Source organism: Bacillus sp. DJP31, from assembly GCF_049310945.1.
Classification (GTDB): Bacteria; Bacillota; Bacilli; order Bacillales; family SA4; genus Bacillus_BS.
Genome location: NZ_JBMERO010000009.1, coordinates 1 through 115,343 on the forward strand (window position 1 = coordinate 1; position 115,343 = coordinate 115,343).

Genomic DNA, 115,343 nt, shown 5'->3' on the forward strand with positions numbered 1-115,343 from the left:
TTATTCATTATTAATCATTAATAAAAAATGTTGTAAAAAATTTACCAGTATCTTTTAAAGTAAATTCACTTTCTTTTTCAAAAGTATCTACTTTATATATTTGTATTTTAATACCATCAGATGTAATGAATTTATGATCCTTTACATATGATGCATCATTCTTAAATTCTGTTGTGAATTCTTGTACTTCTTTTGTTTTCAAATTATATTTAGCTACTTTATTATCTAATTGATCTCTTTGATTATTATCTTGAACAATATAAAGGAAATCATCTTCATGGTGGATATAAAACAAATTTTCAAAAGGCATGATTATTTTTTCTATTTTTTTACTTTTTATATTTATTTTTAATAATTCATTAGATCTAGTATCTAATCCATTAGATGATTTAAGAATATATAAATCATCATTAATAATTTCCATGTCATTAGAATAGGATATATCATCTACTATAATTGTGTCTTTTATAGATAAATCTTCTTTATCAATAATATAGACGTATCCAGTACTAATTTCTTGATTATCAAAATTACTACTAAATAAATATAAATTGTTTTTATAATTAATTATATGATCGGTTGCTCCATCAAATTCTATATAATTTATTTCTTCCTTTGTTTCAATATTAATTTTAACTAATGCAGTACCTTGAGGACCACTATCGGCCATGTAAGCAAATCCTTTATCCACTGCGAAAGTAGTTGGTCCAATTTTTCGATCATTTTCTATTTTTTTGAATTTCATTGTATGTTTATCTAATTCTAGAATATGTTCATTCGCAAAATTTCCATTAGTTGGATCAGTTACGTATACTTTATCACCAACTGTTATCGGATGTTCCATAAAAGATCCAAGTATTACACCATTATATTTTGTTTTATGTTTTGAAATATAATTACCGTTTACATCATATAAGACTACTTCTGATGGTTCATCATCATATTCCGTATTTATAATTCCATATTTAAAAGGATCTATTTTATCTTTTGTTAAAATAGAACAACCTTGTAAAAAAATAATCGTAGATAGCAAACAGATGCCTAAGCACATGTTTGTTTTTGATAATTTTTTCATGTTAAATACCTTTAGTATAAATAGTGTAAGTCTTTTCAGATTGTATTAAATCCATTGGTGAAACAATTCCACCAGCTTGATTTAAATTTAAACCTGCTACATATTTATATGCTTCATATACCAATTGAGAACAATAAAAATTTGTTGTTGTTTCTGTAGCAAGAAAATCCCAATTATAAGATTTTCCGGTATGAGAGCTCGCTCTATTCGCGGCATTTGCATCTTGTGTTATTGATGTTCCAGATGTTGTAGCAGCATAAACTTTGATATATCTACTATTCCAAGTATTATTATGGTATTGAACTCCATCTCCTGTAAATGATTCAACCGTTCTCGTAGAACTATAGATAATTCCTGCATGCCCTACTAAAGTACCAGTAGACGAGAGAGGAGTTACTAGAATTACTCCTTTTCTAGTTGGATAGGTTCCACCAGTTGCAGTTACACTGCTTGTTGAAAGTCCAGTTTTTACACTGCTTGTTGAAAGTCCTTTATCTTGTTTGATTACTTCTGAACGATTTTCTTGAATTTCTTTTTCAATTTGTTCAAATCCATCAATTTGTTCTTGCATAATTTCTTGATCTGTTTTTTCTGTACTGCTAGCACTAGTTAAACTTGGAAAAACACCGCCAAATATAACACTTGCCAATATTGCTACTAATAAAAATTTCTTTTTCATTTCCATTCCCCTTTATCTTTTTTTGCATGCACTTTTATTGTAAAGGAAAAAAATTGAAATAGAACTATTAATTTGGAAAACTACTATTAATTTGGAAAACTACTTCTTTTTATTATTGAAACATCATTTTCTGTATCAGTATCAGTAGGAATAGATTGAGCAATACCTCGATAGAAAGGCAGGCGAAAAAAATGACTGAATTTTCTCGGTTTTTTGGCGGTACCACGGATGACATAAGAGAATACAATCAAATTGAATTCTCTTATCCTCTTATGTCATGGAACGTTTTAGTTCAAATGGAACATTCCCTGATGAACCTCTCTTAGTAACAGAAAGTATTACAGCTTTGCTTAATGTTACATTAACGAAAGGCAAAAGATTTAAAAACGGTTATTTTTATCATAAAGATGCAAATCTGGTAATTCCCATTGACTGATTCCCTCATCGTTTAATTCAAGAATCTTTCGATAATAAATCACAAAAAAAACCTCCTACATAAAAAATGTCACACTAGAGGGTGAGCTCATTAATTATATAGAAAGGAGATTGGTAAACTCTCTGGCACTTACTGGTACATTCATTGTCACTCGGTGGTAAGAACTATGTCACTATTGGTACATTTGATTGGCCGTAATCATCATTTCGATAAAAAGGTCAATAATTCCTTTAAAAATATGTTTTTCATTGAGGAGGAATTAAATTGTTATTATCGAAAGCATGGGAAAAATATGAATCTGATAAAAGGATTGAGGGGTTTTCTCCTCATACATTAAAAGCCTACCGACTTCAAGCGACACTTCTTAATCGCTATTTTAATGACATGGAGATTGGTACCCTTACAACAGATCAATTAAAACAATATCTATCTGAATCTAGCGAGCATCTAAAGCCGTCCAGCCTTGCTCATCCGATTCGTTTTATGAAGTCATTGTTTCGATGGACACATGAAGAAGGACATATTCCTAGAAATCCAGCTGCAAATATTAATAACAAAAGTAGGTAAACGTATTCCAAAATTTTTAACCGAAAGGGAAATTGAGCATTTACGAGAATCTTGTTTAACATCAATAGAGAAGGCTTTATTCGAAATCATGTTCTCAACAGGGTGCCGTATAGGAGAAATTGTTTCCCTGGATAAAAACTGTATCAATTGGTCAGAGCGCTCTGCCATTGTCCGAGGTAAAGGAGATAAGGAGAGAGAAGTGTATTTTAATATTCTGTGTGACATTTGGTTAAAACGATACATAAATAGTAGAACAGATAAAGACCCTGCAATCTTTGTCACAGAACGATTTCCTCATCGTATGAGTATCCCACAAATGAGGTATGTCATAAAACGTATATCCAGTCGTGCAGGTATTGATAAAGAAATCCATCCCCACCAACTAAGGCACACTTACGCCACACATTTATTGAACAATGGTGCACCACTTGAAGTGATCCAGAGTTTAATGGGGCATGAGAAATATTAGAATCCACCTGTTGTAAATAATTGTCGTACAGTTCACCTATTTACTATCTATGGATAATTTCATTAGATGGCTAACTACCAATTATTCCGGAGAGCCGAAAGGATAGATATTATAAAAAGGATCCAATCCCATTGGAATTGGAAAAATCATACTTTAACTTTATCCTGATTATACGAAACGACATTTCCCTTTTTATTTCTTAAGCGCCTAAGTTCTAAATCCATACCATTTAGTTTTTTAACAAGCTCTACACGTTCCGAGGCCATTAACTCATTTTTTTCGGCTAGTCGATTAACCTCATCTTGCAAGTGTTCATTATGGACTTTCAAATTATTAAATTCTATTTGGTCTATTATGAAATTATCAAGAGCAGCTTCAAGTTCTGACATTCGCTCCTGTGTCTTTCCTTGTTTGTTTTTGGAAAATAGGTCTTTCTTTTCAATGTCTTCAATGCGCTTTTCAATATATAAACGCAATGTATTCGGATTATTATAGACTGTACTTTTTGAAATATTTATCTCCTTACATACCCCTCGAATATTGAGATTTATCGACTTAATTTCTTCAAGCGTTCTATTGATCCGTACTTCGGTTTGGAGAAAATATTGTTCAATCGTAATAAACTGCTCTTGAGTCGTTTCCTTATAAAGATTTAAATCGTTTAAATCAAATTGCTTTAGACGTTGCTGAGTTGCAGCAATAAGCTCTTTCTGCTCCATTCTTGCACTTCCTTTTCAATATCTCTAATCCTCCCGATAATTTCCACCAAATTAGGGTATTTGTTATAAATGCCTTCAACTCCAAATTCATCAATTTCGCTTATAAGTAACATTAACTCTGGTTTCAACTTTCGCTCAATATACTTTTTTATACCTTTTAATTCTCTTTCAAATTCATTACGGTATTTCGGATTTTTTTTATACAAGTTTTCATTATATGCAATGATGCTTGCTTTTTCTTGAAATCTATTAATCGAATAGGGTAAATCATCTAGCGAATGAATCTGAACACCGAGATAATAAGCATCATTAATACTTGATATATATTCATTTCGTTCGCAAAGTTTATTGAAGGACTTCGCACATATACCTAGTTCCGTATCCGCAATCGGGTTATCAGTTCTTGATAGTCTTGCTACGATCTCATTTATATCTGTGAAAATATTAAGTTTATTCTTTTTCAAGAACTTATTTATCTGGTCATAAATTTCTTGATATTGTTCAGATTGAAGTTCGTCCCTTATATATTTTTCAGAGGATTCGTTTACATCAGTGATAAGTATCGAACCGTCCTTGATGCTCTCTTCTGCAACGTTTCGACAGCATTTACCTCTAATTTTCCCATATCTTTAAGTCGAATATAATGTTGGGTCATTGCTTCAGATAAATGATTCATATGTTGGCGAATGAAATCTAGATTATATCCCTTATTGTAAAGAATCGATGCTAGTACGACTCTATATTGATGGAAAGTAACGTAGTATACATATTTATCCATTTCGTCATCTGGAATATACTTTGCAGATGGGAGATTTCGCTTTCTTGTTACAGAATATTGACTTTCCTCGTGGTCGATAATTTTATCGAGCTGTAATTCATTTTGATGACGATAAAAGAATTCTATTAGACGATAACGTAATAAAGTTTTTGATACTCCGGTCCCATCTTCTTTAATATATAAGTATTGTGACCTTCTTTTTTCTCTGAAAATTCCAGTAAGAGTTTTATAAGCCAATAGTGCGTTTTCAGTAATAAAGCTTCTAGTCCATTCCCAATCTTTTTCTTTTACTGTCTTGTATGTCTTAAAGTTCAAATAATTTTTCGCCGCCTGATACTTTTGTGTAATATTGAATTACACAAGTTCGCTCAAATTTCTCTAAAACACAATCTCTTTCTAACGCTAATATTTCCCCTGAGCGAAGTTTGGTAGTCGCAGACAAAATGAAAATTATATAACAAAGTTCTTCAGTAATACCACGTGTTCTTAGTTCTTGGAACTTTCCAGAAAATAAATCTATATCATGTTTAGTCATAGGATGACCACCATTGTAATCTTGTGGTTTTTTAATGAGAGAATCTATTAACAATTGTGGAATTTGATATTTATCTTTATAAAATTTCAAATAACTCTTACAACGCTTGATATAATGATTTCTTGTAGATGTTAATTTACTACTAATATAGAAACTCCATTGTTCCAACAAATCCGCATCAACATATTTATTTCCATAAATTTTGTTTAATTGTTTATAGTTAGAGATAAAATTCAGAAATTCTATAATTATATAAATATTGTTTGCAACCGTGCTTACCGCCATGTTAGATTGTTCCCAAATGTAATGCTTTGAGCCTCACTAAAATAAAACCCTAAAAGCAAGTTCTTTATTTCGTCATTATAAATAATGTTTAAGTTAAGTATGATAGGATACCTTTTATCATCACCTGGAATAAAATGTAGTTGATTAAATGAACTCTCAAGAGGGAAGTTGGTACCGATTCTATCCAACAGATACTCGCTCAGAAAAGCGTTCATTTTTGAGGACTTTCGTTCTTGCCAAATTAGGAAATTTTTATTTTCCTTAATTTCAGTTATGCCTTTAGTATCCAAAGGTTTATTTTCTGATATGTAATGATAAAAGTCCGCCAACATTTTTCTTGCCACTTTTTGAATTTGCTTCAGGTCCCATTTTTCCTGGTCTTCCCAACTTTGAATACGAATTCGCTTCATACTTTGACAATACTGATCCCAAGAGATGAGTTCAATTCAATAGTATAGTTCCCAAATATTGTTACAATGAACTCCTTAAAAAATTTTTGAATTTTATAACGGTCATTCGGATTAAAAGTTTTTTGTATATAATCCTCCTCAAAAAAATTCAAAAATAAAGACTTAAAATCATCATCTTTCAGGTGGGATTGTATGTGGTGTTTGAATTTTGTTACTACTCTACTGTTTAGTTTAGCATCCTTAGGCCGTGTCATAGATTTAAACCTCTCTTGGTAAGTTCGTTTTGCTTGACCAGGTAGTTTCAGATCCAAAAGATGCTTATATTCGTCTAAAATTAGTTTTACTTCGTTTGGGACTTTAACTTCTCCTGGTGCTTGGTGCATGATTTTCCTCCTTAAATTTCTTGCATGTTTCTTGAATTACTTCTATATATAAGAGGAATTACCTTTATCATAATTTTTTCAAGAGTAAGAGACTCTCGAGCTTTTGAACTGAGAGTCTCTTTTTTGTCAAACATTTTATAAAAGCTTATGCTTTTCTTTTAAGCTAGTTGGTGCACCTTTAACCAGTCTATCTAAAAAAAATCCAGCCACAATCACATCGTCAATAACACCTATTCCCGCTAGAAAATCTGGTAGTAGATCGAATGGAAAGAGAATATATCCTGTTATTAGAAGTACATACAAAAGTTTATTTTTCAACTTCACTTCATTTGTTAAAAAATAATCACCTAAAAAGGGAATAAATCTCCAAAATTTGAAAATAAATTGCAGTCTACTTAGAACTTTAAACATCCCTTCCAACAACTCCCTTTTAAAGCTATGAAGCTGGCAAAACAATAATCACATCCTGATCCATACTTTTTACCCCTTCTTGGAAAATCATTCTTGTTTGAAAGCGGTAAGAAAGGCTTGCACAAGATGCCTCAAGAGTTGGAGGAATAAAGAATGTGAATGGAATGTTTGAAGTTTCCTCCGAGTTGATTAGTTTTGCCGTTAATATGATCATAGAATCTACTACTTCTTCGCTACCCGTTTTTATACTAGTTTTAACTAAATCACATTCAATTCTCTTGATTTGTTGTTCTATGGTACCGCCGTTTATGTTAAATGTGCCCGTCATACTATCACCAGGTCGCACATTTTCTTTCTCTAGAACTAAGTCAACTCTTGCTGACCCGATACCAATTAAGGACATATATCTTCTCAATAACATTTATAGTCTCCCCTTGTAATTAATTAACAATCTCAGAAACTATCTATTATCCCCATTTAGGAGACCACCAAGACCACCCAAAACGCTTCCTTCTCCAACGGAACGGCCTCCGTTTTTAGGAGAACTTGCATAGATTCGATCAGCTAGTCTACTAAATGGTAAGGACTGAATCCATACTGTACCTGGCCCTCGAACTGTGGCAAAAAATAATCCTTCTCCACCGAAAAAAGCTGTTTTCACTTTCCCTACAAACTCGATATCATAGTCGACATTCTTTGTCATCCCAACTAAGCAACCTGTATCCACTCGGAGCTTTTCACCAGGCTGAAGGTCACGACGGTAGATCGTACCTCCTGCATGTAAGAAGGCAAGTCCGTCACCCTCAAGCTTTTGCATGATGAATCCTTCTCCTCCGAAAAATCCTGTCCCCAGTTTCTTTTGAAAATCAATACCGATAGAAACTCCTTTTGCTGCACATAGAAAGGCATCCTTTTGACAAATCACTTTTCCACCAAGCTCGGATAGGTCAATCGGAATGATTTTACCTGGATATGGTGCAGCAAAGGAAACACGTCTTTTTCCACTCCCTTTATTTGAAAAAACGGTCATAAATAAACTTTCGCCTGTTATAACACGTTTCCCTGCTCCCACTAGCTTTCCAAAGAGTCCCTTTCCTTGGTTTGCATCTGAACCATCACCAAAAATGGTTTCCATTTCGATACCATCTTCCATCATCATCATCCCGCCAGCCTCAGCAATAGCACTTTCGCCTGGATCTAATTCAATTTCAACAAATTGCATATCATCTCCGTGAAGCTTATATTCTATTTCATGCGAGTTTTTCATTATACTACCTTCTTTCTGTTCATATTTTTTATCTACTATTTACTACGATTTAAGTAAGCAATGAGTTTCAGTTTTTAATCATTTTTTTTGAGGAAGATAAAGCATGATAGTGAAAACTCTCAATGAACACTTCGCATAAAAACACATAATACTAGGAAATTTGGTAATAGTAAGCAGCATAAACTACTATAAGCAGGTGAATCCTTCCATGCGTCGTTCTACATTTTTTTTATGGGCTATGATATGTGTATCTTGGTTGTTCTTTCCACTAGTAGGCAAGAAATCTTTTAAAAAGTTCACTCCATCTGTTGTTTTTATTCAAATGATTATTTATTTCGAAAGCTATATTGCAAAGAAAAGAAATTGGTGGGTTATTCTCAAGAAAGTTATTCCGATGTTACCTGGTGAAACATCGCTTATTTTCGGGCCATTTCTCACAGGCTCGCTTCTCATTCTTAAATTAACGTACGGTAAGTTCTGGCTGTATATGTTGTTAAATCTAGTATCAGGTTCTTTTTTTGCTTATCCTTTTTATTTTTTCGCCAAAAAAATAGGAATTATGAAACTAGAAAAATTAAAGAAATATCAATTACTTTTACTTTTTTTGAATAAAGCATTAATTATGTATGGTTTTCAGTATTTTGTTGTAGATAAAGGACTTCGAAAGTAGTTTAAAAATTTGGATTCGCAAAAAATCATCTACCTTTACCCCATTTTCCTAGTTCCATTTTGGTGTATTTTGCTATATTGTTAACATAGTAGAAATTTCCGAGGTGGGATATCATGAAAAAAGAAATCATTAAATCCATTAGGATACACTATAAAATGAACCAACGAGAATTTGCGAAGGCGGTCAATTGTAGCTATTCCTTAATTGCACTAGTTGAACTCGGAAAGAGACGAGTTACTTCCAACCTAGAGAATAAAGTGAAAGAAAAATTTCATTTAAATGATGATCAAATTTCCTATATAGCATTTATTGTTGAAGAATTCGGAAAAGGCATGAATCCGTTTATGTAGGTATATGGCTTCAAAAAAAATGCAAAGAGCTAGGCGTATTAGCCCAGCTCTTACCAATCTTGAGTACGTTCAAGTAATAAATCAATATCGATCTTAAACAACAATAAACAAAACTTTTCATCTTCTTCGAAATGCACGGTAGCCTCTAGTAGTTTATCAATATCCCGACTCGATACGAACATTTACATCCTCCTAAAGGGAAAGTCCTCTATACTATACCTTTCGAATTTCCCTTACTAATTCTGGGGGTAGAACTAAAAAAACACGGGGTATGTTCTTTTGATTTTTTTAGAAGCCAGAATAGTAGTATTCTTTTATTTCAGAACTTTAATTTTGAATAACCCTATTTTTTCGTGATAAACACTCACAAACTATGCGTAGAGATTCTAGTTAAGGTGAAAGAAAATAGATAGTCAAAACGGTTATTAAAACTCTGGTAAAAAAGGGTGAGAATCCAATGGTTGAATTGAAACTCAGAAATATAATGAAGCAGCTTAAAAGTAAAGATCCTTCTAAGCGCTATGAAGCACTTGATAAACTTAATGAATATAAGCTAAAAGAGGGTCTAGAGATTCAGATTGATCTACTAAAAGATATGGCTACATTAGCAGCTAGTAATTTTCCTGACTCTGTTGATACTTGGGACAATCCTTCTTATTATCTAGTCGATTTCCTTTCTGATTTTCCAATGGAAGAGATTGTTAAGGCTATTCTTACACAATTTGACGGTTTTCACTTACACGCAAAAGAAAGAGCGCTCGTATTCCTACTTTCAACTGAAGATGAGCGTATATTTTTCGAGCTAATTGAAAAAATTGATCAACTAGTTAAAAATGAAGAAATCATCTTTCCTGTTCATCAATTAGCCCCATTTCCTGTTTTGGTTAAAGGAATACTTGAGAAGAATTTGGATTTATTCCACTCTGATCATTATAAATATATGTTTTATGATTTGTTACTAGCTTTAAATTCTTCTAGTTTAGAGACAGGCTTTCAAAAAACTAGACTTCTCCCTATCTTGCTTCAGGATTACAAGATTGTTAAAGAATCCTACTTAGCATATAACGAAGAATATAGAGTAGATTACGTTTATAAATCATGGAAAGATAGTTATTTTATGATCCGGAATCAAATGAGAAAATTACTAAACTTAATGGAGTATTACTTCACGCCTGAAACAGAAAAAGAACTACTCGAGGCCCTCTACTTCAACGACTCATTAATTATGACAGAAGCACTACTTGTTTGTGTTGCCAAAAACATACCTATTGATCCAATTCTTTTACATGCTTCTGCTACCTCTATTGAAAGTGCAGAATTTCTCTATTGGGATTTGCACCGAAACAATAAAGAGCATCTTTTCCCAATAATGGAAGGTAAGCAAATGCTTCTTGCAAAAGGACATTTATTTTCATATATTACGAATCTTCAGGTTGAAGAAGATGAGAATGATAAATTCCCAGAGGATATCAATGTTGTCGATCATCTTGAAACTGAAAATACGTATGGTCAGCCTGTTCGGTATTATTTACTGAGTTTTAAGGAATCTGAATGTACCTACATGGCCTGGGTTGGTGGCTTTGAATTGGAGGACGGTGACGACTCAGTACACATGTGGGACGGGACCTACACTGAGTTTATTGAGTTTGACTCCGCTACTATTGAACAACATAAGGAGAAATTTTTCGAGGATCGTGAGCAAGCAAGGCAGAATTATGATAGCTATGTTCATTATGCAAGCTCTCCTAAGCTAAGTAAATGGCTCTGGTTTTTCTATGCCATACTTATTACACAATGGCTTAAAGCTTTCACAGAAGGCTTAGCAATAGAAAATTTTGTTTTCCCTATCATTTTAGTAAGTATTGCTGGTACGATAACCATCCTCCAATTAAGGAAAAATAAAACAAGCAAAGTATCTATAGTCGGTCAAAATTTAGTGTTTGCTAGAGGGAAGAATGAAAAAAAAGTACCGCTATCTGAAATCAGAAAAATAGAATATAACAAAAAACATGTTTCGGTTCATGATAAGCGAAACGAGCTTGTTTTACAGTTCCCAATAGCATGGGTTCATTACGGTCAGTTTCATTATCATATGAGAGAGCATACTAGCCATTTAAAGGATGCACCGTTTATTGAAGAATAAGAATGGACATAGAAAAAACGGATGAGCCATCTTCCGTTTTTTTCAATGCCTAGGTGCCCACAAGATAATAGATACGCCAATCAAACAAATGCTCGCTCCAAGGAAATCATAAAAATCTGGTGTTTTCTTATCCATTCCCCATCCCCATAAAACGGCTAAAACGATAAATACTCCTCCATAAGCCGCATAAACCTTTCCAAACGAAGGAAAGCTTTGCAATGTAGGAATAATTCCATAGGAGACCAAGATCACACTTCCGACAATTCCGTACCACAAAGGTTTTCCTTCTTTGATCCATAACCAGATGAGATAACCCCCACCAATTTCTGACAGTCCAGCAAGTATAAAGAGCATAATGGCAAAGAAAATTTAGATCACTCTCCAAAAAACATAATTAGTCTTTTTAAGTTCCTACTTTTCTCAGGTATTAACTACTCTATGGAATTCATCTTTTTTAATACAATGCTTAGAATATCCGCTCCTGTTAAAATTTGTTCTCCTCCTCCTTGTGCCATCGACTCACTGCCTCCACCTTTTCCATTAATAAGAGGAAGTACCTCTGCCATGAGGTGCTTCATATTGATGTTTGCAGATTCACCTCGTGAGAATACCATCTGAATACTCCCAGCATTCTCTGTCACTAGGAAAACGAAGACCTCTCCTGCCTCCCTTACTATGTAGCGTGCTATTTTTTGGAGTTCCTGAATGGTTCTATTTTCGTAGACTCTACTAACGTTGTTATCTAATCTATGTACTAGCATATCCCGAGCTTCGAATTGAAGAAGTTTATCGCTAGTTTGCTCTAATGCTCTTTCAAGCTCTGCATTTCGCTCCAATATACGTTTAATTGTCATGGATACATCTTCCTCAGGGGCACTTATAAGATTGCTTACTTCTTTAATCACTTTATTCTTCTGTTGAAACTGGACTAACACACGGTTTCCGCATATAAATCGCACACGAACTTTCTTTTTTTGTCGTTCATAATCCAGTATTTTGATGGCAAAAACAGCACCAGTTGAATCAGGGTGAATCCCACCGCAACCGTTGTAATCAAAATTAGAAATGATTACTAGTCGGATACCTTCCGTCACAGTAGGCTGTTTTCTAAGAGGATATTGGCAGATTTTTTCACTAGTCACCCACTTCGTTTCAATGGGATGATTTTCAGAAATAATTTGATTTGCTAACGTTTCAGCTCTCTGGATTTCTTCCTCGCTTAACTGTTCTATTTCCAGATCAATCGTCAACTTTTCTTTCCCCAAATGAAAGCTTATCGTTTCATATCCAAATAGTTCAGAAAAAGCTGCCGAGAGAATATGCTGACCTGCATGCTGTTGCATATGATCAAAACGTCTGTCCCAATCAATGACACCTTCAATATTTTGATTCTCAAGGGGTTGCTCAACATAGTGGCGAATTTCCCCCTCTATCTCTTCAACATTTAGCACGGTTTGGTCGTTTAGTGTACCTTTATCAAATGGCTGTCCCCCTCCGGTTGGATAGAAGGCGGTTTCTTGTAAAATCACATACCAGTTTCCCGCTTCATCTTTTTGTTGTTGCGATACTTCAGTTGTAAATGATTGTTTGTAAGCATCTTGGTAAAATAATTTAGTAGTCATAATTAACTCATCTCCTTCATTAATTACTGTTAGAGGGTGTTCAAAAAGTCCGGCAAAAATAGCTTCAAATTTCTTCGTCAGCTCGTCTCTCCGCTCCTCACGTATACAAAACATACGCTCCGGTGCTCAAGACTTCGCTTCCTCGAACTTCTTTGCTCTTTTTGTCCTCCTTTTTGAACAGACTCTGTTACTAGTTCTTTTCTCTATTATTTAGTCATTTCCTTTAAAAAACATTACATAACAACTAAATATAAATAAAAGACACCTGATTCATCAGGTGCCTTTCTACAAAACTATTAATCATCGCTGTCATTGTCATCTTCATCGTCGTCTTCTTCGTCTTCTTCGTATTCATCATTGTCATCGTCTTTACCTTTTTTATTCTTTTCACGCTTTTGTTCCTCTGCCTTTTTATCAGTCTCACGTTTTTGTTCTGCTGCTTTTTTTGCTTCTTTTTGTTTCTTTTCAGCTTGTTTTTTCATTTCTTCCTGTTGCTTCTTCAGTTCTTCTTGTTTTTTCTCTTCCGCTTTTTTTGCCATTTCGCGCTTTTGCTCTTCAGCCTTCTTTGCTGCTTCATTTTTATCTTCATTTACTTTGGTTGTCGCTTCAGCAACGTTCTCTTCTATTTCTTCAAGCTCTTCTTCTACATCTTCCTCAATCTCAGCTTTCTCTTCATCAAGTTCTTCTTTAAGCTCTTCTATTTCTTCATTTGCCTCTTCACCGGAAATGTCTCCGCCAGAGAGCTTATCCTCAATTTTTTTGATTTCCTTTTCGAATTTCACTATGGCCTTATCACGTTTTCCTAGTTTTTTCCCTAGTTTTTCAAAAGACTTTTGAATATTTTTCATCAATGCCTTCTGAGCATTTGGGTTTTCTACTTTTGCCAATGCCAACAGCAATGCATCAACGTTCGCAGCAAGCTTACCTTGAACTAAGTTAACCTCTGGCAATTGCACTTCTCCTGGGGCTTCCACAGTTCCAGTCGTTTCTCCAGTTGTATTTTCTTTAGTTCCTTCAACAACTGACTCTTCACCAGTTTCTATTTCCGGTTCACCTAGCTGATCCCCAGCCTGGTCTTGTGTGTCAATTGCCACTTGCAAAAGGGTAGCAGCTTCTTCCGTTTTTCCAGCATTCATTAATGAATTTGCTTCAGAAATGCGTTCCGCAGCAAACTCTGCTAAAAGCTTTGCTTTCTTATAATCATCAAACGTAACGGCTAATCGAATCTTTTCAGTCATCATTTTAACAAAATAGAAAAAGTCCCCTGGAACTAAAGTTGAAGTTGTCTCTTCTTCTTTAGATTCATTTTCTTCAAGAACTGTATCGTCATCGTTAGTTTCAGCTAGTACAGTATCTTCAGTAGTACCCTCTGTTACTGGTAGTTCAGTAGTAACCTCAGTTTCTGAATCTGTTACAGTTGTAGTATCAGTTGCCTCTGTTGATGGTCCTATTTGAACCACAGGTAGTTCTGCCCCAGTCGTTACGTTAGCAAATACATGACCTGTCTCAACCGTTAAAGCAAGCGTTGTAACGAGTATGCTGCTTGTTAATACACTGACAATTTTGCTTGTTAGTTTCATTTTATATTCTCCCTTTTTTATATTCTTTCTTCCCTGCAATAGACTTCGACAGGTTTTTTAGGTATATGTCCTCGATTCTTTAAAATATGAAAATATTTTTCTACCTGGAGGTATGAATGAAACTATCGAATTATTTTTTCTTCAATTGTGAGTGTATGCTGTTACACTCGGAATTGCAGCCATTGTCAGCATTTTCATGGTTGCCATACGTGATGATAAAAGAGGCGTTCATGATTTCATTGTTGCAACTTATGTAACAAGAGATTGATGATAAAAGAACCCACACATTTTTAGTGAGGGCTCTCTTCGTTTTATGTATTTAAATCTCGCTTATTTTCCTGTTTTTTAATCCAATGTCTAATGCCCTTTCCAGCAAAAGGCTCATCATAGAATCTTGGTATAACATGAAGATGTGAGTGAAAAACGGACTGCCCACCTGCTTTACCTGTATTCCATCCGATACTGTATCCATCAGGACTGAATGTTTCATCCAATAGCTCTCTTGCCCTTTGTAATAAATTCCATGTGTCCTCCCACTCTTCTTTTGAGAGTTCAAAAACATTCTCTTTATGCTTTTTCGGTATAATTAATCCACTTCCTACTAAAACATCTTGCTCACTTTCCTTCCTTAAAAAATAGCATGTCTCATTTTCTAAGGAAATCTCCATATCATGATCTTCTATTACATTACAAAATAGACAATCTGCTTTATTTGTCAAAAGAATTCCCCCTTTACGTATTCCTTCTCCTTTCACATCCAAAATCCTCTACATTTTTACAAAACAAAAGGAAACGTTTAAGATAAAGAACGTTTCCTCATGTAATCGGAACCTTAAAGTACCATAGTAGGAAGGCTATTAGCCCGATAGAAAGAATGTACGTTAGTATTGGTTTACTCTGGTGAAGGCGGAGCATACCGTACATATTTAAGTAGAAAGGAATCTCCATCCAAGTCTGATATCCATTATGAAGAATCAGCCTGTCTGCTAGTAAAAAAAGTGCTTCAACCAATAAGGATTTTCCTACCCATTTTGTGATATACCCAGCTTGGACTAATTTACGAAGTCCATATGGGTAACTTGTGAGAAATAAGAGAGTAATTGCAGGGAGCGTAATAAATGTATGGAGCAATTCAGCAAAAACATGAGATTTTGGTAGAAAGTCTGGCTTGTATTCCCACAAGAGATAATCTTTACAAAGAACATTATAAAGCAAATTACTGGTAATCACATAATAGATGGTGAGACTATATTTACCTATGTCTTTATAGGCTTTTGTCACCCATATAATGACGATTAATGAGAGAGCTAACAGAAGATGCATGATCAATTCCTCTTTTTCCACAGTCACTGTAAATATTTTACTTACTCTTATTTTGTTCATATATTTATTTATAATACATCTTTTAAGTAGGGCTATTTTACTAAAATAACATTTACTGGTTTTTTTCTTCAATGAGTTTTTGAAATTGCATGATTAGGTTGAATTTCGGGATCCTAAAAAAGGCAAGGACAACACTCAGATTGGAGATGAAAATGCGCTTAAATATATCGCCCATGGTCAACAGATAACAGAAGAAGAACAGCTAGCATTACCCTCAGAGAAGGACGATATGGTATGGATCCACTTTAGTCCATCAAAGAAAGATCAATTTACTACCTTTATACAATCCTTGGACATTCATCCCTTATCTAAAGAAGGTTTACTTGAATTTAGTGATATTGCAAAGATTGACGTTTTTAAGAACGAAGCGATCATTTCACTGATTGCCATACAGGAAGATTATACTCAGGCAAAAGTGACAATCCTGGTCGGAGAAAATTATGTGGTGTCAAAAGAAGATGAGAATATCAATTTACTTTACTCATTGAAAGAACATTTTCGCAGACATTCCGAGCGTATGTCACACCCTGGAAAAATCTTATTTAAACTTTTTGATAAGATTATTTCTGCTGATTTAACCATAATTGATCGAATTGCTGATGAAATACAGACTTTGGAGAAAAGAGTGTTCGTCGTTCCGTTTGAAAACGAGATTGCAAGGGATGTATACCGATGGAAAGTGACACTACACAATTTAAGACAAGCCATTGAAGCACAAGAAAGTGTAATGGAAGCTATGAAGCATTCTGAATTTCCTTATATGAACGAAGATTACGGATTCTATTTTAAGAGTTTAATGAATAACTATTCGCGAGTTGTCAATGCAATGGATACGTTTAAGGAGAATCTGAACAGCATCTTTAATTTGCAAATGACACTTAAAGCTGACCACTCCAATGCCACAATGAAAACCCTAACATTGGTTAGTGTCATTTTTATCCCGATGACATTTATTGCCGGACTTTATGGGATGAACTTTGAGGTTATTCCAGAGCTCAAGTGGAAGTATGGATATTTCTATGCCTAGTCCTAATGATTGGAGTAGGTTCGTCCATTGCTTTATACTTCCGAAATAGAGGTTGGTTCGGTAGCAAAAAGTAGAGGAGACTTCGTAACGAAGTCCCTTTACTCAAATAAAAGAAAGTTCTTTACTGTTTGTAATTCTAATAAGTATGAAAACGACTAGAAACATAAAAAACGACTCAAAAGATTATAATTAAACGAACTTTTGAGTCAGCTGCACACTATTATAATACTACTTGGAGTGTTGTAATCTTTTCAGAATAGTCAACCCATAAGTATACATTTTTACATTGATGCGTGAAATACCTAATTGCTAAAGAGTTTTTGAGAGAATCTTCTAATCTCCAAGTAGATAAAGAGATAGAGAATATTGGTCCATTTGACATAATTTTAAAAAAACTTAACACCTTATCGAATTCTTCATCTTCATATTTCTCGATAAACTCAGGTAAAACTCTGTATGATTCTTGAGGTTTCCATTGATATTCCTTGTTACTGTATGTCCCAAAAAGACTTACTATAATAGGGTTTAAACCATGGGAAAGAATTAATATTAGAGACTCTTTATTTGGTCGGCTAAGCATTATTTCTGATGGTGAATCGTTTTCTAATACTAGCACTTTGACATTTTAGACCTCCAGGTATGATAGAAAAAAGCTGTTGATATGTTTATCACATAACAACAGCTTCAGTAAACATTTTTTTATCAGGAATATAAATTTTACTGATTATCCCACTTGTTCAGAATAAATATTCGTAACCTATTTGTAGGTACTTATCCTTTAGGCTCTTTTCTTAAAGATGGTGTTTTTCAAATGAGGATTTTGTAAAATATTCCCTTTAATAAATTAGGTTGATTGGAACGGAAGGTGCTCGACTCCTGCGGGATGAGTGGGACAGGTGATACCCCGCAGGAGTTTGCGCCGAGGAGGCTCACCGCCCATCCCGGGGAATGGTGCATCCTGGAGTGGAAATTAACCCCTATTCTAAAAAGCAACAAAGTTTCTGAAAACAGCTTTTTTTTAACAATTGGTTTCGGAGTAAGTCATTCTGAGTTAAAGGGATATCAATTAACTTTTTGTTACTTACCTAATCTATTCGTTAATACCGGAACTACTTGCTTCTTTCTAGAAACGACACCTTTTAGAGTAGCTGTATTTCCTTCAAGCACCACATTAAAAGCTTCTTCAACAGCTCCTGATTGCTCACCGATAGCCAGTGCAATCGAGTCATTTGTTAAAATATCTGTAATCACAAGAAGAAATAAATGCAGCCCCTTCTCTTTACTTATTTCATACATTGCCTTTTCTAAATCTAGCTTACGAGATAGTACATCATTCGTATCCACTGCATTTACTTGAGCGATTTCAACTTTATATGTACCCATTTCGAATTCTTTTGAGTCTAAAGACAGAAGCTGTTCAATACTTTTGTCACTTAGGTTTGCTCCCGCTTTTAGCATATCTAAGCCATATGTATCTGCATCTACTTCAGCAATGGCGGCAAGTTCCTTTGCTGCAGTGGCATCTTCCTCTGTAAATGTGGGAGATTTAAAGAGTAGAGAATCAGATATGATGGCAGATAACATTAATCCTGCGATTTCTTTCGGTATTGTCTTCCCATTTTCTTTGTACATTTTATTAAGAATGGTTGCTGTGCATCCAACTGGTTCACATCGGAATAACAATGGATCACTCGTTTCGAAATTGGCAATACGGTGATGATCAATGACTTCAACTACTTGAACCTGGTCAATATCATTTACACTTTGTTGACGTTCATTGTGATCAACTAGAATTACTTTGTTCACTTCGTTTGCTGCCGATTCTACAAGACGCGGCTCGGTGATGTTAAAGTATTCTAATGCAAATTGTGTTTCACCATTTATAGTTCCTAATCGAACGGCCTCTACAGCTTGTCCTAATTGCGTCTTCAAGTCTGCATAGGCAATAGCAGAACAAATTGAATCAGTATCAGGATTTTTATGTCCAAAAATCAGAGTTTTTTCCATAGGTCTACTCCTTTATTTATGTAATTATTCTCTATTGAAAAATGACTTACCTCTTTCATTCAATTGTCAGTATATCAGTATAGGCCGTTTTTTTCTATAAAAAAAGAAACCCGTAATGGGTTAGAAGTCTGGACCAAATATGATAGAAATCATTCCACAATTCTTTTATCCTGTTCCACCTTTTCTATCTTTTTCGAATACATGCGAATAAAACCAATCGCCATTCGAACAATTAGAAAGGTAATTGATAATGAAGAGAATGTCTTTACCCAATTCCAATTTTTCTTGTATTTGACTACGTCCGTATTTTTTTCAAGCCATGATTCAACTACTGTTATGGAGCCACTGAATAATAGTAGCTTGGCGATGATTCCAGTTATTTTAGATTTCTCTGTCACTTGGTTAAAATACACACAGAAGATTGGGAAAAGTATGTAATCAAACATAAAGCTAATGTCAAAGGATTTAAAAACCTTTACTGGATATGTAATATAATTCTTCCTTACAACAAGCTTATCTAGTATGGAAGCAATATACCCCTTTAGAAAAAAAATGATTACCCAATCCTTAACAGGTGGCTTCCTCATTAAGTTAATAAAAGAAAGTATTCCAAATACTAATAAGAATCGTAGCAATTTTTTTTCAAACTTATGTCCCATCAAACATCCCTCCCGTAAGTAATTTGTCCATATAAGTGATATATTATTTCCTGAATGCAATAAATGTCGAATCTAAATGAACTATAAGTGGCATAGTAAGAAAACAACAAAAAAAACCGCTTATTACACGGTTCTTTTCGCTCGGTATTGCTGCTGCTCATTTAGTTCGATTGGCAATCGCTGAATGGACTCATTTAACATAAGAAGTTTAGCTTCAATCCGATGTAGCAAATAGAGAGTTACCACAATAGGGAATCCTACTTCACTAATGTACGGCAAAAGTTGTTCCATGTCTAATTCGCTCCTTTCATAGAAATCGGGTGGTTCCTCTAGAACCACCCGTGGTCTTTACAGTACGATTTCTTCTACATTTCTTTCAACAACGCGTGCTCCCTTTTTTTGGATGAAATCTCCACCAGCAGATGTAAACACGTTAGTTGATAATACAGCATCCATTGCAGCATCAAGAGCAATTGGATCAACCGGTTCAATCGGATTATCAATAGAAAGAGTAACGATTTTATTTTCCTCATTTAAAAATTGTAACTGTAGTGTTTTAGCCATGAACTTATTCCTCCTTTCTTTTGGATTTTTCTACCGATTACTCACCTAATATGTGTGTGTCGTTTCTTTCAATACCACTTAATGGGTATTGTTGAAGTAGAGCGATACTTTGAGCGACTGTGAATAATTCATCAGTTGTCGCAGAGGTCTTAATATTGCTGTAATTTTTGTTTTTCACAACTGCTTTACCACTAACATCAACACCCATGTCAAAGGCTATGCGAAGCTGTGTATCAGCGATCATTGCTTGTGCCATCCTAATCACCTCCTTCACTCAATATATAGAGAGTTTTGAGGAAAAAGGGGTTGATTAAATTAAAAAAACCTCTGATTACTAGAATCAGAGGTTTTGAATATATAAATTTATTTTAATGTGCATTCAGAATGATTGGGCTTATAAAACCAACTAAAATCATCATAACTCCACCAAGTGTAAACAAACTTGGGAAGAACGGTAAAAACGATCCTGCCTTCGAATCATCTGCTTCTTTTAATTGACCCCAAACAAGTCCCATAAAACCGAACGCCATAAAGATTGCACCAGATATAACGATTGCTTCATAGTTCATGTATAACACCTGCCTTTATGCTTAGTTTAACACATCTCGAATTGTCCATTGATGAACATATTGTGACAATTCTCCTACACTTTGTCTATATTATAAAACTCCTACTCTTAGAGTCTGTTCAAAAAGGAGGACAAAAAGAGCAAAGAAGTTCGAGGAAGAGAAGTCTTGAGCTACCTGCGCGTATGTTTTGTATACGTGAGGAGCGGAGAGACGAGCTGACGAAGTAATTTGAAGCTATTTTTGCCGGACTTTTTGAACACCCTCTCTTAGTTTCACTTTCACTTGATTTGGAATTATTCTTACATATACTTTCTACACTCATTTAATTTGCAAAGAATGAATACTAGTAATGTATAGCGTTAAAAGGAGGGGGAAAATGTCTCGATTTTATTTAAACGTTGTCGCTTATGTTACCGTGTTAGCCATTAATTACTTTGCAAATGCACTGCCTTTTAATGGTCAAACAACTGGAGAGATTGCAAACAGACTACCGGTTTTGTTCAATCCTTCTAGCTATGTATTCTCCATTTGGGGACTAATCTATTTTCTAATTGGATTATGGGTGTTTTCACAATTGCTACCCAAACGTAGAAATGCACCACTTTATCAAAAAACAAGCAACCTATTCGTTTTGAGTTGTTTGCTAAATTCTTTTTGGATTTTTGTATGGCATTATGAATATTTCCTTCTTTCCGTTTTTGTCATGATCGGACTTTTAGTAACCTTAGTTTTTTTATACAAAGAAGTAAAGAAGGAGAAGATCACACAATTTGATACGGTATCTTTCTCCATATACTTGGGCTGGATTAGTGTTGCAACCATTGCTAACATTAGTTATTATCTTGTATCTATCGGATGGACTGGACTTGGTCTTTCTCATGTAGCGTGGACAATTATTCTACTTTTCGTCGCGTCTGGTATCGCTGTACAATTTTTGCATAGCCAACATGATAAGCTCTACCTACTCGTTTTTACTTGGGCATTTGTCGGGATAGGTGTAAAAAATCTAGATGCAGAGCCATTTTTATCATATGTTGCCTTCGGATTATCCATTTGTTTAGTATTTTCATTATTCCTACTTAAGAAAGACTAAACGGGTGGTCCTTGAAAACCACCCTCCTTTCTTTGATGAAACGACTTCCAAAAATCTCCTTCTTTGTTAATGATGTCTAGAATTTCCGAGTAAAATATTGTAAAGGTTGGAAATCCTGCAGCATAGGGTGCAATATCATACGGGGTAAAGTAAATAAAGAGCACATCCTCTGATATATAAAAAGGTTGGTCTGGACTGATCCACTTATAAGTATCTGGGAAAACGTACGAATAGGTTTCATCATTTTTTATTTGTTCACCAATTATGTCGCTCAATACTTTAACATACTCACTACCAGGCTTGAAGAAATCCTTCAATTTGTAGAAGGTCCCATTTCGTAAATTAGTATGCGGATAGACTTTAAGCGGCATTCCATGTGCAGCTCCAAACGGAAATTCGTACCCATTTATCTCAAGAACGAGCAACTCCTCATTAAAGAATTCGACATCATAATCACCTGTATAAGAATATTCTACTGGCTTGGTCGCATCTATTTCCTTTACCTGCGAGAGCTCTTTTAGTTTTTCATTCACTGATTTCTCAGTTTTTTCATTTTTCATCCCTGTAACCTGAGGGTAATAGACGAGGTACTCTTTGTTTGGCATATACTTCTTTTCTATTACTTTATACATTCTATTTAAAGGAATCACTGTATTTTGCATCCAAATGATCTTTCCATCTCTCGTCATATACGAAACACGTTGGTCAATAAACGCTTTAATCATATCTCCTTCAAGTGTTAAGGAACCTGTACCTCTGAGAACAGGTAGCTCTGAGGCTATTTTCCCCTTTTTATTAATGAAAAATGTTTGAATATCATTATTAGCTGAAGCAAACCCCTGATCAAAATGTTGCACCTGATCGTACTTGAAATCTGTTAAAAACATACCATCTGTTGTCGCAATGGCGAAGCGTGAACCGAGATATGGTTTTTCTTCATCAAGAGCCTTTCCTACTGAGACGCGTTCTTGTCCTAACATCGTAATATCGTTATAAATGGGCTTGATGATGTACGTTCCTTTTCTATCTATCAGCCCAAAATTGTTTTTAAAGTCCTCTGCAATATTCACAACAGCACGACCATCTTGAAAAGGCTGGATTCCCGAATAAGTTGGAGATAAGATGACATTCCCACCCAAATCCATTACTCCAAATTTCGCTTCAAAATCATCAGCTTTTTTAAACGCCACTAATCCATCGCCCTGGTCCGCAATATAAGGGTAAGAATATGTTTGTAAAACCTTCCCATCTTGATTAATCAATGCATAGAAACTGTTTTCTAACTGGACAATGGCCTGCATATTTTGAAAATCATAGGCGGATTTATATTGAGTGGGTATGGCTTCTTTTCCATTTAAATCTAAGAAACCGTAAAAGTAAGAGTTATCTTTCAGTATCGAAAATTGTGCACGTGACTCCTGATACATCCCAATATATTGATACGGCTCTGTAGTTAGTAGCTTACCTTTCTCATCCATTACAAAATATCCCTCATCAGTCGATACTATGGCTCGTCTCTCTGAAAAATCATTGATAGACTGATAGGTTGGTTGGACAACAAACTTGCCGAATTCATTGATTAGACCATATTGATTGTTTTTTTCCACAATCGAAAGTCCGTTAGCCTGAAAGTCCATTGTGTAATCAAATGTTGGACGAACAGCGCATTCTCCTTCTTTATTGATATATCCCCAAACACTTCCTTTTACAGTCTTTACCGAGGCTGGATACAATCTCATTTTTTTTGCATACATAATCTTTCTCCTCTACCCACATAGTCTAAGGTAGTTTATGGAGAATATTTTAGGATTGTGCCTACTTGTTTTAGGGAAATTAAAACTCCCTCTCATCAAGTGACAAAAGGGAGTTTATATTTATTAAGCTGAGTGACATTACACATTCCTTCTTCTGTTCAACTTCTCAATAGAAGAAATTCGGTATCCTAAATTTATAAAACTTTTATATCATTATCCACTCTAAGCTTTTGAATGATGTTTGTAATTTTCTCTTGTCTTTTCTTATTCATGACCTGCTGCTCTAACTGAACCCTGAAGTCTTCTAAAGTTTCTACCTCTTGCTCTTGGGCAGTCATTGCCTCTTTATATTCATCGTAGGCTTTAGTGATTTCATCTTCTGTTACCTTGACTTGACCGACTCTTTTTTCAAGAAATTGTGTGATTAATAGATCTGTTTTAATTTTCTCTTTTAAACTTTCTTCTGTTAGTTTATTTCTTTCAAGGGCTTCTTGATACTTTTCTTCACTTTCAAAATTGCCCTTCATCACTTCAAATTGCTCATTTACACTTGCATCTTGAACCTCGATGCCCTCTTTTGTCGCTAGCTGCGATAGTAACTCTGTATTGACTAGCTGATCCAACACTTGTGTTTCTAGCTGTTCAATCATTTTTTTATCTAAGGTTTCAACATCAATACCTTGCTGAGAATAAGTTACTTTCATGTCTTCAATCATTTCTTCGTATTCTGCACGAGGAATTCCCTCTCCATTGACGGTTGCGACAACTTTCCCTTTATCACTTGTAGCCTGTTCTTTTTCCTTACCCTTATCGTTACATGCACCTAATACAACAAGGCATAATCCTACTAGCATTATCCCTGTAATCATTCGTTTCATCATAGTCTCGCATCCCTTCAATAATCTTGTCCTCCATTTTATCATAAAACACACTTTTCTGCTTATTTATAAAAGTGGTTCCAGCAGCATGTCGAAAATCACCTCAGTAGCACTGAACAAGTGTTTTTGGATACAATAATATAAAATATTTCTTTGCCCCGTATCTTTTTGTTGCTGGTAACCGTTTAAAAGTAGAGACGTGTTGAAGGAGTGAGACGTATGAACAACTTGCTTAGTTTTTATAAAGGTAATACTGAAAATCAGGAACATTTTTCAGAGGATGAGTTGATGGAGCTTTATCCCAAGCTACGTCGATATTGCGAATTCCTTTCACAAAACAGCTGGGAAACAGAGGATCTCGTTCAAGAGGCCTTACTGAAGGTATGGCATTTTTATCGTCATAAGCCTGAGGTTCATTCCGCTTTAATCAACAAAATTGCCTATAATGAATGGATTGACACTTTGCGGAAGCGAAACAGAGAATCATTAGAATCTATACCTGAAGAAGCATTTAATGAAAACGAACAGATCCACAATCGATTGGAGACTGTTTCAACATTAATTAAAGAGTTAACCCCAAAACAGTCGGTTATTATAACCTTAAAAGAAGCATTTTTATATCAAAATGCGGAGATAGCCGAACTGCTCAACATGACGGAGACTGCCGTTAAAGCAATCGTTCATCGGGCAAAACAAAGACTTGAAAAACGTAAATTGGAGGGGGATTCCTCCAAACCATTTTGGGATGAGACCGAGAGAGAACACATAGGGTCAATATTGCATAGGTCACTTTTTCATCAGGATCCTGATATTTTGATTCGGGCAATCCCTTTCATCCGTTCCTTACAAAAAGAAACAACTCCAAAGTGCACGATTTATCAAACACGTCGATCTCACTCACCTTCAAACATTGTCTACATGGCGGCTTAATAAGCCAAGGAGGCAACTAAAATGAGTACAATTCCATATGTAATAGAACAATCAAGTCGCGGTGAACGTTCTTATGATATTTATTCTAGGCTTTTGAAGGACCGGATTATTATGATTGGTGATGAAATCAATGATTCGGTCGCGAACAGTGTGGTTGCCCAGCTATTATTTTTAGCAGCGGATGCTCCTGATAAGGATATTTCCCTCTATATAAATAGTCCTGGTGGTTCCACCTCTGCAGGTTTTGCGATTTATGATACGATGCACTATATTAAACCAGATATCAGAACCATATGTACCGGAATGGCTGCTTCATTTGGGGCGATGCTTTTACTTGCTGGAACAAAAGGAAAACGATTGGCTTTACCAAACAGTGAAATCATGATTCATCAACCACTCGGAGGAGTGAGAGGCCAAGCAACTGAAATCGAAATCTCTGCAAGAAGGATCCTCAAGCTTCGAGAACACATAAATGAGATTATTTCCGAAAGAACGGGTCAGCCAGTCGGAAAAGTAGCTGCCGACACAGAACGTGACTATTTCATGAGTGCTATAGAAGCTAAGGAATACGGGATTATTGATGAAGTAATTTGGAAGGCATAGGTAAACTTCTGAGTAGCTAGTGCTAGCTACTCTTTTTTGAGGTACAGAAGAACGGAATAATTGGATAATTTTGTATAATAGCCCATAAAGGAAGTATTTTGGCTGATATATTGGGATTGGGACGATAAAATGAAAAAGTGGTTGATATCGTTCGTTTTGGCCCACTAGAGAACATACAGCTGTTCGTTTATTACAGGAGCTAAAACCCGGCAGATCTCTTTATACAAATGTGGAGTTCTATGCAGCCGCGATTATGAAGGCAATTAACATGGATCCAGAGCTATTCACTCCAACATTTACAGCTAGTAGAATTGTCGGCTGGACTGCACATCTTTTGGAACAGGCAGAAAGTAATACCATTTATCGACCTCAGTCTAAGTATATTGGGAATTGGAACGTTACGATTTAGGGACAACGTTTCTTCTCATAGGATTTTGGGTATACAACTAATAGAAACAAAATATTCTAATTGACTGGAGGAATTACAAATGGGATTTATTCTATATTTAATCGTTGGTGGACTTATCGGTTGGTTAGCAGGCTCTATACTTGGTAAGGATATTCCTGGTGGTGTGTTTGGTAATATTATAGCAGGAATTATCGGTGCTTGGATTGGTGGCTCACTACTCGGCAGCTGGGGACCAGAATTAGCGGATATTCATATTTTTCCTGCGTTAATAGGTGCAGTTATTCTGGTTTTCATTCTAAGTCTCATCATGAAATCTGTTCGAAGGTAATCATAAACTTTATTTAATACTATCTTAGTATATGTAAAAATATAACTTTTTTAAACAAACGTTTGTTCAACACCATCAAAAAACACAGTAATACCAGTATTATTTGAGCAAAAATATAAAATAGCTTTTTTTCTTAATTGAAATATCATTTACTAGGATAATGATATGAAAAGTAGAAGTCGTAAAACACGCCTCAATCATCAAATATACTAGTTAATAACTATTCTAATAAATGGAATTATATTACAATCTTAAACAAACGTTTGATTAGCAACTTACACAAACTGAATTATATCAACGTTTTTAAGGCGACATTAAAAAATAGCTTTTTTCTTTACTCGAAAATTCGTTTTCTAAGATAACGATTTCAAAAGTAAGAAAACATCTAGATGCATGGATTAGCCGTCATTAACTATTTCAATAAATGGAATTATAAACCAATTTTAAACAAACGTTTGATTAACACCCTACAGAAACTGAGCTACATCAACGTTTTTAAGACCACATTCAGAAATAGCTTTTTTATAACATTGAAAATTAGTTTCTTAAAATAACTAACTACCCTACAGTTCTACGCAATTGAAAAGACAGCTTTAGCTAGCTGTCTTTTGTATATTTTATGTGCAAAAAACGAGGTACAGATTAATCTCCACCGCCGCCGCCATCTCCACCATCAAAGCCACTATCACTGCCACTATTACTTTCTCCAGAAATATAGACTGCTGCTAAAATACCTGCCATTCCATCATCATTAGAGCTTGCAGACGAGCTAAAAATAGCTTTTTTATAGACTGGATGACTTTTGAATTCTTGAACTCTCGCTTGTGCCATTTTCAATTCTTCCTTAGAAAAGAGGCTAGGGATGAGCTTGCTTACCTCAATCAAACTGATTAAATAGATCTGTCGATCACTTAATTCATCGTTAGACATGATCGACTCTCTTACTTGTCTGCGTTTTTCCATTAAAAGACCATTTCTATCAGAAGCTTTATAAAAAGTCTGCTTAAACACCCATAAATATGGTACTTGTTCCTTATTTAATACCCCTTTTTCTACATATCTATCTAGAAGTTGATACACCATCTTATTCCTCTGAACAACATAACCTAACACACGAACCCAATGGTTGATAGACTTTTCTTTTTTCTCCTTCAAAATAGCCAATCTTACTTCTTCAAATAGCACATCATCTTTAGAGACCTGCTGACGAAAGAAAATTTTCTTACACTGTTCCTCCGTTACACCTCTTACAGCCAATTCCATTAAAACGGCACCTGCGATAGCAAATGGTAAGATTGTAGCAACTGAACTTGGAATTTTTGATGTTTCTACATTCACTGATAAAAGAACAAGTTCTTCCGCCAAATGAGTCATCATGGTCATCCCTCACAATCTATTCGTATAACTCCTTCTATTTTACTACGAAGATTTCCGAAAATTGTATATTTTTTTCTAGAATGCGACCGAAAAAGCAAAATTAAGGCTGTACTTTTATAACCACGTAAAAAAGGCCCTTAATAGACCTCATGTTAGAACTGGAATCCGAACTGTGACAATTGTTCCTTCCCCAACTTCACTTTTAAATTCCATTGTCCCTTGATGCTGAGTGATAATTTTATTACTCACAACAAGGCCCAAGCCTGCTCCCTTTCCCTTCGTAGAATAAAAAGGTTCTCCTAAACGGGACATGTGCTTCTCACTCATTCCCATCCCTTGATCGTGTACCTTTGCTACAACAAACCCATCTTCAATGGTACTTTCAATATGTATCTGCCCACCAAGAGGCATGGATTCTATTCCATTTTTTATCAAATTTATAAACAGCTGCTTAATTTGATTTTCATCACAATTAATCATGGCTTCTCTATCCGCCTGCAATTGTAACTGCAATTCAACATTCGTTAAGTTGGCTTGCCCTTCCATAAACGTCACAACATGCTTTAGCAAAAGTGGAAAATCCTTTTGTTTATATAAAACCTTTTGTTGTTTGCCTAACACCAGCATTTCACTTACAATTAAATTGATCCGGTCTATCTCGTCGATCATGATTTTCGTATGCAATTCGGATAAAGTTGAACCTGCATTTAAAAGCTGAACAAAGCCTTTAATTGAGGTAAGAGGGTTCCTAATTTCATGGGCAAGACCTGCAGCTAAATGACCAATTAGAGACATTTTTTCTGTTTGGTCCAGCATTTCTTCACTTTTTCTGATTTGGGTTATGTCTCGAGCGATTCCAAATACCCCAACCATATCGCCATTAATATATTTCGGAAAAGTCGTACATCTTAATAAGATATGATTCCCTTCACTCGTAGTTACTGTTGTTTCAAATTTTTGAGATTCCCCAGATATAGCTTTCTGAAAATACCCTACTGTTCTTTCAAATTCTTCACCTATAATGTATAGAACAAAGCTTTTTCCTATTATTTCATTTTGCTCATGTCCTAATATTTTTTCCCCTTGAGGATTGATTGAGACAAATTTTCCGTCCATATTGATCTCGAACACAGCATCTGGATTATGATTAAATAAGGATTGATAGTACCCATTACTAGATTCAAGCTGTTGCTCTGTCTGCTGTAATTCATACTTGGAGAGAAACAATTTGTACGTTCTGAAATAAATAATGAAAAAGAGAAATATGGATGTGACTAGTATAAAAAACCAGCCCTTATATCGTTGAAAAAAGTCATACTTTATAAAATTTTCATCTGCTAGGAAATATGTCATTCTATCTGATAAAAGGATCCATAATACACCAATTATCAAATAAATTAAGGCGATTCTGGCTGCTTCAATCTTTGACTGTTTCATTTAGTACTCCTCTTATCGGTTTAGAGTTATTCTTATATTTTGTCCTTACTTGCTAAAATATTCCTAGAAGGTGATTCTAAATGATGATACAGTACCTATTTGTTCTACTTACTCTAGCCGGTGTTCTCTCTATCTTCTTTACCTCTTTAATAAATGGAATTTCTCCAATGCCCACATCTCCAAAGGTAAAGAATCGTTTACTAGAGGTAGTACCTATAAATCCACCAAAACGAATCGTTGAGCTAGGTGCTGGATGGGGAAATTTAGCATTTTCTTTAGCAAAAAGATATCCACAATCCACTGTAATAGCGATCGAAAATTCATTTATTCCATATCTTGTTATGTTAGCTCGAAAAATACTATTCCCAACTATAAATCTTATTATAATGAGAAAGAATTTCTACAAAGAAAATTTATCGTCCTACGACCTCATCGTGTGCTACCTTTACCCAGGTGCAATGGACAGATTAGGAAAGAAATTTAAAAAGGAACTTACACCGGGTACATCTATCTATACCCACACTTTCTCCTTGTTACATTTTGAACCCCTCGAAAAGTGGAGGGTTCAGGATCTATATAAGACCATCATTTACCACTATAAAATGTGATTTTGTTTTATTATAGAAACAACACTTAGATCAGCCTACTGATCAATAGCAGGCTGATCTAATTTATCAATACATCGTTTACATCTACGTTATCGTCTCCACGCTCTCAATTCCAACTGAGATTCGACCTATTTATAAGGTTCCAGGATTCTTTATGCTAATGAAGGCACTAAAAACAAGTGAACCGCTACATTTTTTAAGGTTTCCTGGCAGAATGGGCGGTTAAAATCCATTTCATAATAGAGAATTAATCTTATTCAAAGTTTTATCAGCGATATTTTGGGTATATCGGCGATTATTTGGATATATCAGCGATATTTTAGATATATCCGCGATTATTTCATTTTATCAGCGATTTTCGAGATATATCAGTGATAAGACAATTTCCCCTGCTTTACCGAGCGGAAATCAAAGATCACACACCTAAATCCGCAACCATTCAAGGTACCAACAGATTACTTACTCAACTCTATCCGTAGTAAGTCAAAATCAACGAACCTAACAGCCCTAATGCTGAAACGAACCCAACAACCGGACCGCCTTCCTCAAACGCTTCGGGCAGCATGGTGGATGAAACCATGGCAAAGATTCCACCTGCGGCAAATGCACCAATTGTTGGAATGACCAGGTGTGATGTGACATCAATTAACACATACCCAAGAAAAGCACTCAGCGAGGATAGTGACATGACAATGAGCCAGAGAAATAAGATTCTCCCCTTGGAATATCCGTCCTTTTTCATTCCAATACTACTGGAGAGGCCTTCCGGAAAATTACTTATAAAAATAGCAATCACAATGAGCCAGCTAACAGAGTGATTTTCCAACAAGCTAACACCAATAATAATGGATTCTGGTATTGCATCTATGATTGACCCAATAAATATCGCTAACCCAGAATGTCCCGCCGGACTAGTCTTCGAACGCTTTCGTTCATGGCCTCCCTTTCTCATAATTAATAACTCGGCTACAATAAAAATCGTTGCTCCTCCTAAAAAGCCAATAGAAGGAAACAAAATCCCCCCTTCTTTTACGGCATTGGTCAACAATTCAAATGTAGCTGCACCTATTAAAACACCTGTACCAAATGCCATAATAAAGGCTGAAACCTTATTAGGAATATCCTTAAAAATACCAAGTAATGCCCCTAAAACGAGTGAAGAACCTGCGATTCCACCCCACATTGCTGCTTGTAGCATCCAATTTTCCCGCTCCCGGATAATTCATAATAGCTATAACTTGCCCATTTTTCTCACAAACATGAGATAAAGGCAGGATTCTCTTCAAAAAAAATAACCACTCGGATGAAGTGGTTACGAAGCTTGAGCTTTAATCTCTTCGATGATGGAAAGGAATTCTTCGACAATTAGTTTATCGAATTTTGTACCAATTCCTTTTTGTAGTAAAGCAATTGCTTGTTCCTCCGTTAGTGGTTTTTTTCGGTATGGTCTCACGGAAGTCATGGAGTGGTAGGCATCCACTACCGTAATAATCCTAGCACCGAGTGGAATTTCTTCTTGTCTTAAGCCATTAGGATAACCCTTTCCATCCGGTCGTTCATGATGATGCAATACATATGGCAAGACATCCTTTAACTCATCAACGCTTGATAGTATATTGTATCCAAGTACAGGATGAGTTTTCAATATTTCATATTCTTCAGGTGATAGAGGATTATCTTTATTTAAAATGTGATCAGGGATTCCAATTTTACCAACATCGTGCAATAGCCCCGCAATTGAAATATTCTTGACTTCTCTCTCACTCAAACCTAAGCGGCTTGCTATTTTCGCTGAATACCTAGAAACCATTTCAGAGTGGCTATGTGTATAAGGATCCTTAACCTCAACGGCTCTTGCAATGGAAACAATCGTATTTACTAACCATTTTTGATCTTCAACACTTCGCTCATAATTATGCTGTTCCATTGCTTGTAATTCTTTTGCCGTGATTACACGATTTTTCCCAAGACTTTTGGCAGCATACATTGCTTGGTCTGCTAGATGGACAAAACCTTCTTCGTTCGTATCATCTGGGTAGATGGCCACACCAATACTAATCGTAATGGGAGTTAGAATATAATTACTTCCATGTAGGGCAACCTTTTGACGAATACGTTCTGCTACATTTTTAGCCATCTCTTCATCTGCATTTTGCATAATGACAACAAATTCTTCTCCACCATATCGACAGACAATATCACCCGAACGAACATTGGCTGCAATCAACTGTGAAATTTCAGTTAGTATCTTATCTCCAAATAAATGGCCCTCGTGGTCATTTAGCTTCTTAAAATTGTCGACATCACAAAATAATAAAGCCATGGCATGACCGGTTTCCTTCGATTGCTTCATGCCAAATGCAAGCATTTGCTTGAAATGTGCACTGTTATAAACACCAGTTAATGGGTCGGTAATACTTTTTTGCAAACGGTCTTCTAGGGTATAAACCATTTGATTAAAAGCATCTGCAACTTCTTTAATTTCTTGGCTAGCTTCTAATTCGACCAACTGATAATGACCACCATTTTCGATGGAAAGTGCCGCCTCTCTAAGTGTTAAGAGCGGAAGAACGAGTAGACGTCTTATAATGAACCATAGCAGGATCAATAGGATGACTCCAATCGTGGCTCCTACAACAATCGTTAGGAAAATCTTATGATTTACAGCAGCAATATCATCTGTATTGTTAATATAAAGTTCGATTGCACCAGTAGCTTGTCCATCCTCTATTAAAGGAGCTACGAGTCTTACCTTTTTTACCCTTTCTGAATCCATATGAGCAACCATCGTTTTACCTGAAATCAGGGATGGGTTTAACACAGATGCTGATACATTCCCTTCTAAATCCCGATTAGTCGATGCACCTATAATATGGTTCCCTTCTGTTCTTACATGGAGTGTAAGCTCTAATATATTTTCTTCTCTATGTTTAATATAATCAAGAATTTGTTGCACATCCACAATTGAACGTGACTCTTCATATCTACCATTTATAGCAGTTGTTATTCCCTTCAATTGACTTACATACGTTTCCTTTACTGCCTGATGAAACGTGTAAGAGTTGAATAGAACCACTACTGACATCGTTATGACGATAACAACAGCAAACATCAGGATAATTTTAGTTTGTAATGAGAATCTACTAGACAAGTTTTTTCACCCTAACTTACTTAATCTCAAATTCTATCGTTTCAGATACGCCATAGGGTGTATGATCGTTGTTGTGTAAGGAGATGCGTACCTCGTGTTTGCCTTTACTAACGTTTTCTATTATGTATGGACTGCTAGTAACCCCTTGTTTTTCTCCATGATCTAAATATAAATGAATATGTCCCTCACCATTAACTTTTTCATGCCCATAGTGTTCACCTGATACAATTAAATTCGTTCCAATGACAAAGATTGCTTTTGTTCCATTTGTTTTGACTTCCACTTTTAAGGTAGGTTTGTAGTTCTCATTTTCAGTTTCTTTCTCTTCTACTATGGTGAACTCAGTGTGATATCCACCATTACAGCCTGTTAGAAGCAGTGTCGAAAAGATTGCTAGAAAATAGAAATGCTTCATTGCCTTTATCCCTTCTTGATCGTTCATTCTTTTATGACTTAGTACCTATTCTACCTTTTTAAAAAGAACATCTAGCATGGTTCTTTTTTATAATTATAGAAAAAATATACATCTAATTTATCATTACTTCAACTTATTTCGTGTGAAAAATTGCGACATATTTCACGTTTCTCTTCTTTTTATTATCATAATATTTTAATTTTTTAAAACTATCTAAAAAACATGTAACTTTGTGTTGTAATATCTAATTCTTCTGATAGAATTTTCTTATGTAGCTTTGGGGAGGACAACAGTGTCTATTATAACTAAGGATATTATCGTTAACTTATTTTTACTAATAAGTCTTCTCTTTCTATATATCATGTACGTAAACTACTCATCAAGACTTAAGCCCTATCTGAGTTATCATTCTAAGGTACTCATTTGCATATGTATTGTAGGGCATATGTTGAGTTATTCATTCCCGATCAATGAAATAAACGGAATTACGATGGACCTACGTATTATTCCAGGGATTATTGCAAGCTTATATGGAGGTTGGATAGGACACCTTTTTGTCATACTAAGTGGAATCATTCTTGTCCTTCTTACAAGTAAAAAAATCTCATTGCTTTTCTTATTATTAAGTGGATTTCTTACCCTCTTTTATTATTGGTTTTCTCCAATATACTTAAAGCTACGATTGCGTTTAAAGCTTCTATCTGCTGGAAGCTTAGCCATGCTTGTCATGTGCCTGGTGTTATGGAAGTTTCAAATTTTCTCCTATTCATGGATCATTGGATGTCAATTTATTTTGTTAGTAGGACTTGGGATCAGTATCATTGTTTATGTAATCGAATTCTCCCATAATCACTACTTGATTTTAAACCAGCTTCAGCGAGCGGAAAAGATGAATGTTGTGAGTCATTTAGCTGCATCCATCTCACATGAAATTAGAAATCCACTTACCTCTTCACGTGGCTTTTTACAGCTTATGCAACAAGAGTCCCTAAACGATGAACAACGAATGGCTTATTCAAAAATTGCAATCAACGAGCTAGACCAAGCAGAAAGAATCATTCGTGAATATCTTACTTTTGCTAAACCCGCACCTGAAAAAAATGAGCATCTACATATTCAAGACGAATTAATCAATGTGATTTCACTCTTGACACCACTAGCCAATTTATCTAATGTCAAAATTGAGTTGAGCACAGTTGATGGGTGCATTATAGGCGAACGTTCAAAATTTCAGCAATGTCTAGTTAATCTTATAAAAAACGGAATAGAGTCCATGCCAATGGGTGGTTCCCTGTTTATTAAAGCAATTAAGGTTAAAGATAGGATCCTAATAAAAATATATGATCAAGGAATGGGCATGACGACTACTCAATTGTCTAGATTGGGAGAGCCTTACTTCTCAACTAAGGTAAAAGGGACGGGGCTTGGGATGATGGTCGTATATAGAATAGTAGAATCCATGCGGGGATCCATTCAGGTAAAAAGTGAAATTGGGAAGGGAACGACATTTTCATTCTCATTTCCCTCCATAAATGGAACTAAAGGAGAAACTCCCCCTTTTTAGTTTTTGACAATGTAAATTTTCAAAAAGAGGAACGGTCCTAATGGATACTGTTCCTTTTTATTTAACAAGCGAGTGCTTAAATGCATAAATGACCGCTTGGGTTCGGTCTTGTACCTCTAGTTTTCCGAGTATGTTACTTACGTGAACTTTAACGGTTTTTAGGGCAATAAAGAGTTCATCCGCTATATCTTGGTTGGTCTTTCCTTGTGAGATCAAAAGCAAAGTCTCAAGCTCACGGTTTGTTAGTTGTTCGTGTAACGGGACATTGTGACCTTGTCGCATTTTGAACATCATCTTTCCTGTCACTTCAGGCTCTAAAATGGATTGACCGTCATAGGTTGACCTGATTGCATTGGCAATTTCACTTGCCTTTGACGTTTTAAGCATATAGCTTGTTGCGCCTGCCTCGAGAGCTGGATATACCTTTTCATCATCTATGAAACTTGTGACGATAATCACTTTAGCTTCTGGCCAACTTTTCATTATATTTTTTGTAGCCTCAATTCCGTCCATTTCCTTCATGACAAGGTCCATTAAAATAATATCCGGTCTTAGCTTTAAAGCGAGGTCTACTCCTTCTCTACCATCTCCTGCTTCAGCAATTACCTCGATATCGGGCTGTGCAGAAAGGTAGGCAGAAACTCCGATTCTTACCATCTCATGGTCATCAACAAAAAGTACCTTTATCATTTGATTCAACTCCCTCAACATTCATTAATGGTACCTTCACTTCAAGTCTAGTACCCGTATTTTGTAGGCTCACAATTTTCATGATTCCACCGATTTCAACTGCACGTTCATGCATGATTTGTAATCCATATGAACCTGTCTTAGTCGTTTCAACATCAAATCCAATTCCGTCGTCCACTACACGAAGAATCATAAATTCATCTCGTTTAATGAGCAGTACTTCAAGCTTTGAAGATTTTGAATGTCTTAATGTATTAGAGACTGACTCTTGTAAAATTCGGAACAAATGGTCCTCAACACCTTTATCTAATTTGACATCTTCAATTTTCCATGTGATGTCCATCGGTACCTTTTGTGTGAGTTCAACCAGCAGTTCTTTCATTCCTTCTTGTAAGGACTTTCCCTTCAATGCTACAGGTCTTAAATGTAAAAGCAATGCACGCATTTCAGATTGTGATTGATGAATGGCTTCTTCAACCATTAGTAATTGTTTGGTTTCACTGTCATCGTTAGATGTTTTTGATTCTGTGATGGCTGACATAAGCATTGAAGCAGCAAAAAGCTGTTGACTTACAGAATCATGAAGCTCTCTTGCCAACCTAGTTCGTTCCTGTGAAACAATATCCTGGACACGTTTTTCTTGATTTTCCGCTTTTTCAGTTGCTAGCTTTTGTGAAAGTTTAACTTGTTCAATCATCTGCTTTTGTATTTTTTTCAGTTGGATCCAAATCGGCTTCAGTTCCGGGTCGAGTGATTCCTCGTTAAATTGTTTTCCAAGCTCTACACCCTGCATAACCTCTGTTACGCTTTTCACCTGGCTCCTCCATGCTAATCCTGATATTAGTCCAAAAATGAGACCTGTTAAAATACTTAAGCTAGGTGCAAATAGCAGTAGAGGAATATCCATAACAGTACGTTCCCATAACGAAGACCATTTCTCAAGTGGAAAACTGATAAAAAACAAGATTGAAGCAATCAATAAGATGATTATAGAAAGGAAAATGTACGCGATCATCTGTCTCTGGATGATTTTCATACCCTTACCACCTCTAAGTCCCCGACTAGCATAGAGGTGATAATCTTAACTTTCTGCTCTGCACCACCATATTCTAAGGTTTGATAGTACAGTATTTGGTTCAGAGTCTTTACTTCTTGATGTTCTAAAATAGTAGAGGATCCATAAAGGACTGCATGTCTTACACTAAGTTCCATCTCATATGGAACTAGAATCTTTAAATTACCGACAAAATTTCGAATGGATATGACTGATTCCCCTTTTGGCAACACCGTATTACTTAAGTCAATCGTCGTATCTCCTACTCCCGTTTGAATGTTTACATCATTCCATTCATAAACATGGTCTGGGGTTTGCTGACGCCCAAATAAAACTTGTTTAAATAGGGGATGTTTATTTATTACGGTACCTTGCACTAAGCTAGTTTCTTCTATAATAGGCAGTACCTTGAGTGGGTGTTGTTTAGACTGAACGTATTGAACTATAAAATACAATATAATGGCTAATAACATAAACTTGAAAGTCATCATTGTAACAACTGTAAAGAATAACCCAACACAACCAAACCAAAACAAGATTTTCCAAAGTGTTCTGGTCATTTTCTTTCTTCCAAAATAAACACATGTGCCAAATAGAAACATTGAAAAGACAATCCCACCATTAAAGAATGTTACTTCAATTAAGAGCAGAACAATAGCCGCTATCATAATCATACTCACATAGTCTGTTTTTCTACGATTGAACACAGGGTATCCCCCTTTCTAGAAAGTCATTAATGAGGAAAGAGAAGTAACCTCTCTAATTATAAACCAAAAAGCGTAGTTTCCTACGCCTTTAGCATATCATGCTTTTGTTATGAAATAGAATGAGATTGATCCTTTTTTTGTTCTTTTTCTAATTGAGAAATGCGAGAATCGATTGTGCTCCGGTAATAATCAGAGTTCACTTTTTGTTCTAGCCGATCTAAATAGCTTTCCGTTTCTGAAACACTAGTTGCAGCATTATTTGAGTAGTTGAATCCAGTTTCAACTACTTGGTTCATTCTGTAGTTTGCGCGAGCTATATTCTCTTGTCCCATAAGCTCCAGTCGCTTAAGATTCATGTCTTTTAACTTATGCTTCATCTCTTCATATTTCTTCTCAAGCTCTACTAATTGTAGTGTGGTCTTTTCTAATGCCGAACGAATTCTTACTGAACGCTCCTCATATTGCACTTGCTCCTGTGATGCAAACTCACGCAACTCAGATTCACCTGCTCTTAATGCGATCTCTACTTGCTGTTTACGCTTCTCCGAAAATTGGCAAGCAACATTGTATTCCTTAGTAAACTCTTCCTTTAAAAGATATTGACGTTCCAATAGCTTTCGAACCTTTTCTACCTCATGTAAATCTGCAGAAATTGAATTCTTGATTCGATTAAATAAACCCATGATTACTCTCTCCTTTTTCGCTTTTTTAGTTTTTGTTTAATTCTGCCCACTGCTTTTCAAAGCTAGTAAACGGATCTAGTTCTTCTTTTACAGCATCATCTGTGTTCTTCCATTTTTTATATATAATGTACAATACATACGCTGCAGCTAAGCCTAAAACTGCTGGCACATTGGAAGCAGATGCTACAAGTGCAATCAATCCAAACACTGCCCACACAACTTTACTTGCTGAGGACTCTGACTTCATAAACCCCTTATATGAGTAGTATAAAATCACTAAACTAATGACTAGCCCAACTAAAGGAGCTACATTTGCTAGCAACACCACTGTTGCAAGTACACCAACTAATAACAACCCGAATTTTTTCATTCCTTACTTCCTCCTTTCGTTTCAATGTCTTAATCTTACCTGTACCTCGGATCTTGCATAATGCACCTAAGATATATCTTTCTGTAAGACTTGAGACCTAATGGTTTTGTTTTTAATTGCCTCTTGCACGAGTTATCTCTATATAGATAACAAACCATCAAGATTACCAAATGTAAGCCAAAAAACTTATCGACAATTTCCTTGGAAATATTCGTGAATTATACAAAAATCTACTTCTTTCTTACACTCTTTCAATATAGGATTTACTCCCAACAAGGTAAAAAGTAATTTACAAAGACTAAAGTGTGGTTATTTTTACATTTTATTCATATAAACACTCTTTTCACCCATTTTTTTATAAGAATATAAACTTTTGTAAATTTTTCGAAATCGACATGATTCAACACTTTGTTTGCTTTCTTTCTTTTATAATTCAAATATAGGACATAGGATATAGATTATTTCGTTAAAAAAGCAATATACATAAATATATAACGTTCTTTATAATCAGATAAAGGCAAACCTATTGAAAAGTAGGGACGCAAAGTCACGGGTCTTAGGTTGGGGGATTTCTAACGATGACGGCTGGTCTGCCTGGAATACTAAAAGTATTTTGGGAGGTAGTTTAGAATGGTTAAGGATTTATCAAAGGAATTTGGAAAGTTAGATCAAGAGTGGATTGACTTAATTTTAGAAGCTTTAGATATGGGTATGAGTGTTCAGGAAATTGAAACATTCTTACATAATCAAAACCAAGTTACTAATTTTTAATGAAAGTTCCCAAAAGAACTTTCTTTTTTTCGTTCTTCACATGAACATCTTCTTGGTTATATGTTATAATCGTTATCGAAGGAAGGTGACCTCGATGATTGGCAAACGTATTAAACAATATCGACTACAAAGAAAATTTTCTCTATCTGAACTTGCTGAACGTGCGGGCATTGCAAAGTCATACTTAAGCTCTATTGAACGAAATCTCCAATCAAACCCTTCGATTCAGTTTCTCGAAAAAATTGCAGGTGTTCTAAATGTTCCAGTGAACACATTGCTACATGATGAAGAAGATGAATCTAATCAAGGCGCAGATCTCGATTCAGATTGGGCAAGGCTCGTCCGTGATGCGATGAAATCTGGAATCTCTAAGGATCAATTCCGTGAATTCCTTGAATTTAACCAATGGAAGATGAAAAAATAAAGAGCGTTTCGGTGACATTGTCATCAGGAACGCTTGTTTTTTTTTGAGTGATCCTCCTTTAAATAAAGGTTGAAAATCTAATTTTTCTCTTTTTCTGCGTTTCTTGTTGCTTCTCATAAAGATGGGCAATATGCTCGACTTTAACTACTTCAGCTTGCCTTAACTTTAAGTGTGTAATATCTTTCTGACAAGATGGACAAATCCATTGTCCCGACTCACAACTACTATAAGATGGTCTGATACATCGATCACATGTTTTTTTGTACATATCTATATCTCTCCTCCAAAAAACATCATTAAAAAGTAGGACTCTATTAGGTAATTCTGGATTGATTGACAGAATACAAGCTTAGTAATAAATATGTGGAATATAATTAGATATGTATAAGCTGGTCTTTATTTTTAGATGCGGAAAGTAAATCGGAAAGTTCAAGTATATCCAACTACCAAAAATATACCTTTATAAAGAACAATGAACTCTGATTTTACTTTCGAATGACTAGATAACAAATAAAAAACCTAGTCGGAATGGAAACTTCCAAAGACTAGCTCCGCGTCAAGTTAACATTCTTATCTCATCTTAATATATCAATTAGTTTTCTTAGTTTCTCTTTGTCAATCTTTGCTCTACTCATTTCTAAAGCTAGTTCAATTACTTCTTTATCTAGGTAGAGTAGTTCATCTTGCATATAAACATCCTTGGAAATTAATGAGTGAACATCCACCCCAAGAGCATTTGCGAGTTTCTCAAGCACTTCTATACTTGGATTTTTTTGCTTACCGCTTTCTATAAAGCTTAAATAGGATTTTGATACACCTGAGATTTTAGAAAGCTCAGTTAAGGAAATGCCTCTTCGTATTCGTAAATCTTTAATTTTCTTTCCATCCATGTTTGGTTCTCCTTTTCCTGCTTAAAAGATAATTCCCCCTTACCAAACTATCTAGCCAAGATTAATTCCGGGCAACTATAAATATGAAGCTTTTGTTCAAATCATGGAACAATAGATTCAACTGAATTTTTTAGTTCTTTATTAAGAACGCGCACTAGTTTTAGTATACTTCACTGAAAGAAGAAAAGTAAAGTAGTTAAAAAGTTTCATATAAGCGCTCTATTTCAATCTGTAGACATAGTCTTACAGATTGTTACATTTCTCGACTATTCCTTTGCTCTTTTCTAGACGCCGGCTTCTTGTCTTTACATTAAATGGGCTATTATATTTCAAGAATATCTTACTAAAACTCATGCTCTTTAACCTTTCTCACAATATATACATTCAAATGTAAACGTTTTATTACAAATATATTTCATTTTTCTCATCGACAAACTATAACAACTTTTTCCAATATATTTACATATAATTGTGAATATTGGTTCATACAAAAATCAGTAAAGGGCAAATCTATTCGAAAGATAGGGGCGCAAAGTCACGGGTCTAAAGTCAGCATGTATCTTGACTATGACGGCTGGTCTGCCTGAAATACTAGAAGTATTTTGGGAGGTAATTATGAGAAATGTTAACCAAAAGCAATCAGACTACATTAACCTAGAGGAATTGGATCAAGAATGGGTGGAACTTATTTCAGAAGCAATAAGTATGGGTTTAACGAAGGATGAAATTCGAAATTTTTTATTGAACAACGGAAGAATCATGAATCTTGGGCAGCTTGCTAGAACAGTCTAATCCAATAAACAAGAAAATGAACTTTATACATCTCATACATTGTGACACCATTCCTGATCGCTACTGAGCTTTCAGGTTTTTATTTTCTACTCTTTTCTATATCACCACTATATTTCAATTTTAGAAGCTGTTTTGATAAACTTTGTTCCTTCATGCGCCAAACGTTATGTCTCAACTGTTTCGCTGCTCTAAGCAGATGCCTTAGCATATGTGTTCCAATCATCTTATACCAACGGATTACTTTCAAAAACTCCTATCTAAAAGTAATAATCTTTTAAAATAGAGCCTTTAGAAAAGAGCCATTAAGAAAAGCGCAAGCGCCCCGTTTAGACCAGGCATAGCAAATGTTCCTAAAAGAAAAAAAGGTGGTCTTCTCTTTTATTCTTTTAGAGGGTGTTCAAAAAGTCCGGCAAAAATAGCTTCAAATTTCTTCGTCAGCTCGTCTCTCCGCTCCTCACGTATACAAAACATACGCGCAGGTAGCTCAAGACTTCGCTTCCTCGAACTTCTTTGCTCTTTTTGTCCTCCTTTTTGAACAGACTCTTTTAGGGTTATTTGACCTAGAGCATCTGGGCGCTGGAGCTAGACCAATACCCTGAGTAAAAAAAAATTATACTTTCTTATCTTTTTAAAAAAACAAGTCAATAGACTTGCTTTTCCTTACTCATACCACTCTATTGATTCTTCAATATAATCCTTCTTGTAACCTAATCTTTCATATAAGCCTAGGCCTTCTTTGCTTGATTGTAAGACTGCTACATGATAACCATTGGAGATTGCTTCTGCATGGGCTCTCTCCATTAGTTCGGTTGCATATCCTTTTCCTCTAGCAATTTCAGTAGTTCCCACCCAGTAAATTCCGGCAACTCCCTCTGCGAGGAGCAATGAAATGACTGCAACTGCTACACCGTTTTCATAACCAATATAATGTTGATAAGCATAGTTTTCTTCAACATTTACCTGTTTAAATGAATCTTTATACTCCTCAAGTTCGAAAACCTGACAGATTATTTGCACCCACATGTTCTGGCTGTCTTCATCTTCTACCTTCTTGACATTTAGTTTAGATGTCTTTACAGGGATATTTCTAGTTTCTAGTTTTAACGACATCCCAACTAAATCATCAGCATGAACAAAGCCTTTCTGGAGAAGCTGTTGCTTTAGATTATTAGGTTTTGAAAAATCATGAACTAAACAACATATAGCTTCAATCTTTCCCTCGAATTGATCTTTTACCTCTTGTATCTTTTTCATAACAGTTGAAACGTCTGTATCAAAATCGAAAATAAGTACATTTTGAAAAGTAGAAACAAACCACTGCAATCCGATTTCAACTCTTGAAATATCTACTGCTCTATCTCGAAAGCTCTTTAAAAATACCGTTCGGTTTAACAAATTAGCTTCAATGATTTCCTTATGATTATCAGTATCTAAAATTGCTGTCATATCGTTTCTCCTAGTTTAGAAAAGAAATGCGGATATTCTCCAAAAGGTAGTCGTATTAGGGACATTTGATTAACCTTTTAGCCTATTATTATAACCTACATTATTCATAACCTAACAAAAAAAGCAAGAAAGCCCTATCCATTAAAGGTTTTCCCGCTTCTTATTTTCACTTTCAAAATTCATAATAAATGTTAAACATTTTTATTGGCTGCATTCGATGCATTTTTCCCTTCAATTTGCGCAATTGTCCTCATTATTGTAAAACAGGAATAGCCTAGAAGAAGAAGTCCTGGAATAATAAAAATAAATGCTCCATTGTTAGAATTAATGATACTCAAAAAATAACCTGCCCTCGGAATTGTAAATCCAGTGTATTGGGCCACAACATTTTGAGAAAGTACAGGGTTTGGATCTTCCCCATCGTTGTTATCTCCCTTAGTTCTGTAAATAACTTGATCACTGTTGGAATTTACTACATCTACGATTCTATGGGTAATTAAAATATTTTCATCTTGTTTAACGTTATAACATCGCCTTTTTGGAAGCGTGTCATATCTTCATCCACTTTTACAGCGATGATAGATCCTGTCTGTATTCCTGGTTCCATCGACCCTGAAAGAACCGTTTTTAATTGATAACCAAATAGTTGCGGCTCAGTCCCAGTGACTCTTGATGAAACGACAACGAATATCATCATAAAAAGTACTCCATATAAAAGCCATGTAAGACCATTACTTAACCACTTTTTCATTTTATTTCCTTTCAATTCTGCGCCCTCCTGACTATTGTCCATCTTCAACTACATTTGAAATATTGATCGATTCTTCCTTAGAAGTTAATGTACCTTCTCCTTCTACTTCTTCTTCACCTTTATCTAATAGTGGAGTAGCTTTGTCAGAATCTGATGCATTGGTCTTACTATCTTCTTCTACTTCTATAATAGGTGTTTCCTCAGTTAATGAATCAGTGGTAGATTGACTACTCTCATCCTTTGATTCTGGTTCGTTTGGTTCTTCGGACAGTTCTTCGCCTTCTGTTGAAACGGGCTCCGAATTACTTTCCTCGATAGGAGTACTTATTTCATCACTAACAAATTCTTGTGAACTAAGATCCACTTCTTCACCTTCAGTAGTTTCCCAATTGCCAGCTTGAATGACTGTGACGATTTGATTGCTGTCATAGAAATAAGCATTTGTATCAGAATTTAAATAGGAAAATGTAATAAGCATGATATACCAAATCGCAAGAATTTGAGCTGTTACTTTACTAGTTGAATACTTTCTTTTGTGCTTATTTAATCTAAAGTATTTTATACTATCACATCCTAATGGCCATTTACTTAGAATCTATTTCTATATTTGCTTCTACTCTTCTTCACATCAGCAAGGAACTTACAAATCTGAAGAAAACTAGAATAAAAGAGAAAAGGATAGAAAGGTGGGATCACCCTCCTATCCTTGCATTGTTGATCGAATTATCTATCTTGACCTTTAGTTTGCATTGCCTCGAACGTCCAAATAAGCTCTAGCTTGTCGCCTTGGAACATGTTTTGATCAGCCTTATTGTCAACAAATTCATAGTTTACATACAACTGGTCAGATGTTCCAGCTTTAAGCTTGCCTCTTTCTTCTAATGCTTTAATAAAGATTTCGTTCTCGATTGCATCCGGAGTCATCGTTTTAAGTTCGGCTAAAGTTGTACCAAATACAACAGAATCAATCTTATCAGCATTTAATAGGAAGTTTACTTGAATATGCTTCCCGAAATCTGCACCAGCATTGTCATTTTTAGCATCAGTTACAGTGTAGTCAGTCATTAATAGAATTTTACTGATGTCAAGACTTCCATCATTTTTCAATTCAAAAGAACGAGTCATCCAATCACCTGGTTTAATGTTACTAACATCAATGATTGTTGTAGGTTTGCATTTAGATCTAATGTTCCTGCTGCAAATGTTGAAGTTGTTTCTGCCTTATCACTAAAGAATGCGTATGTACCGCCACCAATTAACGATAAACCTAGTGCTTCTGAAGCTAAACTTAAACCAACTTTCTTTTTAATGCTCATTTTGTTGCCTCCCGTTTTTTTTTAGATTTGCTCGTCCAGTGAAATATGTTCTCTATAGCGAAATTTTAAATTGGGTATATGTCATAATTAATCATTTGATAAGTCTGAAAAACAGCTATATTTTCTTAATAAAGAAGATTTACACTGTATTATCTCGTCATTCCTCCTTTTTACTTACTTTTTTGCCTATTTTCTTCAATTTCGTGTTTAGTAAAGAACCATTGGGTTTAAAAGCTCCTTTAGGATGATTTATGCTCCAAAAATCAAAAAAACCGTTAGCCCCTTTCAATATTCAAGGCTAACAGTTTCTCTCATCTAAGAATTTCAATCAATTTCCTTAGCTTCTCTTTATCTATTTTAGCTCTAGTCATTTCCAATGCCAAATCAAGTACTTCCTTATCCAAATAAGCTAGCTCCGATTGATCAAAATCCTTCTTGTCAATTAAAGAATAGACATCAACCCCAAGAGCTACTGCTAACTTCTCAAGTACATCTATACTTGGGTTTTTCTGCTTGCCTCTTTCAATAAAGCTCAAATAAGATTTGGACACCCCTGAGATTTTTGAAAGCTCAGTCAAGGATATACCTCTTCTTAAACGTAATTCCTTAATTTTCTTTCCGTCCATAACTAGTTCCCCTTTTCCTGCATGAAAGTTAATTTCCCCCTTACCAAACTTTTTTGAGATAAATCGACTCTTCTTTTCTACTTGTAAATAGGTAGGCTATGTATTTCGGTTAAAAGCTTTTGAATAAATAAAGGGTTATATACTTTTTAAATAATTCTTTATTAAGAACGGATTTTGTTTAAGTATACTTCACTATCTTGGAAAAAGTAAAGCAGTCAAAAGAATCAGTTTTTTTAAGACTCCCTATCAAGACAAAGTTTTGCAAATAATGGACTGAATTCGACAATTCCATCTTTCTTTCTATTTAAATTTCGATAGAACGAGAGTGTGCTAGTGCCTCTCACCAAAGTAGATTTCTTCAAAATATCCAGTCAAACCAACTCACAGTATGTATTTCATTAAAATGAAAAGAATAGGTTACAGAATTATTACACTTTGAACATCGACAAACTACAACGACTTGTATCGATTTTTTTTCATATAAATATGAGTATTGGTTCATACATAATCAGGAAAAGGCAAACCAATCAAGAATTGGGGCGAAAGTGTCACAGGTCTAAAGTCACGCATTACGTTTTTTGCTATGACAGCTGGTCTGCCTGAGATACTAAAAATATCCTGAGAGGTAATTTTGATAAAAGTCAACCAACATCAGCTGGATCTCATTATTTAAGAGGACATGGATTAGGAATGGGTGGAACTTATTTCTGAAGCTTTGAGTATGGTCTAACAATGACAGAAATCCGTGATTTTCTATTCAATAATCGGTGCATCCTGAAGCTAAATCAACTTGCTCAATCCGTTTAATAGAATAGAATAAATTTCATTATCATAATATGACACCACCCCTGATAGCAAGCGTGATCTCAGGTTTATTCACAATAGAGGGAATCCATTTCAACTTACTTTTCACTAGTTATTTCGAGCAAATATAAATAAAGGGAAACATTAGATGTACTACGTGAATACAATGTGTTGTGCGTCAATTTTGGTTCCTTGTATATATGTTTTTATCTGAATCTTCAAATGAAACTCAATCGTCGAATATTATTTTAGGAGGTATGTGATGAATTTTCAAAGAAATACAGCCCTTGAATATATTGCGCTAGGTGATTCCTTAACGGTTGGAGTTGGCGTTCCCTTATTTGACCCTGGTTTTGTTGAGGTATATGCGCGGAATGTAGAAAGAGATATTGGTAAACGTGTTCAAATTTACAAGTATGCTAAGGTTGGAGCAACAACGGGAGATGTCGTAAATCTACTCACCTCTAATTGTGTTCAGGCAGCAATTAAACAAGCAGATATAATCACCATTACAGCAGGTGGAAATGACTTGATTAAAGCTGCGAGAATTTATATACAGAATCAAGATAAAGAAGTTCTAGATGCTGCATTAGCAACAAGTATTAATAATCTTACGGAATTAATTCGATCCCTTGATTTACTCATCGAAGAATGTGAGGGCCCATTTATCATTCGACTGGCTAATCTTTATAATCCGTTTCCTTCTATACCCTTAGTTGATCCATGGGTACAAACATTTAATCAGCATGTTCAAGGTTTCTCATCTATTCCAAATGTTAAAATTGCAGACATTTATTCCGTTTTTAAAGGATGCGAGAATGATCTACTCTCAAGTGACAAAATACATCCAAACGGAAAAGGCTACTTTGAAATAGCAAGAAGCTTTCGGGAGTTTGGATATAAACCCTTAACAAGTCGGGATGAATAAAATTCAGAAGCTAATAGCCTATTTGAGGACATATATCCGGTGAAGAGGTTAGAACCTGTTCTGCTCTCATCCCTCTAGTAAGTTAAAAATCGGGTGGTTCCAATGAACCACCCGATTTTTCAATCGAGGGAACGAATAAACAAATCAACTACTTCGTTAAACAAGTCCGCTTCTTCTAAAAATGGACAATGGCAACTATTCTCAAATATTTCGAGCCTCGAGTTTTGGATATTTTTGAGGAGGTGCTCACCTGCTGCTACAGGAATGAGCTTCTCCTCTCGCCCGAAGCATAAAAGTGTGGGTACCTTAATTTCCGAAAGATAGGGCCTGCAATCAACAACCGATTGATCAAAGAGAATGGCACTTGCTATGGATTCCGGTATTTTTGTAACTTCCTCAAGCATCCTGTCCAAATCGAGCTTGTTTAACTCTTCTTTAAACATTAAAGGAATAAATCCATGTAAGAACTCCACTCGATTTGTTTGGACTTCTCTCATTATATGAATCAAGGCAGGAAAATCGAACGCTCCAATTTCAAAATCTGGCCATTTAAAATCAGAGGCTAACTCATCTACAATAACAGTGGCTTTCACATTTTCTTCTCCAAACTGATGTAGATACTCCCAAACGACAAAAGCACCCATTGACCAACCGACCAAAGTTACATCCTTTAAGTCTAAATTGCCGATAAATGCACGCAAATCACGAGCATAATTAGCGACTGTGTGTCCTTTTTGTACATGGGAAGAACGACCATGTCCTCTTAAATCCACTGCAAGAACTCGGTACTCCTGGCTAAAATACGGTATTTGCTTTTGAAAAAATCGGCTACTCATCCAAACTCCATGTATGAAAAGAATCGGCTTTCCTTGTCCTGCATCTTCATAATAGAGCTCCACACCATCTTCTAGCTTCATAATTGGCATAATATCCCCTCCAAGTTTTCAGGCTATATAGTTGAAACTATGCAGTGGGACATCGTTTCATCCCCCAATTATGTTTTTTGTATGTGCGAAATAAGGTTTCAACACATTACTCTAGAACGTCCATCAGTCGCAAATACAGTTTTCTGCGACATCTGTCCCCTAATGGTACAAATCATAATAAAAACCCTTTTCCGCCATTAGCTCTTGATGTGTTCCCTTTTCAATAATTTGTCCATCCTTTAACACAAGTATTAGATCGGCACTTTGAATTGTATTCAGTCTGTGGGCAATGACAAAGCTTGTTCTTCCTTTCATTAGCTCCTGAAGTGCTTCTTGAATTTTTATTTCGGTAATGGTATCGATGCTACTTGTTGCCTCGTCCAATAGTAGAATGGATGGTTTGGCAAGAACGGCTCTCGCAATCGATAATAACTGACGTTGACCTTGGCTAATTCCGCTACCTTCATGTTTTAATTTCATGTTGTATGCATTGGGTAGCTTCATAATGAAGGAATGGGCATTGGCTAGTTTAGCTGCTTGAACCACTTCCTCATCTGTGGCATCTAGTTTTCCATATCGAATATTTTCTAAAATGGTGCCTTCAAACAAAAAAGAATCCTGTAAAACAAAACCCATATGCTGACGAATACTCCCGCGTGTAATCTTAGTAAGATCTTTCCCATCAATAAAAATACTGCCCTTTTCTAACTCATAAAATCTTGATAAAAGGTTAATAACCGTAGTCTTACCCGCGCCTGTCGGACCAACTAAAGCAACCGTTTGACCTGGAGACACGTGAAAAGTTAAGTCCCGAACTGTATCCTCACCCTGCTCATAAGAGAAAGATGCCTCTATAAACTCCACTTCTCCCCTTACTTCAGTAAGCTCTGATGCATTCGATTCGTCTACTTCTTCAAGCTCTTCATCCAAAATCTCAAAGACTCGCTCTGCTCCGGCAACTGCTGACAATAATGTATTAAACTGATTGGCTAGATCATTTAAAGGTCTAGTGAACTGTCTAGAATACTCGGTGAAAATAACAATAGCTCCAATCGTAATCCATTGATTGAGAGCAAAGATCCCTCCCACACACGCAATAATGGCAAAGATTAAATTATTTAAAAAATTCATTAGTTTTGGTATAAATCCAGTAAAGGTTTGAGCCCAGAATGCAGTGCCCTTAAGCCTCTCGCTTTTTTCAATAAACTCATTCATTACTCTAGTTTCTTGAGAAAATGTCTTGACGATGCGCTGACCTGAAATCGTTTCTTCAATAAATCCATTGAGTTCACCTAAATTTCTCTGTGACTCTTTAAACAATTTCCCCGTTCGTTTTGTGATCCATTTCAAACCATAGAACATAGCTGGAATAATGGTCAACGTGATCATAGTTAATGAAGGACTTAGCCAAAACATAACGGAGATTGTTCCAATTAGAGTAAGTATGCTAGAAAATATTTGAATGACAGAACTGTTCAACGTGGAGCTTACATTTTCAATATCATTCGTAATACGGCTCATCAATTCCCCATGCTGCCTTTTATCGAAGAATCGAATCGGTAGCTCATGAAGATGTTGAAAAAGCTGGTTTCTCATTGTAGAGACTGTTTTCTGTGCAATCCCAATCATCCATATGTTTTGCAGCCAAAGTGATACTGAATACATAAGATAAACAGCCATTAACCAGATCAATAGAAAGAAGAGCTGATCTGTATCCTTTTCCACGATATATCGATCAATGGCAAAACCCACTAAAAATGGGCCAACTAAACCTAAAACTGAGCTAACAATGATCATTAAAAAGACTAGGCTAAGAAGGCTTTTACTAACAGATAAATACCCCCATATCCTCTTAATGGTTCCGACCCAATCCTTTGCTTTGGGCTTCTTTTTTGTAGGAGTGTCATTTTTTTCTAAATGAATAGGTATTCGCTTATAGCGGAATGGTTTACTCAGCTGCTCGAACACGATGTTTCCCCTCCTCTTTATATTGAGAGTTAAAGATTTTCTTATAAAGAGAAGAATGCGAAAGGAGGCTTTCATGATCTCCTTCTGCTAACAGTTTTCCTTCATCAATAAGTAGAATTTTGTCCGCTTCCATCGCGGTGTGAATCTTTTGGGTAATGATGAGTGTCGTACATGTGTACTCTTTGATTGCCTCGAGGAGACGCGATTCTGTCTGTAGATCTAATGCACTCGTACTATCATCTAAAAGTAAGATTTTAGGTTTCCTTATAAGGGCTCTAGCGATGGATAGTCTTTGTTTTTGTCCACCAGATAAATTGACTCCCTTTTGACCTAGCTTACTTTCATATTGAAGTGGGAGCTTTTCAATGGTGTCATGAATTTGGGCATTTCTTGCCGCTTCAATAATCTCTTCCATTGAAGCATCCTCTTTCCCCCAAGCAATATTCTCCCTAACTGTGCCTGTAAAAAGGAGTGCCTCCTGTGGCACATACCCAATTTGGTTACGAACATCCTCCATTTTCATGGAGAGTAGTTCTTGATTATCTAATAGAATTTTCCCGACTGTGACATCGTAAAGCCTTGGGATAAGTTGAAACAGGGAAGTTTTACCAGAACCAGTAGCCCCTAGAATGGCAACGGTCTGTCCTTTCTCCACCACAAATGACATATCCTCTACTACATTTGCAGATGTACCTGGGTAGTGAAATGATACATGTTGAAACTCAATTCTGCCTTTATCTACTTTTGCAGCCGTGTTAATATTCTTAGAATCTACTAGATCGATATCTGTTTCTAACACCTCTGTTATCCGATTAGAAGATGCTCTAGCTCGTGAAAAAGCCATGACAATCCAAGAAAAAACAGATAAAGCTGAAGTAATCCTCATTGCGTAATGCACAATGGCCACAACTTCCCCCACTTGTGTCCCACCTGTATTCACTTCAAAGCTACCAAACCAGAGGATTGCAATGACACTTGCATTCATTAAAAGTAAAAGTATGGGCATCGTTGTTTCCATTAAACGTAAGGCTGATACAGTCTTATCCATTAAGTTATCATTTGCTGTTATAAATCGGTTCATTTCATGCTTTCTTCTCACATATGCTTTGATCAATCTCATACCGGTCAAATTCTCATGCATGACACTGTTCACAGCATCTAATTTTTCTTGTACGAGCCGGAATAACGACCAACCTTTATTCATTACCCATATGAGTAACATGAAGAGGAACGGCACAGTAATGACAAGAAAAAATGCTAGCTTTGCATTGACAATCAGTGCCATCACGACTCCACCTATAATAAGAAGTGGAGCTCTTAGCATGATTCGTAAACCCATAAAGATAGTGTTCTGAATTTGGTTGACATCATTTGTCATCCTTGTTATAAGAGATGAGGTTGGAAAAACATTGAAATTCGCAAAAGAAAAAGACTGAATTTTTTCATACAAACTTTTTCTTAAATCGAATCCGTAGCTTTGACTAACATGTGATGCATAAAACGAATTCGTAATTCCTGAAGCTAAGGCAAGAAAAGACATCCCCACCATGATGGCTCCCCACTCTAAAACCACCGTGAGATCCTTCTTCATAATTCCATCATCAATAATCTTCGCCATTAACAATGGATGAAGCAATTCAACAAATAACTCCGTTAACATCAGTAAAAGGGCGACTGTAACGGGTAAACGATATGGCTTTAGAAACGTTAATGCTTTAAACATCTGTATACCTCCAAACATGTTTCAAATAAGAAAAGCGCTAGCGCCTTTTTCAGCCCAGGCATAGCAAATGTCCTCAAGCCATAAAGGCGCTTTTTGGCTTGAGGTTATTTGACCTCGTGGGGCTAGGCGCTGGAGCTAGACCAATACCCTGAGTAAAAAAAATTTATACTTTTTTATCTTTTTAGAAAAGAGTAAGTGCCTTGTTTAAAATACTTAGCAAACCTAATATCTTGAATTTATACGATATCTCTCCTATTATCATAACTCTTTTAGCCTAATTTTTAAATAATTTGAAGTGACTTCAATACTATTTGCTTTTTTTAAAAAAAAAGACTGCAATTCTAGTACGATAAGACTACATATAAGTATTTTAATATAGGACAATTTGTACGTTTTTCGTTTTTATTGTCGTAACCATACAAAACCTAAGTTAATTTGTAGAATAAGTAGATAATTAGAATTATATGATAATATATAATTTTCTGATAAGTTTAAATAGTATATAACAACAAAAAAACGAGTATCAAATCTTTGCGATTTCATACTCGATTTCGTATGCTATTTCTATTGTTTCTCCACGTTATCTGAATTCATAATTGTTCTGTCTGCCTGCTAATAGGTCTCTTATCTCATCTAGTGGTATAGGTCTACTAAAATAGTAACCTTGAAGCTGATCACATTGGATACTCTTGAGTATTTCTTGTTGTTCTTTTGTTTCAACACCCTCTGCAATGACGACCATATCAAGGCTATGTGCCACTTCTATCAAGGCTTTTACTATCGTCATATCATCTTTATCTTGTACGATTTCTTGGATAAAAGCACGGTCAATTTTAAGTACATCGACAGGTAGCTTTTTTAAATAATTTAGAGATGAATACCCAGTACCAAAATCATCGAGAGCCAGATCCACTCCAATTTTCTTTAACTCATGAAGTTTTGTAATCACTTGCTCTGGCTGTGACATCGCGACACTCTCTGTAATCTCAAGCTTTAAGTAAGCAGGATCTATATAGCTATCAGCTAACGCATTCTGGATGGATGAAACCAATTCACTGTGCAGAAATTGTTTCATGGATATATTTACAGACATCGTGAGTGAATTCCATTCATGATTCTGTAAATCCTTCAAATCAAAACAAGCTTTTCGAAGAATCCAATCTCCAATTTGAATGATTAAACCTGTTTCTTCGGCCACCGGAATAAAAGTAGCTGGAGGTACAAATCCAAGTGTTGGGTGGAACCAACGAACTAAGGCCTCTACTCCTACCACTTCACCAGTTTGCAGATCAACCTGTGGCTGATAATACAGAACAAGCTGATCCCTTTCTATCGCGAATCTTAATTCATTTTCCATTTCTATTTTTGAAATAATGTTCTTATTAATCTCATCATTATAAAACTGGTAGTTGTTTTTGCCAGTTTCCTTAGCAAAATACATGGCCATTTCAGCATTTTTAATTAACGTATTGATTTCCTCTCCATTTTGAGGATACATACTAATACCGATACTAGCAGAAAGGTGATATTCATTGCCTCTAAGCTTAAACGGATTACATAATATCGCAACCAACTTCTCTGCCAAAAATTCAATTTCCAATTCATTCTCAAAAACAGGAACTAAAACGATAAACTCATCTCCACCAAGCCTTGAGATCACATAGTCCTCGCGACTTACCTCTCTAAGTCTCTCTGACACCTCTATTAGTAAAGAGTCACCAGCTTCATGACCTAATGTATCATTTACAATTTTAAATCGATCCAAATCAATGAAAATGATAGCCATCTTGTTTGTCGTGCCAGACTTCACCAATTCATCAAATCGCTTAAGCAAATAGGCTCGGTTGAATAGATTTGTCAATTGATCATAATGAGCTATAAACTCTAGCTCCTGCTTTGCCTGAAGTATCTCATTAAACATACTCCTCAGCTTACTTTCCGTTTTCTTAAAGTTCCCAACTATATTTGAAATTTCAGTAATTCGAATATCTGGCCACTCAATTTTTTGATTTTTAGCAATCTTCGTTGGTACGTCCTTCGTTAACCCTGCTACTTTCGTAAAGGAGTTTTGAATCCATTTACTTAAAAAATAAGACAGTAATAAGGCAACTCCTGAAAGTAAAAATGCTGATATAAACAATTGTACAAACTGATCATATAGTTGATTTGCATAAAAGTTTACTGGCACTTTCACATGAATTTTCCATGGAATCTCTCCACCAATTTCAGTAATCTTACTATAGGACAGTTTTGACCAATCTTGAGGGGTTGCAATTGATTCTTCTAAGGAAAGCCCGTCATCCTCTTCAAAAAAGATTTCACTATCATACAGTTTAAGTTTTTCCGTTTTCTTTTGATCAGGATCTGTAGATTCAATAATCTTGTCATCCCGGTCCACAAGAGTAACAACCATGCGTTCCTTTACTGATTTACGTAATTGAAAACCATATGTAGAGGGTTTAATAATCCCGACTACATAACCCTTGGCTTCGCTAGTGCTTATTGGAACTGTGATTGAAACAGAATTAATATTTGTATTCTTAATTTTAAATAAATCAGATAAGTAGCGCCCATCTTTTTCGTCTGATATTTTTGCCATACTGTCTCTAAAGTCATACTCATAATATGTATGAGCATCTCCAGAGTAACTGTGTAAAACATTTCCTTTTTTGTCACTTACATAAATAGCATAGTAGTCTGGAAACGAGCTCTGTACATGCATTAAATTGGTGAAAATCTCATCAGACTGGCTTAAACCCAGAATATCAATTCTGCTGGCTATTCCTTTTAAAGGAGTAAGTGAACTTTGATAACTTTGAGTAACGTTCACAACTAGTTCTTGAGTTGTGTTTTCAATTTGACTTTTGATACTTTGTCTTGTCTCAGTAAGTTCGCCTTTCCCTAGTATGATGAGCGAGCACACAACAGGGATAAGGAAAAAGGCTAGCATTAAGTTCAACAAAATTTCTTGCAAAGAAATTTTCCGTTTTATGTAAACAAGCTTAGAAGTTTCAATTAGAATAATAAGTAGATTTGCAATTGTCACATTTAAAAGCATGTTTATACCTTGCTTTAGCATGATTACTGTTGTATTGAGCGTATCATGTCCGTCAAATACAGAGCTAAATAAAAAACAAAGAGGTATACCAATCACAAGAAAATAGATAACTTCCCAAAGAATTAAGTTTTTTTTCACTTTATAATAAAGAGTACCAACCAAGGCGGTTTCTATCACAATTGATATCATACCAAATGGACTATCCCATAAAAAGACGGTGTACAAACTTGAAATAATAGCTGCAAGTACAGCCAACCTTACCCCAAAGTAGTGAATGATTAGTAGGATAAAGATCGATCCAAAAATGAAATGGATACCTAAAAACAGCTCGATGTTAAAGTAATTTCCTAAAAAAGACAATAATGTAAGGAGCAAAAAGCTGATAGTTAACTGAGTTGACTTACTTAATCTAGACATCTACTTTTCCCCTTATACAACTAAACTTCAAATTTCGACATTATTCTCATTTTCATTATAAAGGATTTAACCAAAAAATAGGTTGGATTTACAAATAATTTACTTAGAAAATTCAAAAAAGAGACTACCCTTTATTTTCCGAGGAATCGTCTCTAAATATATCACAATCATTATGCTGCTGTGCCAAAACACCAAAGACGAGTCCACTCAAACCGATGCCAAGATCAATGGCTGAGTAGAACATTCCATTTGCTACCCCACGCCGATTTGGAGGAGTCTAAGATAGTGTCCATGATTGAAGGGTCGGTAGCAACTATCCAAAACCAATTCCAAACAAAATCCCCGCCACAATAATTAGAGTGTTGGAATAGGCAAAGGATAAAACCCACCCTTCCGATAAACGTAATCACTGGACAGACACTTACTAACCCTTTAGGTCCTCTTTGATCAAACCATTTACCTGTTACTAGTCTTGATACCGAAGCCATAATCGCGTTCACTAAGTAAAAAAGAAAAATTTGATCGATTCCTCTCTCTTCCCCAAAAATAACGATAAACGTTACGATTGATCCATATCCAAAAGTGACCATCATCGTAATAAAGGCAGGATACCAGCTAGATTTTTCTACTAATGAACCGATGTAAGAAAAGGGGAAGTCCTCTTTTTATTGCACCTAGTCTAGGTATTTATTTTTCATTTTAGTCTCCAAGATACCCCTCACTTCCATTTACAAAAGAGTCATTAAAAAATTTAAGAAACAAATTTAAGCTTAACGATTTATAAATAAATAGGCAAAGGAGCTAGTAAAATTCACTAACTCCTTTGCTACTTTTCTTATATCGCTCTTTTCTTCATTTGTTCACTTATTGGAAGTGTTATGATGAATGACGTTCCCTGCTGTGAGCTGGAAACTAATTCTATGTTTCCTCCATGATTCTCAACAATTCGCTGGACAATGGTTAATCCCAATCCCGTTCCCTTTTCCTTTAAGCTTATGAAAGGATCGAATACGGAGCTCTGAATATGAAACGGAATTCCAGGCCCGCTGTCTCTAATATGAATCTCATAGGATAATTTCGTAGATTTAGAGAAGATAGAAATCTTCCCTTCACCTTCCATAGCCTCAATGCTATTGCGTATTAAATTGTGGAATACTTGCTTTAATTGCTTTGAATCCACTAACAATGGTAAACGTTCTAATTCAATTGAGAATTCAACCTGTTCAAAACCTAAGGACTGAGTGATTAACGGTAAAATTTCCTCAATAATGTCTTCAACATAGCTACTCCTTAAGATCGGTGCACCTGGTTTTGATTGAAGGAGCATCTCTTCAATGATGAAATTAATCCGTTCAATTTCTTTCATCAATAAAGCTAAATGGTACTGCCCTCTTTCAACTTCTGTAAATGAAGCATTCATTAGGGAAATAAATCCATGTATGACGGCTAATGGATTTCTAATTTCATGAGCGGCACCGGCTGCCATTTCTCCAACAAGTGCTAATTTTTCGGATTGATGAATCCTATGTTCCAATTCTTCCGTTTCTGTAATATCTATAAAAAAGATAATTCTCCCAATCACTTCTTGGTATTGATCCACTAATTCCGATTGGGATAGGAGGAGTTGTTTCGTCTCTTCATTCTTTAAAAAAGGAACTTTAACATTTTGACAGATTTGTTTTGAAGAAAGAATATCCCAAAATGGTTTGTTTTCTAATAGAATGAATTCTTTTTCTAACTCTTTGAGATCTTTCCCATCCACATTAAGCAATTGTTGCGCAGAAGTATTGATTGAAACATCTGCATTTCGATTATCAATTGTAATAATACCTACAGGTAGTGAATTTAGAATTTGTTCACGATAAATTTTATCAGACAAAATCATCTCGAAGGATTCCTTTAACCGGACAGACATTTGATTAATGGAATGAGTTAGCTGTTGTAATTCAAATTGACTTGTCTCTTTTATGGTCAATCCATAATCACCTTGCGCTATTTGATCTACCTTCTGAATCATTGAATCAATGGGCTTTGATAAGCTAGCACTAATGCGGAATGACACATAGATAGACAGTGAAATTGCTCCCATTGTTAGAAACAGCAATGTCCACAATGAGTTTTCAATAATAACGGTAAACCTATTAGAATGACCTTGTAACGAGCTTATGGTCTCTTTTTTAGCAATCATCAATTCCTTTTTTATGAGAGACAGTCTTGGAATATATTCTTCTGCAATATAGCTTTTTGCTCCTTCTTGATCTTTAAAACTGAGGAACCCTTGAACATTATTTATTATGAGGAGGTCGAGTAGAGTTATGTCTGTTTTAAATTTTTTTAAAGACAATGGCATTGGACCGTTTTTTTCTTCAAGATGGCTCTGATCTTCTTCAATAAATGAATTAAATTCTTCCATAAATTCACAGCAATTGGCTTTAGAAAGTGAGCTTTTCACAATGTATTCTTTTAAATTAATCTCTTCTTCCCAATGCGATAGCCAAAGATACTCGGGGATATTGTCAGTTTCTATTATATTGCTCACATTTTTAATCTCTTCAATGGATTGAACAAATATTAGAGAAAAACCACTTAGTAAAAAAGTAAGTAAAAGGAGGATGGTAAGTATTTTACTACGAAATGAGACTCTATGAAGCATTTTAAACATTTCCATCCTCCTCCTTTTTTTCTAGTTTTCTTTAAATGGTAATTCACCTTTAGTAAACTTATCCATTTCTGTTTGAATAAGGTTCTTCTCTTTTTCTGTAAACATTGAGCCAAATCGTGCTAATCGATACACTTTATCTTCCTCAGTTAACATAACTTTTCCTGTTGGTATACCCTCAACACTAAAGAAATCCTTCATGATCGCTACATAGACTTCTGGAACCTCATTGAGGACACTAGTTAAGACAACATTCTTGCCCATGTAAGACTGGTCATCAATGTACCCGATAACATAGATTCCGTTCTTTTTAGCATGATCTATAACGTTTTGGTTATAGGCATTCCCTTTTGAGTAAATAACATCTACACCCTTTTTAAGTAAATCGTCCATTACTTCGACAGCCATTTTCCCATCATCTCTACTTCCTACCACACTATAATAATAAGTTGATTCAGGAAGATAGTAGTTTAGACCAGTCTCAAACTCTATGTTATTTTCTCGGTTATCAATCGCGTCAAGAATAGCAATTGTGTTACTTTTTGTTTTTAGTGTAGCTGCATAGGCAGCAAAATACTCAATATTCCCTTGATCAAATGTATAAACAGCTTGATTGGGATGCTCAGCTGTACCGTGTACCGTAACAAATTTAACCTCAGGAAATGTAGGGGCTAGTTCTGTAAAAACATCTGAGAACTCACGACCATGACCAATGATAACCATTGATCCTTTATCTATTGCATCTGTTATTGTCTCTTCCATTAGTGGTTTTGTGTTAATCTCACTATGCAAATCAACTGTAACTGGGTACTTCTCTTCCATTTTTACTTTCCCTTTAAAGGCTAGACTTCCCCAACTCTGATCAACAATGACATCAGAGGTAATAACTGTTATCTGCTTCTTTTCTGATGGTGCAACTGAGTCTGTATCATTTAAGATTCCTTTTGTTTTAATCAGGATGGTCAAAAGAATGGCTAAAACAACAATCATTGTGACAAGAAGTATAATTCTAAGCTGTTTGGTTTGTCGCATACTAGTCTCTCCTTTATAGATACCTAAAGATTATATCTTTTTTTAATTATAGCGAAAATTCACCCACTTTGGGTACAATTTTCTACTTTTTTTTACATGAAGCGACAAACCTTTCTTCCCATAACAAAATAAACTTAGTCTCAAATTAGAAACTAAGTTTATCTAATACAATTCCTTGCAGAAATTCCTCATAAAGACTTGAGAAACAATATGGTCTAAACAAGTTAGCTGCATGACCGGCATGTTTAAGTTCTTTATAAAAGACTTGTGGATTAATCTTGTCAAGTTCCTGTAAGCATGATTTATAAAGAGGATCATGGTCACCCATTACCCAAAGAATCGGGATCTGCAACTGTTTTAAATCATTTTTTAAATCATATTTTAGCCGATGTTCAATTGCATTAATTAAGATGTCTGGTTTCAGATCAAGAGCAAATTGATAATAGACTTTACGTGAAATAATGGCGTACGGGTCAAGAATTCGATTCTTTGGGTAAATGGCATTCGTATACTTCTTTAACCACAATTCATAGGGCTCGCTCCGCTTATCCCAGAAGTCCTGGAAAACACTAAACAAACTGGAAGGCGAATTATAATGCCCTCCAATACAACACATGCTCTGCACTTTTTCTCTCCATTTATTCGCAAAAATGATACTAGGATAGCAGCCATAACTGAGAGAGCATAAATGAGCTTTTTCAATACCATTTTCTTGGAAAATCCGTTCTAATTGTTTTACCAATTGTTCAAGGGTAAACTCAACATCATTTTTTCCTATATATTGGCCGTGTCCAATTAAATCATAGCTATATACCTTGTAATCTTCTTTAAAATGATCAATCTGTTTACGAAATGCCCTTTTCGTTCCCGTTAATCCATGGATAAAGACAATGGTTTCTTTCATTATGCCTCCATTGGTCGATTATGAAATGAGGTTATTTATCTAGTGTAACGGGTGAATGTAAATTTTTTCAGGATAAAAGGTAAATATTCTTTCATTTCTTTCATTATATAGTCCTTTAATCGAAAAAAAGATTTGACAAATTTGTGAACAAAAATAGAATAGTATATAAGGGGTTGATCTAAGATGAATAAAAAACAATTACGTACTATGACTTTCGGAAGAAGAATGACAAGTATAGGTTTAGTTGTCGGCTTTATGATATTTTTAAGCAGCTTTTTTGTAAGCGGTATCAAACAAGATTACATTCTTTCTATTGGACTAAGTATTATGGTGACTTCTATGCTGCTTTTTGGATTTGGTTTATTTTTAATGCTTATGCAAGAGGTTAGCGATTCGAGGCAGAGAGTTTGATCGTAAAATAAAGATTCCTTTGGTTACCACTCAATTGCTTTTCCTCACTTCACGGGCATCTGAGGACCTCTGTATCTCATTTAGTTAGTTCTTCATCTCCGAGTGATTGTCTAAGATTCTTATTCTTTTGGATAATAAAAAAGCTTGGAAAGTTCTCCAAGCTTTTTTTGGCTTAATCTGCAATTATATTTGTGTTTTACAACTTAACATCCCTCATGTGATTCTCCGCCCCATTCATGAGGTTATATGTTATTCTAAAAGGTCGTTATTAATGCCCAGCATGCCCAGAGTTCAAGACCCAAACTGACCCGACTACAATGACTACGGCACAGAATACACCATATCCAATATTAATTATCTGTGTCTTCTTGTCCTCTCCCTCATTCACATGCATGAACATAAACAGCTGAAGGCCTGCTTGAATGACAGCAAGTGAACCTATTATCCACATGATTACGGTAAAGGATAAGGATGTTTTAAGGGCAATCCATGCGGCTACTAAGGTTAAAACCATAGATGTGATAAATCCAAAGACATGGCTAATTGGAAAACGTTTTTCCATCTACCCCACCATCCCTTTCAAATACACGAATGTGAAGATAAAGATCCAAACCACATCTAGAAAGTGCCAGTACAAACCAATGATAAAGGTTTTTCGAGCGGTAACTGGCGTTAATCCTCTTCGCAGCAGCTGGATGATAATCAATGTTGCCCAGCCTATTCCCATTGCAACGTGCAAGCCGTGTGTGCCAAGTAAAACGAAGAAGCTAGATAGAAAGGCACTTGTCTGCATCGTTGCTCCTTCATGAACGTAGTGCATAAATTCATTAACCTCCATGTAAAGGAAGCCTGCACCTAATAACAATGTAAGAATGAGCCATATTAGTAAGCCTTTTAGATTGTTACGACGCATTTCAAAGATGGCCACTCCACAGGTGAAACTACTGATTAACAATAGGAAGGTCTGTATCATGACTTCTTTTACCATCATGATATCCTTAGGCGTAGGTCCCCCGGCATATCGTTCACCGAGGACCCCATAAACAGAGAAGAGTGTAGCGAATAAAACAATTTCAGCACCAAGGAAAATCCAGAAACCAAGTATATTCATCCGATTTTGTTCAGATTGGTATTCAAGTGGCAAAGCTGTATTCACATTAGCTGACATGATTGTTCACCTCTCCCTCTACATTTCTCCAAGTACGTTCTGTTTTAGCAACCTCATCCACACTTACATGGTACCCATCGTTGTAATCAAATGACCGATAGATGAGACCCGCAATAATTCCAACCCCTGCTACTATCGCTGCAATATGTGCTTCAAATACTAGGAAGAATCCTGCTATACCGAAGAACACACACATCATAAATGGCAATCCTGAGTTACTCGGCATGTGGATCTCTTCAATTTCACTTTCCTTTAATGTTAACCCTTCATTGGTCTTCTTCATATACCAGAAGGCATCCATTGACTTTACTTCTGGTAGCTTTGCAAAATTATAGTGCTGAACAGGGGAAGCTGTCGCCCATTCTAGTGTTCTAGCATCCCATGGATCACTTGAGATGTTACGATCCGCGTAGCGAATACTCCAATAAATGTTATAGCAAAATGCCGCAAATCCAATGGCTAATATAACTGAACCAATCCCGGAAACTAAGAACAAACTAGAAAATCCTGATTCAGCAGAGTACGTGTAAGCACGTCTTACCGCACCTTTTAAGCCAAGGAAGAACATCGGCATGAATGTCACGTTAAATCCGATCACAAACAACCAGAAGTGAACCTTCCCTATTTTCTCATTTAACATATATCCAAACATCTTTGGCCACCAGTAGTAGAGACCTGCAAAAACCGCAAACACTACACCTGGTATTAATACATAATGAAAGTGAGCAACCAAGAACAGTGTATTATGATATTGGTAATCCGCTGCCCCCATTGCTAGCATGACACCCGTCACACCCCCGATAACAAAGCACGGCACAAAGGCTAATGCCCAAAGCATCGGCGTCGAAAACTTGATTCTACCTTTCCTCATCGTGAAGAGCCAGTTAAAGATCTTCACTCCAGTCGGTACAGCAATTAACATCGTAGTAATCGAGAAGAATGAGTTAACTAGGGCACCAGATCCCATTGTGTAAAAATGATGCACCCAAACCAGCATACTTAAAATCGCAATACCGGCAATCGCATAAACCATTGACTTGTATCCATATAGTGATTTACGTGAGAACGTTGCAATGATTTCTGAAAATATCCCAAATGCAGGTAGGGCAACAATGTATACCTCAGGATGTCCCCATAACCAAAACAGGTTTGCCCAAAGCATATCGCTTCCTCCACCTGAAAGAGTGAAAAAGTGTGTCCCGTACAGGCGATCAAACATCATCAATGCAAGGGCAACAGTAAAAATCGGGAATGCCGCAACAATGATGACTGAAGTAACAAGTGTTGTCCAAGAGAACATTGGCAAACGCATTAGCTTCATACCTTTTGTACGCATTTTCAGTATAGTTACTATAAAGTTAATCCCCGTCATCAACGTCCCAATCCCCGCGATTTGTAGGGCAATGGCATAGTAGTTGTTCCCTATTCCTGGACTGAATTCTTTACCTGCTAGTGGAAAATAAGAGGTCCAACCGGCATCCGGTGATCCTCCAATGACAAACGAGATGTTAAATAACATGGCTCCACTCATAAACAACCAAAAGCTCAGTGCATTTAACTGAGGGAATGCAACATCTCTTGCTCCAATTTGTAGCGGAATGACAACATTCATGAGTCCAATTAAGAATGGCATTGCCATGAATAAAATCATGATCACACCATGCGTTGTGAAGATTTCATTATAGTGCTGCGCATCTAGAAGCTTCATCTCAGGTCTGGCCATCTGGGCCTTCATGAGAAGACCATCCATTCCCCCTCGGAAAAACATCAGGACCGCAGCAATAATATACATGATTCCGATGCGCTTATGATCAACTGTTGTAATCCATTCTGTCCAAAGCCATTTCCACTTTTTAAGATAAGTAATACCCGCAACCATCCCAATCATCGTGAGTAGGATAGATATTTGTGCGCCTAGTATTAACGGGTCACCAGTTATCAATACTTCATCCCATCTAATGCCCATCATGGTCACCTCCGTTTGGATCTTCCTCTTCTACATGCTCATCCTGACTTTCTGGTTCTTTTTCTGATTTATATTTGTAGTTATCATCTGATTCAAAGGTCTTCCCTTGATAGCCATGATAGCGGTATAGCTCGGGATTCGTGTATGATTTGGAATCAACATCTGCATGATTCACCCATTCTAAATGCGTGTTCGAGAAGGTTAACCGACCTAAATGCGTGGGCTTTAATAGCTTCTCATACTCAGATTCCGTTAGCTTTGGAGCCGTATCCTGCACTTCCCTTACCCACTCGTCAAAATCAGCCTGAGTTTGAGAAAGAACTTCAAATTCCATTTCCGTGAACCCTCGACCATTAAAGTTCGAATTTCTACCCAAATAAGATCCTGGGTTATCAGCGACTAGGTACATTTGTGTTTCCATCTTACTCATCGCATACTTCTGACCACCTAGAGCCGGTACCCAGAACGATTGCATCGTACTAGCTGATGTTAATTTAAAGTCAATTGGCGTATCTTCAGGAATATTAACGTAGTTTACAGTCTCAATTCCAAGTTCCGGATAACTAAAAATCCATTTCCAGTCTGCAGACGTCACATTAATCGTAACCGGCTCCTTTTCCTCAAATCCCTGTGGAACCTCTTCAAGGTCATATAACGTTGTAACCGTTGGAATGGTTAAAGCAGCTATAATGAGAATTGGAATACCTGTCCAGATGATTTCGAGCATCGTGCTACCATGCTCTTCTGGAGGCTCATAATCCATGTTCTCTGGTTTTTCACGATATTTCCAAACGATAAATATAAATAATCCAAACACAACAATAATAACTAGCAGCATCCACATCAAGGACCAGTTGATCAGTTCCATAATGCTTCTTGCTACTGGACCCTGTGGCTCAAAAACAACCATATTTGTTTCACAGCCGCTTAGAAAGAGAGCAAGCATGAATGTTGAAAGTAAAATCATGTTCCTTTTTAGCTTCATTGTTTTCACATCTCCTTATAGAGGAAGAGTATTGTAAACGAATTGTGAAGATTGTTCAGTATTTCACAAACGTGTCACAAGTAAATAGAAGTTTGTTAAGTAATTCACAAACTTGATGAAAAATATAGATTGCTCATCTTTTCACAAGCCACTTGAAAAAATATATTTCCTAGTCAATTTCAGCTAGGATTCGACTTTGTAAATGAATTGTATCACATACTTCCTAGAAAGGCTGTGACAGAAATTAGTACAGATTGTGGCGAAAAAGTGAAGTTGATATCCCATTTTGTGTAGAACATGCACAGAATGTTTTTTTGTCCACACAACCTAGTCATTCTCCTTTTGTTTGATGGTTTTTAGAAGAAAGTCCCATTGTATTGGCCAAAACTACTTATCCTTTAGAAACTATCCACTATTTTATAGTCAACTCTCTTTCAAAGATCAAAAGGGAAGTGATTGGCTCACTCCCCTTTCTAATTATTCCTATTTATATAATTAATCCTCATCCTTAATGTCAATATCCTCTGGAATCGGTTCATTTAACACTTCTTCTACCAATTTTTTATACTTCTCCATTTGCTCGATGTGCGAGTTAAATTGGTCTTTATAAACCATATACTGCTCACCGTCATGTATGGCACGTACTTTTCGTTCCTGAATTAATCGCTCGAGAGCAGATTCTGATAATGATAGGTACTCGGATGCTTCTTTAATGGTTAGGTACATTTGATTCTCCTTTAACTTATTCCTTTTACTTATTTTAATGCAAGTTAAGTATTTAGAGCAATCAGTTCTTATATCTCATCCCTATCATGAATTCTCAATTGCTGTTTTGCAAACTCTCTGTATAGTGCATGTGATTCATATAGTTCCTCATGTGAACCTACACTTGTTACCCTACCTTTTTCTAAAAAAATAATTTGTTCGGCTTCCACAATTGTTGAAAGACGGTGAGCAATCACAAGTGTTGTACGACCTATCATTAAGTTCTTCAAAGCTTCCTGGACAACAATTTCGGATTGACTATCAAGACTTGAAGTGGCTTCATCCAGCATTAGAATTTCAGGGCTTCGTAGAAGGGCTCTTGCAATGGCGATTCGCTGGCGCTGCCCTCCTGATAGCTTGATTCCTCTTTCTCCAACCTCGGTTTCATAGCCGCTTGGTAGGTCCAAAATAAATTCATCCGCATAGGCCATTTTCGCAGCAACTTTTATTTTCTCTTGTGGGATGACTCCTTGTAATCCGTACGTAATATTATCTCGGATTGTTCCGGAATAAATAGGGCTATCTTGTGAGACATAACCAAGAAGTTCGCGCCAGGACTTTAAGGAATAATTGGTAATTGATTCTTTACCAAATTGAATTTCACCTTGTAGAGGTTGATAAAACTGCTCAATCAATGAAAAAAGGGTCGTTTTCCCGCTTCCACTTGGACCGACAATCGCTGTTACTTTCCCCTTTTCAGCTGTAAGGTTTATATCTTTTAAGATGGTTTCAGAGGAATCGTATCCAAATGAAATCCCTTTGAAATGCAGTGCCTGCTCCTTGAGCGTGACAGACTTCCCCTCATGTAATTTTTCTTCTTCAAGATTAAGAATGGACAACACTTTTTCAGTAGCTCCGACTGTTTTCTGAAACTGAGTGAGAAAGACGATGATTTGCGTAATTGGCATAATAATTTGAAATAAGTATATAAAGAACGCGGCTAATTCACCAGCCGTCATTGCACCTGATGTAACACGGATTCCACCAAATCCTATAATGTAATGAGTACGAGTATGATGATAATAAAGGAAGAAATAATAGGTGACAAGATGGCATGTATCGTACCTTCCTTTATTCCTAATGCATACAATTTTTTAATCCCTATTTGGCCTTTCTTAAATTCATTTTCTTCTGCATTTGAAGCCTTTTCAAGTCGAGCCTCTGATAAAAAATTTGTAATATTTGCAGAAAAGCTAGCCGCCTCAGTTTGCATTCCCTTCGAAATTTCTGTCATTCTCTTACCTACAGGAATCAGAAACAGCAAGGAAATAGGGATAATTGAAAACATCACAAGTGTGAGTGGCCAATCTAAATAAAATAAAACAATGATCGCCCCTACAACAGAAATAATCCCTGTGATAAAGCCTGTCAAATGCTCTGTAATTAAATCTTTAATTACACCTGTCATTAGTCATTCGACTAACGGAGTCACCTGTTTCATGAGAATCATAGTACGGAATTGGAAGTATAAGTAGCTTCTCCCAGAGACGTTCTCTCAGTCTAGCAATCACATGCTGTCCGACCCGAGCCAAAATATAGACCGATACGCCCCCTGCTATTGCTTGGAGGAAAAAGGCAATTTTAATACCTGCAATGACTCCTTTGCTTAGTGAATCTAAACTAAAATTATCGATAATTTGACTAGTTAACAATGGGATTCAAGTCCAGCAATCGTGGTAAGCAAGCTAAGAAATAGTGAAAGGCCGAACAGCCATTTAGGTTGGTTCCGTTGCTTTAAGTAGGGTAATTAGCTGTTTCCATTGACCCTTTTCATAGGTAGGTTCCATGGTTTAGTCCTCTCCGATTGAAAAATCCAGTATTTCCACATTATAATATGATTCCAATGGCTTTGTATAAGGATATGTATGTGGGGGATATAAAAAGCTCGGTACTCATTGGTTATGTGATCTAAGGTGAGACTAGTGAATTAAATCTAATCAAAATCTGAATAGCTTCGAATTTTCGGTTTTCCAAAACCGGATCAATTACCCCTAATCGCGTAAATTCTTGTTTAGATGACAAATCTACTAAATAGACCTTACTTTTTTCTGAATTCCTACCTTGTTTCCATGCAGAGGAATGTAAATCTCATCTAGTTAAGTGAGCTTTAGAGAGATTATGATAGGTTTGCGGTTTGTCTAAATCATATATAAGCGGAAATCTGAATATGTAAGCCAAATTCAGGATTTGTGATCCGTTTTTCATTTTTTTAAGCCGAAGTTCAAATATATGAGCCGAAACACTACATTTATAAGGAATTATACATAATAAACCAATATCTTCACTGAGCACCAGAAGATACACCAACATAAAAGTCACGTAAAAATTCCGATTTAGTATTTAGTAAAAGGAGATCCCAAGCACCTTGTCCATTCAAAAAGAAAGCAAGCTTAAAAATTCAGCTTGCTCAAAGATTCTAATAAACCCTTCTACGGTTGTTTAGTAATCAACTATCACCAAATCCATCCAGCAGCTTTGCATATTAGAAAGACACGCTTCATAAAACAATTCTGGACAGCCTGCACTCACTGCAACGTTGTGATGGGGGTCTCTACTAGTAAGTTCAAGGTCCAAATTTCCATATTTCTATCAATGGCAAGATCAACTCCGAAGTTTCCATAATGATAAAATGTATCTAATTTAGCTGCGAATGTAATAGCAATGGCTGCCATTTTACTTCTAAGTTCCGCAGACTCATCTTTTGTCATTTCATATACTCGAAGTAAGGTAGTTTCCCCAATCTCAATAGTGCCTCCACTCGCTCGATTACTTAAGATGCTCTCCTTTGGACCTACCTTGCAAAAAGACCTTTATCCTTCTTAGTCTCCGGTAGAATCCTTAACCACAATCATACGAAAATCAATTTTTCTTTTTTGATGCGTTGTTATGTCTAATGCCTTCTGGATTATGAATTCATTTTCCCTTAATCTACTTTTAAGAAACTCAGATGCTAGATTCCAGTCCGAAAAAGCATGTTCTTTGTTTTGCCCTTTTTTTCTATATCTCAGGAGAAACCCATTTTTGTTTGTAGAGAGTTCCATAATTCCTTTACCTAAGCTTCCGTTTTTCGGCTTGATAAAAACTTTTTGGCATTTTTTTAATAAATGATACACATCAATAGTGTCTTTAAACAAGATCGTTTCAGGTAAATGTTTGGCCAGTTCAGGATTAGGTTTGTAACCATTCATACATATCCCATTTAGTAAAACGATAGTTATTAAATATCTTCTTTCCAATTAATGATTCAAAATATATTCTCCATTTTTCATTTAAAGAAACTCGACTAAAAACTGCACCAGGTTGCGGGTATATACCCCTAATCCAATCTCCTTTATCTGGGTCATATAAATAACCTTTAACAGTCGACTTCTCTTGATCCACTCCAGATAAAGAAAAAGCTTTGATTGTCCCACCAACTTGATCAAAGTGATGAATATACCTCTTTAACTTGCCCTCTATTCCATTTACCCACTTTTCTGAACTAGGAAGTAAAATCCCTATGAAAGGACCTAGAACAAGTTCAGCATTATGGTAAATTAACTCATACCTTCTCGACTCACTAATAAACAGTTTGTTCATAAGATCCTCCGAGATCACAGGCTCCCGTTCAGTTCTACTTTTAGAAACATTTACGTTTACCTTTTCTGTAAGAATTCCATGTCTCAAACGAATAAGGGCCCTTGTCGGAAATAGTAAGCCGTTTGGCTAGGAATTTGGGGATAATAATCACATTTTTAAGTTGGGTGTTCTTCTTTATTGCATAAGCTTCCATTTCTCATGCACCTCTATCATTATCTTCTCTTTTATTACTATATGTGGAATTCAATGAAATGCTTTTGCAACTAAACAGAAACTTGTTTCTAAAGATTCTTAGATTTTGAGTAAAATAAGAACCCAACTTATTAAATATAACGGCCCTCATCTTTGGCGGTTCATTTTTTAAATCGTTTTGTCTGTAAAATAATGACTATAATATATCTAAAATGGTACTATTATGATAATCTCAAGCTTGTAAAAGGAGCTATCTATGAAAATCCATTATGAAATACTAGAGGAAGACTATGTCGCTTTTAACTTGCATCATGCACGTCATTCGGAAACAATCAAACGTTCACTTAAAATTCAACGCCTCATCGGTCCCCTACTTTTTATTGTGATGCCATTTCTATTTGCCCGTGATGACCAGTTACTTTTTATGATTATGCTCGGGATGATGACTTTACTTGGATTTACTTGGTTTTTTCTCTTTCCGATATTTATGAATAAAAGCATTGAGAGAACAACGAGAAGGATGATAAAAGAAGGGAAAAATTCCAATATTCTAGGCAAACGAGAGATGACCCTTACGTCCGAGGGGATTTTTGATGAAGGTGAGACAAATTCAACAAAATCACAGTGGTCTACAATCGAAAAGTTCATGGATACAGACGATTACTTCTTCATTTATAACAGTTCTGTAAGTGCCTATATTGTTCCCAAGCGTACCTTTACTAAAGAAGAGGATCGAGCTGAATTTGTGAAGTTTATAGAACAATCTATAAACAAAGGGGCCTAACCATGATTGAACAATTCACAATTACCATTACCCCATTCAACCGAGAAAGAACGGAACGTGTGTATGTCCCAAACAATTACGGTGAATCAAAAAAGGCATATTCTGTACTCTACATGCATGATGGGCAAAATTTGTTTCGTGATGAGGACGCAAGCTTTTGGGGTGTCATGGGGAATCGCTGATTATCTAGAATAAGGAGTCAAAAGTTGAGGTGATTTCTATGAGTACAATTAGTCACAAAAAGGGAAATCAGGATCAATTTTTACTTATGTCTATTTTGCGACTCCTCACACAGGCCATGTTAATTGGTGTGAAAGCAGGTTTGGACAGAGGGTTCAACATTCTTGTATGCATGGCTAGCTGTTATATTTTTTTTATTCTGTGACAAATTTACTGATTTGGCTTTGCATTGGATTAACCGAAATAAACTGTCACTGGATTCTTATCGTCGAAACTCTTGTAGTACTCCATCTTTTCACAATCGTACAGTACGGAGTCTATTATGGATTTTTCATGGTCGGGCTCGTTACGGCTTGTTTGTTTTTTTCTACGCAAACACAGGATTATTTATAGCCTTTTCTATGTGGTACTAGGTGTACTATTTGTTATTTTTCATAATCCTGATTCTGCCATTGTTAGAAGGGGAGTAACTGAGCCACTGTTCAAGTGAAGATTTTGAGATAAAAAACGCATGGATTGTCCATGCGTTTTAACTGGAGCCATTTAAGAAACTTCAGTCTTCTTATCCTTTGACTGTATCAGAACTACACCAGACTTTTGTATTCTTGCTGTCTTTATCTTAGTGAAAAAATAATAATATTTATATCCTACTATTAGAAGCAGCATGATTCTCACCATGATGTTATCCAACATGATGAATGGTATGGCAATCATCATATCTGCTGACAATAGTATCGTCATCTTTTGCCTTAAGGTCATGGCTCTGTCTCTGACAAATTCCTCTAAATGCTTTTTATATAGTTTCGTTCCTTTAAACCAAACTTCAAACTTCTTCGATCCCCTGACAAAACATACAGAAGCCAAAAGTAGAAATGGGGTTGTCGGAAGTAGCGGTAAAATAACTCCCAATATCCCTAGGCCCATGAAAATAAAACCTAGTGTTATATATATAAATTTTCTAATGTTTTTAATATTGCTCACACTCCTTGCAAACTACTGTTTCTATCATAACATGTTCCCCTATTTTTGAGCAGGGCAAATCCTTTCCAGTCGCGGTTTCATAACTTTTCCAAAATATGATATAGTAAATAGGATTCAAAGATTGAAGGGAGTTTTTTTAAGTGACTAAGCATGAAGAACAGAAAGCACTACCACCTAAAACTTGCGAGATTGATCGTCTAGTTACTATGCCTGACGACGTAAATAAGGTTCTTGAAGGCAAGAAAACGGCGACACGTAGAAATGGAAGATATGCCGATGTTGGAGAGATTATGGTCTTAAAAGATAAAAATTTTAGAGTGGACAGTGTGTATTCACAGTCTCTTGGTGAATTAACGGACGAGCATGCTCGCCATGAGGGATATGAAACGGTTGATGAATATAAGGATTCTATTCTTTCCTATCACCCAGGAATGCCATGGCTTCCTCATATGAGAGTATGGGTGCATGAGTTCAGCCCAATTAACGAGTAGAGGGAAATGGATTTACTTTATCGAATCTTACTTTACATTCATGTTATTAGCGTAATTGCATCGATCGGGCCATTCTTTATTCTATTTCCAATTGTAAAGAAGCTAAGAACAGCCATTGAACCTGAAATGAGTGCCTATTTAGATACATTTCGGTTCGTTGTGTGGCTCGCAAAGCATGCAGGTCATGTGCTCGTAGTATCAGGCATTCTACTTGTTATTTTAGGACCCTGGACCTGGGGCACACCATGGATTGTCATGACACTTATCATCCTGTTTGCTTCTTTATTATTTCTAGCGCGAGCTTTCTCGCCAACACTTCGAAAGTTCCAAGAAGAAGACCACAATAAAGATGAACTCGCCTCTAAGCTAAAGCGGTCCATTTGGATTTATATCGTCTTATTGATGGCGATGCTTTGGTTTATGGTAGGGAAGCCCTATCTTTGGTGATTTTGCAGGTAAGGAAAACGATCAGAACGAAGAAACAGATTATTGACACTTAAATCACAGTCTTGAAGTAGACTCAATAAACGACTCAATCAAATTGATTGAGTCGTTTTTCACGAAACGTCAGCTTCCAAAATTCACTTCTCTATTGATCCCGCTACATCATAGAAACTTAGATCAATCTCGGTTTCTTTACCTAATGCTAACTTCGCAAGCTCAGAACCCAGATAGGGGCCACTTGTTAAACCAGAGGCTCCTAAACCATTGGCAAGTAGGATTCCTTCAAAGTTGGGCAAGGCACCTATGACAGGGAGAAAACCGGGTGTGAACGGACGGAATCCTACTCTTGTTTCTACCATCGTACATTCTGCTAAACCTGGTGCAACAGCCATTGCTTTTCCTAAGACTTCATTCAGTCCTCCTACGGTTACTCGGTAATCTTGCCCTGCGTCATCCTCATGTGTTGCCCCAATCACAATCCGACCCTCGCCAAGTGTAAGAATATATTGATCATTTGGCGGCATGACTACTGGCCAATGACTTGTATCCCTGTTCGGCATTTCGAGATGAACAATTTGGGCCTTTTGAGATGTAACAGAAAAATGAACACCAAGTGGCTGCAAAAGTTCTTTCGCCCAAACACCAGCCGTAACAATGACTTGATCAGCATTCAAACTAGTTTTCCCTAGCTTTATTCCTGTCACACGGTTATTCGTGTGAAGAAGTGAGGCATCCCCCTGTAAAAATACAGCCCCGTTCTTTATGGCAGAATTAATGAGAGCATTCCGTAATGCCCGACCATTTACACGTGCACCGCCACTAACATAAACAGATCCGTATTCCTCTGAGAGCAATGGAAACATTTTTTTTGTTTCCGCAGGTGACAGAATAGTAATTTCACCTATTTCTGGTGCGTCCTCCCGGCGTTTGCGCGCTCTCTCTGCCATCTTCTCTAGCTTATCTAGATCTGTGTGTAAGCAAATTGCCCCGACACGACTGTATCCAGTGTCTTTTTCGCCTACTGCTTCGAGCTCAGAAATTAAGCTTGGATAGTATCTCGCTCCACCTTTTACTAGCTGGTACCAGGCTTTGTTCCGCCTTTGCGAAAGCCACGGACAAACAATTCCCGCTGCCGCATCTGTTGCTTGTCCTCGGTCATGGCGATCAACCAACGTTACATTAGCTCCTAATTTTGCAAGATGATAGGCTGTAGAAGCACCGAGTATACCTGCTCCAATTACAATGATATTTCGCATGGAAGAAACTCCTATACCCATTAATATTTTTTACAGTCAAGAACATCAATAATGTAATCTAGTATTCAGCTTTCTTTCTAAAACAATTTAAAAATCCCTGCCTTAGGCAAGGACTAAAAATCTTACTTATATCCTATTTATAATACACTTTCTCAACATTATACTTTGCCTGGAGTGTATTAATGGCATACGTCTCATATAGATCTCGTTCCATTGCATCTTCAACGATACATACAGCAATTTTGTAAACTTCATCTCTGTGTATCTTCATAGGTGAAACCGTATCCTCGAAATGCTTTTTAATTCGTTGTCTTAGCTTGCGTGCCTTCCCAACAAAGAGAAGTTCATCATGAATATTAAAAAAGAGAAAAATACCACCTTTGTCCCTTGGAATCAGATGGAAATCGATAAAGCCATTGATTGCCTCTATGACTGGTTCCCCTTCTTTAAAAATTTGCTTTCTTTCAGTGATCGTTACACTCGGTGTTGGTAGTTCAATTTTTATCAAAATTCGTCACGTCCTTTTTATGTATAGCATTTATTTTACCATAAGATAGTAAAAACGAAAAATTGTGATGACCGTTCTCTGAATAAGGATTTCTACTTAATAAGGAAGATCATCATCTTCCCACATCAATTCTTTTTGGCTCTCTCTCTTCTCTTTCATGCGTTGATTATGCAACTGTTTCATTACTAAAGCTTGATTAACCTTCTGTTTTTCCTCTGCGCTAAAAGTTAAACCCAGTATTTGTAATTCATTTAAGGCACAGAGTAAATCAACTCCATACCACTTCGCATATCTTCTAATTACATTTTTACCCTGATTTTCTTTCACCCAAACCTTCGCATTAAGTAGACGTACTTGTTGGCCCCAACGCTTTCGACGAGGACCAAGATATTTATTATGTTTATTTGCCAACAAAGTTCTCTCCTTAAATTTACATAAACAAAAAACACCCAGCGTGGGTGCTACCATCCATACATAGATTATAACAAAGACTCATATTGTCTTCTTCCATAAAGAATGCTTATTTCAACTCTCCAGGCATCTACAATATAAAAAAACCAAATAATTATGTATGACCAATATGCGATATCCTTTAACACGAAGTGCAGGGTTTTTTATTAATGGACAGCGCATTGGCAATTATGTAAGCGATACGATACTTTCTATAATGTCATCATATAATTTAAAATGATTATCCCTTTTACTCAGAATGATATGCTCCAAAAGCGATTGTTTTAAAAAAAGTTCAAATAGAATTGTTATAATAATCATTTGAAAAAAGAAAGAGAGATCTTGTTTAGACTGGCACCTATGTCAAGGACACTAAATGGAGCAGCAGTTGAATTACAAAAGTTACTGAAGCAAATCAAGAGCGCTTCAAGTTCAGCACAAGCGTAACAGTTGAAGCTGATGGCGTTCACGAAATCTCAATTAAGGCGGTTGACACTGAAGGAAACGAAATTCAGATCATGAGAAGACCTGTATTCGTTGATACTACACCTGCCACTTTGAACGTTACAGCACCATCTCATGTGGCAAATACAGTTGCAACGACAAACCTTTCCATCTCTGTTCAAGATAACTTCGATCAAATTCGTGTGTACGTGAACGATGACGAAGTGAAGTTCAACGCTGGGATGAGTTCATGGTCAAAAGCAACACCTTATGACAAACCTTTAATTCAGAAGTGAACCTAAAGGAAGGTAACAATACCTTTACAGTACGCGTTGTTGATTTAACTGGAGCAACGACCACACAAACAGTAAACATTTACCGTTTAAGTCAAGGAGAAATGCCAGAAATTCAGTCTGTAAGCGTGACACCTAACAAAGATGTCAGCATTAAAAAGCCAGCCGCCATCAGTGCAGCTGCAAACCAATCGCTTACTTGGTCCGTTAAGGTAGTCAATCCAAGTGGGGTTGAAACACAGCTTAAAGAAGCTACTGGAACAAACTTTAGAACAGTTTTTGTACCGGATAAAAAAGCTAAAAATGGCGTTTACTCAGTGGTATTTAGCGGAGTGAACGAGCAAGGTATTGAGGTAGCATCGAAAGAAGCAACCTTCCGTATTGGAAGATAACAAAATGAAATAATTAATTGACTGTAATAAGAAAGAGAGCGAATGTCCGAAATGGATGATTTGCTCTCTTTTTACTTTTCCTCCAAGTAGAGTGGTTCACAAAGTAAACTTGGTAGTTCATAAAACTAAATACATTAAAAGAGTGATTTTTGGCAAACATCATTGTTGTGAAGAATATAATAAACTATTCAAATGAGATAGGGGGACATCTATCATGAGATTCAACCATTTCTCCAGAGATCAAAAAACAAGGGCAGCCTTCAAGGACTTAGATGCGATCCTTCATTCAAAGCCTGTTTTGCTGTTTGAATATTCTGTCGTTGCCATTGTCATTACAGGCATCATTAGTAGCTCCATTTCAACCATTACCTTCCTTCCATTACTATTTATAGGGACATCCTTCCTTTTGTTCTTCATCCATTCATTAGTTTATGGTAATTGGATCCGAATACTCAGGAGTAAAGAGAAACCTTAAAAATGACGGTTCATGGGAGTTATGGCAGGTTTGAGGCATGCCGGAATTCATTTATGAGCGGAAAACCGGATATATCGTCCGTTTTTCATTTTTATAAGCCGAAATTCTACTATATAAGCCAAAATACCATCTTTATCAGAAATTATACAAAAATAACCAAAATTAGTCTCTTTAATACCCCTTCCGTTTCTACACAAAATAAGAGGACAGATAAATTCTGATTGAATGAAAGAACCCTCCACAATGGAGGGTTCACACTTTTATTGATGAGCAATTTTCTTTATATTTTCCTGAAGCTGCGAGATACGTTTCAATCCATCCTCACGTAGTCGCTTGTTCTCTTCTTCAATCGATTTTGTCTCCTGCATACCTTTTACAATGGTATTCCAAGATTCCTCAATTGTTTCAATTTTAACGCTCGGTCTTCCTGCTAGCTTAGCAATCTCCACACTTTGACTCGAGATATTTTCAGCATTTCGCTTTAACATCTCATTTGTACGTCGATCTAATTCACTCATTGAATCCGCCACAAGCTTTTGACGCTTAGCAGTTACCGCTTGGATAATACCATTCTTGAAGATTGGAATCGTAATAACAAAGGCCGAATTAATTTTTCCAATTAGCTTTGTATTACCACGTTGTAGTAAGCGAATTTGTGGAGCTGTCTGTAAAGATACCATCCGAGCCATTTCTAAATCGTAAATTCGTTCCTCTAGTGTTTGCATGGCATTTTTTAACGAATCTAATTCTAGCTGTGCCATTTGATCCCCATTTGCCACTTTTTGCTCAATGGAAGGCAATAAGTTAGTGAGTTCATCCAACTTAATTTGGCCTGCCACCACATATTTTTCGAGTGACATATAGTAATTAATGTTATTTTCATACATTTCTTCTAGTGTAACTGTTGATCTAGTCATTTCATCCTTATACTTGGATATCTCAACATTAACCTTTTCAATTTCGCCGCCCAATGATTGATATTTACCGAAGATTTTTTCAACCATATCATTACTTTGTTTAAAAATTTTACTTAGAAGTCCGCCTTTTTTCTCTTCAAAATCCTTCTTATCAAAACGGTCCATAATTTTCCCTAGTTGCTTAAACATTTCACCTGAATCGGTTACACTCGTTGAACGAATCATGGAAAGAATTCGATCTGAGAATTGCGAGATCTGTATGGCAGGCTCTTTTCCGAATTCTAATAATTCCATTTGATTCTTCACATCTACTTGCTGTGCTAACCTCATAACCTCAGGGTCCTTGCGAAGCTGTACACGAATATCATTTGCTTTTGCTTCTGTGATCTCTTCATTCTTCTCTAGGGTCGTTACTTGAGTATCATTAGTCATCAGTTTCACTCCTAATCTAAAATTTTATCGATTTAATAAGCTTTTTAAAAAAGGATGGTTCCTTAAATTCTTGTTGAAAGGACATTTCTTCGAGCCAATGCGTATCAAATGCACTAGACTCAATAAACTGCTCTATACAGTTGTGACCTGGTGGGTTATATAAAACAATATCTACCCCTAGCTCATTAAATAGTAAAAGCCTTGCTGCGTCTGAGCGAGTTAGAGACCCATTGATCTCTGTGTTAAACAAAACAATCTTTGGAACGTCCTGAGAGTAATCAAAAAGCTGCATTAATTGTAAGTGGTTAGGTGCAATATCAGTCGCTTGCGTAAATAAATACATCTGAACATCCAATAGTTTTTCATTGTTTTTCGCAATAAGTCTTGGATCTGCACATATCTTTGAAATGACAAAAGCAATTGCATACTGCGTCCCAACAGGAAGATGCTTATATTGCCACCAATTACTATCGATCATTTTTTTTGGATCAAGCTTGCCCTCTTTACCTAGTGCATGCTGGTAATGAAATTTATGATTCGCTACCACTTCTTTCGTAAAAGGAAAACTTCGAACTAATTCTGTGTTTTTCAATTCAGAAAGCTTTTGTAATCGGTCCCAATATTCTTTATTATTTGAAGAAATCCCCATAATTTTCGCGAAGATTGAGGGAATTTGAACCGTATCTTTTGTAGCTTGGAAATGTGGTCGAACAAACGCTTTTTCTTTTGCAATTAAAAATAATTCGTCATAGGTTGTTTTTAAGGTCACGGATGTTGGGGAATGATTTCTAAATTGCCATGGTTTATAGAAGTGAGAACCCTCTTGAAATAAGATGTTATTAATCTCTTCTGTCGCTCGGTAGGCAACAGTTGACCCGCGATCTGGTTTCTCTTTTGGGAAATACCCTACCTTACCTGTAGCTGGATAGGTAACGATGTGTGAAAAATTCTGGTTCGGATCAATTTCTGAGAACCCATCTTTTCCATCAGGATGGAATAAAAGGACATCACAACCAAGGATCATGAGGTAATAAAGAAAATACAATTGACTCTTTGAAGCGTCTCCATACCAAATAACGCGAGGCATCTCAAGCTCGATGTCAATATCTTCTAACCAAACATGAAGATGATTCCATGACCATTTGACAATGTCCACAAGCAGCCTTCGGAAATCAGGGTTATATAAACCATCCTTATGTTTTTCTTGAAATGTCTCTAAGACAGAAATAAGTGATCTTCTAATATGTCGGTGTAGCACATTATTGGTATGAGGCGGAATTAATCGTTCTCCATCTAAAAAGGCTACAAATCTATTAACTGACAGCCCTTTTTCTTTTTGATGAATCAGGTGAATCCTCTGAACAGCTTGAAAGCGTTCTGGGGAGATTGTTTTATCCAGGATTTCACTCAACACATAAATCTTTTCAGTTATATATAGCTCATGAAGGGAGAGATAATATTCCGATTCATCATAGCTCGTTCCTAGAATTCTCCCTGAAACCTGACAAAAATTATATTCGTTACTTTTCTCATAAGGTGTTCGCTCAGGGAGAGTCTTAAAGAGAGTGAGCTTCCATTTGTCACTATCAATTTTAGCTTGAGTAATTTGAATTTTATTATAATCACTCACGATGTCATCCCCTTTATCTATCCTAAATTTCGGGAGACCGAGGTCATACCTTCTATCGTAGTAAATGACCCATCTTACATTTTTTTCTTCTCTTACTACTTATTGTATCTACACTAGTAAGGAAGTTCAATTCTTTCTGTAATTTTTATCAAGAATTCAGTAGGATGCGGTTATGAACGCACTCTACTATTTCCTCTGATGCCTCTATCCCTGAGGAATTGGTCTTAGAAAGAGTTGGATAGTGGTCTAATACTTCACCATGCAAGGGAGCCATTCCGTTGTGCCCATTTATGATCATTTCATAGTCTAACAATGAGTCTCCTGCTGTAAAAACATTAGTAATCTTCAATTCATTACATAAGAACTTGACCGCTTTCCATTTGTTAATAGGGAAAGGGACAAAATAAAGTTTTCTACCTTGAAGTGACATTTGCCATCCAAGATTTTTTGCCCATTCAGCCAGTTCGGTAATCTCGATTTGTGTAATAAGATTTCTATCAATAATGAGATAGATGAATAGGCTGTCAGCTTGCCTGATTTCTTTTATCCAACGTTGTCCAGGTATTCCTTCTATTTTCTTTATCATTTCCATTAACGACAAACAAGCTTTTAGCTCTTCTTGAATAAAGCTTGACCACTCTTGTACCACTAAACCGTCTTTTAGGATATGAGCCCCATTTGAAGTGACAGCATACTCTGGAATGATCTCGTTTTGGAAAAGTTGAATTCTCTTATATTGACTAATGGTTCGTGTCGTAACTGGGATAAAGTACATTTCATTATTTAGTTTATTCAAAGCAACTTTGGTTTTTAATGAGATATAGGAAATCTCTTTTCCATCAAGGGTTTCAACTACTTCGTAAGGACTGTTTGATGGATATAAATCTAGCATCGTTTTAGAATAGATTAACGTTCGGTCTAGGTCACTTGCAAATGCTCTCATGTGTTTTTCTCCAATTGTTTGATTAGTCCACAGCAGCTATACGACATTCCTGTGTATTCTTGAATAGGAACGCCTCGTTCTTTTGCTAGTAAAAGAATATGCTCCAAATGATGTCTTTCACTTGGGTTGATCAGTATTTTCCATGGAACTCTTCTTAATAGGACTCGTGTTGTTTCTCCAACACCGGGCTTAATATAGTTTAGGTTATCAATCTTAAACTCTTGTTGAATTTTCTCAACGGATTTTAAACCATTCCAAGTAGGTTCTTCATGCGCTTCTAGAAGAGGCTTAAGTTCAGAATCCACCTTTGAAAGGATAGATTGGAATTCAGCCGAAATGGTGTCTACAAAAAAAGTAGAAACATCCTCTGATAACCATTCTTTATAGTACTTTGCCCCATGGAAATCCTTTGGTCCAATCCATAAATCATTAGCTACTGTTCGACTCACTAATCCAGAAACAATTGAGTTTAAGCACGCACTTGGAATTAAGAAATCTTCTCTCGTACCATATAAACTGGAACAGTAGCCTGGGTCTGCTAAAACAGCTAGTTCAGAAGATAATTGCTTATTGTATTTTTGGTTAAAACTCTTTACAGAAGTATCTAGTTCTTTTGTTATGGCGCCTTTACCCGTCCATCCATCAACAAAAACAATGGTATGCTCAGGGTACTTAGATGATATGAATTTTAACGCATTCTCATCAATTCCCTTACCACGGATGATGGATATACTAAAGTGAGGAATGGAGATTTGATACTTGAACTCAATATATCTTCTTATTAATACACCAATTGGGGTACCCGCTCTAGCAAGGCTACAAAGGACAATGTTATGTCCCTTTCTCATCACAATTTGTTCAGCAACCAGGGCAACAGATAAGGCTACTTTTTCCTTACTGCGCTCTAAGGAATCAAAAAATAGCTCCATATATTCATCTAATGGTTTATACTCAATCGGAAGCATTTCAGAGTAGTGAACTCCACTTTGTATGGACTGTTCTCTCTCCATCGTACTTTTTTCTAACTCTATATGTGAGAGATCTTTTAATAAGAACGTAACATCCTGCTCTGGGTAACTTCCTATTTTAGATAGAGTATTGTTCAATTCTCTCACTCCCATTCTCCTTAGAGAATATAACTGTGTTCACTTGCTTTATTCCTTGTTCTTTACATATATCCATCAATTCTCTTAAGGATTCCTCTTCTATTTCTCTCTCGAAATAGATAAAGATATCATCGTACTCATCCTTTGGAATATTATAGATATAATGGAGAACCTCAGCATCTTCAGGATTTGGAAATCTATATCCGTTTTGTATACCATAGTCTTGTTTTACTTGTGGGTAAATTGGGCTTCTTGTAGTTGAATGAAATTTTACTCCTGCGCCCATTTGAGAAGAAATTCTCATTGGTAGATACATAAATTCTCCTGTACCCAAGCAAAGGGTTTTAGAGCCCGTTCTGCATGTACCTAAATATTCCCCAGCATTCGCACAAGCCTTTTTAATAAATGCTCTATCTGTATGGTTGATCCCAAATCTACCCGTTTCTTTTATATAGGGTGAAGTCTTGGATTTATTAACAAACCTACTTTGGGTGAAAAATAGAGAAAGATCTACTATTCTATGGTTCACTTCATTGGACTGAGTGGATGGTGAATAATTATAATCCACACGATCTAATGTACTTCCAATAAACTCCATGTTACCAGATACTATGGAGCACGAAGTTATCGTTATATCTAGCTCTCTTTCTAGTTCTACAAACTTCTGTTTATTCTCTTCAGAGCGCCAATCTAGTATTGAAATCACGGAATAGTTCTTTCGAGGAAATGTAGTATGAATCGTACGTATTATATTTATAGCCGTTTTACCAGTAGTAATTTCGTCATCTACTAGAATAACTGGCTTCTCATTTTCAATTTGATTACGTCCAATATAACAGTGTTGATCCACTGCATGTGAATGCTCTTCTTCGAATTCTAAGTTTGATGTTGTTCCACTTACATTTTCGCGAGTGGTATGGATATAAAAAGCATTCGTAAAAACATCAAAAAAAGCATGCCCTAATGATGTTGCTGTTTCTGCAAATCCTATAATAATTGGATCCTGATCAAGCTCCAAGCTAAGTTCTGACAATAATTGATAGGATAATTCTATAGAAGCAGTATCCTCTGACAGTATTCCATTAAGGATAGCTGATTTAGTAGGTACGGTTGTTTCAGTTGTTTGTTCATAATACTCAATGGCTAATAAACCTGAAGTAAGTAATGGTTTTAAGGGATGAACAGGTATATGTTTCCCTAAGACTTTACTCACAAAAAGAAATCCTCTCTTTTTATTGACTCTTGCAGCCATTTGAAATAACTGTTCCGTTGCAAGATTAAGAGGATTAGCCGTTATATTTAACGTTACTGCCATGTTAGACAAGATTTGAAGTGTAGGTTGATTCTGCAAGTAAGTCGAAGAAGTTGTGATTTTCATGGTACACCCCGTAAATCTCGGATTTTTTCAAAACCTTTTCAGCCCATTTGTAATGGGGTTTTATCTCGTTCATCTTGTTTGAGTATTCACTTTTCACGACTCCAACACTTCCGTTGGAATTATTGATTATTGTCAGCGCATCTTGGTACTCTTCCTTGGTCACTACATTAAGACTGTGGACAATCTTCACATGGTCTGGATGGATCACTGTTTTTCCAGTAAGTCCATTAGCTAGATCCAAAAGTGTTTCCTTAATCAAGCCATCACCATAGTCATTTAATAATTGTGCACGGACTTCAAGCCCTTTATCACCATATGTTTCTGTAAAGGGAGACTCTCGTAGTTGGGGTTTTAGTATTCTTGTGGTCGGGTTCTTGAAATATTCCCAAACCGGTCCTGAAATCACATAATCTCTAGCAAAGAAATTGATTAGATCTGTGATAAAGTCACGGATGATTGAAATATCATATATGGTTGTATGGTAATTTCGTCTGATTCCATATAATCCACATAAATCAGTAGCACCAATTCGGATATTCAAAATATACTCCTTGTAGCTTTCTAACCGTTTTTTAATCTCTAAAAGATTTTCAAATCTGGTCTCTTTATCAAGAACTTCAGGCGTTTCGAATATTGGCATTCCATAAAGCATTATATTCGTTTCATTTATTAGCGTAGTCAAATTTTCTAAATAAGCAGCTGCATTGAAAACCGAAAATTTAGGGAAAACAAAGCCAGTTACACAATTCAGGGCTTCTCCAAGTTGATAACCTACTCGCAAAATTTGTTCTGGTGATCGTACTCGAAGGAATATGAGTGGAAGTTCTTCCGTAGAAATCCTGTTTTCTTCTAGGGATTTATAAATGGAATGAATATGGTTGATGACCATAATTTCTGCCATCTCGACTTCATTGTCCCCAATTGCATCTTCAAGACATAATACCATTGAACAGAGTTCAGAATATTTCCTTGAGATAACTAGCTTCGCAATGTCATGTCGTGTAGATGGCATATATAAAGTAGCTCCCAAGCTATATTGTAAGATCTCCTTGGAAGAAGATTTTGTTACGATAGCTGGTTTCTTATAGAAGATACCTTCTGTCTGTAAGTCGGATAAATAACTAAAATGTCTCAAAATAGCACCTCTTAAAATTTATAAAAAAGAAGGAGATATTTGCATAACTCCTTCTTTTTACTACTTATTCTTTTGAAGCAGCTGCTTCATTAATCGTCGCTTTAGACTTGTTATAATAATGGATTACAAATGTTAATAGGAACGCACCAATTATAACGGCAAAAAACATCAGATGGTCCAAATGGAAGCCGAAAATACTTGCAAACATTTTCGCTGAAATGATTCCAATTAAAACAAAAGCTGTCGTTTCGAGTTCTGGGATCTTATCAATTAACTTCAAGAATACACCAGCAACAGTTCGCATCATAAGAATTCCTAGCATACCACCCATAAGTAATACCCAAACTTTGTCAGAGATAGCAAAAGCGGCAAGGATAGAATCTACACTAAATGCAATGTCTACCATTTCTACTGAAGCTACTGTAGCCCAGAACACACCGATCGTTCTTACTAACCAGCTACCCTTATTAAATTCCTTGCCCTCTACTTCACCATTTTTTTCTTTGTTCTTATCACGGAAATATTTGATCACGATCCAAGCTAAATAAGCAGCACCTAGAACTTTAATAAATGTGAATTTAACTAAATAGACACCTACACCAATGAATAGGAATCGGAAGAAATAGGCTCCGAAAAGTCCATACATAAGAGCTCTTTTTCTTTGTTTCTCTGGTAAGTGTTTGACTAATACGGCAAGTACTAATGCATTATCAGCTGATAATAAACCCTCTATAATGACTAGGGTACCAATTAATCCCCACGAAACCGGGTCACTTAATACCTCAGCCCACATTTGAAAGTCAAAGAACATTGCGTATGTTGATAACATCTGTTGTAAAATTTCCAATTGTTGCCCTCCTAATGCTCTATTCCATGCGAAAATTTCTTCATGACTACTTTAAATCTGTAAACCGTAATTACTACATAAATCGCCTAGTCCTCCTGAAAACCCACTACCAACCGCACTGAATTTCCAATCACTACCATGTCGATACAATTCACAAATGACAACGGCCGTTTCAATCGAGAAATCTTCTCCCAAATCAAATCGTAGTAATTCTTTTTTTGTAGCATCATCTACTAAACGAACAAATGCATTTGATACTTGTCCAAAACTTTGGTGACGTGGTTTTGCTTCATGGATGGTTACAGCAATTCCAATCTTATGAATAGTTGAAGGTATTTTAGAGAAATCAACAGTTATCTGCTCATCGTCTCCATCACCTTCTCCAGTTCGGTTATCCCCAGTATGAACAACAGCTCCAGATGGATGTGCTAGATTATTGTAAAAAACAAAGTCTAGGTCATTTGTACATCTGTCGTTTGCATCCACTAAAAAGGCAGAAGCATCTAAGTCAAAATCATGGCCACCTTGATATTTAAACGCATCCCAACCAAGACCAATAATTGCTTTCACTAAACCAGGATTTGTTTTTGTTAAGTCAATGCGTTGTCCTTTTGATAATTGAATACCCAAAGTAAGTAACCCCCATCTTTAAATTAGAAGAAAAGACAAAAACATAAGTTTATTCCTTGTCTTTTACGTTTCTTCTTAGATTGATAGGCCATAGTCTGAAGCGATACGTCCAAGTCCACCTTGGTAACCTGAACCTACTGCTGAAAATTTCCACTCTCCATTATGACGGTATAATTCTCCAACGATAATAGCTGTTTCGATTGAGAAGTCTTCCCCAAGATCATAACGGATAATTTCCTCATTGCTATCCTCATTAACGACTCTTACAAATGCATTTGATACTTGACCAAAGTTTTGATTACGCGCTTCGCCATCATGAATGGTAATAACAAATGCAACCTTTTCAACGGTTGAAGGAACAGCACTTAAATTAACTTTAACTTGCTCGTCGTCCCCATTTCCTTCACCAGTAAGATTATCACCAGTGTGTTCAACGGAATCATTTCCACCTTTTAATTGGTTGTAAAAAACAAAGTCCTTATCAGATGCACATTTACCATTTGCATCTAATAGAAAAATACTAGCATCTAAATCAAAGTCTTTAGCACCATCATACTTGTTTGTGTCCCAACCAAGTCCAACGATTACCTTTGTTAAACCAGGATTTGTTTTCGTTAAATCAACTTTTTGACCTTTAGATAATGAAATAGCCATTTAATTTTCATCCCCTTAATTATGTTTTGTTGATTAAGAAACTATTGTTTTATTATTTATTAAATCCTTTAACGATATCTTCTAATTTCGCATCATTTGTACCCGTACCAACTGCCGCAAATTTCCATTCGCTTCCATGTCGATAAATCTCTGCAACAACTAAACTAGTTTTACCAGAGTAGTTATCCGTTAAATTAAACTTTAACAATTCTTGTTTATTGCCGCTATTAACAACTCTAATAAAAGCATTTTGTATCATTCCAAAGTCTTGTTTACGTTTCACACAATCATATATATTAACAACAAAAACGAGCTTATTAATGTTTTGAGGAACACTTGCAAGGTCCACTAGAACTTGTTCATCATCTCCATCACCATCACCAGTTATGTTGTCACCTGTGTGTTGAACACTGCCACAAGAGCTCTTTAAGTTACCAAAGTAAATAAGGTTTTTCGAATTTGTAAATTTATCATCTTCTAGCATTATAATAGAAGCATCACAATCCACATTAGGAGCTGCAGAAGCACCAAACCCCAAGAAACCGCCTTTTTTCGCTTGAACTGGATCCCATCCAAGTCCGATCATAAGCTTTGATAATCCAGCATTTCCTTTTGTTAAATCAATTCTTTGTCCTTTGAGTAATGAAATAGACATTTTCCCACTCCTTTAAATTTTTTAGTAAATGATAAGTAGTAGTAAATCGTGCATATTATCATTTCTTACATTCTCGGCGAAAATATAGGGCAAAGAATAAGTTCTCCACCCTGTAGATAATTAGAAGATTTGCTAGATAAATGTAAATCAGTGAACATAGTCTTATTCTACTAAATACCTATATATTAATCTAGTATTTTGATTGAATTGTACTCAGTAATATTATCCAAGAGATGTAGACAAACTCTTTTTCAGAGTATAAAAATTCATAAAGGGAAGTAATTGGTTACCTTATTCCCCTTGTTTAGTGTAATCTTCGAACCTACGTCAAGATCACTGGATGTTCTAAATGACTAGCTTTTATGTCATACGAGGGTTCAGGAACTTCTATCTCTTCATTTAGTAACAACTTTAAAGCGAGATAAGGGTAGTTTACACCTGAAAGACAACTGATATGAAGGCCACCACTCATACGAGGATTGATTTCTAAGAGTTTTGGAACTCCGTTTCGATATTTCACCTGAATATTGAATACATACGGAATCCTGTATTTTTCATAAATATTCTTGGCGATTTCGATGAGCTCAGGTTTATATTCTAGCTTTCGAATTCTTCCTTCACCTTTCATCCTCGGTATAATGGCATACAAGTTTTCTCCATCCGCTAAACAATCTATACTATATTCCCTGCCCTCTAAAAATTCCAAAACCATTAATGGCGGAAATGTGTCTTGCTGACTAAGAATTTCACAGGCTTGAGAGTAGGTCATTCTAAACCCAATTCCTTTAGTAAATAAATCATCAATGCTCTCTATTTGCTCCTTTATCACTCGAAAGCCATTTGCCCCTTCACCGATCACTGGTTTAAAACAAACCGTGTGCCCCTTTTCCTTCAAGCTTTCATAGGCCTTCATAAAATCATCTACACAATTCACTATATAGTAGTCAGGAATAGTAACTAAAAAATCCCCATTCCTATTACTTTCCTCAATAGCTTTGTAGGTTAGATCCTTATTATCCATCATCTCCATTAATTCTGAATCTGGACAAACCAACACCTTAGTCCCAATCTCATTGAATTGAGAGAGATGCTTGGAAATCAATACGTTTTCTTTTCTAGGAATAAACACATCAATTTGATGCTTTTTACAAAATTCAAGACAGTAATCTATATATTCTTTCCCTTTTATATCTGGTTCAATCTCCGCAAAATCACAGGCTTGCAGATAAACAGAGTCTTTATTAGGATACGTACCGTAAATGATGACTTCTTTTCCATCTGGGTTATTTCGAATCATTTCTATATAGTGTGATACAGTTGAGAACCAACGATTAAACCAAATCTTCATTAAAGGACACTCCAATATGTTTTTTTAAAGGGCTAAAAAAATAGCTACCTTGAAACTAATCATTCCCTAAACAAGTGACAAATTCCTTTATGTTTTGACAAAAATATTAAAATTTATAGAATTCACGAAGTTGATCCTTGTTTGTAAAAAAACCGATTCTTCAAATGAGAATCGACTTTTCCTTTAAGATTCATATGCTGGGCTTATTTTGTAATCAAATAGAACAGGGAGGCGGGAGTATTTTTTGGAAAAAATTGTATTAAAACCTATAAAAGTGTCCTTTCAGCTCATATATTTTTATTTTGGCCCATAAAAACGAAAAACGACTGATATATCATGGTTCCGGGTCGATATAATCAGATTTTCGCTCATATATACTCGCCTTTCCGCCTTCAACTCCCTTCTTTCTATCGATAGTACTATCACTCGAGCGGAGATTTGACTTCTTTTACATGAAGTTGAACAGAATTCATGGAAAAGTGATGGGTAATCCTAAACGTCCCCCCAGCCGAGGTCAACCAATTAAATTAGACTTAGCAAGGTATTTTTCCTCACTAAGTCCATTTCTTTTTACTTCTGATGGCTGTTCTTTTAAACCTGAACTTCCGTCTTCATCACCTTTTCTACTGCAACCTCAACCTCAGTCTCCTTCTTACTCAGCTTTGGCAACGTAACCGCATAAAATAGACCGACCATCAGCATGAGGAAGGCAAATCCATAATAAACATAGTCGACTGAAGTAATGATTTTTGGAAATAACAGGGCAATCAGGCCGAGCGCTATGGATTGACCAAGCATCATTAGTGGATCAATCCAACCGTTCACCCTGCCCATGTAACTCGGATCAACTAGTGTTGGTAGCCAACCAGCTAGGGCTACGTTCATTGGCGCAATCATAAGACCCGTTAATCCTACGAATACTAGATATAGCCATGCAGAGTCTGAAAATCCCATACCAACTATGGTGGCAACGGTCATCAATACAGCGAAAATAACTAAGACATGAGGCTTGAATTTCTTCCCTATAGTAGCAGAAAGGTAGCTCCCAACAAAGGCACCTATTCCAAGACATATTGCAAATAATGAGACGTACCATTCATAATTTTCTGGTGCTAATTTATATTTCATCGTAAAAAGTGGCAGAATGGCAAATCCACCATTAATAAATGAGATAATGAAAAAACCTAAAATAATGGTGAGCAGCAGTTTGTTTTTATAAATATAGTCGCCGCCTTTTTTGAAGTCAGAGACCGTCTGTTTAAAGCTTAGATCCTTTAAACTTGTTTTTCCATTTGGCATTCGTGCTTCTGCTGAAATAAGGCACGATCTAATGAGGAGCGCTGACACAAGGAAACTTAATCCATCCACAACAAGAGCTCCGTAAATACCTACTGTCATATACGTAAGGGCTCCAAGTCCAACTCCAAATAGCATAAAAACACTAAATATCATTTGGTTTATACCGGCTGCCGTTTGGTATTGTTCCTTTGTCAAAACCCCTTGGACAAGTCCTGCTTCTGCTGGGAAGAAGAATTTTGATACCGCACTTCTTATAAAAAGAATGGCAAAGGTTAACGGAATAAAGTCCAAAAATACGGATACAAAGAGAATCATTGTCAAAGCTGCCCGAATCCAGTCAGAGTATTCTGCAATTTTTTGGCGATCCAATCTGTCTGCAAGCACCCCAACAAATAAGAAAACGACCAAGGCTGGAATCGAATACATGAGCTCGGCTAATGTAGCCAAATACGGCTGATTACTAAAATGATCCAATAAATAGAATGCGAAGGCCATATTACCGATGATTGATCCCATTTGAGAGGTAATTGACGCAAAAAACAGCTTAACGAAGGTGCCATTTTTAAATATTTCCTTCATCTCGAAACCTCCAAAAAAGGGTGTGGATAACGAATCGCTACCCACACCTATTGAATTTATAATGTTATCTTCACTATTGTTCCATTTTTTTCTTTGATAGTAACAAGCTCGGTTCCCTTAAATTGTTTTAAACATTCCATTACACCTTTAAGCATTTTGGGATCAATCTGTCTGATAATCTCTGCGTCCTTATCCTTGAAAGTCCTTAGGATCCATTTATATACAAGTCTAGATGTTAGAATGTTTACTGCAGCATACGGAACCCAAATCCGGATTGGAAAACGAAGATCTGGAGTGACCACTTTAATTTTCATCGCAGTTACTCAATCACAATAGAGACTGTTTCACCGTCAGCGCTTTTTACATCGACAAGTGGCCCTTCTACATTGTTTGCAATCGCTTCGAGGATTAAATGAATATCTACACCTTTTAAATGCTCACGTACAGCAGGAATATTTTCTATTGCTCCATGAAGAGACTGAACTAATTTAAGTGGAAGATTTACATTCACTTTGTCTCCCTCAACGGAATCAACGATAATTTTCAAGCTCTTGGATAAATAGGTACTTCTATCAATTGCCTGCGTTGCTTCTTCTTTTAAGGCAGATATAATGTCAGTTGCCTCCTCTTTGTTTAGCTTTCCTTCCTGCAAAAGGTCCAACACTTTTGAAATATCTGTTTTCATTCTTCTCCACTCCCCACTAAATTTTCTTTCTATATTAACTCTGGTGAATGTATCTAGGTTTTGGTAAAATGATGGTACACACATTTTTTTTGATCACTTCACCGTCCTCGGTGAAGTGTTATTTATTTTTTCCTCTTCAGTAACTTTATTGCCTCATCGGCACTGATATCACCACTACTGAGTCTCTCTATCACATTTTTCTTTTCGTCTTCTTTTTCCTGCATGACTTGAAAGGGATCTCCTAGCTCTGCAATAACTTCTTCTAACTTATTTCTTACCGTCGGATACGAAATTCCTAATGCTTTTTCTACTTCTTTTATGCTTCCTCGACAAAGAATAAAGGTTTCAATAAATTGAAGCTGCTCTTTCTTAAGAGAGAGTAAGGCTGGAAATTCAAATGTATTTTCAATCGTCGTGTGGCAACTCCCACATGTTAACTTTGTAACCTTTAACCTCTCCTCACAGACAGGGCAGGTTGTGATTACTGGTAAACCCACTTTTATCCACCTCCTTATTTAGTATTATATAAGCCATTATCATTAAAATCAATTATAAAATTAATTTTGTTAATAAATATATTAATTATATTAATTCTAAAAATGATTATCCCTTTAACTCAGAACGACATTCTCCGACACCAATTGTTTTTAAGAAAAGGTCAAATATGTGTCTATTTGGGATTTTCTATAGAAAATCTGTTTTCGAAAAACTTTGTTGCTTTTTAGAATAGGGGTTGATTGTAACGAGAGGATACACCATTCCACGGGGTGGGCGGTGAGCCTCCTCAGCCGAGAACGCCATGTGTTGAGTCTCACCTGTCCCACTGCTCTAAGCAGGTGCCCGAGCACCAACTGTTCCAATCAACTCATTTATTTAAGGGTTGCTTGACCACTTTTTAGAGAAAGAGCTTAAAGAAAAACACCAACACGACTACTTATTCTGAGCTAGTGGGATAATCAGTATTTATAATGATGAATACGAATCAAAAAAGTGAACAGTTTTTTCACTGTTCACTTTTTTTTGCACAAGCTATAAATCTTACTCATGAAGTTTTGCTTTTTGACTGTACTTCAATTTTAAAAAGAGAATGGTTACGGCTAGGAAAAATGTTAAAGAGTTCGCCAGTATGATTGGGAAGTCCTTTATCAATATTCCATAAATTAGCCAAAGAAGAACTCCTGCTGTGAACATACTATACATACCAACCGAGATCCCGTCGGTATTCTTTTCTTTGATGGTTTTTAGCGCCTGTGGCAGAAAGGAAAGTGTTGTAAGGATCGCCGCTGCGTATCCAAGAATTGATAGTAAAGTCATCGTATTGTCATCCAGCTTTCACTTAGTATTTTCATTTCTTTTAAATCTCCGAAACCATTTTACTTACAGAGGGTTTAATCCTCATTACATTTAGATGTTTCACAGCACTCATATGATTCATGATAAAATAAGTATTTTCTTTATTAAATGAACGCTTATATACTTCTAAGCCGTCTTCTTATGAAAGAGTGTTCATACTTTCTATATCGGCTCCACACCCAATATAATAAGCAGTTCCTCTAGTAAATCAAAATCCTTACTTTGGGGCTGAAATCTCCAAGACCAAATACTATCATACTAATAAAAAATCGCCACTCTCTTCACTGAGAATAGAAGGGTTCTTAAATGCCAGCCAAGCAGGAAATGTTGCGGTTGGTGTGCCAAACATAACTTTCATGTCCATATGCTTAGCCTTTTCAAGAACGCGATAAAAAAAGAAAAATCAAACATCCCTTCTTCCTTTTCCATCAGATGCCAAGCAAACTCACCGATTCGGATACTTTTCGCCCCCATCTCTTTCATCCTTTGGAGTTCCTCTTCTATCATATCCTTAGGCCAATGTTTTGGATAATGATTCACTCAAAGATACATGTTTACACTTCCCCTTCCATTACAACAACATTTAATGACTTCGGGACCTACTATATGATATATAGTAAAAATTTTACTATTTTCTAAACTTTTTATCACTTTTTTTAAAAATATATTTTCTTTTGTTGTGATAATTAGGAAAAGTCATAAGTAAAATCATAGTAAGTAAAAACGCTTCCAGAATCCACTTACGCAAGTAAACAATAGAAAAGGGAGATTGATAAAATGTTTAAGAAAAAAGGGATTATTCTATCTTTGACCATTGCCTCTAGTATTCTACTAGCATCTGGCTGTGGCAGTCAGTCAACAGGCGGTACTGGAGAAGGCGATCTTCCAGCAGTGGGTGCAACCATTTATAAGTTCGATGATAATTTCATGTCCTATGTGCGCCGTGCTATGGAAGATGCCGCGGAAGGCAAAGTAGATCTATTACTTAACGACTCACAAAACGATCAATCTAAACAAATTGAACAAATCGATACACTCATTGCAAAAGGTGCCAAATCACTAGCTATTAATCTAGTTGACCCTAAAGCCGCAGTCACTGTTATTGAAAAAGCAAAAGCAAAGGATCTTCCTGTTATCTTCTTTAACAAAGAGCCTGATGCCGAAGTATTAAAAAGCTATGATAAAGCTTGGTACGTTGGCACCACCTCCGCAGAAGCTGGTGTGATCCAGGGTGAAATGATCGCTAAGGCATGGGACGCTAACAAAGATAAATGGGACAAAAATGGTGATGGCAAAATGCAGTACGTTTTACTTAAAGGTGAGCCAGGACATCCAGATGCAGAAGCACGTACAAAATTTGTTGTTGAAACAGTCGAAGGAAAAGGAATTGAAGTGGAAGAGCTAGCCATGGATACAGCTATGTGGGATGCAACAAAAGCAACGGAAAAGCTTGATGCATGGTTAGCTAAATTTGGTGATGACATTGAGTTTGTTATCGCCAACAATGATGGTATGGCTTTAGGTGCTATTGCTTCACTTGAAAAAGCAGGTTACTTCTCCGGCGATAAATTTATGCCAGTTGTTGGTGTCGATGCGATCCCAGAAGCTCTTGATATGATTGAAAAGGATAAAATGATTGGTTCTGTCTTGAATGATGCCAAAAACCAAGGTAAAGCCACGGTTGAACTTGCCACAAATGCAGCTAATGGAAAAGATGTACTAGACGGACTTGAGTGGACATTAGATGACTCAAAAGCAGTTCGTGTTCCTTACGTAGAGGTGACAAAGGATAACCTTGATTTTGGAAGAGACGCTTACAAATAAGTCATAGATTACTAGAAAATGTTTTTCAAAAGTATGGGGGCACGTAAAGTGCCTCTCATATTTTTTACATGTTTCTTTAGGGGAGGTTTGCTCATGTCAGAAACCAAAACAACCATCTTACTAGAAATGCATAATCTAACGAAAAGGTTTCCAGGGGTGCTCGCTTTAGATAACGTTTCAATTAAAGTGAGTGCTGGAACGGTACATGCCCTAATGGGTGAAAACGGAGCAGGTAAATCTACACTGATGAAGTGCTTGTTTGGCATTTATTCAATCGATGAGGGCCAAATTTTTTTGGATGGACAAGAAGTCTCGTTTGCCAGTTCAAAGCAGGCGCTTGATAATGGGGTTTCCATGGTTCACCAAGAGCTAAACCAAGTTCGTCAACGGAGTGTGATGGATAACATTTGGCTAGGTCGTTATCCACTGAAAAGTATCTTCATAGATGAAAAGAAAATGTATGAGGACACCGTTGCTATTTTCAAAAATCTAGACATCGACATTGATCCACGGAGAAATGTTAATACCCTATCTGTGTCAGAGATGCAAATGGTAGAAATCGCTAAGGCTGTTTCTTACCATTCGAAGATTATCGTAATGGATGAGCCTACTTCTTCCCTTACCGAACGAGAAGTGGACCATCTTTTTAAAATCATACGAAAACTAAAAGATGATCAAGTAGCCATCATTTATATCTCTCACAAAATGGAAGAGATATTAAAAATTTCAGATGAAGTGACGATTATGCGTGACGGCAAGAGTATCGCTACTAAGCGTGCAGAAGAATTAACGACCGATGAAATAATCAAACTGATGGTGGGCAGGGACTTATCACAACGCTTTCCAACTAAATTCAATACTCCTTTGGACGTCATTTTAAGAGTATCAAACTTCACAGCTGAAACGAAAGCTTCGTTTTCTGAAGTTGACTTTGAGCTTAGAAATGGAGAAATTTTAGGGATTGCAGGCTTAGTTGGCTCCAAACGGACAGAATTGGTTGAAGCACTTTTTGGCATACGGGGTTTAAGTAGTGGCATCATTGAACTCCACGGCAAAGTCATTGAGAATACCTCCCCTAAGCAAGCGATCAAGAATGGGTTTGCCCTGGTCACAGAAGAAAGAAGATCAACAGGAATCTTCCCAGAGTTAAGCGTCAGCTTCAATTCGACGATTTCGAATTTGCATCGATACAGGACCAAAGGTGGGTTCCTTTCTGGCTCCAAAGTTCAAACCGATACTCAGTGGGTCATCGATTCTATGAAAGTGAAGACCCCCTCTCAAAAGACACTAATGGGCAGTCTATCAGGTGGAAATCAACAAAAAGTAATTATCGGTCGTTGGCTCTTAACCAATCCAGAAATTCTATTATTAGATGAACCAACAAGGGGAATTGATGTAGGTGCGAAGTTCGAAATCTACCAATTAATTAACACTTTAGCGGCCGAAGGAAAAGGAATCATTATGATCTCTTCTGAAATGCCGGAACTATTAGGTATTTCAGACCGCATTTTAGTTATGAGTAACGGAAGAGTAGCTGGACTTGTCCATACATCTTCTACATCCCAAGAAGAAATTATGCGATTGGCAGCCCTGTATTAGGAGGAAGGATAAATGAGTAAAGTAGCCACACATTTGAAAAATTTGAATACGAAATGGCTAGTAGATAATGTGATTTATGTTGTTTTATTCCTACTGGTCGTTGGGATTGTAATTGCTTCCCCAGACTTTCTATCAATCACGAACTTTATTAATATTCTAAGTCAATCCTCCTCTCGTATCATTATCGCCCTCGGAGTGGCCGGTATTTTAATAACAGCAGGAACGGACCTTTCCGCAGGACGTTTGGTCGGACTAGCCGCTGTTATTTCAGCCTCTCTTTTACAAGCATCTGATTATGCCTATCGTATGTACCCTGATTTGCCTGAATTGCCACTCATTGTCCCCATTTTAATTGCAATGATGGCTACAGGATTATTAGGTGCTCTAAATGGTGTGATTGTAGCCAAGCTTCATGTTCCACCTTTTATCGCGACTTTGGGTATGATGATTGCTATTTATGGACTAACCTCTATTTACTTTGACCGTCCCCCGTATGGCGCCCAGCCAGTCGGCGGTTTAAGCAAAAACTTTACCACCTTCGCGCAAAAGGGAATTCCAATAGGTGAATATGAGATTCCTTTCCTAGTGATATATGCCATTATAGCCTCATTGATTATTTGGGTTATTTGGAACAAAACACAGCTCGGGAAAAACATGTACGCTATCGGTGGTAATCCTGAGGCAGCAAAGGTTTCCGGTGTAAATGTCGCTAAAAATATTATCATTATCTACATGATTGCCGGCCTTCTATATGGGTTCTCAGGTGCCCTTGAAGCTGGACGTGTTGGAAGCGCAACGAACAACACTGGAAACATGTATGAGCTTGATGCGATTGCAGCCTGCGTAGTCGGTGGGGTATCCCTTTCAGGTGGAATTGGTACAGTGCCAGGTGTAATCGTTGGGGTCTTGATTTTTCAGATTATCAACTACGGCCTTGCTTTTCTTGGTGTAAGTCCCTATATCCAGTTTATTGTTAAGGGTTTGATTATTATTGTAGCAGTCGCTTTTGATATGCGAAGGCACGCGAAGAAGAAATAAATGACGGTGCACAGGCACTTGTTATGTAATCTAGGAGAGGGGCAGTCCGAGTTGGTCGGTATTGTCTCTTTTTCCTTGTTGGGGATTTAGAATCGGGATAGTTATGAGATGAAAAGGAGTATGTTATATGTTAAAATATGTAATCCGGCTTTTGTTTTGGTGAATTCGACATATAAATCTGAGTTTTGGATTATATATCTGGGATTTGGCTTATATTTCTAGAATTTGGCTCATATATTCCAAAAACGGCTTATAAGTCCGGATATCGACGATAAATCTTAAAAAATTAGACCAAGGTAGATAGTAGAATCCACAGTAAATCCATGTTTCACCGTAGTGAAGGTTCATTCTTATCTTAAAATCCACTTTAACCCTAAGATAATAAGCATTTCTTAACCTTTGTGCATGACTGATAGACATTTCTTTTCCATTCACACTGAAAAGGTAGGCAGGTGTAACCATTTAATGTATTTCTTGAATTTCTAAATTTGATTCTAATTTTGAGGGACATGGTCTTGAGCCTTAAACACATGACTCCCCGGTCCTCCCTATATTAACTCATGATATAATCTTAAAGGTACTGATCACGAGAAAATGGAGGAGTGACTTTCATGAAACCCAAAAATATTCTACTTGGCTTGACAGGTTCCATAAGTGTTTCTAACATAATGCCCTACATTGCCTCTATACAAAATAGCTTAAGCTGTCGCATGCACATCATGATGACCCCTTCTGCACAAACATTTATACCAGCGAGCACTTTGATTCATAGTATTGATGGTCAAGTATTTGTTGATCTCTCTGAAAAAGGAAATTTCAAAATGCCGCATGTTGAACTCACCCATTGGGCAGATCTGATACTCATCCTTCCTGCTTCCGCGAATACCTTGGCAAAAACAGCACAAGGATTTGCTCAAGACATTGTGTCTGCCACTGTCCTCGCAGCTGAAGCACCCACCCTTTTTTTCCCAAGCATGTATCAAGGGATGTGGCAGAAAAAGTCAGTACAACGAAATGTTGAAATCCTACGAGAAGATGGATTCGTTGTCTATTCTCCCAATGTTGAAAAACTAACTAACAGTGAATTTCCTTTTGTCGCCGGGGGATCATTGCCAACACCAAACGAAGCTTGCCGGTTCATTTCAGAGTATATGAAACATTAGTCAAATATTTTTAAAAGTAAATCTGACACTTCCAATTGCAACAATGGAAGTATTTTGCTATGATTACAAAAAATAATTCATTCAGCGATGAAGAGATGAGTAAATAAGTTGGAACTTTACAGAGACCCTCGGTTGGTGAAAAGAGGGAAGGGAATCCTTATTGAATAAGACCTCCGAGCTTCGTACGGAACTAAGTTCTTCTTAGGGATACTACGACGGTTGCCCCCGATATTGGGCTAAGGTATCGCATGAATGCTGTACCTGATAAGGCTTCGCTGAGTGTCAGGAAGCAAACTGAGGTGGTACCGCGAATTCAAACTCTCGCCCTCAAGACGAATGTCTTGGGTGGTGGGAGTTTTTTTATTTTCATTTTTTTAAAAATATAAAAACGAGGTGAAGATATGCATTGGGCATATGAAATAGCTGAACGATTAATTGAAAAGTATCCAACCAAAGATGTATTTACATGTGCATCGGGAATTAGCCCTTCCGGTTCCGTTCACGTTGGTAACTTTCGCGAAGTAGTGACCACTTATTTTGTTGTAAAAGCATTGGAAAGCCTAGGTAAGAACCAAGGGGACAGGTACCTTGGCTCATAATCCAGCTAAGCTTGAATAGCTTAGTTCTTTTGTCTTTTTTGCAGTGGGGACCCTGGGGACAGGTACCAAGGTCCGTTTCTAGAGAATAGGTGTGCCAGTGAACCTGTCCCCCTGGTTTCCTCTGTGGGACGCGGTACCTGTCCCCTCGGCACCAACACATGTTTTGTTATGAGCCTAGTTCTCTTTGAATAACTTATTGATATAAGGAATACAAAGTATGTTCTTAGGGAGGATGACAAGTGGGATATTATGTTAGAGTGGAACCCGATGTTAAAATTTTTGTTGAAGATGTAAACCCGTTGAGTAAGAAAGTGATTCTGTTTGTACATGGTTGGCCTGCAAACCATAGATTGTTTGAGTATCAATTTAATATTCTTCCTGCCATGGGGTATCGATGTATTGGAATCGATATCAGAGGGTTTGGGAAATCAAGTAAGCCTTTTGGAGGATATTCATATGATAGACTAGCTGACGATATTCGTTGTGTCGTGGAAACACTTGGGTTGCAGAATTTCACACTCGCTGGTCATTCTGTGGGAGGAGCAATCGCTAGTAGATATATGGGTCGTCATAATGGATATGGGGTATGTAAATTAGCTCTTTTTGGTGCTGCTGCCCCTAGTTTTGTAAAAAGACCAGACTTTCCATATGGTTTAGAAGTGGAGGATGTAAATACACTAATCGAAGAAACCTATCAAGATCGTCCTGCCATGCTAGCAGGATTAAAGGATAAATTCTTCTATCAAAGTATCACCCAACCATTCTCAGATTGGTTCTTTCAATTAGGTCTAGAAGCCGCGGGCTATTCAACTGCTCGTCTGTTAGTTTCCTTAAGGGATGAAAGCTTATTTTATGATATTCAAAAAATACAGGTCCCGACCTTACTCCTCCACGGCATACATGATCAAATCAGTTTGCCTCCTTTGGCCTCTATACTTAATCAAGGAATTAGAAACTCCAAACTCGTTTGGTTTGAACACAGCGGACATGGATTGTTTTGGGAAGAGCAAGACAAGTTTAATCGAGAATTAATTCATTTTATTGGATAATCGAGAGACTTGGGACAGGTAAAGTGTCCCTCTGTTTTTTCTCTGTGGGACGCGGTACCTGTCCCCTCGGCACTCCCCTCGGCACTCCCCTCGGCACTCTGTTTTTTTTCTGTGGGACGCGGTACCTGTCCCCTCGGCACTCTAAGTGGACGTTTGGTTACCGTTTAAGTGATTAATTGTATTGTAGGGATGCTCACTTCCCACTTCCCGCTTTTATTATAGGTCTCTGGTCTTACTTTCCTCTACATTCCTAGTCCATAGTAAATAACCACAAAAAACAATATTGTTAATGTAGAGAGGATCATTCGTGAGTCCCTTTCCTCATGACCAAATTTCACCTGAGGTGCATAGGAAAAATACAGGACACTTTACTTACTAACTCCACGAGATCACTAGAGTAGAACCCCATTTACAAATATGATGGTGTAAAAGCAAAAAAAACAAAGAGAATTATACTTTTATAGAAAGAAGTGAAAACTATGAAAACAAAAAAAAGATTTAGATTTTTAATTATTACAAGGAACGTTCTTTTGTTTATTGTGGCGGTATTTCTTTTTTGGGTTATATTTCATCACACAATGTCAGCTTATGAACAAAAAAAATATCCACCATTAGTGGAATTAGTTGAAGTAGATGGAAAGAACATGCACGTGTACACTAAAGGTGATGGAGAAAACACCATTGTCTTATTAAGTGGTTTAGGCACAGCGGCACCTATGTTAGATTTCGAACCCTTAATAAATGAGTTGGCAGAGAAAAACAAAGTAGTCGTAGTAGAGAGTTTTGGATATGGTTGGAGTGACATAACTCAAAGGGAGCGAACAGTGGAAAACATGGTGGAAGAAATCAGAACTGCTTTAAAAGAAGCAAACATTGAGGGTCCCTATATTTTAATGCCGCACTCCATTTCTGGGATTTATAGCTTGTATTATGCAACTAAATATCCAGATGAAGTTAAAGCAGTTATAGGAATTGATCCTACCTTTCCACAGACTTTAGAGTATTTTGGTGAGTCTGCTCCAACAATGCCTGAATATTTGAGCTTTGTTGCACCAACTGGAATTGCAAGATTAGCATTATTGATGTTTCCAGATGATTTCCTACCTTTATCTGAAAAAGATACTTATTCCGCAGAGAACTTAAACATATCCAAAGCCATTTCTTCTAGGAAAAGCTATAACAAGAATATAGTTGATGAAACAAATGAAATAAAAAATAATGTTAAGAAAACAGTTGATTTGACCTTCCCATCTGATAAACCCATCTTAATCTTTACTCCGGAAAAACAAAAAGTAAATGAAAATGGTAAATCCAAATTATCATTTTATCAAACGCAATTAAATAAAAATCCTTCAAGTAAAATAATTACTTTAGATGGACATCATTATCTTCATTGGACTCGGTATAAAGAAATGAGCAAACATGTAAATGTGTTCACAGAGACATTTGAAAGTGAATAAGTAATTGAGAAACCTACCTAGAATAAGGACCTCCATGGAGGTCCTTACTTATTAGGACCACAATTTTTTTTAAAACTACTAACTTATTCCCCTATCACTTTATCAAAGAATGCTTTTAACCGTGTTTGGTATTCCTCTACTTGATCAGTGTAGGCCTCGGTATGCTTCACTCCTGGAACAATCCATAGTTCTTTGTCTCCACTTGCTGCTTCATAGAGTGCATAAGCCATTTCTGTTGGCACAAGCTCATCCTGATCACCATGAATGATGAATAGTGGAAGGTTGTTCTTCTTAACTTGCTCAAGAGCCGATGCTTCAGTAAATGTATAGCCCGCTCTTAATTTTGTAACTGCACTTGTTACTTCCATAAGTGGGAATGCCGGTAGATGGTACAAGTATCTTAATTGATGTGCTAGTTCATCCTGAACAGACGTATACCCGCTATCCGCAATAATCCCCTTCACTTCCGATGGCAACTCTTCCCCACTTGTCATGAGTACAGTGGCTGCACCCATTGAGAACCCGTGTAGCAAAATCTCGGTTTCATTCTTTTCACTCACTAATAATTGAATCCATTTCTGGTAATCTTTTCGATCATGCCAGCCATAACCGATGTAGTCTCCCTCACTCTCGCCGTGTCCTCTCGCGTCGGGTTTTAAGATGTCAAATCCCTGTTCATAGTAAAACTTAGTAATGCCAGGCATTTGTTCCTTGCCACCTTTGTATCCATGAGCCAGAATGACTGCCTTTCCATTTGAATTCTCATTTTTTAAGAAGACAGCCTTTAGCTTTAACCCATCATACGATTCCACTTCAACGGTTTCAAAGGTCTGTTCGTCCGTCCACCGCAAAGCCTCCTCTAGGTTGGCTTGTTTTTGCTCTTCAATATTAGCAATTACAGGCACAGCATCACCATCATGTAAATCCAATGCTTCATGGCTACGGTTGATGGCTACATTGTAGAAATATTGACCTGCTCCTGCAATCACAATGGTTATGAACAGGACTATACTAACACCTATCCAGATAAGTCTTTTTTTCACGGTAATTCTCCCCTTCTTCTCTATCTATCTGTTAAATTAATTCACTTCTATTGTACTAGAAAAGTATCGCTTATGCCCTTTATCAACTGTTCCAAACCTTAGAATGTAAACTTTTTAAGGTTTCAACAAAAAAGGTAATAAACACCTATGATACAGTGATTACTACCTTGTCTTCTCTTCTATTCCTCACTTACTTCATCCCTATCAAAGGGTATTCTCTTACAAACTGATTCTTTTCAATTTCATCCAAGATAAAATGGGCAACGTCTGCTCGGTTAATCATGGGTTTATTGAATTTGAAATACCCAGTTTGATAGTTCTCTGTTTTCTCACCCACTAGAAGTCTTGGTCCTCGAACAATGGTCCAATCAACAGTTGATTCTTTTATGAGATCCTTTTGTTTTACTGAATCCATCCATAGCTCTTTTTCAAATAACTTTAGTAGTGTTTCAAAGAATCGACTTACAAATCCTTGTTTCACATCCTTTGGAACTTTTACTCCGGCACCTGTGAGGCTAATGATTCTTTTGACCCCAAGATTGTTCATGGCTTTTAAAATGTTTTGGGTTGCTTTTGATAGCAAGTCTTTAGGTCCTTGTTTTGTATGTCCAATCACACTCAGCACGACGTCTTGGCCAATAATTGCACGTTCAACGTCTTCACTGTTTAGTACGTCACCTTCTACAATCGTTAATTTGGGCTGTGTATTGGCTAGTTTGCTTTTAGTACGGACAAAAGCTGTGACATCGTGTCCTCTTTCAAGTGCTTGTTCAACTAATGGAATACCAGATCTTCCGCTTGCCCCAAAGATAACAACTTTCATTATGCTTCCTCCTTTGATTTCCATACATGTTCATAGTCTTTCACAAAATCAGCAAACGAGATAGGTTTTTCTCCTAAAAAACCCTCTGTATGTAAGGCCAATTGCTCTGGATTTTGAAAGCGAGTCATCGTATACAAAACACTCGTTAGATTAATGAGCATCTTATCCTCTTTTCTTGATTTCATAATTCTGCGATACGTTATCAATCCTACAGGCTTGTAGATGACGTTTTTTTGTAATCTATTTGTGAAAATAGCAGCTATATCCTTGAAACTGTAAGGATTTGATACAGAAAGCTCTACATACTGATTTTCTAATTCAGATGTGATTAGTGCCTTAATCGTTGCCTTAGCAATATCTCTAATATCAATGATATTCATCGTTCCATTACCAGCTGGTAATGTGATTTCCCCATCTCGAACCATGTCTCTTAGGTAACCATCTGCATACTTTTGCATAAAGTTAGAAGGTCTAATAAAGGTATACGTCACTCCTAGTTCTTTTAGTGCATCTTCAATTTTTTTATGAGGAAGCACCTTGATTTTCTCGGCTTTGATCACTGATAATAAAACAACCTTTTCGACACCTAATTCTATTGCCTTTTTAACAACCAAGGTAAGAACCAAGGGGACAGGTACCTTGGCTCATAATCCAGCTAAGCTTGAATAGCTTAGTTCTTTTGTCTTTTTGCAGTGGGGACCCTGGGGACAGGTACCAAGGTCCGTTTCTAGAGAATAGGTGTGCCAGTGAACCTGTCCCCCTGGTTTCAAAAGCAAGAAACAAGTCGAACAGAAAGTAGCAGTTTAGTAGGCAGTGGGATATCCCACTGCTTTTTCTTATGGACTATAAACCGACCAATCGATAAATTAAAAATCTCTCAAATGGATCCTTTTTATAAGACTCAGCTAGCATAATCTCCGAATTCAATTGAAAAGAGGTGTGGTTTTCTAAAAAATAGATATAATCTTCTGAGGGGTAATATAAAACTAACTCTATTTCACGTTCTGATTGTTCCACCGAGAGCAAGATATTGTTAATAATCTTCCTGAAAATTTGGATCGTGAACGGATTAAAAAAATAGAATACATTGTCTAGGGGATCAATCTCGTACTCTTCTGCTAAGCAGCATTGAAAATGGATTTTCTTTTTGCCTTTAGGGTGTTTTTTTACGTAACTTCTTCGATTCTCAGTGGCCTCTTTCGTGAGTGTTTCGTTCATTTCTACCCCTACTACGGAGCAATTAAATCGATCATTTACGAAAAAGTTCAAACGCCCTTTTCCGCATCCAAAATCAACTATTTGATCACTGCTCTTCAATTGATAGTTTGAAAATAGATCTTCAAGTGCACGGTAGGGTGTTGGCTCATAACGGTGATAATGAAGAGAGTTACTCGATTCCTTTGGATTTCCTCCCGTACTGATACTAAGCAAATCGTCGTATTCTTTTTCTTTCATTGGTTTACTCCTGTTCAAGCGTATTATAAAATCAAAAGCGAACAACACTTTGATACTAATCGCTTTTGGACTAGGACATTCAAACACTATTCTCTTTTAATCTTTATACTGTCATTTGTAGGTGTCAGAGTGTCAGTTACCAAATCTCCATAACGACGAGCTATCTCTGCAATACGAGTCACTTTTCCTTTATTAAGAAATATGATGACATTAATGTCATCTCTTGAACTTATATTACTTGAATCTATATAATCTATTCCTAGTTGATCATTCATACTTTCTTGTGTCGTGTAAGGTGGAAATATGAAGGCTTTTTCCCAATTGAAATCCGTTAAGGAGTTAATGTTGATTTCCTCAATATCTTTATCTATCATAATTGAATAGATAGAGTCTTCTAGCTTGGTATCACGAGCAACAACACTGCTTGGAATACAACTCGTTAAAAGGATCAGAGAACAAATCATTAAAATATAGTTCTTCAAAATATCACTCCTAGGATGGATTGAACTAAATAAATAATTGGAAATTACTGCTTATTTGAGTTTATCATACATACTCTCTGCAAGCATCTTGTCTATTAAATATAAAGGAGAGACTTCGTGTACCAGTCTCCCCCTTCTATTCCGTTTGATTAATAGAATATACTTCACTCATTTTTTTAAAAATCCACTGGAAAAGTAACAGTCAAAGGCTCTGCAATCGGTTCATCTTTTGTTGAATCATCATGTTTGTATTGAACAAGCTCTACCTTTATAGACATTTCATCAGTAAATTCTTGGTCTTCCTTCCACGTAAAATCCAGCATTGCTGAACCCTTGTGGTCTTCCATAGTAAAGTACCCATAGCTAACACCGTAATTTTCAATTATCTCTCCTTTTTTATCTCTTAATTGTATCGATTCGAATCCAATTTCATCAAACATTTTATCTGTTTCGATCGAAGAAAAAACAATCAAACGCTGTTTATCTATTAGTAGGTGATCCACCGTTAATGTGACACCATCTTTTGTATTAGATTGATTGATAATTTGTACAAATTCATTCTCAATAGCATCCTTCAGTCCCTTATCATAGTTTACCAATTCCGCCATTAACTTTACGCCTGGAATTTCACTAGCCATCTGACTAAAACCCGGGATATAGTTAACAGACAGTCACTATCCTTAAAGTACGTGAGTGCGGTGAAATAAACGACTTGCCTATGTTGTTGCATCATTTCCAGAAATGCCGATTCATCGCGTTTCCGTATCAGATTAAACATATCTTCATCCATTGGGCACCTCCTTGTTGCTCTATCTATCCTAGTATAAAGACTTTCAATAGTACCAAACGGTTTCAAGTTTTTTAAATACAAATAAGCACCTGTTACTTCCCGAAATTGTCAAGGAGCACATGACAAATTCCGAATGTGACAGGCACTAGTACTTTATAGTCTATATTCAAGGCTCAATGATTTCGCAAACGAATAAGAGATTGGCTCTCTTTCATTTGTTTGTAACCAACCCTCTTCCTCATGCGATTGATTAAATATAAATCTTGAACCATAGTCTTTAAATGTATCTTCTACATGTTTATATTTAGTACTCATACCCGCACTTTCAGTAAAATAGAAAGTTTTGACTCAATTTCTATTCGATCTTCTTTAGAAAAGATTTCTTTTGTTTCATTATAGAAATTCACAATGGTTTCTGGATTATTTTTTAACATTCTTATAATGTAAATGAGTGGAATCAGGGGTCGACTTTTTGGTTTCATACCTCTTTGATGTCGCAATTCCCCAATTCATAATCTTTGCAAATAAATCTTGAGTCAAGCCATATTGATTACGTATATTCTTTATTTGATCTGCATAATAAAGATCCGTTACCTTTTTCATTGTTCGATTGCTAAGTTCAAAGGTCATAAACCGGTTCACCACAGACCTTACACTAAAAAGGCTGCTACTTATACAAAGTAACAGCCTTTATACTATGTATTCTAAATAGAAAAGAAACATTTAGTATTAAAATAAATCTGTCGATAGACTTCTTCAGTCGGTAGATTTTTGATGTTTGCAATGGTTTTAATCGATTCCCGCATCATATTCGGATGTGTCATCTTTCCATTAAAGATACCTTCAAAAGGCCAAGGCCCATCTGTTTCAACCATGATCTGCTTGAGAGGATAGGATTGAACAAGCTGTTGAATTTCCTCTTCATACACAACGTCTGGAGTCACAGAAATGTAGTAACCGTTTTCAATCATCCTTGAAACGGTTTTATCATCTCCCTTAAACCAATGAAAATGTGCATTTTTGACCGAGTATATCTCCAACAAATCACATACAACCGGAGCATCATCGTATACGGCATGAAGCACAATTGGTTTTTCCCAGTCCCTTGCATGCTTAATAAAAGTCTCTAGTAGTTCACTATATTGACCTAGTTGTCGCTGAGTAATTTTTTGCTCATTCCTCAAATAATAAGGAAGACCTACCTCGCCTACTGCTACCATTTCGTTTTGATGAGTATGCATCCAATTTAGTAATTCATCAAGTTCCTGTTCAGATGGGAGTGGCTGTTCAGGATGAAAGCCAAATGCTGGCTTTACTTTTGAATAATTTTTCGAAAGCGCCAGGTTCTTTTTACTAGATTCCAAATGAAACGAGGCAGAGATCAGAGCTTCAATATGTTCCGCACTCTCCAAAAGCTCACTGATACTTTCTTCCTCATAGTGATCCAAGTGAATATGTGCATCGATCAACTTTTTCAATGCTCTCACTCCCTCAAGCCGCGTAACGTATAATGGATTTCTCGTTTGCATTCCAAGAACTGTTCTTGGAGAGGGAGGTTTTCATCTCTAGGTCTTGGAAATGGTACCTTAAACTCAGCGACTATCCTAGCTGGTTTATTTGATAAAACAAAAATGCGGTCAGATAAAAACAAGGCTTCTTCAATATTATGGGTCACAAATATCACGGTTCTTCGGTATTCTTCCCATATTGTTAAGAGCCATTTTTGCATCTCTAGACGGGTCAATTCATCTAATGCAGAAAAGGGCTCATCTAGACAAATCACAGATTGAGGACTTAAAAGTGCTCGAATAAAAGCAGCTCGTTGCTTCATCCCTCCTGATAGCTCGTTGGGGAAAGCATTCTCATAGTGAGCTAGCCCTGCATACTGAATCATCTCTTTTGCTTTCTGAATGTCTTTTTCCCCTTGAAGCTCTTGACCAAGTAACACATTCTGCAAAATGGTTCGCCATGGAAAAAGAGAGGGAGTTTGCGGCATATAGCTAATAGATCCCCGTTTTCCATTAATCACAGATTGATCTAGCATAATTTCTCCCGAATCAGGTGAAAGAAGTCCACCAATTAGATTGAACAGAGTACTCTTCCCGCTACCAGAAGGACCTAGAATGGAAACAAACTCTTCCTTTTGTACAGTTAAATTCAGGTTCTTAATCACTTCGTTCTGTCCAAAGCGTTTACCAACATCTCTTATAATTAGTTGACTCATAAATGGTCAACCCCTTTCTTTTGCCATCGAACTAAATAGCGTTCGACTAGAACGATTACACCAAAAAAAAGTAAGCTTACCATCATAATGGCCAGTATCGCAACAAATACTCGGTCTGTTCTAAAGGAAGATGAGGCAAATGTCATATACACTCCAATACCTGACTTTGCACCAAGCCATTCAGAAATCACTGCTCCCATCACACTATAGGTGGCCGATATCTTTAGTCCTGAAAAGAGAGATGGAAGAGCAAAAGGGAACTCTAGCTTCCAAAATAATTGTTTGGTCGAAGCCCCGGCCATCATCATATATTGCTTTAGCTCTGGTGATGTTTGTCTAAAACCATCCATTGCTGCAACTGTAATGGGAAAAAAGCAAACCAATGTAATCACAATTAGTTTAGGTAGTAAGCCGAATCCAAACCAAATGATTAATAGAGGGGCAAGAACAATAATGGGTACATTTTGCGATAAAATTAATAATGGGTAAACAGATTCACGTACAACAGGGAGTAAGTGTAGAAGGATAGCTGTCAATAATCCAATGCCTGAACCAATCAGCAGTCCTAATAAAGCGAGCATGATTGTTGAAAGCAAATCAGGGTAGAACTCCCCCCACCCTATGATAGCTTCGGTCATGATTTTCGTTGGTGGTGGAAGAAGCCAATCAGGAACTTCTGCCAGTTTGACCATACCTTCCCATGCAATGAATAAAAAGAGGAGAACCACTAACGGCCTCCATCCTTTCCGTACTTGTCTGTTCATTATTGATATTTCTCCGTTAACTCATCCATAGTGATTCCAGATGGTTGAAATAAAATTTTCACCTGTGAAATGACGTTACTGCTTCCTATTTCAACCATGCGCTCATTCATCTTAACAATCACACGTAGTAGTTGTTCTAGGTCACCTTCCATCGTGGTTTCAAGAGGGTGAACCTGATATTTAACCCCTGATTCGTGAATGATCCGGATGGCCTCGTCTACATAAGGAATAACGCTTTCCCCGTCCTTCGTTTTCGGTATGATTTGGATACTAATTAGTGCATTAGCCATGAAATCCCCCCCCTTATTCTGGTAAAAACTCGTTTGTAAATGCCTTTTTCGCTTCTAGCTCTTTCTCCAGTAAACCGTTTTCAAACATCCATGAAGCATAGTTTTCCCAAACCTCAAGTTTTTGCTCTCCCCATCTTTTTGCATCATCTTGATATTTTGGAGATAACCATTCTTGGCTCTTTTTCACTAGCTCTGGGTCTAAGTCTGGTGCTGCTTTTAGTAAAATGTCGGCTGCTTCTGAGGGTTTTTCAATTGAAAATTCATAGCCCTTAGCAACAGCCTTGACGAATGCTTTAACTGTATCAGGATTTTCAGAAATCATTTCCTCATTTGTTGTAACTACAGGTGTATAGTAATCTAGTTTCTCTGAGTAATCCGTTAAGTAAACCATATTAATGGGTTCATCGCGAAGCTCGGCTTCAATACCCGTCCATCCGTAAAAAATCCAGGCAAAGTCAATATCCCTTTTTACAGCTGTAAAGAAATCCGCATCACCCATACTGATGAACGAAACCTTTTCCACGTCAGCCTTTTCCACGTTCATTATGGAAGAAATCACAGACTCTTCAACTGGTGAACCCCATCCGCCATAGGTCTTCCCTTCAAAATCCTTAGGCGAGACAATGTTTTTCTCAACCGGTGATGCAAATCCTGATGTATTATGCTGAATAATGGCCGCGACTGAAACAAGTGGAACACCTTGGATACGTGCTTGTGTCACGCCTTCTTGGTAGCCAATCCCAAACTCAGATTTACCGGCAGCCACAAGCTGATCTGCCCCAGCTTCACCCGGCATAATAATTTCGACATCTAAGCCTTCCGCTTCAAAAAAACCTTGATCCTTTGCTACATACAAGCCTGTATGGTTTGTATTTGGTGTCCAATCTAGAACAACGGAAACCTTTTGTAGTTCTTCGTTCCCCTGTTGACCCTCGGCACCATTATTGCCACAACCCGCTATGATGAAGATCGATGATAGTACGGCAAACCACTTTTTCATAGTAATCCTCCTAATTTAGTAGTCTATAAAACAAATAAAAGCACCCAAGGGTATTCACCTGGGCGCATATCAATAAACATAATTATGTATGTTTAAGAATATATTCCCTACGCTGGTTTTAACCAGATCAGGTTCTAAGGGTCAGCATCTCTAAGGACGCTATCTCAACCGGCAACACCGGTCCCCCCACTATTCTTGGAAAGTGTACTTTTATTTGTTTTCATTATAACAGATAACTTTGGTTTAGCTAGTAAAATGAATTGGACTTATGAATTCTTCGTACGTTTAGAGGAGCTTATAGTGCGGAGCATTCTATACACCTCTAACATTTTATTCAATCATACAAATTTCAAAATACCTGTCGCCTCCAATCCTATGGGTATCAAACAATCTCATGATAAAAGTAATAGCACAAGAACTATCATGATATATTCCATGAAAAACATGAACTAGTAAGCTGACATTATCATAAGAAAGTATATTTGTAAATCGTAATGATGTTGTTTTAATTCCAACTCATTTAAATGTCTCTATGGCAGGCTTCTAGATTCCGTTTAATCAAACGTTTGTTTAAAACACTACTTTAATTTGTTTTTCTACAATAATTATAGAGAGATTCTCAAGGCTTGAAGGGTACTTTCTGTTGATTATACGGTATAGTATATTTATAAATCGTAAAGAAGTCGATTTATAAACAGGCCTTTAAAAGACTGATACAGCGGAATTTCCCCTTTGAGTTAATCAAACGTTCGTTTAAAACAGGTTGTTTTTTTATTATTACAGAATAATAAAAAAATCGGAATAAAACCCACTTCACTTGCTTTTTCTTAGTATTATTACTGAAATATCTCCTATGTAGCAAGCTTATAATATGGTTTGTTTGATTACCGGCCATTCGGATTTCGACAATAGATTTATTTTACATTACTATATACCCAGATTATTCATACAAAACAATAAAAAAGCGAGAAACCCTTAACTTCAAGGATACGGCGCCCTGTTATAACAAAATTATTGGATAAAACGGATGTAAGTTTGATAGTAGCATCTTGAAGTATCTTGTGAAAACGATTCTGTTCTTATTTTCGACTTTGAATCAACTTTTTTCGATAACGCGTTAGACCTCGTAAATCGCAAATATCCTCTGGTGGAACAAAATTACGTTCAATTAGTCCACAGCGTAAGAGTTGGCCAAACCATTCTGCATCTTTTACATCGGTTTTACGCCCTGGAACTTTTTTCACATGCCTAGCATTGGCAAGAACAAGTTGAAAAGTATCTTCGAGTATGTTCCATATCGGTTTCCAGTATACTCCAGTGCTTTCCATAACCACATCAGTTATCTGATGTTCAGATAACCAATCGTTTAGAGCTAATAGCCCAGTAGTTGTCGTTGAAAAAGATTGAATAGATTTTTTCGGTTTTTAATCTAACGGACCAAATAACACACATGCTACAACTGTTTCTTGGTGTACATCTAGGCCTGCACACCGTTCAATCATTGCTTACATTGGAAAATCACCTCAAAAATTGATTAACAATACAGGTCACAGGAGATATCTGACAAAAATTTTGTATACGTGCTATAAACACATTAGATGGTGCTTCAATCCTGTCACAGCCAGTTTCTTATATAGGGTATCTTCTTTAAGATCCACCAGAAAGTATTCAGGCTGGTCGTATTGTCATTCACCAGTATTGACAATGGGGTAATGTGTTAGACTCTACTGGGTTAAAGGGACCTTTTCATGGTAGATGGTGGTGGCGAGGAGCGCCACCATGAGAGTTTCTTATCTTTGAAAAAAAGCTTAAATTATTGGCGCTCTTCTCAACCTATATTATGGAAGCGTATTACCTGCCGAACGATATAGCTCATACCATTCTTCTCTGGTTAAAGTAATTTCAGATGCCTTGGCTATGTCTCTTATTCGCTTCGGATTCATGGAACCGACAACTGGCTGGATTTTAGCTGGATGACGTAATATCCAGGCAATGGCTATTGCCGAATCCGTCACACCTTTTTTCTCTGCAAGTTCTTGCAGCAACGCATTTACTTCTGGAAAATCTTTGTTCCCAACAAATGGCCCTTTGATCATCCCGTATTGAAACGGTGACCAGGCTTGGATCGTCATGTCGTTCAAGCGGCTATACTCCAGAACCCCACTGTCGCGAACAACTGATGGATCATGCTGCATATTCACATTGAGACCTGCATCAATTATAGGTGTATGCATGATACTTAATTGCAGCTGGTTTACAATCAAGTCAACCTCCAGATACTTCTTTAACAATTCAATTTGCATCGGATTTTGATTACTCACACCAAAATGACGTACTTTTCCACTTTCCTTCAATCTAGCAAAAGCTTCGGCAACTTCTTCAGGTTCCATTAAGGCATCCGGACGATGAAGAAGCAAGATATCAATATAGTCTGTTTTCAAGCGCTCGAGACTGAGGTCTACCGATGCTAGAATATGTTCTTTTGAAAAATCAAAAAAACCATTACGAATACCACACTTCGTCTGAATAATCATCTTATCTCGAACAGAAGCATTCATATCTACTGCATTTGCAAAAACCTCTTCTGATTTTCCTCCACCATAAATATCGGCATGATCAAATAAATCAATTCCTACTTCTTGCGCCGTCTCAATGACATTCGCTGCCTCTATTTTCGAAAGTCCCGCCATTCTCATACAACCTAATGAAATTTCTCCAACTTCTAAATGACTGGTACCTAATTTGATTTTTTTCAAAAGGACACCCCTTTCTAATGATAGTTTCATTATACCATTTAAAGGAGATAGGTCATAAATATATGCAGTTACAGGTAGATATAACTACGCATTAGATTTCAATAATTATAGGAAGAATCATCGGTTTTTTCCTAGTTTGTGAATATAAATACTGACCAACTGATTTTTTTATTTCGTGTTTGATCACATTCCATTGTGTTTTGTTCACTGCTTTTAGGTCATTTACGTTTTTGATTATAAGGCGATTCACCTCACTTAGAAGTTCCTCTGAATCTTTGGCAAATATAAACCCACGGGAAATGGTATCTGGTCCAGATACCAATTTCCTTTCTGACTTGCTCATGGTTAATACAATCACGAGCATTCCATCCTCAGAAAGCTGTTTTCGATCTCGTATTACACTGTCCCCAACATCACCGATTCCACCATCTACATACGTATTTCCAACCGGTATCTTCCGCGTCTGTCGGGCAATTGATTTTTGAATATCAACGACCTCTCCATTATTCATGATGAAGGTGTTTCCTTGCTCAACTCCAACGGACTCAGCTAATAAACGGTGATGGTGTAGCATCCTGAATTCACCGTGAATAGGTATAAAATATTTAGGTTTCATTAATGAAAGCATGAGTTTTAAATCCTCTTGGTACCCATGTCCGGAAACATGCATTCCTGTTGAACTACCCGACCCATAAATCACGTGCGCACCAAGTGTAAAAAAGTTGTCTACGATACGAGAAACATTCCGTTCATTTCCCGGTATTGGACCAGCAGCAAAAATGACCGTATCTTCAGGTAAGATCTCAACACCCCGATAGTTGGAAGTGGAAAGACGCGCGAGGGCTGCATTGGGTTCTCCTTGACTTCCTGTACAAAGAATGGCTACTTTTTCAGGTGCCAGTTCATGGATTTCGTCTTGTGTAATTAACATTCCATCCGGAACATCTAAAAAACCTCGCTCCATCGCAACGGCTACCACATTCACCATACTTCGTCCAAGTAAAGCTAGCTTCCGATTCGTTTTTAAAGCAGCATCAACGACTTGCTGAACGCGGTTAATATTTGAAGCAAAGGTGGAAATAAATAGTTTGCGCTTGGCTTTCATAAAAGCTTCTAAGACATGCTCACCTACTATTTGCTCTGAAGGACTTAATCCTGGTCGTTCCGCATTGGTACTTTCAGATAACAGAAGCAAGACACCCTGTTTGCCGATCTCAGCCATCTTATGAATATCTGAATGCTGATTATTGACAGGAGTCAAATCAAACTTGAAGTCCCCGGTGTGTACAACTGTCCCCTGTGGTGTGTTAAAGACAATTCCTAAACAATCGGGAATACTATGATTCACCTTGAAAAAACTCACATTGATTTCTGCGAATTTCAAGGTCGAATTGGAGTCGATTTCAACTAGTTCGGTTTCCCTCAAGATTTTATGTTCTTTTAATTTTAGTTCAATTAAACCTAATGTGAAGCGTGTAGCATAAACGGGTACATTAAACTTTTTTAGGAAGAAAGGAATTCCCCCAATATGATCTTCATGTCCATGTGTAACTACTAATGCTCTAATTTTTTCCTTGTTTTCTAGCAAGTAACTAGTGTCTGGAATGATCAAATCAATACCTAATAAACTTTCATCTGGAAACTTATTCCCACAGTCGATGATGATGATATCGTGGTCATATTGAACGACATACATATTTTTTCCGATTTCGTTCATCCCACCTAAGGCAAAAATGGATAATGTATTCTCGTTTGTGCTCAAAATGGTATCCTCCCAGTTTTTAAATACTCTTAGTAGTATGCCTTTTTGGTTTTCATTTATAAGAGGTTGAGTGATTGGGTCACAATTCTCTTAATCGCTTAAGACAACCATAGGGACAGGTACCGTGTCCCTATGGTTTCTATTCCGTGGGACATGGTACCTGTCCCCTTGTCCCTTTTATTTCATTCTTTTCTCCGAAACGGCCTCACAAATCATGTCATACATACTCTCCACACCTACATCAGATGCAACAAATTTGTAGGCATTCTTCTGAGAGATACCAAGACTATCTGCTTCCTTTGCCGCATCAATGTTTGCTCCCATAAAAATAAATTCCCAATTGTATTTGTCTTGTTGGTGTTGGATCAGTTCTTTTACTTTTTCATAGGTGAATTCATAGCTTGCATTTTCCTCGCCATCTGTTGTAATGACAAAGATAACGTTGTTAGGTCTTTGTTCCTCGGCGGTCATTGACAATCTGTGACCCACTTCCAAAATAGTATTTCCCACTGCGTCTAGCAAGGCTGTACACCCTCTAACATAATAATCCTTTTCGGTAAGCACAGCATGGTTTGCATCAACCCCATTCCACAATACTTCATACTCGTCATCAAAAAGAACAGTTGTAAGTATGGTTTCTCCTTCTAGCTTGCACTGCTTTTGAATAAAAGCATTAAACCCACCAATCGTATCACGCTCTAGCCCCGCCATAGACCCGCTTCGATCTAGTAAAAAAATAATCTCCGTTACATTCCTTTTCATCTTCATACCCCTCTCAAATTTGTTTCTGATATAATTGTATTGTAGCTTTATTTATCCATATTTTGGTCGCCTGCAAAGCGACATTTGAGGGGGCAGACACTATGCTTGATAGTAAGATACTTGAAGAAATGCAAGTGTACATAGATTCACACGTAATCGAACTCAAGATATTCAATGTTAAATCGTCTGAATATCTTGAGGACTTTATTCTTGAAGAGATGCAGCACGTAGAATTAGAAGATTTTATCAAGACCAAGCGTCAACCAACACTTACTCAGGTGTTGTTTAGCTTTATCGATAAAAAAGGAGTAAGTGACGCAGAAATCTACAAAAAAGCTGGAATTGACCGCAGACATTTTTCGAAAATGCGATCAAATCCAGACTATCATCCTAAGAAAAACACCACGATTGCTCTGGCCTTAGCTCTTGGACTAAACAAAAAAGAAACCGACAAGCTCTTGAGCTCCGCCGGTTACTCCTTATCGGAAAGTGATATTTCCGACTTGGTCATTCAATTTTGTCTAGAAAAAAAGATATATGATATTCAGTATGTGAATGAGGCTTTGGATTATTTTAGTATGAAGCCTTTGGGTGGGGTGCTTTAGAGACAGAGGGACAGGTACAGTGTCCCTCTGTTTTTTCTCTGTGGGACGCGGTACCTGTCCCCTCGGCACCAACACATGTTTTGTTATGAGCCTAGTTCTCTTTGAATAACTTATTGATATAAGGAATACAAAGTATGTTCTTAGGGAGGATGACAAGTGGGATATTATGTTAGAGTGGAACCCGATGTTAAAATTTTTGTTGAAGATGTAAACCCGTTGAGTAAGAAAGTGATTCTGTTTGTACATGGTTGGCCTGCAAACCATAGATTGTTTGAGTATCAATTTAATATTCTTCCTGCCATGGGGTATCGATGTATTGGAATCGATATCAGAGGGTTTGGGAAATCAAGTAAGCCTTTTGGAGGATATTCATATGATAGACTAGCTGACGATATTCGTTGTGTCGTGGAAACACTTGGGTTGCAG

The 115,343-nt window shown here is 36.6% G+C and carries 125 protein-coding genes, 8 pseudogenes, 3 riboswitches and 1 other annotated feature (1 of these 137 running past the window's edge); of the genes and pseudogenes, 34 read left to right on the forward strand and 99 right to left on the reverse strand.

Annotated elements, in window-relative coordinates; all coding sequences use genetic code 11:
* Positions 1-10: 10 nt before the first annotated feature.
* Entirely contained in the window at positions 11-1,075 is a 1,065-nt protein-coding gene (locus ACOI1C_RS10015) for a YncE family protein (RefSeq protein WP_422510397.1), read from the reverse strand.
* Between the two features lies 1 nt (position 1,076).
* Positions 1,077-1,754 carry a YiiX/YebB-like N1pC/P60 family cysteine hydrolase gene (locus tag ACOI1C_RS10020; protein WP_422510398.1) on the reverse strand — a complete coding sequence of 226 codons (678 nt, stop codon included), beginning with the start codon at positions 1,752-1,754 and terminating at the stop codon, positions 1,077-1,079.
* Between the two features lie 700 nt (positions 1,755-2,454).
* On the opposite strand from ACOI1C_RS10020, the pseudogene ACOI1C_RS10025 reads away from it, so the two are divergent.
* Positions 2,455-3,220, forward strand: a pseudogene (locus ACOI1C_RS10025) (tyrosine-type recombinase/integrase); the annotation flags it as partial.
* Between the two features lie 152 nt (positions 3,221-3,372).
* Here the strand turns inward: ACOI1C_RS10025 and ACOI1C_RS10030 are convergent.
* From ACOI1C_RS10030 to ACOI1C_RS10070, 9 genes are all read right to left on the reverse strand, one after another.
* Positions 3,373-3,945 carry a hypothetical protein gene (locus ACOI1C_RS10030; RefSeq protein WP_422510399.1) on the reverse strand — a complete coding sequence of 191 codons (573 nt, stop codon included), beginning with the start codon at positions 3,943-3,945 and terminating at the stop codon, positions 3,373-3,375.
* Positions 3,903-4,409 (reverse strand): hypothetical protein, encoded by a 507-nt coding sequence (locus ACOI1C_RS10035; RefSeq protein WP_422510400.1) that lies wholly within the window; start codon positions 4,407-4,409, stop codon positions 3,903-3,905. The genes ACOI1C_RS10030 and ACOI1C_RS10035 overlap by 43 nt, the downstream gene beginning before the upstream one ends.
* Positions 4,410-4,489: 80 nt before the next feature.
* Positions 4,490-5,038, reverse strand: coding sequence for a tyrosine-type recombinase/integrase (locus tag ACOI1C_RS10040; RefSeq protein WP_422510401.1), 549 nt, complete (start codon positions 5,036-5,038; stop codon positions 4,490-4,492).
* Entirely contained in the window at positions 5,028-5,543 is a 516-nt protein-coding gene (locus ACOI1C_RS10045) for a hypothetical protein (protein WP_422510402.1), read from the reverse strand. Before ACOI1C_RS10045 ends, ACOI1C_RS10040 begins: the two co-directional genes overlap by 11 nt.
* Positions 5,534-5,875, reverse strand: a complete 342-nt coding sequence (locus tag ACOI1C_RS10050) for a hypothetical protein (RefSeq protein ID WP_422510403.1) — start codon at positions 5,873-5,875, stop codon at positions 5,534-5,536. Before ACOI1C_RS10050 ends, ACOI1C_RS10045 begins: the two co-directional genes overlap by 10 nt.
* 74 nt (positions 5,876-5,949) lie before the next feature.
* Positions 5,950-6,336: a hypothetical protein gene (locus tag ACOI1C_RS10055; protein ID WP_422510404.1), complete on the reverse strand. Its 387-nt coding sequence runs from the start codon at positions 6,334-6,336 to the stop codon at positions 5,950-5,952.
* Positions 6,337-6,471: 135 nt separating this feature from the next.
* Positions 6,472-6,747, reverse strand: coding sequence for a YkvA family protein (locus ACOI1C_RS10060; RefSeq protein ID WP_422510405.1), 276 nt, complete (start codon positions 6,745-6,747; stop codon positions 6,472-6,474).
* Positions 6,748-6,772: 25 nt separating this feature from the next.
* Complete coding sequence (locus ACOI1C_RS10065; RefSeq protein WP_422510406.1) at positions 6,773-7,168, reverse strand: sporulation protein; 396 nt, start codon at positions 7,166-7,168, stop codon at positions 6,773-6,775.
* Between the two features lie 39 nt (positions 7,169-7,207).
* Positions 7,208-8,014 carry a TIGR00266 family protein gene (locus tag ACOI1C_RS10070; protein ID WP_422510407.1) on the reverse strand — a complete coding sequence of 269 codons (807 nt, stop codon included), beginning with the start codon at positions 8,012-8,014 and terminating at the stop codon, positions 7,208-7,210.
* Positions 8,015-8,222: 208 nt separating this feature from the next.
* Here ACOI1C_RS10070 and ACOI1C_RS10075 point away from each other — a divergent pair, with 208 nt between their 5' ends.
* Positions 8,223-8,684, forward strand: a complete 462-nt coding sequence (locus ACOI1C_RS10075; RefSeq protein ID WP_422510408.1) for a hypothetical protein — start codon at positions 8,223-8,225, stop codon at positions 8,682-8,684.
* A 113-nt stretch (positions 8,685-8,797) separates the two neighbouring features.
* A complete protein-coding gene (locus ACOI1C_RS10080) occupies positions 8,798-9,034 on the forward strand; it encodes an XRE family transcriptional regulator (protein WP_422510409.1) in 237 nt (78 codons plus the stop codon).
* A gap of 50 nt (positions 9,035-9,084) precedes the next feature.
* Here ACOI1C_RS10080 and ACOI1C_RS10085 read toward each other — a convergent pair whose 3' ends face one another.
* Positions 9,085-9,216 (reverse strand): hypothetical protein, encoded by a 132-nt coding sequence (locus ACOI1C_RS10085; protein WP_422510410.1) that lies wholly within the window; start codon positions 9,214-9,216, stop codon positions 9,085-9,087.
* 275 nt (positions 9,217-9,491) lie between these two features.
* Between ACOI1C_RS10085 and ACOI1C_RS10090 the strand changes: the two genes are divergently transcribed.
* Positions 9,492-11,177 carry a hypothetical protein gene (locus tag ACOI1C_RS10090; protein ID WP_422510411.1) on the forward strand — a complete coding sequence of 562 codons (1,686 nt, stop codon included), beginning with the start codon at positions 9,492-9,494 and terminating at the stop codon, positions 11,175-11,177.
* Between the two features lie 42 nt (positions 11,178-11,219).
* Here the strand turns inward: ACOI1C_RS10090 and ACOI1C_RS10095 are convergent, their stop codons facing one another.
* The 5 genes from ACOI1C_RS10095 to ACOI1C_RS10115 all read right to left on the reverse strand — a co-directional run bounded on the left by ACOI1C_RS10095 (position 11,220) and on the right by ACOI1C_RS10115 (position 15,702).
* Positions 11,220-11,531 carry a YnfA family protein gene (locus ACOI1C_RS10095; RefSeq protein ID WP_422510412.1) on the reverse strand — a complete coding sequence of 104 codons (312 nt, stop codon included), beginning with the start codon at positions 11,529-11,531 and terminating at the stop codon, positions 11,220-11,222.
* A gap of 77 nt (positions 11,532-11,608) precedes the next feature.
* A complete protein-coding gene (locus ACOI1C_RS10100; protein ID WP_422510413.1) occupies positions 11,609-12,913 on the reverse strand; it encodes an alanyl-tRNA editing protein in 1,305 nt (434 codons plus the stop codon).
* A gap of 182 nt (positions 12,914-13,095) precedes the next feature.
* Positions 13,096-14,379 carry a DUF5667 domain-containing protein gene (locus ACOI1C_RS10105; protein WP_422510414.1) on the reverse strand — a complete coding sequence of 428 codons (1,284 nt, stop codon included), beginning with the start codon at positions 14,377-14,379 and terminating at the stop codon, positions 13,096-13,098.
* Between the two features lie 311 nt (positions 14,380-14,690).
* Positions 14,691-15,098 (reverse strand): HIT family protein, encoded by a 408-nt coding sequence (locus ACOI1C_RS10110; protein ID WP_422510415.1) that lies wholly within the window; start codon positions 15,096-15,098, stop codon positions 14,691-14,693.
* A gap of 97 nt (positions 15,099-15,195) precedes the next feature.
* Positions 15,196-15,702 carry a CBO0543 family protein gene (locus tag ACOI1C_RS10115; protein ID WP_422510416.1) on the reverse strand — a complete coding sequence of 169 codons (507 nt, stop codon included), beginning with the start codon at positions 15,700-15,702 and terminating at the stop codon, positions 15,196-15,198.
* A gap of 289 nt (positions 15,703-15,991) precedes the next feature.
* Here ACOI1C_RS10115 and ACOI1C_RS10120 point away from each other — a divergent pair, with 289 nt between their 5' ends.
* A complete protein-coding gene (locus tag ACOI1C_RS10120) occupies positions 15,992-16,789 on the forward strand; it encodes a magnesium transporter CorA family protein (protein WP_422510417.1) in 798 nt (265 codons plus the stop codon).
* 220 nt (positions 16,790-17,009) lie between these two features.
* Here the strand turns inward: ACOI1C_RS10120 and ACOI1C_RS10125 are convergent, their stop codons facing one another.
* From ACOI1C_RS10125 to ACOI1C_RS10155, 7 genes are all read right to left on the reverse strand, one after another.
* Complete coding sequence (locus ACOI1C_RS10125; protein WP_422510418.1) at positions 17,010-17,405, reverse strand: hypothetical protein; 396 nt, start codon at positions 17,403-17,405, stop codon at positions 17,010-17,012.
* 461 nt (positions 17,406-17,866) lie between these two features.
* Complete coding sequence (locus tag ACOI1C_RS10130) at positions 17,867-18,796, reverse strand: manganese-dependent inorganic pyrophosphatase (protein ID WP_422510419.1); 930 nt, start codon at positions 18,794-18,796, stop codon at positions 17,867-17,869.
* 149 nt (positions 18,797-18,945) lie between these two features.
* Positions 18,946-19,455 carry a CBO0543 family protein gene (locus tag ACOI1C_RS10135; protein WP_422510420.1) on the reverse strand — a complete coding sequence of 170 codons (510 nt, stop codon included), beginning with the start codon at positions 19,453-19,455 and terminating at the stop codon, positions 18,946-18,948.
* A gap of 123 nt (positions 19,456-19,578) precedes the next feature.
* On the reverse strand, positions 19,579-19,746 hold the full coding sequence (locus ACOI1C_RS10140; RefSeq protein WP_422510421.1) for a YvrJ family protein: 168 nt from the start codon (positions 19,744-19,746) through the stop codon (positions 19,579-19,581).
* A gap of 57 nt (positions 19,747-19,803) precedes the next feature.
* Positions 19,804-20,019 carry a DUF2922 domain-containing protein gene (locus tag ACOI1C_RS10145; RefSeq protein ID WP_422510422.1) on the reverse strand — a complete coding sequence of 72 codons (216 nt, stop codon included), beginning with the start codon at positions 20,017-20,019 and terminating at the stop codon, positions 19,804-19,806.
* 37 nt (positions 20,020-20,056) lie between these two features.
* Positions 20,057-20,275: a DUF1659 domain-containing protein gene (locus ACOI1C_RS10150; protein WP_422510423.1), complete on the reverse strand. Its 219-nt coding sequence runs from the start codon at positions 20,273-20,275 to the stop codon at positions 20,057-20,059.
* 112 nt (positions 20,276-20,387) lie between these two features.
* The gene (locus ACOI1C_RS10155; protein ID WP_422510424.1) at positions 20,388-20,588 is read right to left on the reverse strand and encodes a hypothetical protein; all 201 of its coding nucleotides are present in this window, start codon (positions 20,586-20,588) and stop codon (positions 20,388-20,390) included.
* A gap of 17 nt (positions 20,589-20,605) precedes the next feature.
* Here ACOI1C_RS10155 and ACOI1C_RS10160 point away from each other — a divergent pair, with 17 nt between their 5' ends.
* Both ACOI1C_RS10160 and ACOI1C_RS10165 read left to right on the forward strand, forming a co-directional pair.
* Entirely contained in the window at positions 20,606-20,815 is a 210-nt protein-coding gene (locus tag ACOI1C_RS10160) for a hypothetical protein (protein ID WP_422510425.1), read from the forward strand.
* Positions 20,816-20,964: 149 nt separating this feature from the next.
* Positions 20,965-21,681, forward strand: coding sequence for a TspO/MBR family protein (locus tag ACOI1C_RS10165; protein ID WP_422510426.1), 717 nt, complete (start codon positions 20,965-20,967; stop codon positions 21,679-21,681).
* Here the strand turns inward: ACOI1C_RS10165 and ACOI1C_RS10170 are convergent.
* Together ACOI1C_RS10170 and ACOI1C_RS10175 are read right to left on the reverse strand one after the other, a co-directional pair.
* Entirely contained in the window at positions 21,678-23,435 is a 1,758-nt protein-coding gene (locus ACOI1C_RS10170; protein ID WP_422510427.1) for a WG repeat-containing protein, read from the reverse strand. The two genes, ACOI1C_RS10165 and ACOI1C_RS10170, sit on opposite strands and share 4 nt — an antisense overlap.
* A gap of 194 nt (positions 23,436-23,629) precedes the next feature.
* On the reverse strand, positions 23,630-24,316 hold the full coding sequence (locus tag ACOI1C_RS10175) for a SurA N-terminal domain-containing protein (protein ID WP_422510428.1): 687 nt from the start codon (positions 24,314-24,316) through the stop codon (positions 23,630-23,632).
* A gap of 216 nt (positions 24,317-24,532) precedes the next feature.
* Here ACOI1C_RS10175 and ACOI1C_RS10180 point away from each other — a divergent pair, with 216 nt between their 5' ends.
* The 4 genes and pseudogenes from ACOI1C_RS10180 to ACOI1C_RS10195 all read left to right on the forward strand — a co-directional run bounded on the left by ACOI1C_RS10180 (position 24,533) and on the right by ACOI1C_RS10195 (position 26,583).
* Positions 24,533-25,243: a sigma-70 family RNA polymerase sigma factor gene (locus tag ACOI1C_RS10180; protein ID WP_422510429.1), complete on the forward strand. Its 711-nt coding sequence runs from the start codon at positions 24,533-24,535 to the stop codon at positions 25,241-25,243.
* A gap of 21 nt (positions 25,244-25,264) precedes the next feature.
* Positions 25,265-25,846 carry an ATP-dependent Clp endopeptidase proteolytic subunit ClpP gene (gene clpP, locus ACOI1C_RS10185; protein WP_422510430.1) on the forward strand — a complete coding sequence of 194 codons (582 nt, stop codon included), beginning with the start codon at positions 25,265-25,267 and terminating at the stop codon, positions 25,844-25,846.
* Positions 25,847-26,015: 169 nt separating this feature from the next.
* A pseudogene (locus tag ACOI1C_RS10190) lies at positions 26,016-26,255 on the forward strand (citrate/2-methylcitrate synthase); the annotation flags it as partial.
* Positions 26,256-26,334: 79 nt separating this feature from the next.
* Complete coding sequence (locus ACOI1C_RS10195) at positions 26,335-26,583, forward strand: GlsB/YeaQ/YmgE family stress response membrane protein (RefSeq protein WP_422510431.1); 249 nt, start codon at positions 26,335-26,337, stop codon at positions 26,581-26,583.
* A 642-nt stretch (positions 26,584-27,225) separates the two neighbouring features.
* Here the strand turns inward: ACOI1C_RS10195 and ACOI1C_RS10200 are convergent.
* Both ACOI1C_RS10200 and ACOI1C_RS10205 read right to left on the reverse strand, forming a co-directional pair.
* A complete protein-coding gene (locus tag ACOI1C_RS10200; RefSeq protein WP_422510432.1) occupies positions 27,226-27,960 on the reverse strand; it encodes a GOLPH3/VPS74 family protein in 735 nt (244 codons plus the stop codon).
* Between the two features lie 147 nt (positions 27,961-28,107).
* On the reverse strand, positions 28,108-29,397 hold the full coding sequence (locus ACOI1C_RS10205; RefSeq protein WP_422510433.1) for an ATP-binding protein: 1,290 nt from the start codon (positions 29,395-29,397) through the stop codon (positions 28,108-28,110).
* 80 nt (positions 29,398-29,477) lie between these two features.
* On the opposite strand from ACOI1C_RS10205, the gene ACOI1C_RS10210 reads away from it, so the two are divergent.
* Positions 29,478-30,005: an rRNA adenine N-6-methyltransferase family protein gene (locus ACOI1C_RS10210; RefSeq protein ID WP_422510434.1), complete on the forward strand. Its 528-nt coding sequence runs from the start codon at positions 29,478-29,480 to the stop codon at positions 30,003-30,005.
* A 469-nt stretch (positions 30,006-30,474) separates the two neighbouring features.
* On the opposite strand, the gene ACOI1C_RS10215 is transcribed toward ACOI1C_RS10210, so the two are convergent.
* The 3 genes from ACOI1C_RS10215 to ACOI1C_RS10225 all read right to left on the reverse strand — a co-directional run bounded on the left by ACOI1C_RS10215 (position 30,475) and on the right by ACOI1C_RS10225 (position 33,598).
* Positions 30,475-31,203 carry a ZIP family metal transporter gene (locus ACOI1C_RS10215; RefSeq protein ID WP_422510435.1) on the reverse strand — a complete coding sequence of 243 codons (729 nt, stop codon included), beginning with the start codon at positions 31,201-31,203 and terminating at the stop codon, positions 30,475-30,477.
* A 114-nt stretch (positions 31,204-31,317) separates the two neighbouring features.
* Positions 31,318-33,156: a diguanylate cyclase gene (locus ACOI1C_RS10220; protein WP_422510436.1), complete on the reverse strand. Its 1,839-nt coding sequence runs from the start codon at positions 33,154-33,156 to the stop codon at positions 31,318-31,320.
* 16 nt (positions 33,157-33,172) lie between these two features.
* A complete protein-coding gene (locus ACOI1C_RS10225; protein ID WP_422510437.1) occupies positions 33,173-33,598 on the reverse strand; it encodes a hypothetical protein in 426 nt (141 codons plus the stop codon).
* A gap of 265 nt (positions 33,599-33,863) precedes the next feature.
* On the opposite strand from ACOI1C_RS10225, the gene ACOI1C_RS10230 reads away from it, so the two are divergent.
* Complete coding sequence (locus ACOI1C_RS10230; RefSeq protein WP_422510438.1) at positions 33,864-35,135, forward strand: ATP-binding protein; 1,272 nt, start codon at positions 33,864-33,866, stop codon at positions 35,133-35,135.
* 57 nt (positions 35,136-35,192) lie between these two features.
* Here the strand turns inward: ACOI1C_RS10230 and ACOI1C_RS10235 are convergent, their stop codons facing one another.
* The 5 genes from ACOI1C_RS10235 to ACOI1C_RS10255 all read right to left on the reverse strand — a co-directional run bounded on the left by ACOI1C_RS10235 (position 35,193) and on the right by ACOI1C_RS10255 (position 38,639).
* A complete protein-coding gene (locus ACOI1C_RS10235; RefSeq protein ID WP_422510439.1) occupies positions 35,193-35,825 on the reverse strand; it encodes a response regulator in 633 nt (210 codons plus the stop codon).
* On the reverse strand, positions 35,803-36,861 hold the full coding sequence (locus ACOI1C_RS10240) for a sensor histidine kinase (protein WP_422510440.1): 1,059 nt from the start codon (positions 36,859-36,861) through the stop codon (positions 35,803-35,805). The genes ACOI1C_RS10235 and ACOI1C_RS10240 overlap by 23 nt, the downstream gene beginning before the upstream one ends.
* On the reverse strand, positions 36,858-37,586 hold the full coding sequence (gene liaF, locus ACOI1C_RS10245; RefSeq protein ID WP_422510441.1) for a cell wall-active antibiotics response protein LiaF: 729 nt from the start codon (positions 37,584-37,586) through the stop codon (positions 36,858-36,860). Before liaF ends, ACOI1C_RS10240 begins: the two co-directional genes overlap by 4 nt.
* Before the next feature lie 107 nt (positions 37,587-37,693).
* Positions 37,694-38,272, reverse strand: a complete 579-nt coding sequence (locus ACOI1C_RS10250) for a PspA/IM30 family protein (RefSeq protein WP_422510544.1) — start codon at positions 38,270-38,272, stop codon at positions 37,694-37,696.
* A gap of 22 nt (positions 38,273-38,294) precedes the next feature.
* A complete protein-coding gene (locus tag ACOI1C_RS10255) occupies positions 38,295-38,639 on the reverse strand; it encodes a flagellar basal body rod protein (protein ID WP_422510442.1) in 345 nt (114 codons plus the stop codon).
* A gap of 506 nt (positions 38,640-39,145) precedes the next feature.
* A riboswitch (cyclic di-GMP riboswitch) is annotated at positions 39,146-39,237 on the forward strand.
* Positions 39,238-39,269: 32 nt separating this feature from the next.
* Here ACOI1C_RS10255 and ACOI1C_RS10260 point away from each other — a divergent pair.
* Entirely contained in the window at positions 39,270-39,410 is a 141-nt protein-coding gene (locus ACOI1C_RS10260) for an anti-repressor SinI family protein (RefSeq protein ID WP_422510443.1), read from the forward strand.
* Positions 39,411-39,504: 94 nt separating this feature from the next.
* Positions 39,505-39,834, forward strand: a complete 330-nt coding sequence (locus ACOI1C_RS10265) for a helix-turn-helix domain-containing protein (RefSeq protein ID WP_422510444.1) — start codon at positions 39,505-39,507, stop codon at positions 39,832-39,834.
* 58 nt (positions 39,835-39,892) lie between these two features.
* Here ACOI1C_RS10265 and ACOI1C_RS10270 read toward each other — a convergent pair whose 3' ends face one another.
* Together ACOI1C_RS10270 and ACOI1C_RS10275 are read right to left on the reverse strand one after the other, a co-directional pair.
* Positions 39,893-40,102 (reverse strand): hypothetical protein, encoded by a 210-nt coding sequence (locus ACOI1C_RS10270; RefSeq protein ID WP_422510445.1) that lies wholly within the window; start codon positions 40,100-40,102, stop codon positions 39,893-39,895.
* 307 nt (positions 40,103-40,409) lie between these two features.
* Positions 40,410-40,724, reverse strand: a complete 315-nt coding sequence (locus ACOI1C_RS10275; RefSeq protein WP_422510446.1) for a helix-turn-helix domain-containing protein — start codon at positions 40,722-40,724, stop codon at positions 40,410-40,412.
* A 493-nt stretch (positions 40,725-41,217) separates the two neighbouring features.
* Positions 41,218-41,311, forward strand: a riboswitch (cyclic di-GMP riboswitch).
* 28 nt (positions 41,312-41,339) lie between these two features.
* Here ACOI1C_RS10275 and ACOI1C_RS10280 point away from each other — a divergent pair.
* Complete coding sequence (locus ACOI1C_RS10280; protein WP_422510447.1) at positions 41,340-41,516, forward strand: anti-repressor SinI family protein; 177 nt, start codon at positions 41,340-41,342, stop codon at positions 41,514-41,516.
* 79 nt (positions 41,517-41,595) lie between these two features.
* Here ACOI1C_RS10280 and ACOI1C_RS10285 read toward each other — a convergent pair whose 3' ends face one another.
* From ACOI1C_RS10285 to ACOI1C_RS10315, 7 genes and pseudogenes are all read right to left on the reverse strand, one after another.
* Positions 41,596-41,763: a hypothetical protein gene (locus ACOI1C_RS10285; protein WP_422510448.1), complete on the reverse strand. Its 168-nt coding sequence runs from the start codon at positions 41,761-41,763 to the stop codon at positions 41,596-41,598.
* A gap of 413 nt (positions 41,764-42,176) precedes the next feature.
* Complete coding sequence (locus tag ACOI1C_RS10290) at positions 42,177-42,962, reverse strand: GNAT family N-acetyltransferase (RefSeq protein ID WP_422510449.1); 786 nt, start codon at positions 42,960-42,962, stop codon at positions 42,177-42,179.
* Between the two features lie 191 nt (positions 42,963-43,153).
* Positions 43,154-43,465: a signal peptidase I gene (locus ACOI1C_RS10295; protein ID WP_422510545.1), complete on the reverse strand. Its 312-nt coding sequence runs from the start codon at positions 43,463-43,465 to the stop codon at positions 43,154-43,156.
* Entirely contained in the window at positions 43,459-43,728 is a 270-nt protein-coding gene (locus ACOI1C_RS10300; protein WP_422510450.1) for a hypothetical protein, read from the reverse strand. The genes ACOI1C_RS10295 and ACOI1C_RS10300 overlap by 7 nt, the downstream gene beginning before the upstream one ends.
* Positions 43,729-43,744: 16 nt before the next feature.
* The gene (locus tag ACOI1C_RS10305) at positions 43,745-44,191 is read right to left on the reverse strand and encodes a hypothetical protein (RefSeq protein ID WP_422510451.1); all 447 of its coding nucleotides are present in this window, start codon (positions 44,189-44,191) and stop codon (positions 43,745-43,747) included.
* A 245-nt stretch (positions 44,192-44,436) separates the two neighbouring features.
* Positions 44,437-45,029, reverse strand: a pseudogene (locus ACOI1C_RS10310) (TasA family protein).
* 311 nt (positions 45,030-45,340) lie between these two features.
* Entirely contained in the window at positions 45,341-45,655 is a 315-nt protein-coding gene (locus ACOI1C_RS10315; protein ID WP_422510452.1) for a helix-turn-helix domain-containing protein, read from the reverse strand.
* 1,066 nt (positions 45,656-46,721) lie between these two features.
* On the opposite strand from ACOI1C_RS10315, the gene ACOI1C_RS10320 reads away from it, so the two are divergent.
* The gene (locus ACOI1C_RS10320; protein WP_422510453.1) at positions 46,722-47,387 is read left to right on the forward strand and encodes a GDSL-type esterase/lipase family protein; all 666 of its coding nucleotides are present in this window, start codon (positions 46,722-46,724) and stop codon (positions 47,385-47,387) included.
* Between the two features lie 119 nt (positions 47,388-47,506).
* On the opposite strand, the gene ACOI1C_RS10325 is transcribed toward ACOI1C_RS10320, so the two are convergent.
* The 8 genes and pseudogenes from ACOI1C_RS10325 to ACOI1C_RS10360 all read right to left on the reverse strand — a co-directional run bounded on the left by ACOI1C_RS10325 (position 47,507) and on the right by ACOI1C_RS10360 (position 60,074).
* The gene (locus ACOI1C_RS10325; RefSeq protein ID WP_422510454.1) at positions 47,507-48,313 is read right to left on the reverse strand and encodes an alpha/beta fold hydrolase; all 807 of its coding nucleotides are present in this window, start codon (positions 48,311-48,313) and stop codon (positions 47,507-47,509) included.
* Positions 48,314-48,472: 159 nt separating this feature from the next.
* Positions 48,473-50,281, reverse strand: a complete 1,809-nt coding sequence (locus ACOI1C_RS10330; protein ID WP_422510455.1) for an ABC transporter ATP-binding protein — start codon at positions 50,279-50,281, stop codon at positions 48,473-48,475.
* The gene (locus tag ACOI1C_RS10335) at positions 50,262-52,004 is read right to left on the reverse strand and encodes an ABC transporter ATP-binding protein (protein WP_422510456.1); all 1,743 of its coding nucleotides are present in this window, start codon (positions 52,002-52,004) and stop codon (positions 50,262-50,264) included. The genes ACOI1C_RS10330 and ACOI1C_RS10335 overlap by 20 nt, the downstream gene beginning before the upstream one ends.
* A gap of 580 nt (positions 52,005-52,584) precedes the next feature.
* Positions 52,585-55,479, reverse strand: a complete 2,895-nt coding sequence (locus ACOI1C_RS10340; RefSeq protein ID WP_422510457.1) for an EAL domain-containing protein — start codon at positions 55,477-55,479, stop codon at positions 52,585-52,587.
* A gap of 151 nt (positions 55,480-55,630) precedes the next feature.
* A pseudogene (locus ACOI1C_RS10345) lies at positions 55,631-56,144 on the reverse strand (MFS transporter); the annotation flags it as partial.
* 170 nt (positions 56,145-56,314) lie between these two features.
* The gene (locus ACOI1C_RS10350; RefSeq protein WP_422510458.1) at positions 56,315-58,141 is read right to left on the reverse strand and encodes an ATP-binding protein; all 1,827 of its coding nucleotides are present in this window, start codon (positions 58,139-58,141) and stop codon (positions 56,315-56,317) included.
* A 21-nt stretch (positions 58,142-58,162) separates the two neighbouring features.
* Complete coding sequence (locus ACOI1C_RS10355; protein ID WP_422510459.1) at positions 58,163-59,170, reverse strand: BMP family ABC transporter substrate-binding protein; 1,008 nt, start codon at positions 59,168-59,170, stop codon at positions 58,163-58,165.
* Positions 59,171-59,315: 145 nt separating this feature from the next.
* Positions 59,316-60,074 carry an alpha/beta fold hydrolase gene (locus ACOI1C_RS10360; RefSeq protein WP_422510460.1) on the reverse strand — a complete coding sequence of 253 codons (759 nt, stop codon included), beginning with the start codon at positions 60,072-60,074 and terminating at the stop codon, positions 59,316-59,318.
* A 183-nt stretch (positions 60,075-60,257) separates the two neighbouring features.
* Between ACOI1C_RS10360 and ACOI1C_RS10365 the strand changes: the two genes are divergently transcribed.
* Entirely contained in the window at positions 60,258-60,485 is a 228-nt protein-coding gene (locus ACOI1C_RS10365) for a hypothetical protein (RefSeq protein WP_422510461.1), read from the forward strand.
* A gap of 268 nt (positions 60,486-60,753) precedes the next feature.
* On the opposite strand, the gene qoxD is transcribed toward ACOI1C_RS10365, so the two are convergent.
* The 8 genes and pseudogenes from qoxD to ACOI1C_RS10405 all read right to left on the reverse strand — a co-directional run bounded on the left by qoxD (position 60,754) and on the right by ACOI1C_RS10405 (position 68,948).
* Positions 60,754-61,047 carry a cytochrome aa3 quinol oxidase subunit IV gene (qoxD, locus tag ACOI1C_RS10370; protein WP_422510462.1) on the reverse strand — a complete coding sequence of 98 codons (294 nt, stop codon included), beginning with the start codon at positions 61,045-61,047 and terminating at the stop codon, positions 60,754-60,756.
* Positions 61,048-61,653, reverse strand: coding sequence for a cytochrome aa3 quinol oxidase subunit III (qoxC, locus tag ACOI1C_RS10375; protein WP_422510463.1), 606 nt, complete (start codon positions 61,651-61,653; stop codon positions 61,048-61,050).
* Positions 61,643-63,619, reverse strand: a complete 1,977-nt coding sequence (gene qoxB, locus ACOI1C_RS10380) for a cytochrome aa3 quinol oxidase subunit I (protein WP_422510464.1) — start codon at positions 63,617-63,619, stop codon at positions 61,643-61,645. Before qoxB ends, qoxC begins: the two co-directional genes overlap by 11 nt.
* Positions 63,609-64,604 carry a cytochrome aa3 quinol oxidase subunit II gene (gene qoxA, locus ACOI1C_RS10385; RefSeq protein ID WP_422510465.1) on the reverse strand — a complete coding sequence of 332 codons (996 nt, stop codon included), beginning with the start codon at positions 64,602-64,604 and terminating at the stop codon, positions 63,609-63,611. The genes qoxB and qoxA overlap by 11 nt, the downstream gene beginning before the upstream one ends.
* 495 nt (positions 64,605-65,099) lie before the next feature.
* Complete coding sequence (locus ACOI1C_RS10390) at positions 65,100-65,330, reverse strand: excisionase family DNA-binding protein (RefSeq protein WP_422510466.1); 231 nt, start codon at positions 65,328-65,330, stop codon at positions 65,100-65,102.
* Between the two features lie 68 nt (positions 65,331-65,398).
* Positions 65,399-67,156 (reverse strand): annotated as a pseudogene (locus ACOI1C_RS10395) (ABC transporter ATP-binding protein).
* A gap of 738 nt (positions 67,157-67,894) precedes the next feature.
* A pseudogene (locus ACOI1C_RS10400) lies at positions 67,895-68,557 on the reverse strand (YheC/YheD family protein).
* Positions 68,538-68,948 carry a hypothetical protein gene (locus ACOI1C_RS10405; RefSeq protein WP_422510467.1) on the reverse strand — a complete coding sequence of 137 codons (411 nt, stop codon included), beginning with the start codon at positions 68,946-68,948 and terminating at the stop codon, positions 68,538-68,540. The pseudogene ACOI1C_RS10400 and the gene ACOI1C_RS10405 overlap by 20 nt, the downstream one beginning before the upstream one ends.
* Positions 68,949-69,396: 448 nt before the next feature.
* On the opposite strand from ACOI1C_RS10405, the gene ACOI1C_RS10410 reads away from it, so the two are divergent.
* On the forward strand, positions 69,397-69,924 hold the full coding sequence (locus ACOI1C_RS10410; protein WP_422510468.1) for a YcxB family protein: 528 nt from the start codon (positions 69,397-69,399) through the stop codon (positions 69,922-69,924).
* Between the two features lie 2 nt (positions 69,925-69,926).
* On the forward strand, positions 69,927-70,106 hold the full coding sequence (locus ACOI1C_RS10415) for an alpha/beta hydrolase-fold protein (RefSeq protein WP_422510469.1): 180 nt from the start codon (positions 69,927-69,929) through the stop codon (positions 70,104-70,106).
* A gap of 541 nt (positions 70,107-70,647) precedes the next feature.
* On the opposite strand, the gene ACOI1C_RS10420 is transcribed toward ACOI1C_RS10415, so the two are convergent.
* Positions 70,648-71,085, reverse strand: coding sequence for a YbaN family protein (locus tag ACOI1C_RS10420; RefSeq protein ID WP_422510470.1), 438 nt, complete (start codon positions 71,083-71,085; stop codon positions 70,648-70,650).
* 206 nt (positions 71,086-71,291) lie between these two features.
* Here ACOI1C_RS10420 and ACOI1C_RS10425 point away from each other — a divergent pair, with 206 nt between their 5' ends.
* Both ACOI1C_RS10425 and ACOI1C_RS10430 read left to right on the forward strand, forming a co-directional pair.
* Positions 71,292-71,576: an ASCH domain-containing protein gene (locus ACOI1C_RS10425; protein ID WP_422510546.1), complete on the forward strand. Its 285-nt coding sequence runs from the start codon at positions 71,292-71,294 to the stop codon at positions 71,574-71,576.
* Between the two features lie 6 nt (positions 71,577-71,582).
* Positions 71,583-72,023 carry a hypothetical protein gene (locus tag ACOI1C_RS10430; RefSeq protein ID WP_422510471.1) on the forward strand — a complete coding sequence of 147 codons (441 nt, stop codon included), beginning with the start codon at positions 71,583-71,585 and terminating at the stop codon, positions 72,021-72,023.
* Between the two features lie 134 nt (positions 72,024-72,157).
* Here the strand turns inward: ACOI1C_RS10430 and ACOI1C_RS10435 are convergent, their stop codons facing one another.
* The 3 genes from ACOI1C_RS10435 to ACOI1C_RS10445 all read right to left on the reverse strand — a co-directional run bounded on the left by ACOI1C_RS10435 (position 72,158) and on the right by ACOI1C_RS10445 (position 74,195).
* Complete coding sequence (locus tag ACOI1C_RS10435) at positions 72,158-73,276, reverse strand: NAD(P)/FAD-dependent oxidoreductase (protein ID WP_422510472.1); 1,119 nt, start codon at positions 73,274-73,276, stop codon at positions 72,158-72,160.
* Positions 73,277-73,409: 133 nt separating this feature from the next.
* The gene (locus ACOI1C_RS10440; protein WP_422510473.1) at positions 73,410-73,784 is read right to left on the reverse strand and encodes a nucleotide excision repair endonuclease; all 375 of its coding nucleotides are present in this window, start codon (positions 73,782-73,784) and stop codon (positions 73,410-73,412) included.
* A 96-nt stretch (positions 73,785-73,880) separates the two neighbouring features.
* Positions 73,881-74,195: a hypothetical protein gene (locus tag ACOI1C_RS10445; RefSeq protein WP_422510474.1), complete on the reverse strand. Its 315-nt coding sequence runs from the start codon at positions 74,193-74,195 to the stop codon at positions 73,881-73,883.
* Positions 74,196-74,752: 557 nt separating this feature from the next.
* Between ACOI1C_RS10445 and ACOI1C_RS10450 the strand changes: the two genes are divergently transcribed.
* From ACOI1C_RS10450 to ACOI1C_RS10460, 3 genes are all read left to right on the forward strand, one after another.
* Positions 74,753-74,974: a hypothetical protein gene (locus ACOI1C_RS10450; RefSeq protein WP_422510475.1), complete on the forward strand. Its 222-nt coding sequence runs from the start codon at positions 74,753-74,755 to the stop codon at positions 74,972-74,974.
* Positions 74,971-75,363, forward strand: coding sequence for a hypothetical protein (locus tag ACOI1C_RS10455; protein WP_422510476.1), 393 nt, complete (start codon positions 74,971-74,973; stop codon positions 75,361-75,363). Before ACOI1C_RS10450 ends, ACOI1C_RS10455 begins: the two co-directional genes overlap by 4 nt.
* A 214-nt stretch (positions 75,364-75,577) precedes the next feature.
* Complete coding sequence (locus ACOI1C_RS10460; protein WP_422510477.1) at positions 75,578-75,838, forward strand: hypothetical protein; 261 nt, start codon at positions 75,578-75,580, stop codon at positions 75,836-75,838.
* Positions 75,839-76,098: 260 nt separating this feature from the next.
* Here ACOI1C_RS10460 and ACOI1C_RS10465 read toward each other — a convergent pair whose 3' ends face one another.
* The 17 genes and pseudogenes from ACOI1C_RS10465 to ACOI1C_RS10545 form a co-directional block, all read right to left on the reverse strand.
* Positions 76,099-77,187: a toxic anion resistance protein gene (locus ACOI1C_RS10465; RefSeq protein WP_422510478.1), complete on the reverse strand. Its 1,089-nt coding sequence runs from the start codon at positions 77,185-77,187 to the stop codon at positions 76,099-76,101.
* 16 nt (positions 77,188-77,203) lie between these two features.
* Positions 77,204-78,817, reverse strand: coding sequence for a YceG family protein (locus tag ACOI1C_RS10470; protein WP_422510479.1), 1,614 nt, complete (start codon positions 78,815-78,817; stop codon positions 77,204-77,206).
* 148 nt (positions 78,818-78,965) lie between these two features.
* Positions 78,966-79,760 (reverse strand): HAD family hydrolase, encoded by a 795-nt coding sequence (locus tag ACOI1C_RS10475; RefSeq protein WP_422510480.1) that lies wholly within the window; start codon positions 79,758-79,760, stop codon positions 78,966-78,968.
* The gene (locus tag ACOI1C_RS10480) at positions 79,757-80,866 is read right to left on the reverse strand and encodes a cysteine protease StiP family protein (protein ID WP_422510547.1); all 1,110 of its coding nucleotides are present in this window, start codon (positions 80,864-80,866) and stop codon (positions 79,757-79,759) included. The genes ACOI1C_RS10475 and ACOI1C_RS10480 overlap by 4 nt, the downstream gene beginning before the upstream one ends.
* A complete protein-coding gene (locus ACOI1C_RS10485; protein ID WP_422510481.1) occupies positions 80,847-82,244 on the reverse strand; it encodes a phosphoribosyltransferase family protein in 1,398 nt (465 codons plus the stop codon). The genes ACOI1C_RS10480 and ACOI1C_RS10485 overlap by 20 nt, the downstream gene beginning before the upstream one ends.
* Complete coding sequence (locus tag ACOI1C_RS10490) at positions 82,183-83,379, reverse strand: HpcH/HpaI aldolase/citrate lyase family protein (RefSeq protein WP_422510482.1); 1,197 nt, start codon at positions 83,377-83,379, stop codon at positions 82,183-82,185. Before ACOI1C_RS10490 ends, ACOI1C_RS10485 begins: the two co-directional genes overlap by 62 nt.
* Positions 83,380-83,443: 64 nt before the next feature.
* Positions 83,444-84,226, reverse strand: coding sequence for a TerC family protein (locus tag ACOI1C_RS10495; RefSeq protein WP_422510483.1), 783 nt, complete (start codon positions 84,224-84,226; stop codon positions 83,444-83,446).
* Positions 84,227-84,277: 51 nt separating this feature from the next.
* Positions 84,278-84,856, reverse strand: coding sequence for a TerD family protein (locus ACOI1C_RS10500; RefSeq protein ID WP_422510484.1), 579 nt, complete (start codon positions 84,854-84,856; stop codon positions 84,278-84,280).
* Positions 84,857-84,931: 75 nt separating this feature from the next.
* Entirely contained in the window at positions 84,932-85,510 is a 579-nt protein-coding gene (locus ACOI1C_RS10505) for a TerD family protein (protein WP_422510485.1), read from the reverse strand.
* 52 nt (positions 85,511-85,562) lie between these two features.
* The gene (locus tag ACOI1C_RS10510; protein ID WP_422510486.1) at positions 85,563-86,165 is read right to left on the reverse strand and encodes a TerD family protein; all 603 of its coding nucleotides are present in this window, start codon (positions 86,163-86,165) and stop codon (positions 85,563-85,565) included.
* Positions 86,166-86,487: 322 nt separating this feature from the next.
* Complete coding sequence (locus ACOI1C_RS10515) at positions 86,488-87,513, reverse strand: ATP-grasp domain-containing protein (protein WP_422510487.1); 1,026 nt, start codon at positions 87,511-87,513, stop codon at positions 86,488-86,490.
* Positions 87,514-88,104: 591 nt separating this feature from the next.
* Positions 88,105-89,391: an MFS transporter gene (locus ACOI1C_RS10520; RefSeq protein WP_422510488.1), complete on the reverse strand. Its 1,287-nt coding sequence runs from the start codon at positions 89,389-89,391 to the stop codon at positions 88,105-88,107.
* 56 nt (positions 89,392-89,447) lie between these two features.
* The gene (locus ACOI1C_RS10525) at positions 89,448-89,705 is read right to left on the reverse strand and encodes a hypothetical protein (RefSeq protein WP_422510489.1); all 258 of its coding nucleotides are present in this window, start codon (positions 89,703-89,705) and stop codon (positions 89,448-89,450) included.
* A gap of 5 nt (positions 89,706-89,710) precedes the next feature.
* Positions 89,711-90,076, reverse strand: a complete 366-nt coding sequence (locus ACOI1C_RS10530) for a hypothetical protein (protein WP_422510490.1) — start codon at positions 90,074-90,076, stop codon at positions 89,711-89,713.
* A gap of 122 nt (positions 90,077-90,198) precedes the next feature.
* Positions 90,199-90,573, reverse strand: a complete 375-nt coding sequence (locus ACOI1C_RS10535; protein ID WP_422510491.1) for a DUF2089 domain-containing protein — start codon at positions 90,571-90,573, stop codon at positions 90,199-90,201.
* Between the two features lie 541 nt (positions 90,574-91,114).
* Complete coding sequence (locus tag ACOI1C_RS10540; RefSeq protein WP_422510492.1) at positions 91,115-91,390, reverse strand: SemiSWEET transporter; 276 nt, start codon at positions 91,388-91,390, stop codon at positions 91,115-91,117.
* 292 nt (positions 91,391-91,682) lie between these two features.
* Positions 91,683-91,969: pseudogene (locus tag ACOI1C_RS10545) on the reverse strand (beta-galactosidase).
* Positions 91,970-92,206: 237 nt separating this feature from the next.
* On the opposite strand from ACOI1C_RS10545, the gene mglB reads away from it, so the two are divergent.
* The 7 genes and pseudogenes from mglB to ACOI1C_RS10580 all read left to right on the forward strand — a co-directional run bounded on the left by mglB (position 92,207) and on the right by ACOI1C_RS10580 (position 100,161).
* Complete coding sequence (mglB, locus tag ACOI1C_RS10550) at positions 92,207-93,253, forward strand: galactose/glucose ABC transporter substrate-binding protein MglB (protein WP_422510493.1); 1,047 nt, start codon at positions 92,207-92,209, stop codon at positions 93,251-93,253.
* A gap of 93 nt (positions 93,254-93,346) precedes the next feature.
* The gene (gene mglA, locus ACOI1C_RS10555) at positions 93,347-94,852 is read left to right on the forward strand and encodes a galactose/methyl galactoside ABC transporter ATP-binding protein MglA (RefSeq protein WP_422510494.1); all 1,506 of its coding nucleotides are present in this window, start codon (positions 93,347-93,349) and stop codon (positions 94,850-94,852) included.
* Positions 94,853-94,864: 12 nt separating this feature from the next.
* Entirely contained in the window at positions 94,865-95,890 is a 1,026-nt protein-coding gene (mglC, locus tag ACOI1C_RS10560; protein WP_422510495.1) for a galactose/methyl galactoside ABC transporter permease MglC, read from the forward strand.
* A gap of 611 nt (positions 95,891-96,501) precedes the next feature.
* Positions 96,502-97,053: a flavoprotein gene (locus ACOI1C_RS10565; protein ID WP_422510496.1), complete on the forward strand. Its 552-nt coding sequence runs from the start codon at positions 96,502-96,504 to the stop codon at positions 97,051-97,053.
* 78 nt (positions 97,054-97,131) lie between these two features.
* Positions 97,132-97,385: a binding site (T-box leader), on the forward strand.
* A gap of 69 nt (positions 97,386-97,454) precedes the next feature.
* A pseudogene (locus ACOI1C_RS10570) lies at positions 97,455-97,622 on the forward strand (lysine--tRNA ligase); the annotation flags it as partial.
* A gap of 269 nt (positions 97,623-97,891) precedes the next feature.
* A complete protein-coding gene (locus tag ACOI1C_RS10575; RefSeq protein WP_422510497.1) occupies positions 97,892-98,701 on the forward strand; it encodes an alpha/beta fold hydrolase in 810 nt (269 codons plus the stop codon).
* A 479-nt stretch (positions 98,702-99,180) separates the two neighbouring features.
* Positions 99,181-100,161 carry an alpha/beta fold hydrolase gene (locus ACOI1C_RS10580; protein ID WP_422510498.1) on the forward strand — a complete coding sequence of 327 codons (981 nt, stop codon included), beginning with the start codon at positions 99,181-99,183 and terminating at the stop codon, positions 100,159-100,161.
* 83 nt (positions 100,162-100,244) lie between these two features.
* On the opposite strand, the gene ACOI1C_RS10585 is transcribed toward ACOI1C_RS10580, so the two are convergent.
* From ACOI1C_RS10585 to ACOI1C_RS10665, 17 genes are all read right to left on the reverse strand, one after another.
* Complete coding sequence (locus ACOI1C_RS10585) at positions 100,245-101,204, reverse strand: alpha/beta hydrolase (protein ID WP_422510499.1); 960 nt, start codon at positions 101,202-101,204, stop codon at positions 100,245-100,247.
* A 190-nt stretch (positions 101,205-101,394) separates the two neighbouring features.
* Positions 101,395-102,027, reverse strand: a complete 633-nt coding sequence (locus ACOI1C_RS10590; protein ID WP_422510500.1) for an NAD(P)-dependent oxidoreductase — start codon at positions 102,025-102,027, stop codon at positions 101,395-101,397.
* The gene (locus ACOI1C_RS10595; RefSeq protein WP_422510501.1) at positions 102,027-102,653 is read right to left on the reverse strand and encodes an NmrA family NAD(P)-binding protein; all 627 of its coding nucleotides are present in this window, start codon (positions 102,651-102,653) and stop codon (positions 102,027-102,029) included. The genes ACOI1C_RS10590 and ACOI1C_RS10595 overlap by 1 nt, the downstream gene beginning before the upstream one ends.
* 217 nt (positions 102,654-102,870) lie before the next feature.
* Entirely contained in the window at positions 102,871-103,482 is a 612-nt protein-coding gene (locus tag ACOI1C_RS10600; RefSeq protein ID WP_422510502.1) for a methyltransferase, read from the reverse strand.
* 86 nt (positions 103,483-103,568) lie between these two features.
* Positions 103,569-103,964, reverse strand: coding sequence for a hypothetical protein (locus tag ACOI1C_RS10605; protein ID WP_422510503.1), 396 nt, complete (start codon positions 103,962-103,964; stop codon positions 103,569-103,571).
* Between the two features lie 176 nt (positions 103,965-104,140).
* A complete protein-coding gene (locus ACOI1C_RS10610) occupies positions 104,141-104,635 on the reverse strand; it encodes a DUF4179 domain-containing protein (RefSeq protein ID WP_422510548.1) in 495 nt (164 codons plus the stop codon).
* A gap of 272 nt (positions 104,636-104,907) precedes the next feature.
* Positions 104,908-105,069: a hypothetical protein gene (locus ACOI1C_RS10615; protein WP_422510504.1), complete on the reverse strand. Its 162-nt coding sequence runs from the start codon at positions 105,067-105,069 to the stop codon at positions 104,908-104,910.
* Between the two features lie 105 nt (positions 105,070-105,174).
* Positions 105,175-105,384, reverse strand: coding sequence for a hypothetical protein (locus ACOI1C_RS10620; protein ID WP_422510505.1), 210 nt, complete (start codon positions 105,382-105,384; stop codon positions 105,175-105,177).
* Positions 105,385-105,458: 74 nt separating this feature from the next.
* The gene (locus tag ACOI1C_RS10625) at positions 105,459-106,232 is read right to left on the reverse strand and encodes a TatD family hydrolase (protein ID WP_422510506.1); all 774 of its coding nucleotides are present in this window, start codon (positions 106,230-106,232) and stop codon (positions 105,459-105,461) included.
* Between the two features lie 5 nt (positions 106,233-106,237).
* Entirely contained in the window at positions 106,238-106,978 is a 741-nt protein-coding gene (locus ACOI1C_RS10630) for an ABC transporter ATP-binding protein (protein WP_422510507.1), read from the reverse strand.
* Positions 106,975-107,742 (reverse strand): ABC transporter permease, encoded by a 768-nt coding sequence (locus ACOI1C_RS10635; RefSeq protein WP_422510508.1) that lies wholly within the window; start codon positions 107,740-107,742, stop codon positions 106,975-106,977. Before ACOI1C_RS10635 ends, ACOI1C_RS10630 begins: the two co-directional genes overlap by 4 nt.
* The gene (locus ACOI1C_RS10640; RefSeq protein WP_422510509.1) at positions 107,742-108,032 is read right to left on the reverse strand and encodes a thiamine-binding protein; all 291 of its coding nucleotides are present in this window, start codon (positions 108,030-108,032) and stop codon (positions 107,742-107,744) included. Before ACOI1C_RS10640 ends, ACOI1C_RS10635 begins: the two co-directional genes overlap by 1 nt.
* Before the next feature lie 13 nt (positions 108,033-108,045).
* Positions 108,046-109,032 carry an ABC transporter substrate-binding protein gene (locus tag ACOI1C_RS10645; protein ID WP_422510510.1) on the reverse strand — a complete coding sequence of 329 codons (987 nt, stop codon included), beginning with the start codon at positions 109,030-109,032 and terminating at the stop codon, positions 108,046-108,048.
* An 88-nt stretch (positions 109,033-109,120) separates the two neighbouring features.
* Positions 109,121-109,230, reverse strand: a riboswitch (TPP riboswitch).
* Positions 109,231-110,111: 881 nt separating this feature from the next.
* Complete coding sequence (locus ACOI1C_RS10650; RefSeq protein ID WP_422510549.1) at positions 110,112-110,441, reverse strand: IS110 family transposase; 330 nt, start codon at positions 110,439-110,441, stop codon at positions 110,112-110,114.
* A 429-nt stretch (positions 110,442-110,870) separates the two neighbouring features.
* Entirely contained in the window at positions 110,871-111,788 is a 918-nt protein-coding gene (locus ACOI1C_RS10655; RefSeq protein ID WP_422510511.1) for an aldo/keto reductase, read from the reverse strand.
* Positions 111,789-111,879: 91 nt separating this feature from the next.
* Complete coding sequence (locus ACOI1C_RS10660; protein WP_422510512.1) at positions 111,880-113,550, reverse strand: ribonuclease J; 1,671 nt, start codon at positions 113,548-113,550, stop codon at positions 111,880-111,882.
* A 177-nt stretch (positions 113,551-113,727) separates the two neighbouring features.
* Positions 113,728-114,312, reverse strand: coding sequence for a vWA domain-containing protein (locus ACOI1C_RS10665; RefSeq protein ID WP_422510513.1), 585 nt, complete (start codon positions 114,310-114,312; stop codon positions 113,728-113,730).
* A 101-nt stretch (positions 114,313-114,413) separates the two neighbouring features.
* Here ACOI1C_RS10665 and ACOI1C_RS10670 point away from each other — a divergent pair, with 101 nt between their 5' ends.
* Positions 114,414-114,917, forward strand: a complete 504-nt coding sequence (locus tag ACOI1C_RS10670; protein ID WP_422510514.1) for a hypothetical protein — start codon at positions 114,414-114,416, stop codon at positions 114,915-114,917.
* 156 nt (positions 114,918-115,073) lie between these two features.
* Positions 115,074-115,343: the 5' end (the start) of an alpha/beta fold hydrolase gene (locus tag ACOI1C_RS10675; protein ID WP_422510515.1), read on the forward strand. The gene runs 540 nt beyond the window's last position; the window shows 270 of its 810 coding nt (coding positions 1-270); the start codon lies at positions 115,074-115,076; the stop codon falls past the right edge of the window.

Excerpts from the sequence above, each read along its gene's own strand:
- ACOI1C_RS10015 (WP_422510397.1), bottom strand. The coding sequence starts at position 1,075 with ATGAAAAAATTATCAAAAACAAACATGTGCTTAGGCATCTGTTTGCTA.
- ACOI1C_RS10020 (WP_422510398.1), bottom strand. The coding sequence starts at position 1,754 with ATGAAAAAGAAATTTTTATTAGTAGCAATATTGGCAAGTGTTATATTT.
- ACOI1C_RS10030 (WP_422510399.1), bottom strand. The coding sequence starts at position 3,945 with ATGGAGCAGAAAGAGCTTATTGCTGCAACTCAGCAACGTCTAAAGCAA.
- ACOI1C_RS10045 (WP_422510402.1), bottom strand. The coding sequence starts at position 5,543 with ATGGCGGTAAGCACGGTTGCAAACAATATTTATATAATTATAGAATTT.
- ACOI1C_RS10050 (WP_422510403.1), bottom strand. The coding sequence starts at position 5,875 with ATGTTGGCGGACTTTTATCATTACATATCAGAAAATAAACCTTTGGAT.
- ACOI1C_RS10055 (WP_422510404.1), bottom strand. The coding sequence starts at position 6,336 with ATGCACCAAGCACCAGGAGAAGTTAAAGTCCCAAACGAAGTAAAACTA.
- ACOI1C_RS10060 (WP_422510405.1), bottom strand. The coding sequence starts at position 6,747 with ATGTTTAAAGTTCTAAGTAGACTGCAATTTATTTTCAAATTTTGGAGA.
- ACOI1C_RS10065 (WP_422510406.1), bottom strand. The coding sequence starts at position 7,168 with ATGTTATTGAGAAGATATATGTCCTTAATTGGTATCGGGTCAGCAAGA.
- ACOI1C_RS10070 (WP_422510407.1), bottom strand. The coding sequence starts at position 8,014 with ATGAAAAACTCGCATGAAATAGAATATAAGCTTCACGGAGATGATATG.
- ACOI1C_RS10075 (WP_422510408.1), top strand. The coding sequence starts at position 8,223 with ATGCGTCGTTCTACATTTTTTTTATGGGCTATGATATGTGTATCTTGG.
- ACOI1C_RS10080 (WP_422510409.1), top strand. The coding sequence starts at position 8,798 with ATGAAAAAAGAAATCATTAAATCCATTAGGATACACTATAAAATGAAC.
- ACOI1C_RS10085 (WP_422510410.1), bottom strand. The coding sequence starts at position 9,216 with ATGTTCGTATCGAGTCGGGATATTGATAAACTACTAGAGGCTACCGTG.
- ACOI1C_RS10090 (WP_422510411.1), top strand. The coding sequence starts at position 9,492 with ATGGTTGAATTGAAACTCAGAAATATAATGAAGCAGCTTAAAAGTAAA.
- ACOI1C_RS10095 (WP_422510412.1), bottom strand. The coding sequence starts at position 11,531 with ATGCTCTTTATACTTGCTGGACTGTCAGAAATTGGTGGGGGTTATCTC.
- ACOI1C_RS10100 (WP_422510413.1), bottom strand. The coding sequence starts at position 12,913 with ATGTTTTGTATACGTGAGGAGCGGAGAGACGAGCTGACGAAGAAATTT.
- ACOI1C_RS10105 (WP_422510414.1), bottom strand. The coding sequence starts at position 14,379 with ATGAAACTAACAAGCAAAATTGTCAGTGTATTAACAAGCAGCATACTC.
- ACOI1C_RS10115 (WP_422510416.1), bottom strand. The coding sequence starts at position 15,702 with ATGCATCTTCTGTTAGCTCTCTCATTAATCGTCATTATATGGGTGACA.
- ACOI1C_RS10120 (WP_422510417.1), top strand. The coding sequence starts at position 15,992 with ATGGTATGGATCCACTTTAGTCCATCAAAGAAAGATCAATTTACTACC.
- ACOI1C_RS10130 (WP_422510419.1), bottom strand. The coding sequence starts at position 18,796 with ATGGAAAAAACTCTGATTTTTGGACATAAAAATCCTGATACTGATTCA.
- ACOI1C_RS10135 (WP_422510420.1), bottom strand. The coding sequence starts at position 19,455 with ATGGGACATAAGTTTGAAAAAAAATTGCTACGATTCTTATTAGTATTT.
- ACOI1C_RS10140 (WP_422510421.1), bottom strand. The coding sequence starts at position 19,746 with ATGGAACAACTTTTGCCGTACATTAGTGAAGTAGGATTCCCTATTGTG.
- ACOI1C_RS10145 (WP_422510422.1), bottom strand. The coding sequence starts at position 20,019 with ATGGCTAAAACACTACAGTTACAATTTTTAAATGAGGAAAATAAAATC.
- ACOI1C_RS10150 (WP_422510423.1), bottom strand. The coding sequence starts at position 20,275 with ATGGCACAAGCAATGATCGCTGATACACAGCTTCGCATAGCCTTTGAC.
- ACOI1C_RS10155 (WP_422510424.1), bottom strand. The coding sequence starts at position 20,588 with ATGAACTATGAAGCAATCGTTATATCTGGTGCAATCTTTATGGCGTTC.
- ACOI1C_RS10160 (WP_422510425.1), top strand. The coding sequence starts at position 20,606 with ATGCTTAGTTTAACACATCTCGAATTGTCCATTGATGAACATATTGTG.
- ACOI1C_RS10165 (WP_422510426.1), top strand. The coding sequence starts at position 20,965 with ATGTCTCGATTTTATTTAAACGTTGTCGCTTATGTTACCGTGTTAGCC.
- ACOI1C_RS10170 (WP_422510427.1), bottom strand. The coding sequence starts at position 23,435 with ATGTATGCAAAAAAAATGAGATTGTATCCAGCCTCGGTAAAGACTGTA.
- ACOI1C_RS10175 (WP_422510428.1), bottom strand. The coding sequence starts at position 24,316 with ATGATGAAACGAATGATTACAGGGATAATGCTAGTAGGATTATGCCTT.
- ACOI1C_RS10180 (WP_422510429.1), top strand. The coding sequence starts at position 24,533 with ATGAACAACTTGCTTAGTTTTTATAAAGGTAATACTGAAAATCAGGAA.
- clpP (WP_422510430.1), top strand. The coding sequence starts at position 25,265 with ATGAGTACAATTCCATATGTAATAGAACAATCAAGTCGCGGTGAACGT.
- ACOI1C_RS10195 (WP_422510431.1), top strand. The coding sequence starts at position 26,335 with ATGGGATTTATTCTATATTTAATCGTTGGTGGACTTATCGGTTGGTTA.
- ACOI1C_RS10200 (WP_422510432.1), bottom strand. The coding sequence starts at position 27,960 with ATGATGACTCATTTGGCGGAAGAACTTGTTCTTTTATCAGTGAATGTA.
- ACOI1C_RS10205 (WP_422510433.1), bottom strand. The coding sequence starts at position 29,397 with ATGAAACAGTCAAAGATTGAAGCAGCCAGAATCGCCTTAATTTATTTG.
- ACOI1C_RS10210 (WP_422510434.1), top strand. The coding sequence starts at position 29,478 with ATGATGATACAGTACCTATTTGTTCTACTTACTCTAGCCGGTGTTCTC.
- ACOI1C_RS10215 (WP_422510435.1), bottom strand. The coding sequence starts at position 31,203 with ATGCTACAAGCAGCAATGTGGGGTGGAATCGCAGGTTCTTCACTCGTT.
- ACOI1C_RS10225 (WP_422510437.1), bottom strand. The coding sequence starts at position 33,598 with ATGAACGATCAAGAAGGGATAAAGGCAATGAAGCATTTCTATTTTCTA.
- ACOI1C_RS10235 (WP_422510439.1), bottom strand. The coding sequence starts at position 35,825 with ATGATAAAGGTACTTTTTGTTGATGACCATGAGATGGTAAGAATCGGA.
- ACOI1C_RS10240 (WP_422510440.1), bottom strand. The coding sequence starts at position 36,861 with ATGAAAATCATCCAGAGACAGATGATCGCGTACATTTTCCTTTCTATA.
- ACOI1C_RS10255 (WP_422510442.1), bottom strand. The coding sequence starts at position 38,639 with ATGAAAAAATTCGGGTTGTTATTAGTTGGTGTACTTGCAACAGTGGTG.
- ACOI1C_RS10260 (WP_422510443.1), top strand. The coding sequence starts at position 39,270 with ATGGTTAAGGATTTATCAAAGGAATTTGGAAAGTTAGATCAAGAGTGG.
- ACOI1C_RS10265 (WP_422510444.1), top strand. The coding sequence starts at position 39,505 with ATGATTGGCAAACGTATTAAACAATATCGACTACAAAGAAAATTTTCT.
- ACOI1C_RS10270 (WP_422510445.1), bottom strand. The coding sequence starts at position 40,102 with ATGTACAAAAAAACATGTGATCGATGTATCAGACCATCTTATAGTAGT.
- ACOI1C_RS10275 (WP_422510446.1), bottom strand. The coding sequence starts at position 40,724 with ATGGATGGAAAGAAAATTAAAGATTTACGAATACGAAGAGGCATTTCC.
- ACOI1C_RS10280 (WP_422510447.1), top strand. The coding sequence starts at position 41,340 with ATGAGAAATGTTAACCAAAAGCAATCAGACTACATTAACCTAGAGGAA.
- ACOI1C_RS10290 (WP_422510449.1), bottom strand. The coding sequence starts at position 42,962 with ATGACAGCAATTTTAGATACTGATAATCATAAGGAAATCATTGAAGCT.
- ACOI1C_RS10305 (WP_422510451.1), bottom strand. The coding sequence starts at position 44,191 with ATGCTTATTACATTTTCCTATTTAAATTCTGATACAAATGCTTATTTC.
- ACOI1C_RS10315 (WP_422510452.1), bottom strand. The coding sequence starts at position 45,655 with ATGGACGGAAAGAAAATTAAGGAATTACGTTTAAGAAGAGGTATATCC.
- ACOI1C_RS10320 (WP_422510453.1), top strand. The coding sequence starts at position 46,722 with ATGAATTTTCAAAGAAATACAGCCCTTGAATATATTGCGCTAGGTGAT.
- ACOI1C_RS10325 (WP_422510454.1), bottom strand. The coding sequence starts at position 48,313 with ATGCCAATTATGAAGCTAGAAGATGGTGTGGAGCTCTATTATGAAGAT.
- ACOI1C_RS10335 (WP_422510456.1), bottom strand. The coding sequence starts at position 52,004 with ATGTTTAAAGCATTAACGTTTCTAAAGCCATATCGTTTACCCGTTACA.
- ACOI1C_RS10340 (WP_422510457.1), bottom strand. The coding sequence starts at position 55,479 with ATGTCTAGATTAAGTAAGTCAACTCAGTTAACTATCAGCTTTTTGCTC.
- ACOI1C_RS10350 (WP_422510458.1), bottom strand. The coding sequence starts at position 58,141 with ATGTTTAAAATGCTTCATAGAGTCTCATTTCGTAGTAAAATACTTACC.
- ACOI1C_RS10355 (WP_422510459.1), bottom strand. The coding sequence starts at position 59,170 with ATGCGACAAACCAAACAGCTTAGAATTATACTTCTTGTCACAATGATT.
- ACOI1C_RS10360 (WP_422510460.1), bottom strand. The coding sequence starts at position 60,074 with ATGAAAGAAACCATTGTCTTTATCCATGGATTAACGGGAACGAAAAGG.
- ACOI1C_RS10365 (WP_422510461.1), top strand. The coding sequence starts at position 60,258 with ATGAATAAAAAACAATTACGTACTATGACTTTCGGAAGAAGAATGACA.
- qoxD (WP_422510462.1), bottom strand. The coding sequence starts at position 61,047 with ATGGAAAAACGTTTTCCAATTAGCCATGTCTTTGGATTTATCACATCT.
- qoxC (WP_422510463.1), bottom strand. The coding sequence starts at position 61,653 with ATGTCAGCTAATGTGAATACAGCTTTGCCACTTGAATACCAATCTGAA.
- qoxB (WP_422510464.1), bottom strand. The coding sequence starts at position 63,619 with ATGGGCATTAGATGGGATGAAGTATTGATAACTGGTGACCCGTTAATA.
- qoxA (WP_422510465.1), bottom strand. The coding sequence starts at position 64,604 with ATGAAGCTAAAAAGGAACATGATTTTACTTTCAACATTCATGCTTGCT.
- ACOI1C_RS10390 (WP_422510466.1), bottom strand. The coding sequence starts at position 65,330 with ATGTACCTAACCATTAAAGAAGCATCCGAGTACCTATCATTATCAGAA.
- ACOI1C_RS10405 (WP_422510467.1), bottom strand. The coding sequence starts at position 68,948 with ATGAACAAACTGTTTATTAGTGAGTCGAGAAGGTATGAGTTAATTTAC.
- ACOI1C_RS10410 (WP_422510468.1), top strand. The coding sequence starts at position 69,397 with ATGAAAATCCATTATGAAATACTAGAGGAAGACTATGTCGCTTTTAAC.
- ACOI1C_RS10415 (WP_422510469.1), top strand. The coding sequence starts at position 69,927 with ATGATTGAACAATTCACAATTACCATTACCCCATTCAACCGAGAAAGA.
- ACOI1C_RS10425 (WP_422510546.1), top strand. The coding sequence starts at position 71,292 with ATGCCTGACGACGTAAATAAGGTTCTTGAAGGCAAGAAAACGGCGACA.
- ACOI1C_RS10430 (WP_422510471.1), top strand. The coding sequence starts at position 71,583 with ATGGATTTACTTTATCGAATCTTACTTTACATTCATGTTATTAGCGTA.
- ACOI1C_RS10435 (WP_422510472.1), bottom strand. The coding sequence starts at position 73,276 with ATGCGAAATATCATTGTAATTGGAGCAGGTATACTCGGTGCTTCTACA.
- ACOI1C_RS10450 (WP_422510475.1), top strand. The coding sequence starts at position 74,753 with ATGAGAAGACCTGTATTCGTTGATACTACACCTGCCACTTTGAACGTT.
- ACOI1C_RS10460 (WP_422510477.1), top strand. The coding sequence starts at position 75,578 with ATGAGATTCAACCATTTCTCCAGAGATCAAAAAACAAGGGCAGCCTTC.
- ACOI1C_RS10465 (WP_422510478.1), bottom strand. The coding sequence starts at position 77,187 with ATGACTAATGATACTCAAGTAACGACCCTAGAGAAGAATGAAGAGATC.
- ACOI1C_RS10475 (WP_422510480.1), bottom strand. The coding sequence starts at position 79,760 with ATGAGAGCATTTGCAAGTGACCTAGACCGAACGTTAATCTATTCTAAA.
- ACOI1C_RS10485 (WP_422510481.1), bottom strand. The coding sequence starts at position 82,244 with ATGAAAATCACAACTTCTTCGACTTACTTGCAGAATCAACCTACACTT.
- ACOI1C_RS10505 (WP_422510485.1), bottom strand. The coding sequence starts at position 85,510 with ATGGCTATTTCATTATCTAAAGGTCAAAAAGTTGATTTAACGAAAACA.
- ACOI1C_RS10510 (WP_422510486.1), bottom strand. The coding sequence starts at position 86,165 with ATGTCTATTTCATTACTCAAAGGACAAAGAATTGATTTAACAAAAGGA.
- ACOI1C_RS10515 (WP_422510487.1), bottom strand. The coding sequence starts at position 87,513 with ATGAAGATTTGGTTTAATCGTTGGTTCTCAACTGTATCACACTATATA.
- ACOI1C_RS10520 (WP_422510488.1), bottom strand. The coding sequence starts at position 89,391 with ATGAAGGAAATATTTAAAAATGGCACCTTCGTTAAGCTGTTTTTTGCG.
- ACOI1C_RS10525 (WP_422510489.1), bottom strand. The coding sequence starts at position 89,705 with ATGAAAATTAAAGTGGTCACTCCAGATCTTCGTTTTCCAATCCGGATT.
- ACOI1C_RS10530 (WP_422510490.1), bottom strand. The coding sequence starts at position 90,076 with ATGAAAACAGATATTTCAAAAGTGTTGGACCTTTTGCAGGAAGGAAAG.
- ACOI1C_RS10540 (WP_422510492.1), bottom strand. The coding sequence starts at position 91,390 with ATGACTTTACTATCAATTCTTGGATACGCAGCGGCGATCCTTACAACA.
- mglB (WP_422510493.1), top strand. The coding sequence starts at position 92,207 with ATGTTTAAGAAAAAAGGGATTATTCTATCTTTGACCATTGCCTCTAGT.
- mglA (WP_422510494.1), top strand. The coding sequence starts at position 93,347 with ATGTCAGAAACCAAAACAACCATCTTACTAGAAATGCATAATCTAACG.
- mglC (WP_422510495.1), top strand. The coding sequence starts at position 94,865 with ATGAGTAAAGTAGCCACACATTTGAAAAATTTGAATACGAAATGGCTA.
- ACOI1C_RS10565 (WP_422510496.1), top strand. The coding sequence starts at position 96,502 with ATGAAACCCAAAAATATTCTACTTGGCTTGACAGGTTCCATAAGTGTT.
- ACOI1C_RS10580 (WP_422510498.1), top strand. The coding sequence starts at position 99,181 with ATGAAAACAAAAAAAAGATTTAGATTTTTAATTATTACAAGGAACGTT.
- ACOI1C_RS10590 (WP_422510500.1), bottom strand. The coding sequence starts at position 102,027 with ATGAAAGTTGTTATCTTTGGGGCAAGCGGAAGATCTGGTATTCCATTA.
- ACOI1C_RS10600 (WP_422510502.1), bottom strand. The coding sequence starts at position 103,482 with ATGAAAGAAAAAGAATACGACGATTTGCTTAGTATCAGTACGGGAGGA.
- ACOI1C_RS10615 (WP_422510504.1), bottom strand. The coding sequence starts at position 105,069 with ATGAGTACTAAATATAAACATGTAGAAGATACATTTAAAGACTATGGT.
- ACOI1C_RS10620 (WP_422510505.1), bottom strand. The coding sequence starts at position 105,384 with ATGACCTTTGAACTTAGCAATCGAACAATGAAAAAGGTAACGGATCTT.
- ACOI1C_RS10630 (WP_422510507.1), bottom strand. The coding sequence starts at position 106,978 with ATGAGTCAACTAATTATAAGAGATGTTGGTAAACGCTTTGGACAGAAC.
- ACOI1C_RS10635 (WP_422510508.1), bottom strand. The coding sequence starts at position 107,742 with ATGAACAGACAAGTACGGAAAGGATGGAGGCCGTTAGTGGTTCTCCTC.
- ACOI1C_RS10640 (WP_422510509.1), bottom strand. The coding sequence starts at position 108,032 with ATGGCTAATGCACTAATTAGTATCCAAATCATACCGAAAACGAAGGAC.
- ACOI1C_RS10645 (WP_422510510.1), bottom strand. The coding sequence starts at position 109,032 with ATGAAAAAGTGGTTTGCCGTACTATCATCGATCTTCATCATAGCGGGT.
- ACOI1C_RS10665 (WP_422510513.1), bottom strand. The coding sequence starts at position 114,312 with ATGAAAAGGAATGTAACGGAGATTATTTTTTTACTAGATCGAAGCGGG.
- ACOI1C_RS10670 (WP_422510514.1), top strand. The coding sequence starts at position 114,414 with ATGCTTGATAGTAAGATACTTGAAGAAATGCAAGTGTACATAGATTCA.